This window comes from Dyadobacter sp., assembly GCF_017744695.1.
Lineage (GTDB): Bacteria > Bacteroidota > Bacteroidia > Cytophagales > Spirosomataceae > Dyadobacter.
In genome coordinates this window covers 57,672-173,014 of the sequence record NZ_JAGIAS010000010.1, presented here as the reverse complement: position 1 = coordinate 173,014, position 115,343 = coordinate 57,672, and the positions used below count along the sequence as shown (strand labels likewise).

The 115,343-nt window shown below is 50.4% G+C and carries 77 protein-coding genes (1 of these 77 only partly in view); 30 read left to right on the top strand and 47 right to left on the bottom strand.

The annotated features are described in order from the left end of the window. From J7619_RS28705 to J7619_RS28685, 5 genes are all read left to right on the top strand, one after another. Window positions 1–2,336, top strand: partial view of an FG-GAP-like repeat-containing protein gene (locus tag J7619_RS28705; RefSeq protein WP_291207417.1) — the 3' portion only. The gene continues 1,732 nt to the left of window position 1, outside the view; the window shows 2,336 of its 4,068 coding nt (coding positions 1,733–4,068); its start codon lies beyond the left edge, outside the window; its stop codon occupies window positions 2,334–2,336. Window positions 2,337–2,536: 200 nt separating this feature from the next. Beyond that, window positions 2,537–6,601, top strand: coding sequence for an FG-GAP-like repeat-containing protein (locus J7619_RS28700; protein WP_291207414.1), 4,065 nt, complete (start codon window positions 2,537–2,539; stop codon window positions 6,599–6,601). Between the two features lie 232 nt (window positions 6,602–6,833). Further along, complete coding sequence (locus tag J7619_RS28695) at window positions 6,834–10,928, top strand: FG-GAP-like repeat-containing protein (protein ID WP_291207411.1); 4,095 nt, start codon at window positions 6,834–6,836, stop codon at window positions 10,926–10,928. 173 nt (window positions 10,929–11,101) lie between these two features. After that, on the top strand, window positions 11,102–15,199 hold the full coding sequence (locus J7619_RS28690) for an FG-GAP-like repeat-containing protein (protein ID WP_291207408.1): 4,098 nt from the start codon (window positions 11,102–11,104) through the stop codon (window positions 15,197–15,199). A gap of 178 nt (window positions 15,200–15,377) precedes the next feature. After that, a complete protein-coding gene (locus tag J7619_RS28685; RefSeq protein WP_291207405.1) occupies window positions 15,378–19,424 on the top strand; it encodes an FG-GAP-like repeat-containing protein in 4,047 nt (1,348 codons plus the stop codon). Window positions 19,425–19,538: 114 nt separating this feature from the next. Here J7619_RS28685 and J7619_RS28680 read toward each other — a convergent pair whose 3' ends face one another. From J7619_RS28680 to thrA, 6 genes are all read right to left on the bottom strand, one after another. Beyond that, the gene (locus J7619_RS28680) at window positions 19,539–20,438 is read right to left on the bottom strand and encodes a sugar phosphate nucleotidyltransferase (RefSeq protein WP_291207402.1); all 900 of its coding nucleotides are present in this window, start codon (window positions 20,436–20,438) and stop codon (window positions 19,539–19,541) included. Between the two features lie 134 nt (window positions 20,439–20,572). Then, window positions 20,573–20,899 (bottom strand): iron-sulfur cluster assembly accessory protein, encoded by a 327-nt coding sequence (locus tag J7619_RS28675; protein WP_223399981.1) that lies wholly within the window; start codon window positions 20,897–20,899, stop codon window positions 20,573–20,575. Between the two features lie 336 nt (window positions 20,900–21,235). Next, entirely contained in the window at window positions 21,236–22,168 is a 933-nt protein-coding gene (locus J7619_RS28670; RefSeq protein WP_291207396.1) for a homoserine kinase, read from the bottom strand. Then, a complete protein-coding gene (locus J7619_RS28665; RefSeq protein ID WP_291207393.1) occupies window positions 22,165–22,557 on the bottom strand; it encodes a HEPN domain-containing protein in 393 nt (130 codons plus the stop codon). Before J7619_RS28665 ends, J7619_RS28670 begins: the two co-directional genes overlap by 4 nt. Continuing rightward, the gene (locus tag J7619_RS28660; RefSeq protein ID WP_291207391.1) at window positions 22,554–22,892 is read right to left on the bottom strand and encodes a nucleotidyltransferase domain-containing protein; all 339 of its coding nucleotides are present in this window, start codon (window positions 22,890–22,892) and stop codon (window positions 22,554–22,556) included. Before J7619_RS28660 ends, J7619_RS28665 begins: the two co-directional genes overlap by 4 nt. A gap of 42 nt (window positions 22,893–22,934) precedes the next feature. Continuing rightward, entirely contained in the window at window positions 22,935–25,391 is a 2,457-nt protein-coding gene (gene thrA / locus J7619_RS28655; RefSeq protein WP_291207388.1) for a bifunctional aspartate kinase/homoserine dehydrogenase I, read from the bottom strand. A 374-nt stretch (window positions 25,392–25,765) separates the two neighbouring features. On the opposite strand from thrA, the gene J7619_RS28650 reads away from it, so the two are divergent. Together J7619_RS28650 and J7619_RS28645 are read left to right on the top strand one after the other, a co-directional pair. After that, window positions 25,766–28,903, top strand: coding sequence for a SusC/RagA family TonB-linked outer membrane protein (locus J7619_RS28650; RefSeq protein WP_291207385.1), 3,138 nt, complete (start codon window positions 25,766–25,768; stop codon window positions 28,901–28,903). Between the two features lie 25 nt (window positions 28,904–28,928). After that, window positions 28,929–30,389: a SusD/RagB family nutrient-binding outer membrane lipoprotein gene (locus J7619_RS28645; protein WP_291207382.1), complete on the top strand. Its 1,461-nt coding sequence runs from the start codon at window positions 28,929–28,931 to the stop codon at window positions 30,387–30,389. A gap of 89 nt (window positions 30,390–30,478) precedes the next feature. On the opposite strand, the gene J7619_RS28640 is transcribed toward J7619_RS28645, so the two are convergent. Together J7619_RS28640 and J7619_RS28635 are read right to left on the bottom strand one after the other, a co-directional pair. Beyond that, complete coding sequence (locus J7619_RS28640; protein ID WP_291207379.1) at window positions 30,479–30,829, bottom strand: DUF3592 domain-containing protein; 351 nt, start codon at window positions 30,827–30,829, stop codon at window positions 30,479–30,481. A gap of 31 nt (window positions 30,830–30,860) precedes the next feature. Further along, window positions 30,861–31,625 carry a hypothetical protein gene (locus J7619_RS28635; protein WP_291207376.1) on the bottom strand — a complete coding sequence of 255 codons (765 nt, stop codon included), beginning with the start codon at window positions 31,623–31,625 and terminating at the stop codon, window positions 30,861–30,863. Between the two features lie 210 nt (window positions 31,626–31,835). Between J7619_RS28635 and J7619_RS28630 the strand changes: the two genes are divergently transcribed. Then, on the top strand, window positions 31,836–32,096 hold the full coding sequence (locus J7619_RS28630) for a hypothetical protein (protein ID WP_291207373.1): 261 nt from the start codon (window positions 31,836–31,838) through the stop codon (window positions 32,094–32,096). A gap of 3 nt (window positions 32,097–32,099) precedes the next feature. Here the strand turns inward: J7619_RS28630 and J7619_RS28625 are convergent, their stop codons facing one another. Beyond that, entirely contained in the window at window positions 32,100–35,057 is a 2,958-nt protein-coding gene (locus J7619_RS28625; protein WP_291207370.1) for an FAD-binding and (Fe-S)-binding domain-containing protein, read from the bottom strand. A gap of 187 nt (window positions 35,058–35,244) precedes the next feature. Here J7619_RS28625 and J7619_RS28620 point away from each other — a divergent pair, with 187 nt between their 5' ends. Next, window positions 35,245–36,714 carry a thioredoxin-like domain-containing protein gene (locus J7619_RS28620; protein WP_291207367.1) on the top strand — a complete coding sequence of 490 codons (1,470 nt, stop codon included), beginning with the start codon at window positions 35,245–35,247 and terminating at the stop codon, window positions 36,712–36,714. Between the two features lie 122 nt (window positions 36,715–36,836). On the opposite strand, the gene J7619_RS28615 is transcribed toward J7619_RS28620, so the two are convergent. Together J7619_RS28615 and J7619_RS28610 are read right to left on the bottom strand one after the other, a co-directional pair. After that, window positions 36,837–38,096 (bottom strand): HAMP domain-containing sensor histidine kinase, encoded by a 1,260-nt coding sequence (locus J7619_RS28615; protein ID WP_291207364.1) that lies wholly within the window; start codon window positions 38,094–38,096, stop codon window positions 36,837–36,839. Then, on the bottom strand, window positions 38,093–38,770 hold the full coding sequence (locus J7619_RS28610; protein ID WP_291207361.1) for a response regulator transcription factor: 678 nt from the start codon (window positions 38,768–38,770) through the stop codon (window positions 38,093–38,095). Before J7619_RS28610 ends, J7619_RS28615 begins: the two co-directional genes overlap by 4 nt. Window positions 38,771–38,927: 157 nt before the next feature. On the opposite strand from J7619_RS28610, the gene J7619_RS28605 reads away from it, so the two are divergent. The 4 genes from J7619_RS28605 to J7619_RS28585 all read left to right on the top strand — a co-directional run bounded on the left by J7619_RS28605 (window position 38,928) and on the right by J7619_RS28585 (window position 45,421). Then, complete coding sequence (locus tag J7619_RS28605) at window positions 38,928–40,385, top strand: TolC family protein (protein ID WP_291207358.1); 1,458 nt, start codon at window positions 38,928–38,930, stop codon at window positions 40,383–40,385. Window positions 40,386–40,441: 56 nt separating this feature from the next. Further along, window positions 40,442–44,803, top strand: a complete 4,362-nt coding sequence (locus J7619_RS28600) for an efflux RND transporter permease subunit (protein ID WP_310589829.1) — start codon at window positions 40,442–40,444, stop codon at window positions 44,801–44,803. A 96-nt stretch (window positions 44,804–44,899) separates the two neighbouring features. Continuing rightward, on the top strand, window positions 44,900–45,193 hold the full coding sequence (locus tag J7619_RS28590; protein WP_291207355.1) for a type II toxin-antitoxin system HigB family toxin: 294 nt from the start codon (window positions 44,900–44,902) through the stop codon (window positions 45,191–45,193). Window positions 45,194–45,196: 3 nt separating this feature from the next. Continuing rightward, complete coding sequence (locus tag J7619_RS28585) at window positions 45,197–45,421, top strand: hypothetical protein (protein ID WP_291207352.1); 225 nt, start codon at window positions 45,197–45,199, stop codon at window positions 45,419–45,421. 52 nt (window positions 45,422–45,473) lie between these two features. Here the strand turns inward: J7619_RS28585 and J7619_RS28580 are convergent, their stop codons facing one another. Both J7619_RS28580 and J7619_RS28575 read right to left on the bottom strand, forming a co-directional pair. Beyond that, window positions 45,474–46,049: a DUF4136 domain-containing protein gene (locus tag J7619_RS28580; RefSeq protein WP_291207349.1), complete on the bottom strand. Its 576-nt coding sequence runs from the start codon at window positions 46,047–46,049 to the stop codon at window positions 45,474–45,476. A gap of 313 nt (window positions 46,050–46,362) precedes the next feature. Further along, on the bottom strand, window positions 46,363–47,730 hold the full coding sequence (locus tag J7619_RS28575; RefSeq protein WP_291207347.1) for a Gfo/Idh/MocA family protein: 1,368 nt from the start codon (window positions 47,728–47,730) through the stop codon (window positions 46,363–46,365). Window positions 47,731–47,892: 162 nt separating this feature from the next. Between J7619_RS28575 and J7619_RS28570 the strand changes: the two genes are divergently transcribed. Further along, complete coding sequence (locus tag J7619_RS28570) at window positions 47,893–48,339, top strand: DUF6934 family protein (RefSeq protein ID WP_291207345.1); 447 nt, start codon at window positions 47,893–47,895, stop codon at window positions 48,337–48,339. A 159-nt stretch (window positions 48,340–48,498) separates the two neighbouring features. On the opposite strand, the gene J7619_RS28565 is transcribed toward J7619_RS28570, so the two are convergent. The 19 genes from J7619_RS28565 to J7619_RS28475 form a co-directional block, all read right to left on the bottom strand. Next, entirely contained in the window at window positions 48,499–49,437 is a 939-nt protein-coding gene (locus J7619_RS28565; RefSeq protein ID WP_291207342.1) for a sugar ABC transporter substrate-binding protein, read from the bottom strand. Window positions 49,438–49,527: 90 nt separating this feature from the next. Further along, window positions 49,528–50,460: an ABC transporter permease gene (locus J7619_RS28560; protein ID WP_291207339.1), complete on the bottom strand. Its 933-nt coding sequence runs from the start codon at window positions 50,458–50,460 to the stop codon at window positions 49,528–49,530. Window positions 50,461–50,771: 311 nt separating this feature from the next. Further along, a complete protein-coding gene (locus J7619_RS28555; RefSeq protein ID WP_291207336.1) occupies window positions 50,772–52,274 on the bottom strand; it encodes a sugar ABC transporter ATP-binding protein in 1,503 nt (500 codons plus the stop codon). Between the two features lie 81 nt (window positions 52,275–52,355). Beyond that, entirely contained in the window at window positions 52,356–53,516 is a 1,161-nt protein-coding gene (locus J7619_RS28550; RefSeq protein ID WP_291207332.1) for a Gfo/Idh/MocA family protein, read from the bottom strand. Between the two features lie 173 nt (window positions 53,517–53,689). Then, on the bottom strand, window positions 53,690–54,724 hold the full coding sequence (locus tag J7619_RS28545) for a TIM barrel protein (protein ID WP_291207329.1): 1,035 nt from the start codon (window positions 54,722–54,724) through the stop codon (window positions 53,690–53,692). A 144-nt stretch (window positions 54,725–54,868) separates the two neighbouring features. Continuing rightward, window positions 54,869–56,083, bottom strand: coding sequence for a class I mannose-6-phosphate isomerase (locus J7619_RS28540; protein ID WP_291207327.1), 1,215 nt, complete (start codon window positions 56,081–56,083; stop codon window positions 54,869–54,871). Window positions 56,084–56,166: 83 nt separating this feature from the next. Then, window positions 56,167–57,258: an aldose 1-epimerase family protein gene (locus tag J7619_RS28535; protein WP_291207324.1), complete on the bottom strand. Its 1,092-nt coding sequence runs from the start codon at window positions 57,256–57,258 to the stop codon at window positions 56,167–56,169. Window positions 57,259–57,345: 87 nt separating this feature from the next. Beyond that, window positions 57,346–58,158 (bottom strand): alpha/beta fold hydrolase, encoded by an 813-nt coding sequence (locus J7619_RS28530; RefSeq protein WP_291207320.1) that lies wholly within the window; start codon window positions 58,156–58,158, stop codon window positions 57,346–57,348. A gap of 109 nt (window positions 58,159–58,267) precedes the next feature. Further along, window positions 58,268–59,095 (bottom strand): sugar phosphate isomerase/epimerase, encoded by an 828-nt coding sequence (locus J7619_RS28525; RefSeq protein ID WP_291207317.1) that lies wholly within the window; start codon window positions 59,093–59,095, stop codon window positions 58,268–58,270. Window positions 59,096–59,123: 28 nt separating this feature from the next. Beyond that, window positions 59,124–60,173, bottom strand: a complete 1,050-nt coding sequence (locus J7619_RS28520; RefSeq protein ID WP_291207314.1) for a ThuA domain-containing protein — start codon at window positions 60,171–60,173, stop codon at window positions 59,124–59,126. A 26-nt stretch (window positions 60,174–60,199) separates the two neighbouring features. Further along, entirely contained in the window at window positions 60,200–61,051 is an 852-nt protein-coding gene (locus J7619_RS28515; protein WP_291207311.1) for a sugar phosphate isomerase/epimerase, read from the bottom strand. Window positions 61,052–61,144: 93 nt separating this feature from the next. Further along, window positions 61,145–61,885 carry a DUF1080 domain-containing protein gene (locus tag J7619_RS28510; protein ID WP_291207723.1) on the bottom strand — a complete coding sequence of 247 codons (741 nt, stop codon included), beginning with the start codon at window positions 61,883–61,885 and terminating at the stop codon, window positions 61,145–61,147. 320 nt (window positions 61,886–62,205) lie between these two features. Further along, window positions 62,206–63,351: a glycoside hydrolase family 130 protein gene (locus J7619_RS28505; protein ID WP_291207309.1), complete on the bottom strand. Its 1,146-nt coding sequence runs from the start codon at window positions 63,349–63,351 to the stop codon at window positions 62,206–62,208. Window positions 63,352–63,453: 102 nt separating this feature from the next. After that, the gene (locus tag J7619_RS28500; protein ID WP_409012777.1) at window positions 63,454–64,053 is read right to left on the bottom strand and encodes a YceI family protein; all 600 of its coding nucleotides are present in this window, start codon (window positions 64,051–64,053) and stop codon (window positions 63,454–63,456) included. Between the two features lie 116 nt (window positions 64,054–64,169). Further along, complete coding sequence (locus J7619_RS28495) at window positions 64,170–64,739, bottom strand: alpha/beta hydrolase (protein ID WP_291207304.1); 570 nt, start codon at window positions 64,737–64,739, stop codon at window positions 64,170–64,172. Window positions 64,740–64,763: 24 nt separating this feature from the next. Next, window positions 64,764–65,849, bottom strand: a complete 1,086-nt coding sequence (locus J7619_RS28490; RefSeq protein WP_291207300.1) for a formylglycine-generating enzyme family protein — start codon at window positions 65,847–65,849, stop codon at window positions 64,764–64,766. 16 nt (window positions 65,850–65,865) lie between these two features. Beyond that, a complete protein-coding gene (locus J7619_RS28485) occupies window positions 65,866–67,308 on the bottom strand; it encodes an NAD(P)/FAD-dependent oxidoreductase (protein ID WP_291207298.1) in 1,443 nt (480 codons plus the stop codon). Window positions 67,309–67,313: 5 nt separating this feature from the next. Next, window positions 67,314–68,885, bottom strand: a complete 1,572-nt coding sequence (locus J7619_RS28480) for a sulfatase (protein ID WP_291207296.1) — start codon at window positions 68,883–68,885, stop codon at window positions 67,314–67,316. A gap of 203 nt (window positions 68,886–69,088) precedes the next feature. Next, window positions 69,089–69,652 carry a DUF4142 domain-containing protein gene (locus J7619_RS28475; protein ID WP_291207294.1) on the bottom strand — a complete coding sequence of 188 codons (564 nt, stop codon included), beginning with the start codon at window positions 69,650–69,652 and terminating at the stop codon, window positions 69,089–69,091. 156 nt (window positions 69,653–69,808) lie between these two features. Between J7619_RS28475 and J7619_RS28470 the strand changes: the two genes are divergently transcribed. The 4 genes from J7619_RS28470 to J7619_RS28455 all read left to right on the top strand — a co-directional run bounded on the left by J7619_RS28470 (window position 69,809) and on the right by J7619_RS28455 (window position 74,466). Continuing rightward, entirely contained in the window at window positions 69,809–70,252 is a 444-nt protein-coding gene (locus tag J7619_RS28470) for a response regulator (RefSeq protein ID WP_291207291.1), read from the top strand. A 27-nt stretch (window positions 70,253–70,279) separates the two neighbouring features. After that, complete coding sequence (locus J7619_RS28465; RefSeq protein WP_291207289.1) at window positions 70,280–70,894, top strand: biliverdin-producing heme oxygenase; 615 nt, start codon at window positions 70,280–70,282, stop codon at window positions 70,892–70,894. 13 nt (window positions 70,895–70,907) lie between these two features. Then, window positions 70,908–73,193, top strand: coding sequence for an ATP-binding protein (locus J7619_RS28460; RefSeq protein WP_291207287.1), 2,286 nt, complete (start codon window positions 70,908–70,910; stop codon window positions 73,191–73,193). Between the two features lie 172 nt (window positions 73,194–73,365). Beyond that, complete coding sequence (locus J7619_RS28455) at window positions 73,366–74,466, top strand: DNA topoisomerase IB (RefSeq protein ID WP_291207285.1); 1,101 nt, start codon at window positions 73,366–73,368, stop codon at window positions 74,464–74,466. A gap of 150 nt (window positions 74,467–74,616) precedes the next feature. Here J7619_RS28455 and J7619_RS28450 read toward each other — a convergent pair whose 3' ends face one another. The 6 genes from J7619_RS28450 to J7619_RS28425 form a co-directional block, all read right to left on the bottom strand. Beyond that, window positions 74,617–75,267 (bottom strand): outer membrane lipoprotein carrier protein LolA, encoded by a 651-nt coding sequence (locus tag J7619_RS28450; RefSeq protein WP_291207283.1) that lies wholly within the window; start codon window positions 75,265–75,267, stop codon window positions 74,617–74,619. Between the two features lie 104 nt (window positions 75,268–75,371). Continuing rightward, window positions 75,372–77,942, bottom strand: a complete 2,571-nt coding sequence (locus J7619_RS28445; protein WP_291207281.1) for a DNA translocase FtsK — start codon at window positions 77,940–77,942, stop codon at window positions 75,372–75,374. Between the two features lie 44 nt (window positions 77,943–77,986). After that, on the bottom strand, window positions 77,987–79,018 hold the full coding sequence (locus J7619_RS28440) for a quinone-dependent dihydroorotate dehydrogenase (protein ID WP_291207279.1): 1,032 nt from the start codon (window positions 79,016–79,018) through the stop codon (window positions 77,987–77,989). A 75-nt stretch (window positions 79,019–79,093) separates the two neighbouring features. Next, complete coding sequence (locus J7619_RS28435) at window positions 79,094–79,576, bottom strand: hypothetical protein (protein ID WP_291207277.1); 483 nt, start codon at window positions 79,574–79,576, stop codon at window positions 79,094–79,096. Continuing rightward, complete coding sequence (locus tag J7619_RS28430) at window positions 79,567–79,770, bottom strand: hypothetical protein (RefSeq protein ID WP_291207275.1); 204 nt, start codon at window positions 79,768–79,770, stop codon at window positions 79,567–79,569. The genes J7619_RS28435 and J7619_RS28430 overlap by 10 nt, the downstream gene beginning before the upstream one ends. A gap of 98 nt (window positions 79,771–79,868) precedes the next feature. Continuing rightward, window positions 79,869–81,497 (bottom strand): beta-N-acetylhexosaminidase, encoded by a 1,629-nt coding sequence (locus J7619_RS28425; RefSeq protein WP_291207273.1) that lies wholly within the window; start codon window positions 81,495–81,497, stop codon window positions 79,869–79,871. Between the two features lie 249 nt (window positions 81,498–81,746). On the opposite strand from J7619_RS28425, the gene J7619_RS28420 reads away from it, so the two are divergent. The 4 genes from J7619_RS28420 (at window position 81,747) to J7619_RS28405 (ending at window position 92,629) form a co-directional block, all read left to right on the top strand. Continuing rightward, window positions 81,747–84,176, top strand: coding sequence for a TonB-dependent receptor domain-containing protein (locus J7619_RS28420; RefSeq protein ID WP_291207271.1), 2,430 nt, complete (start codon window positions 81,747–81,749; stop codon window positions 84,174–84,176). A 274-nt stretch (window positions 84,177–84,450) separates the two neighbouring features. Next, complete coding sequence (locus J7619_RS28415) at window positions 84,451–85,161, top strand: hypothetical protein (protein ID WP_291207269.1); 711 nt, start codon at window positions 84,451–84,453, stop codon at window positions 85,159–85,161. A gap of 111 nt (window positions 85,162–85,272) precedes the next feature. Next, the gene (locus J7619_RS28410; RefSeq protein WP_291207267.1) at window positions 85,273–90,207 is read left to right on the top strand and encodes a translocation/assembly module TamB; all 4,935 of its coding nucleotides are present in this window, start codon (window positions 85,273–85,275) and stop codon (window positions 90,205–90,207) included. Beyond that, window positions 90,197–92,629 carry a BamA/TamA family outer membrane protein gene (locus J7619_RS28405; protein WP_291207265.1) on the top strand — a complete coding sequence of 811 codons (2,433 nt, stop codon included), beginning with the start codon at window positions 90,197–90,199 and terminating at the stop codon, window positions 92,627–92,629. Before J7619_RS28410 ends, J7619_RS28405 begins: the two co-directional genes overlap by 11 nt. Window positions 92,630–92,642: 13 nt before the next feature. On the opposite strand, the gene mce is transcribed toward J7619_RS28405, so the two are convergent. After that, on the bottom strand, window positions 92,643–93,044 hold the full coding sequence (mce, locus tag J7619_RS28400; protein ID WP_291207263.1) for a methylmalonyl-CoA epimerase: 402 nt from the start codon (window positions 93,042–93,044) through the stop codon (window positions 92,643–92,645). 43 nt (window positions 93,045–93,087) lie between these two features. Further along, the gene (gene rsgA, locus J7619_RS28395; protein ID WP_291207261.1) at window positions 93,088–94,023 is read right to left on the bottom strand and encodes a ribosome small subunit-dependent GTPase A; all 936 of its coding nucleotides are present in this window, start codon (window positions 94,021–94,023) and stop codon (window positions 93,088–93,090) included. 342 nt (window positions 94,024–94,365) lie between these two features. Here rsgA and J7619_RS28390 point away from each other — a divergent pair, with 342 nt between their 5' ends. Then, complete coding sequence (locus J7619_RS28390) at window positions 94,366–95,589, top strand: ROK family transcriptional regulator (protein ID WP_291207259.1); 1,224 nt, start codon at window positions 94,366–94,368, stop codon at window positions 95,587–95,589. Window positions 95,590–95,622: 33 nt separating this feature from the next. On the opposite strand, the gene J7619_RS28385 is transcribed toward J7619_RS28390, so the two are convergent. After that, window positions 95,623–96,882, bottom strand: a complete 1,260-nt coding sequence (locus tag J7619_RS28385; RefSeq protein ID WP_291207257.1) for a glycosyltransferase N-terminal domain-containing protein — start codon at window positions 96,880–96,882, stop codon at window positions 95,623–95,625. A gap of 220 nt (window positions 96,883–97,102) precedes the next feature. Here J7619_RS28385 and J7619_RS28380 point away from each other — a divergent pair, with 220 nt between their 5' ends. From J7619_RS28380 to J7619_RS28360, 5 genes are all read left to right on the top strand, one after another. Further along, the gene (locus J7619_RS28380) at window positions 97,103–97,858 is read left to right on the top strand and encodes a hypothetical protein (protein ID WP_291207255.1); all 756 of its coding nucleotides are present in this window, start codon (window positions 97,103–97,105) and stop codon (window positions 97,856–97,858) included. 18 nt (window positions 97,859–97,876) lie between these two features. Further along, window positions 97,877–98,755 carry a lipoyl synthase gene (gene lipA, locus J7619_RS28375; RefSeq protein WP_223399906.1) on the top strand — a complete coding sequence of 293 codons (879 nt, stop codon included), beginning with the start codon at window positions 97,877–97,879 and terminating at the stop codon, window positions 98,753–98,755. A 153-nt stretch (window positions 98,756–98,908) separates the two neighbouring features. Beyond that, on the top strand, window positions 98,909–99,772 hold the full coding sequence (locus J7619_RS28370) for an FkbM family methyltransferase (RefSeq protein WP_291207252.1): 864 nt from the start codon (window positions 98,909–98,911) through the stop codon (window positions 99,770–99,772). 46 nt (window positions 99,773–99,818) lie between these two features. Then, entirely contained in the window at window positions 99,819–101,099 is a 1,281-nt protein-coding gene (gene metK, locus J7619_RS28365; RefSeq protein ID WP_291207249.1) for a methionine adenosyltransferase, read from the top strand. 166 nt (window positions 101,100–101,265) lie between these two features. Continuing rightward, window positions 101,266–102,387 (top strand): acyl-CoA desaturase, encoded by a 1,122-nt coding sequence (locus J7619_RS28360; protein ID WP_291207247.1) that lies wholly within the window; start codon window positions 101,266–101,268, stop codon window positions 102,385–102,387. On the opposite strand, the gene J7619_RS28355 is transcribed toward J7619_RS28360, so the two are convergent. The 5 genes from J7619_RS28355 to J7619_RS28335 are packed head-to-tail and all read right to left on the bottom strand — an operon-like array spanning window position 102,388 to window position 107,260. After that, entirely contained in the window at window positions 102,388–102,588 is a 201-nt protein-coding gene (locus J7619_RS28355; protein WP_291207245.1) for a putative toxin-antitoxin system toxin component, PIN family, read from the bottom strand. A 17-nt stretch (window positions 102,589–102,605) separates the two neighbouring features. Then, window positions 102,606–102,800 (bottom strand): PIN domain-containing protein, encoded by a 195-nt coding sequence (locus J7619_RS28350; RefSeq protein ID WP_291207242.1) that lies wholly within the window; start codon window positions 102,798–102,800, stop codon window positions 102,606–102,608. A gap of 3 nt (window positions 102,801–102,803) precedes the next feature. Then, window positions 102,804–103,019, bottom strand: a complete 216-nt coding sequence (locus J7619_RS28345; protein ID WP_291207239.1) for a hypothetical protein — start codon at window positions 103,017–103,019, stop codon at window positions 102,804–102,806. 57 nt (window positions 103,020–103,076) lie between these two features. Beyond that, on the bottom strand, window positions 103,077–106,190 hold the full coding sequence (locus J7619_RS28340) for an efflux RND transporter permease subunit (RefSeq protein ID WP_291207236.1): 3,114 nt from the start codon (window positions 106,188–106,190) through the stop codon (window positions 103,077–103,079). Next, the gene (locus tag J7619_RS28335) at window positions 106,187–107,260 is read right to left on the bottom strand and encodes an efflux RND transporter periplasmic adaptor subunit (protein WP_291207233.1); all 1,074 of its coding nucleotides are present in this window, start codon (window positions 107,258–107,260) and stop codon (window positions 106,187–106,189) included. Before J7619_RS28335 ends, J7619_RS28340 begins: the two co-directional genes overlap by 4 nt. A 241-nt stretch (window positions 107,261–107,501) precedes the next feature. On the opposite strand from J7619_RS28335, the gene J7619_RS28330 reads away from it, so the two are divergent. Together J7619_RS28330 and J7619_RS28325 are read left to right on the top strand one after the other, a co-directional pair. Then, window positions 107,502–113,561, top strand: coding sequence for an alpha-2-macroglobulin (locus J7619_RS28330; protein ID WP_291207230.1), 6,060 nt, complete (start codon window positions 107,502–107,504; stop codon window positions 113,559–113,561). A gap of 1 nt (window position 113,562) precedes the next feature. Further along, on the top strand, window positions 113,563–114,078 hold the full coding sequence (locus J7619_RS28325; protein WP_291207227.1) for a GNAT family N-acetyltransferase: 516 nt from the start codon (window positions 113,563–113,565) through the stop codon (window positions 114,076–114,078). A 25-nt stretch (window positions 114,079–114,103) separates the two neighbouring features. Here J7619_RS28325 and J7619_RS28320 read toward each other — a convergent pair whose 3' ends face one another. Next, complete coding sequence (locus J7619_RS28320) at window positions 114,104–115,327, bottom strand: DegT/DnrJ/EryC1/StrS aminotransferase family protein (RefSeq protein WP_291207224.1); 1,224 nt, start codon at window positions 115,325–115,327, stop codon at window positions 114,104–114,106. Window positions 115,328–115,343: the final 16 nt, after the last annotated feature.

The window sequence follows — 115,343 nt, the reverse complement described above, 5'->3', positions numbered from 1 at the left end:
CCAGAATCTTCTACGGAAATAATAACGATAACATGGGCTCCTCAGTCGCCTGCGCAGGCGATGTAAATGGCGATGGATACTCCGATATCCTGCTCGGTGCCCAGTACCACGACAACGGGCAGTTTAACGAAGGCGCCGTGTTTGTCTATCTTGGCTCGAAAGACGGCATATTTGGTGAACCCGTCGCGACAATGGAAAGCAACCAGGTTGACGGCTGGTTTGGCACCGCGGTAGCAAGCGCCGGAGATGTGAATGGTGATGGGTACAGTGATATCGTTATTGGCTGCTATACCTTCGACAACGGACAGAAAGACGAAGGGCATGTGTTTGTCTATCATGGCGGAGCGGAAGGGATTGGGACGAAGGATGCAGGCGTGATAACCAACAGCAAAACAGGGGCTCAAATGGGTCTTTCAGTAGCGAGCGCTGGTGATGTGAATGGCGATGGTTATGGCGACGTAATCATTGGCGCACCGTATTTTGATGACGGGCAAAGTAGCGAAGGAGTAGCCTTTGTCTACCACGGATCTGTTACAGGATTGACCACCAATGTTTACAACAGTAAACTGCAAAAAGACCAGGTGAACTCTTATTTTGGAGGCTCCGTGGCAGGCCCCGGTGATATCAATGGAGATGGTTATGACGACGTACTGGTAGGCGCCAAGGAATACACGAATGGCCAAAGTAATGAGGGCGTTGTATTCTTTTACCCTGGCTCCGCATCAGGAATCGACCAAAATGCCGCACCCTTTATATGCCAGGCAGATAAGGCTGATGCTGATTACGGTTTCTCGGTTGCCGGTGCGGGCGATGTAAATCGTGACGGGTATGCGGATATTATTATCGGTGCACCGACATATATCGCACAAGGCGTGGCGGTCGTCTACTTGGGTGGAATGAACGGCCCCGGCAATCCAACCTTTCTCACTGGATTCACCAATACTCATTTTGGAGAAGCAGTGTCGTCTGCGGGTGATGTGAACGGAGATGGGTACAGCGACGTAATTGTAGGCGCCTGGGGAGCAGCTATTGGAGAACAAGGTGAAGGATCTGCCTACATTTATCACGGTTCATCTGCGGGAGTAGATGCAACGTACGAGAAACGTCTGGAAGGCAACCAGATCGACGCCAATTTCGGCTATTCCGTAGCTTCCGCCGGGGATGTAAATGGTGATGGGTTAGGCGATGTAATTGTTGGCGCGCGCTATTACGACAACAATGAAGCTAATGAAGGGGCGGCGAAAGTTTATTACGGAACCCTCGGAGGCATCAATGACGTCAGCCCAGCTCCAACTTTACTGGAATCAAACGTCGCTGGCGCTTACTTTGGATCATCTGTCAGCAGCGCAGGAGACGTGAATGGCGATGGGTACAGCGACGTGATCATAGGGGCCTATTACTTTACAAATGGCGAAAATCATGAAGGCAATGCTTATGTATTTCATGGCTCACCCAATGGTATTAAAACGACCAGCTCATTCAATATCGAAAGCAATATCGCCAATCAATTGCTAGGTAGAGCTGTGGCAGGTGCCGGAGATGTCAATGGTGACGGATATAGTGACATTCTTGTCGGTGCACCAGGCTTCGACAATGGGAACGCGCTTGATGTGGGCGCCGCCTTTGTCTACTATGGAAACAATGGTAAAGGGCTGCGAAATAATGTTCGGCTTTACAACGATGGTACCACAACTCCAATTAACCATGGTAATTTCAATACTCAAAACTTTAATGTGTCCTTATTTGCAAAATCATTTCTTGGATTAGGAAGGCTTAGAGTAGTAACAGAGACAAAGATCTGTGGAATTCCGTTTTCAAAAATCGGGAACAATACTATTACAACTAGCACGGAATATAATGGTGTTTCAACCTTATTTGTGCCGCCGTTGACCGGAATTGAAGTTAAGACAAACGCCGAAAAAGAAGGTATCAGCACCCGTGTCCGTATACGCGTCCGCTACTCCCCCGTCCTCGCCATCACCGGCCAGATGTACGGCCCGTGGCGCTACGTACAAAGCCAGCTTGCCGGCTACACCAACGCCCCGGTACCGGAAGAAGCCATGGCCGAAACCATCAAAAGAAAGGCGGAACCGGAAGTTGAATCATCCATTTCCCTTTTCCCCAACCCGGCTTCGGACCGGCTGTCTGTTCAGGTAGCAGACCCTTCCGACATCCGCGCGACACGGCTGTATAACACCAGCGGGACGCCTGTTTTCCAATCGCAGCGATACGAAAAAGATATTGACGTAAGCAAACTTCCCGGAGGTATTTACATCCTCATGCTCGATCGGGCCAACGGCAAACCTACCTCGCACAGGATTTTGATCCGGCGATAACTCTTCACTTAAACGCCTCCCCAGTGCCGTGGGGAGGCGTTTTTTTTATGCCATTTCGGGTGCTCCGTCCCGTCTACTCATTCCATTCCACCCGGCGAATAAACGGTTTGAAATCACTTTTGAAACATAGGTAAAATTTACGCAAGTGCTCCGCGTACCCCTCCTTGTAATCGATTGTTTCACTTAAAGTTTTTCAAACTATGAAAAGTCGTTACATGCCCATTCTGTACGTCGGAATGGTTTTGGCCGCATTCGCTGCCGGTTTTCACGCACTCGACCGCCTCAGCCGGTCACTTCCACGAAACCCTTCCAAAACAAGGACAGCCTCCGCATTACCCGCGGAAATGCCGCAGGCAGCCCTGTCCGAAACAACCCTGTCAGATATTCGCAAGTCGCTGGAAAAACAGGAATACCACATTTCCTTCGATGAGCAGAAGAAAAAGCTGCAAAGCCCCAACCGCAGCAACAACATTCGTGCCTACTACGAGCCCGGCAAACTCACCGTCCAGACCCGCGCGAACACCACCGGTCAGGGCTTCAAGTTTGAGATGGTGAATGAAGGTGTATTCGCCGACGGGAAGCTGCTGTATATCCCGCAAGCCAGCGCGAAAGCCCAGCACCATGAAAACAAAGTACAGATCACCCACAGCGCATTCACCGAAGAGTTTATCAACAACGAAGATGGCGTACGCCAGAACTTCATTATCGAAAGCGCCCCGGAAGGCACCCGGCAATTGCAGGTAAAAATGTCCGTAAACGGCCTCCGGGTAGCACAAGGCTCCGGCAACGAACTCCGCTTCTATTCCAAAACACCCGATGGAGGAACCCGCAACGAACTCGTGTACAGCGACCTCAAATGCTGGGACGCCAACAAGCGGCCACTGAATGCAACCCTTGCCTACGTGGATAATCGCATCCAGATCAGTGTGGATGTCGCTGGTGCCGCCTATCCTGTCACTATTGACCCGATTATTGCCAACGGTACGCCACAGAATGCTAATAAGGTTCTCGAGATCAACCAGAGCTATATGTGGCTGGGCTTCTCGGTTTCGAGCGCGGGGGATGTGAACGGGGACGGATATAGTGATATCATCGTGGGTGCCCCGCAGTATGATCTCGGACAGGATAACGAAGGTGCCGCATTTATATACCCAGGCTCAGCATCCGGGATACTGGCAGGCGCGGTAATACTTCAATGCGATCAGGCGGGTGCTAAAATGGGATATTCCGTTTCGACAGCCGGGGATTTTAATGGGGACGGGTATAGCGATGTATTGGTGGGGATTCCGTACTACGACTTAGGCGGAGGGAAAGACAACGGATTGGCAAGATTATATTATGGTTCTGCACAAGGCATTCCTGCCAACTCTGTTCCATTGACCTTTCCAACGGCTGAATCCGGTGGTTGCTACGGTATATCTGTCGCTTCTGCCGGCGACATTGATGCCGATGGATTTAGTGATGTTATTATCGGAGCCCATCTGGCTGACTTAAATCAAAATGGTGAAAAATCCGGTTTCGTAGCTGTTTATTATGGCGCTCCTATAAATGGGAAAATGGAGCAGTACCTTCATCCGGATGTGGCGGGAGCCATGTTCGGCTACTCTGTCGCTGGCGCAGGAGATGTCGATGCCGATGGGTTCGGCGACGTCATCGTAGGCGCCCGGTACTATACCAATGGCCAGGGCCAGGACGCGGAAGGAGCAGCATTTGTCTACCGCGGAAGTGCAAACGGCCTAGATAAGAATAATCCGGTAATCATTGAAGGCAACCAGTACAACGCCGCCATGGGCAATAAAGTAAGCTCGGCCGGGGATCTGAATGGGGATGGATATAGTGATATTCTCATAAGTGCTTATCTGAAAGATGGGCTGTTTACCGATGAAGGGCAGGTGCAACTACACTATGGATCGCCCACGGGTATCGATCCACAAAAATACGACATCTTTTCTGGTGGTCATCAAAACGACCACATGGGCTCTTCAATCTCCTGTGCGGGAGATGTGAATGGTGATGGTTATGCCGACATTCTGGTAGGCGCTGAGTACTACGATAATGGTCAATTCAACGAAGGCGCCATATTTGTCCATCACGGCTCAAAGTACGGCAAAGTCGATAAACCAGCTTCCATCCTGGAAAGCAACCAGGCCAACGGCTGGTTCGGTACGGCGGTTTCCAGCGCAGGGGATGTAAACGGGGACGGTTACAGCGATATTCTAGTGGGCTGCTACACTTTTGACAACGGGCAAACGGATGAAGGGCACGTATTTGTTTACCACGGCGGAGCAGAAGGAATTGGTACGAAGGACGCCGTGACGCTTTCGGGCAGTGTTTCCGGCGCGATGATGGGCTATTCTGTTGCCAGTGCAGGGGATGTGAACAGTGATGGTTTCGACGATGTAATTCTAGGAGCACCGGAGTTTGATTTTAATGGGACAACTGGTGGCGTCGCTATCGTATACTATGGCTCTGTGAATGGGATTGTACTGGGTAACCAGACTATGTTGAGCAAAAATCAGGCAGGTGCTAACTTTGGAATATCGGTTAACGGGGCTGGCGATGTGAATGGAGATGGTTATGACGATGTCGTTGTAGGGGCAAATGCATACGATAATGGTCAATCCGGCGAGGGAATCGCTGTTGTATATTACGGTTCTAATTCAGGTGTCAGTCAGGCTTCCAGCAAGACCCTTGAGAACAATACCGCCGATTCCATGTTTGGCTATACTGTTTCGGGGGCCGGCGATATCAACCGTGATGGTTATGCTGATCTAATTGTCGGAGCTCCCGGGATTTCGGCTGGACAGGCCACCTTTGGCGCTGTTTATGTCTATTCAGGCAGCAGCAGTGGTCCGGCTAGTCCCGTAACGATACCGGGCACTGAACCCGATGCAAATTTTGGTTCGTCCGTCTCGTCGGGCGGGGACATCAATGGTGATGGATATGCCGACATTATTGCTGGAGCGGACGATAGCAGCATGGGGCAGGCCGAAGAAGGTGCCGCTTACGTATTTTACGGCTCATCTGCGGGGATCGAAGTTGGTGGAAAGGTATTGCAGAGCAACCAGGTTGGCGCCCGTTTCGGCGCGTCGGTTTCCGCTGCGGGGGATGTAAATGGCGACGGGTATGGGGATATCATTATCGGTTCTCCCGTGAATAATAACAAAGGTGCTGCACTCGTGTACTACGGAGCAAGTGCTGGGATTAACGAGTTAAATCCCGGCATACTTGCATCAAATTCAGGGTTTAGCCGAATGGGCTGCTCTGTCAAAAGTGCAGGAGACGTTAACGGGGATGGTTACGCAGATGTAGTAGTAGGCGCAAGCATCTTTGAAAACGGGCAAGCCAATGAGGGAAAAGTATTTGTTTTTCATGGTTCTCCTACCGGTATCAAACCAACAGCGTCATTTAATTTCGAAGGCGATCAGGACAATGCAAAACTCGGTTTCTCCGTCTCCGGCGCGGGCGATGTAAACGGCGATGGGTATAGCGACATCATCGTCGGCGCTCCGCATGCCAATTACAACCAGACCAACGATGTCGGCGCGGCAACGGTTCTTTACGGTAATAATGGCCAGGGCCTGAAAAACAATGTCCGCCTTTTCAACGGCGACCTGGTCACGCCACTCAATCATAATCAATTCAGCCTATCCAATTTTGTAGCTACGCTATCTGCTAAATCATTTATTGGAAAAAATAAAGGCAAGTTTGTCTGGGAAACCATGGGGCCGGGAGTTCCTTTTTCCAAAGTCGGCAGCAATCCCATCACTACCAGTAACCTGTTTACCGGATCCAGCACCTTCACCGCCCTGACCGGCATTTCGACTACGCTGGGAGGCAGTATTGCCAAAACCCCTGTTGCCACCAAACTCCGTGTGCGCGTGCGTTATTCACCTGTACTGGCGATTACGGGCCAGATGTACGGCCCGTGGCGGTACCTGCAATCGCAACTCGCAGGGTACAACAACGCCCCGGTACCTGAAGACACCGTGGCTGAAACCATCAAAAGAAAAGCGGAACCCGAAATTGAAACTTCCGTTTCTGTGTTCCCGAACCCGGCTTCGGACCGGTTGTCTGTTCAGGTGGCCGACCCTTCCGATATTCGCGGAGCCCGGCTGTACAACACCAGCGGAACGGTGGTTTTTCAATCGAAGCGGTATGAAGAAGACATTGACGTAAGCAAACTTCCCGGCGGTGTTTACGTCCTGATGCTCAACCGGGCCAACGGCACAGCTACTTCGCACAGGATACTGATCCGGCGATAATCTTCTCCCAGCGCCTCCCCCGTGCCGTGGGGAGGCGTTTTTTCATTCTGCATGCCGGGCATCGCATGCCGCGCATCGCATGCCGGGCACTCCTTGCCGGGCACTCCATGCCGGGCACTCATTATCTGTCATCCGGCAGCTAAACGGTTTAAAATCAGTATGGGCAGATCGGCAAAATTGATACAGGCATTCAGCCATTAACCGATTGTTTCACCTTTAAATATTTCGCACTATGAAAAGTCGTTACAGGTACGTTGTGTGCGTGGGAGTCATTTTAGCAGCGTTGACTGCCGGTCTCCACGTGCTCGACCGCATCGGCGGTTCCGTAATACAAAACGCCGCAACTCAGCCGACCTCCGCATTGCCTGTATCCGATTCCAATTTGTCGGATATCCGCAGTATGCTTGAAAAGCAGGAGTACCACATCTCTTATGATGAACGAATGAACATGTTGCAAAGCCCCAACCGGGCGCACAACCTCCGGGCCTATTACCAGCCCGGCAAGCTTACCGTCCAGACCCGCGTCGATACCAAAGGCCGGGGTTTCAAGTTACAACTGGTGAATGAAGGCGTATTTGCCGACGGCAAGCTGCTCCACAAGCCGGAAACCCATGCAAAAACTGCACATCATGAAAACAAAGTACAGATCGCCCATGAAGCATTTACAGAGGAATTTATCAACAATGAAGACGGCGTCCGCCAGAATTTCATCATTGAAAATGCCCCCGCTGGCACCCGTCAGTTGCAGATAAGGATGATGGCAAAAGGCCTTGAAGTAGAACAAGGTTCCGCCAACGAGCTGCGCTTCTACTCCAAAGCGGCTGACGGACAAACCCGCAACGAGCTCGTGTACAGCGACCTCCAATGCTGGGACGCCAATAAACAGCCGCTAAATGCGACGCTCGCGTACGTGGACAACCGCATCCGGATCAGCGTGGACGTAGCCAATGCCGCCTACCCTGTCACCATTGATCCGATCATCGCCAACGGTACCCCGCAGAATGCCAACAAAGTACTGGAAATCAACCAGAGCTATATGTGGCTGGGCTTCTCGGTATCGAGCGCGGGTGATGTGAATGGGGACGGATACAGTGATGTGATTGCGGGCGCACCGCATTATGACCTGGGCCAGGACAATGAAGGTGCGGCTTTTGTCTATAAAGGTGGTCCGAGCGGATTGACATTAACCGCTGTAACTTTGGAATGTAACCAGAAAGATGCCGAAATGGGATACTCGGTTTCCAGCGCAGGGGATTTTAATGGGGACGGATTTAGCGATGTGCTGGTAGGAATTCCATATTACGACGGTGCCCAAACTAACCAGGGAGCGGCGAAACTTTACCTGGGGTCCGGTACTTTTTTTGCTCCTCAGGCCGTAATCACGAGCTACACCTACACCAAAAACGTAAACCCGGAAGCTTTAACCGGCATAGCGGTGGCCACTGCGGGAGATGTGGATGGCGATGGATATAGCGACGTATTGATAGGTGCCCACCAGGACTCGAATGGACAGATCAAGGAAGGTACCGTTGCCCTTTGCCACGGTAGCGCAAACGGGGATTTAAACACCAAACTCGTCACGCTCGAAGCCAATCAGCCTAATGCCCATTTCGGCTACTCCGTCGCCGGAGCAGGGGATGTAGATGGCGATGGCTTTGGCGATGTGATAGTGGGAGCCCGTTTTTATGCCAGTGATCCGAGCCAGGCGGGGGAAGGGGCGGCTTTTGTCTATCGCGGAACCGCCAGCGGCCTGGATACTAACAATCCGGCAGTTATTGAGGGTAATCAATTGAACGCTGCAATGGGTAATAAGGTAAGTTCGGCTGGGGATGTGAATGGAGATGGGTATAGTGATATTTTGATTAGTGCTTATTTGTATGATGAACACCAGGAAGGTATCACGTACGAGGACGGAGGAGCGGTTTTTCTCCATTTGGGCTCGGCGACAGGAATTCAAGCATTTTCGTATAAAATTTCCAAAAGTTATCAAACGAACGCACAGCTAGGTTCCTCCATCGCCTGCGCAGGCGATGTGAATGGCGATGGTTATTCCGATATTCTCATAGGTGCTCAGTATTACGACAACGGCCAATTCAACGAAGGTGCTGTATTCGTGTATTACGGTTTTAAATACGGGGTGGGTTACAACCCGGTTTCCACACTGGAAAGCAACCAAATCGACGGCTGGTTCGGTACTGCCGTTGCGAGTGCGGGAGATGTGAACGGGGATGGATATAGCGATATCCTGGTCGGCTGCTATACTTTTGACAACGGTCAGAAAGATGAGGGGCATGTCTTTGTATACCACGGTGGCCCAAAGGGAATTGGCACTGAAGATGCCGCGGTGCTTTCAGGTACCGTTCCGGGTGCAGGGATGGGCTATTCCGTGGCGAGCGCCGGGGATGTGAACAGCGATGGATTTGATGATGTAATCGTTGGTGCGCCGGAATATGATTATAACGGAACCTCCGGAGGGATCGCCGTCGTATATTATGGTTCACCAACCGATATAGATCCAAATAATAAACTGATTTTAAGTAAAAAATTAGCCGATAGCTGGTTCGGTTCGTCGGTCTCGGGCGCCGGGGATGTGAATGGGGACGGGTATGCCGATGTGCTCATAGGAGCTCCCAAATATGACAATGGCCAGTCTGACGAGGGAGTCGCATTTCTGTACTACGGTTCCAGTTCAGGGATCAACGCGGGGTCGAGCATCCTGTTGGATAACAACCTGGCAAATGCCTATTTTGGCGCATCGGTGTCGGGTGCGGGCGACGTGAACCGCGATGGCTATGCCGACATTGTCATCGGGGCCCCGAATTATGGCGCTGGGGAAACGCTGGAAGGAGCCATTTTTGTTTACTACGGATCACTCAGTGGCCCTACCAATCCTGCAATTATCGAATCAAACCTTCAAAATACATCACTTGGCGAGGATGTTTCGTCGGCGGGTGATGTGAATGGCGATGGGTATGGGGATATCGTGGCGGGGGCCATTAACTATACATCCGGGCAGCAGGCCGAGGGAGCGGCGTTTATATTCCACGGTTCAGCACAGGGAATTATCTCCAATAATCCCAAAATCCTTCAAAGTAATCAAGACGAAGCGAGTATGGGCACGTCGGTTTCCGGGGCTGGTGACATCAATGGCGATGGTTACAGCGATATTATTGTCGGCGCTCCCGGCTACAACAAAAATGAACCAGACGAGGGAGTCGCCATCGTATACTATGGTACGGGCAACGGAATCAGCGAGGCCAATCCGGCCCCGTTTGTTCTGGAAGCAAACGTTCCTGGTGCACTTTTCGGCACGGCGGTCAAAAGTGCTGGCGATGTAAATGGTGACGGATATTCCGATGTGATTGTAGGCGCCAAAAGTTTTTCAAACGGAGTTGACTACGAAGGGAAAATATATGTTTTCCATGGCTCGCCCAACGGCGTCAAACTAACGGCTTCATTCAGCTTTGAGAGTGACCAGGGCAATGCGGAATTGGGAACTGCTGTTTCCGGGGCAGGCGATGTCAATGGCGACGGATACAGCGATATTATCGTCGGTGCTCCGCATGCCAATTACAACCAGACCAACGATGTCGGCGCGGCAGTGGTTCTTTACGGCAATAATGGCAAGGGCCTGAAAAACAATGTCCGCCTTTTCAACGGCGATCTGGTCACTCCGCTCAATCATAACCAGTTCAGCCTAGCCAATTTTGTAGCTACGCTATCTGCCAAATCATTTATTGGAAAAAATAAAGGCAAGTTTGTCTGGGAAACCATGGGGCCGGGAGTTCCTTTTTCCAAAGTCGGCAGCAATCCCATCACGACGAGTAATCTATTTACCGGCGCCAGCACCTTCACCGCCCTGACGGGCATTTCGACTACGCTTGGAGGCAGTATTGCCAAAACCCCCGTTGCCACCAAACTCCGTGTACGCGTGCGCTATTCACCCGTACTCGCCCTCACCGGCCAGATGTACGGTCCGTGGCGGTACCTGCAATCGCAACTCGCAGGATACAACAACGCTCCGGTACCGGAAGACGCCATGGCGGAAACCATCCGGAGAAAAACAACAGCCATCGACAACGAAAACGCTGGGCTATCCATTATCACCTACCCCAACCCCGTTTCAGACAGGCTGTACATCCGAACGGAAAAGGCGGATCAGATCCGTTCGGTCCGACTCCTGACCCCGGATGGAAAACTGAGCTACCAATCGCAAAGCGGGGCAACAGAAGTGGATGTAAGAAACCTGGCTCCGGGAATGTATGTGCTCCAAGTCACGCGGCGGGACGGCACTCAGAGCTCGCATAAAGTCGTTGTAAAGAAATAACCACCCCGTATATCATGCCAAAGCGGCCTTCCGGATTCCCGGAAGGCCGCTTTTTTGCCTTAGAATCATTACACTATCCGCCAGGCTAAACGGATTCGGTGAGAGACTCCGGTAACTGCAAAATTTAAGCTGGCATTCGCCATTACCCTATTTTTACCATAACATATTTTAAGATGAAACACACTTACAAGTCCATGCTCTTCGCAGCAATGGCCCTCGCGGCGGGTGCAGCGGGTTATTTGAGCAACAGGTCCGGAGACTTTTGGGGCGGGGACCAAGTCTCACTAAAGGAAAACACTGGTAGCCGCGAACAACAGGCAGGGCTCTCACCCGCAACCATTGAAGGCATCAAAGAAAAGATCGCCCAGCAGGAGTACCACATTTCGTATGACGAGGTGACGAAAAAGCTTCAAAGCCCCAACCGCAAACAAAACCTGAGAGCATACTATAAGCCGGGAGAGTTTACAATCCAGAACCGCGAGGACTCCGCGGGACATAATTTCAAGCTGCATTTGATCAACCAGGGCATTTTTGCCGATGGCAAGAGAATCCTTACCGCGCAGGCCAATGCAAAACCCAGCAACAATGAGAACAGGTTATTGATCGATCATACCGGTTTCACGGAGGAATTTGTCAATACCGAGGACGGCATCCGTCAGAACTTCATTGTCAAACAAGCGCCTGAGAATACCCGCAATTTGCAGGTACGGCTTTCGGCCAAGGGCCTCAAAGCGAGAAACGGCAGCGAAAACGAAATCCATTTTTACCGCGACGGCGCCAAAGGAGCTCCGGAAAACTATCTCGTATACAGCGACCTGCATTGCTGGGACGCCAACAAGCAACCGCTTTCTGCTACGCTCGCCTATGTGAATGACCATGTAGAAATCAACGTATCGGTTGCAGACGCTGCGTTTCCGGTGACAATCGACCCGATTGTAGCAAACGGCACGCCTAACAACGTCAACAAAACGCTCGAATCGGAGCAGAGCTATGCATGGCTGGGCTACTCCGTTGCCAGCGCAGGGGATGTAAACAAGGATGGATATAGCGATATCATCGTGGGCGCGCCTAAATACGACTGGAATGGTGAAGACGCCGGTGCGGCTTTCGTGTTTCCAGGGTCAGTAACCGGGGTTACTCTTAGTGCGCAAAGGCTTAATCGAAATCAACCCTTTGCACAAATGGGCTATTCGGTTTCCAGCGCCGGGGATGTTAATAAGGACGGATACAGCGATGTTATCGTCGGGTCGCCTTTCTGGGAAGACAGCCCTGCCCAAAACAGCGAGGGTGCCGCATTCCTGTATTTCGGAGGGCCAATAGACCCGGTAACAGCTCCGATAGGTATTAACGCCGCCAATTACGTGACCTTTCAATCGGACCAGGCCGAAGCACAATTTGGTATTTCAGTAGCCATGGCAGGCGATGTCAATTCCGACGGATGGAGCGATTTCCTGGTGGGTTCGCATATGTACGACAAAGACCAAACGAACGAAGGGGTTGCGTTCCTCTATTATGGGTCCAATAACGGCTACGATCCGGCAAAGACAGAAATCCTCGAATCCAATCAGGCCGATGCGATGTTCGGATATGCCGTCGCCGGTGCCGGAGATATTAATGCCGACGGAGCCAGTGACATTGTGATCGGGGCGAGACTTTATGACATCAACCAGAACAAAACCAACGAAGGTGCCGCATTTGTTTTCAAAGGCAACCTCAATTCCACTCCCGTTACTGCGTCACAGCCGCAGATTATCCAGTCGACACAAGCTGACTCCCGCTTTGGGCACACGGTTTCCACAGCCGGCGATGTAAATGGTGATGGTTACGCCGATATTGCCATTGGCGCGTACAATTTTGATGGAGGGCTGAGCAACGAAGGAGCTGTATACATACACCACGGCGGAGCAGCCGGCATTAACACGATTGCATCGACCACCATAGAAGGTAACCAGCTGGAAGCGCAATTCGGATGGTCAGTCGCCAGCGCGGGTGATGTCAACGGCGACGGTTACGGCGATTTGATCGTGGGCGCCCGGTATTTCAGCAACGGCCAGAATCATGAAGGAGGCGCATTTGTTTATCAAGGTTCATCAACTGGCCTTACTGCTACCGCGGCAAGCGTGATTGAAAGCAATCAGGGCGATGCCTGGCTGGGCAACGCGGTTGCCTCCGCCGGGGATGTGAACGGGGATGGTTATAGCGACATACTGATTGGCAGCTACGCATTTGACCATGGGCAGACGGATGAGGGGCAGGTGTTTGTGTTTCATGGAAGCGCGGGGACGGTTGGAACAACTCCGAGAGGAGTTTCGGGTGGTACCGCATCGGGTGCCCTGCTTGGCTCTTCCGTTGCCATTATCGGTGATTACAATGGCGACGGCCTGGACGACATTCTGGCTGGCGCACCTAACTTCGATGGTGGCCAGGTAGGAGAAGGAGCGGTATTTCTTTCATTCGGGGATGCAACAACAGGAACAAACTCGATGGTTAAATTGGAATCCAATCAATTGAATGCGAAGTTGGGATGTTCCGTCGCTGGTGCCGGTGACCACAACGGCGACGGGTTCGACGACGTCGTTATAGGTGCGACCGGAGGTACATTTGGTGGGAACACAGGAGTAGCATACGTTTACAATGGCAATGCGCAAGGTTCTCTCTCAGCCGGTACCACACTTTACCCCGTTTCAAATAAATTGTTCGGCACGAGTGTTGGCAGCGGGGATATTAACCGGGACGGTTTTACAGATGTTATCGTAAGTGCTCCCCTTGCCACAAACGGCTTGAAGTCGGAAACAGGCCTAATCGCCATTTATCCCGGATCTGGCAGCGGGGTGACCAATGCAAATTATACCACCATTTATGGGTCCGGCGCCGGGACAAAATTGGGGAGCAGCTTAGCTACCGCGGATGTAAACGGCGACGGATTCATGGATGTCATTGCCGGGGCTGGACAGTCAAGTGGAGGCGAGGGTTCCTTTTACGTATGGCATGGTGCCGTAGGTGGAATTCCGGGCGGTACGGTACCCAAGGTTGAAATAAAATCCAACACGGCCAACGCAAGCTTCGGCGCTTCGGTTTCCAACGCCGGCGACGTCAATGGCGACGGTTTTGGCGACATTATTGTCGGCGCGCCTGGCATTACCAACGGCCAAAACAATGAAGGCGTTGCAAGGGTCTATTACGGATCATTGAATGGAATTGCATCACCTTTCAACACGCTAATAGAAGTTAACCAGGCAGAGGCTGCATTCGGCACGGCGGTTGCCGGCGCAGGTGACGTGAATGGCGACGGCTACGACGATGTGATTGTGGGGGCCCCATATTATGATGATGCTGTGGCGAATGGTGGAGCAGTCTGGATTTTTCACGGATCGCAAAACGGTCTGAGTACCTCCAACAGCGTCTCTCTAAAAGGACAACAGGTAGAGGATCACCTCGGTCAGGCTGTTTCGGGGGGAGGCGACTTGAACGGCGACGGATATAGTGATGTGATTGTAGGGATTCCTGGTTCAGACCAAAGCGGAATGACAAATAACGGGGCAGTTAGGGCCTATTTCGGCAACGATGGGTATGCTGGCAAAAATAAACGAAACAGTACCCGTTTATATAATACAAACCTCACCCCCATGACTTATAGCCAGTCGACTCAGGGTTCGGTTGTTGTTGGTATCCATCCTACGTCTTTCTTGGGACGCAACAATGGCCGGCTTGCGTGGGATTACACACAAAACGGAACAAGTTTTTCAAAAGTCCCTAACAATCCAATCACAACCAGTACCATCGTGGACGATACACAGCCATCGTTCGGCTCACTGCAAGGCATTGAGTTTAAAAGCGGCATTCAGAAGCCATGGACGGTCACTCGATTGCGCGTGCGATATAAATATGAACTTGCAACCGCTCTCACAGGGCAAGTATATGGACCCTGGCGTACAGTACCGGAATATCTGCTGTACCTACCAATAGGTAGCGTACCTGTACTGGCTGGCGAAGAAATCGAAAGTACAATTATCCCGGATGCCAAACCGGAATACAAAGACCTCGTCACCGTATACCCCAACCCGGTATCGGAACGCCTGTTCATCCAATCCACCAATATGGATCAGGTAACGTCGCTACAACTGGTTGCTGCGAATGGATCGATGGCGTTTACCTCTACGAAGCCGCAAAGCGAGGTGGACGTAAAACATCTTGCTGCGGGATCTTACATCCTGGTGATCAACCGGAAAGACGGATCCAAAACTTCCCACAAAGTTTTGATCAGAAGATAATAGTACGACCCAATGTTTCAAAATGCTTCCTGGAAATTCCGGGAAGCATTTTTTATTTCCGACGGATCATTTGTTTTTAGCCGATCGGACATCGCTTTTGGTTGATAACCAGATCTCTATCAACTTCGGATACATTTAAAATTTTAAAGCCTCTTCCTACACCAATCCGGATACGTCTATGAAAAAACACTACACTATCGTCGGGGCAGTAATCGTGACCGCCGCCCTTGCAGCCCTTCTGAACCTGACTTCGCAGCTCCGCATTATCGCGAAGCACGCCGCGTCCTTCCAATCGGAAACGCCCCCAAATTCATCGCCGGGTATGCCAACAGGCAGCACACTAAGCAGCATTCAGGAGGGCATTGCCAGGCGCGAGTACAGCATTACCTATGATTCCGCTCATCATGCCTTGCAGAGCCCCAATCGCCGCCAAAACCTCAGAGCCTATTATCGGCCCGGCAACCTGACAATCCGGAACCGCGTCGATTCGGCGGGCCAGAACTTTCAGATGCAATTGGTTAATGAAGGTATCTACGCCGACGGGACGCTGATTGCGGCCGCCCGGCCCGACGCCGCCTTGGACAACGGCAGTGACACATTAAGAATCACACACAAGGGTTTTACCGAAGAATTCATTAACAATGAGGAAGGTATCCGGCAAAACTTCCTCATTTCCCAAGCACCCACACATACGCGCCAGCTATCCGTACGCCTGTCAGTCCGCGGCTTGCATGTACGACAGCATGGTGACGATCGGTTGGTGTTTTATTCCAATGACAACGGCGGGAAAACCGACCGCCTGACTTACAGCGACCTGCATTGCTGGGATGCGAATGGAGAACCACTCACGGCCGCCATTAGTATTTCAAAAGGACAAATTGAACTGAATGTCAACGTCGACAACGCCGCATACCCCGTCACAATAGACCCCATCATCGCCAATGGCACCCCCGCTAATGCCGACAAAACACTGGAAATCAACCAAACCTCTGCATGGCTGGGCTTCTCGGTTTCCACGGCCGGCGATGTGAATGGCGATGGATATAGCGATGTGCTGGTTGGGGCACCCAAATACGACAACGGGCAAGCCGACGAAGGCGCGGCTTTCTTATACCCAGGCACTGCCGGGGGGATCAGCCTGGCCGCAACGGCACTGGAATTCAACCAGGCCGGTGCTCAAATGGGCTATTCCGTAAGTAATGCGGGAGATATCAACAAAGACGGCTACGGCGATGTATTAGTCGGTGCACCTTACTACGACTACACCCTGAATAATCAGGGGGCCGTTTTCGTCTACTATGGAGGTTCGCAAGGGCTCAGCATTGGTTCTGTTCAGCCCCTGTACACCTTTCAAGCCGACGCGAATCTGGGCATTTCGACCGCCCTTGCAGGTGACGTCAACAATGATGGTTTCAGTGACATTTTAATTGGTGCGCATCAATACGATCATGGTGAAAACAATGAAGGCGCAGCCTGGCTCTACTACGGCTCTGCTAATGGCCTCGGCACATTCACATTATTGGAATGCAACAAACCCGATGCCATGATGGGCTTTGCCGTAGCCGGAGCTGGCGATGTCGATGGCGACGGGTTCAGCGATGTAATGGCAGGTGCACGGTTTTATAGCAATGGACAAGCCCTGGAAGGCGCCGCATTTGTTTTCAAGGGTTCTGCGAACGGCGTAATCACGGCCAACCCGACGATCATAGAAGGTAACCAGGTCGACGCCCGGCTAGGGCATGCATTGTCATCCGCAGGCGACGTAAACGGGGACGGGTTTTCTGACATTGCGCTGGGAGCGTATATGTATGACAAAGGCAGCAACAATGAAGGCGCCGTCATGATCCACTACGGTTCGGCAAATGGCATCAACACTATACCTTCACTAACATTGGAAAGCGACCAAATTGAGGCACAGTTTGGCATCTCGGTCGCCTGCGCGGGTGATGTGAATGGCGATGGCTATGCCGACCTGATCGCCGGAGCGCGGTATTACGACAAAGGACAGCTTAACGAAGGGGCCGCATTCATTTACCAGGGCTCGTCGGCAGGCCTGAACCCGGTTCCCCTATCCGTTCTGGAAAGTAATCAGGGCGATGCCTGGCTGGGCAGTGCGGTTGCACCGGCAGGTGACGTGAACGGGGATGGATTTAGTGATGTGCTGGTGGGAAGTTACGCTTTTGATCATGGACAGACGGATGAGGGCAGTGTGTTTGTGTGGTATGGAGAACCAGGGGGGATTAAACAATACGCTGCTTATGTTTTAGAGATTGATCTACCAAAAGTTCAATTTGGCTACTCGGTAGCAGGAGCCGGAGATGTAAATGGAGATGGGTTCGACGATGTAATTGTTGTGGCAAACAAATTTGATAACGGTCAGGCTAACGAGGGGGCTGCATTTATATACCACGGTTCCCTCAATGGAATTTCGATGGCCGCTACAACAATTATTGAGAGCAATCAAAGCGGGGCCCAATTAAGCTCTGCGTCCACCGCTGGGGATGTCGATGGTGATGGATATGATGATATAGTCGTGGGGATACCACTCTATGATGTTACGCAACCAGCCGCCGACGAAGGCGCCGTAATGATATTTCATGGCTCCCCGCAAGGTGTTGCAAAGGTTCCTAAGTTAATCATTAATGGCTCCCAACCCAAGGCTAAATTTGGTTCCGATGTCTCAACTGCCGGAGATGTCGACTCCGACGGATATGACGATATTATCATTGGGGAACCCGAATATGACTGGGATCCTTTGTCCAACGAAAATGAAGGGCGTGCACACGTATTCCATGGAACTTCAAATGGAATCAAGAATATGCCTTTGACGATTGACGGACCGCAAATTGGATTTTATTTTGGTTCCTCGGTCTCGGGAGGAGATGATTTCAACGCGGACGGATATGACGACGTTATTGTGGGCGATCCCTATTATAGTGACATCGAAGAATGGGAAGGAGCAGTCTTGGTTTTTTACGGCTCGCCAAGCGGAATCAATCCAACAAGCCCAGTCACTCTGCAGAGCAATATTTCTATCTCATGGTTGGGCATGGTTGTGTCCAATGCAGGCGATATTAACGGGGACGGATTTGGTGACATTGTGGCCGGCCTTTACTATGACGGAAACGGGCAAAAGCATGCAGCACATATCTACTATGGATCTACTTCTGGCATTATCGATAATCCCACGATATTAGAAGGTAGCGGTGTCGGCAATGGCTTTTACACCCAAGTATCGTCGGCAGGCGATGTGAACGGTGACGGGTATAGTGATTTATTAACTGGAAGCCCTCGTTATTCCAATGGTCAAAATAGGGAGGGTGCATTCAATCTGTATCTAGGCTCTCCAAGCGGGATTTCAAATGTTTATGACATCAAAATAGAAGTGAACCAGGATAGCGCCTATTTAGGAAATGGAGTAGCTAGCGCAGGTGATATTAATGGGGACGGTTATGGAGATATTGTAGTCGGGGCTCTTGGATATGACAATGGCCAATCAAATGAAGGAGTTGCTTTCGTTTTATACGATGCGAGTGGTAGTATGAGTGTCCGCAACAACCTCCGCCTCTACAACTCCGCCGACCTCACCACCCCCATCAACCACACCCAATTCGCTCAAAACAACTTCGGAGCAGGCCTTTTCGCCAAATCGTTCACCGGACGTAACAAAGGCAAGCTAATCTGGGAAACCAGGTCGATGGCGCAAGGTTTTTCCAAAGGCAGTAACAACCGTATTACCAATAGCACCCAGTCAACCGGCTCGCAAAATGCCTATGCTGATCTCGGCGCAACAGGCTTCGAACTGAAAAATGTCATCGATAAGCAAGGGCCGGGAACCAAGGTGCGGGTACGGGTTAAATATGATCCCGTTCTGGCATTAACCGGGCAATCTTATGGCCCGTGGCGGTACTTACCTACCTATTTGATGGGCAACAGCACCGCACCCGTTCCGGAGGAAAAGGTGAGTGATTTGAAAGACGGGAACGCATTGGAACTTGCTACCATTTATCCTAACCCCGTTTCCGACCGGTTGAATATCGATTTCAAAGACAAAGAGCAGGTGCAGAATGTAAAAATTCTCACAGCCGCTGGGTCAGTCGCCTATCAATCGAATGGTTTTCAGCCATTCGTGGATGTGAGCAAATTCCCGGAAGGCGCTTATTTCCTCATCATCACAAAAACGGACGGTTCCCATACCAGCCGTCAAATACTGATACGCAGGTAAATGCACAAGAGCTCATAAATTAGGTTTAAATGTAATGTAAAAGGCGTTCGCGAGTGGTTCGTGAACGCCTTTTTGTTAGCCTGGCTTCTATCTAATGATACCTTTCAAAATGGGTTACTCCCACAACTTCGAAGGATAAGCCCCTGCCTCATGCAATGCATTCAGCGATGCCTGTACGGATGGCTTGTCTTCAGGATAAGTAACGCCAAACCAGTCAGAGGCAATGCGGAACACCCGGCAGTCGCCCAGACCGCTTTTGATAATATGCGTCATCACGGTCGGGATGTAGAATTCGGCTTTGGGGGTGTTGATATTTTCGCGGGCGTATTTTTCGAAGAGGTCTTTGGTGATCGGGAACATCGAGGGTTTGAAGCCCCAGAAATTCATGGAAACGGGAGTTTCAGGCGCCAACTCGGTGCGGGTTTCCCCTTCTTCGAAATAGATTACGCCATTGTCTTCAAAGATTTTGGTGCGTTCCACGACGGATTCGAGGTTATGGTCCTCGCGCTCGACGCACACGCCGCGCGAGACGGTGCCGTTTTCGGACAGCGTCCGTTTCAGCTCGTAGCCGATCATGGCGTGCTGCTTGTCGTTGGTGTCGGTTTGCAGGAAGCTGGCCATGGTCTCGAATGCATCGCGACCGTAGAAATCGTCGGCATTGATGACGGCAAATGGTGTGTCGGTTTGCTCCCAGGCGCACAGAGTTGCGTGGCCGGTCCCCCAGGGTTTGGTGCGTTCCACGGTACCCAGGTCTTCCGGAACGTAGGATTGAACGCCCTGAATCGCGAAGTCGAAATCGATTTTGTCTTTAAGTTTCGGGGCAAAAATCGCTTCGGCGCTGTCTTTGATCTCCTGGCGTACGATAAAAACTACTTTTCCAAAACCTGCGCGAATGGCGTCGTATAAAGAATAATCGATGATGGTTTCTCCGTTGGGACCGAACTGGTCGAGCTGCTTGATACCTCCGTACCTGCTGCCGATGCCGGCAGCCAAAATCAAAAGAGTTGGTTTCATTCAAATGGATTTAAACGTTCCGTAATGCGGTGTGTAAAAAGACGGTTCAAATTAAATCCATTCAAAACGATAAAAAAAACGCGCTCCGGGTTTCGGAGCGCGTTTTTTCAAAATAAAATATTTTAATAATTTAACTATACCGCGAAGCTCTCGCCACATCCGCAGGTACGGGTGGCGTTAGGATTGATGAACTGGAAGCCCTTTCCGTTCAACCCGTCGGTAAAATCGAGGGTCGTTCCGGCCAGGTACAGCAGGCTCTTTTTGTCTACGATAATCTTCACTCCCTTGTCTTCAAAAACCATATCGTTCGGTTTCGACTCGGAGTTGAATTCGAGGTTGTATGTCAATCCCGAACAACCACCGCCCAGCACGCCCACGCGAATCTGATAATCGTCGTCAAAACCGTCAGCCTTGCGGAGTTCTACAATTTTGTTTTTGGCTGTATCGCTTACCGTAACCATTTTTCTAATGTTTTAATCCCTAACCAAATTAACGTTTTTACAGAACCTGAAAGTTCACATTTCAGCCAAAATCGCAATTCATTCCCGATCATTGCCCACAGCAATGGTGATTCCAGCAAAAATCGCGTAGCGATGTAATATTGGTAGTCAGAACGCAATTACGTGTTATCAAAATCCCGTAAGGGATGCAACAACAGATACCGGGTGCGCTCCGATAGTGCGTTGTTGTTACATGCCCAAGGGCATTTAGAGAAATTGTAAAGCCCCATTTTTGCTACCAATATTTCATGCCTAACGGCATTTCTCAGTCATTCAGTCACTCATTCACTCATTCACTCATTGTAATACCACCGCCCCTCCCTGATTAATGCCTGAAACGTGCACGGCCGATTCAATACCGGCACTCGCAAAACGCTCCTGCATGGCTTTTCCGGCATTCTGCGCATTTTCAATGCCGCGGCTGAGCGCAAACATCGACGGCCCCGCCCCTGAAATGCTGCACCCCAGCGCCCCATTGGAAATAGCTGCCTGCTTTACGTCTTTAAACTCAGGAATGAGTATCGAACGAACGGGCTCGATGATTACATCCACCATCGAGCGACTGATGAGGTCATAGTCGGCCTTCATTAGTCCAGCTACCAGACCGGCCACATTGCCCATTTGAGCGATTGTATTTTTCAGGGAAACCTCGTTACGCAAAATGAAACGGGCATCTTTGGTATTGATCTCGATGTCAGGATGTACGAGCGTGCAATACAGATCTTCGGGCACCGGGATCGTGAAAATATCCAGTGGGTTATAGCTGCGGATCACCACAAAACCGCCCAAAAGCGACGGCCCCACATTATCCGCATGTGCAGAACCTGAGGCAATGCGCTCGCCTTCCATCGCGAACGGCAACAATTCTTTACGGCTCAATGGGTTACCCAGCAATTCATTCATCGCCACCACACCCGCCACCGCGCTCGCCGCGCTCGATCCCATTCCGCTGCCGAGCGGCATATTTTTGCGCAGCACCACTTCGCAACCCAGGTCTTTAATCCCCAGGTGTTTCAGTAAAGCCAGCATCACCACCGTCACCGAATTCTTCTCAGCCTGGCGTGGCAACCGTCCTTCATCACCCGTAATTTCGGTAATGACAATGCCCGGCTCGTCCCGCTTGTACAACTCAACGGTGTCCCCCGGCTCCTGAATGGCAAACCCGAAAATATCAAATCCACACGACACATTAGCGACTGTCGCCGGCGCAAAAGCTTTTACTGAATTCACTTTAAGTGGTTGTTTTCTTTTAAATATTGAATGGCCGACTCAAAAAAAGCAGCAGCATTCTCGATTGATTTCAGCGCCTCTTGTCCCGAAACTTTATAGTATTGGTAGTCACTAGCTTGCCTCATTTCAAAGGTTCTTTTCAATCTTTTGTGTAATGAAATATCCATCAATCCGGTTTTGATAAACATCTCACTAAACTTGCTATGTGCTTGGGAGTGGTCCTTTGCCTGCACTCCTGAAACAAATAATAGACCTTGGATTGAATGATAGATCGAAAAATACGCTCGGTAAGCACAAACATCGAAAAGCTTGCGGTCGAACGTCCATTTACTGTCCTCCAAACAATCCGCAGCCTTTTTCATAATCCGGCCTGCGGTTAGTTCTGTCATACAACGATTCCTTCTTTACGAACATTAACAGCCAAAGCCACTTCATCTTGAAGCAGCCTGTTTATCGAAATAGGAACCGTTGATATCCAAAAATTATATTTCAGCCCAAGCTCGGCACTAATGCCGGACATTCGGCTTATTTCTGCAAAAGCATTTATTTTCTCCTCATTCAACACCACCAAAAAGTCAACATCCGACTCCTCGTGCTGCTCCCCGCGTGCGTAGGAGCCGAAAAGGATTACCTTATCCAGCCGATTGCCATAAAGCCCGCGAATGCCATCCGCGAACTCCTTCGCCAACGCTGCTATCGATTCCGGTACTTTCCTGTTGCTCATCGCTCGAAATGGTTCAGAATAACACCGGCAATTTAACTCCTTCTATCCCAAATAGCTACTGATACTCATGATATCCGCGAACACGCCCGATGCAGTCACCTCGGCGCCGGCGCCCGGGCCTTTGATCACGAGCGGGCGGTCTTTATAACGTTCCGTGGTGAAGGACACGATGTTGTCGCTGCCTGAAAGCGTATAAAACGGATGTGAAGCGTCGACGGTTTTAAGCTCAATGGTGGCTTTACCGTTTTCGAGCGTCGCGATGTAGCGCAATTTCTCGCCCTTGGCTTCCGCCGCCGATTGCATATCCGCGAAATAAGTATTGGAAATTTCCAGTTCTCCGAAAAATGCATCCACGGTGGGCGCATTCAGGCAGTTGCCGGGCAGGATTTGCGAGATTTTCACCTCTTCCGGTTCCAATGCCACGCCTACCTCCCGTGAAAGGATCAGGATTTTCCGGCCTACATCGGCACCACTTAGGTCGTCGCGCGGGTCGGGTTCGGTGAAGCCTTTGGCTTTGGCTTCTTTCACCACGTCCACAAAACGGTTATCGCCGCCGAAATTGTTAAATATGTAAGAGAGCGTTCCCGAAAGGATCGCTTCGATTTTCAAAAACTTGTCGCCGCTCGCCATCAGCCCCTGGATGGTGTTGATAATCGGCAAACCCGCCCCTACGTTGGTCTCGTACAGGAACTTCACGCCGCGCTGCAATGCGGTACGTTGCAATGCAATGTATTCGGAATAGCTGCCCGAGTTGGCCACCTTGTTCGGCGTTACCACGCTGATACTCGCATCCAGCAGCATGTGGTAGTATTGTACAATGTCCTTATCCGAAGTACAATCCACAAAAACGCTGTTCGGCAGGTTGAGCTCGATCATGCGCTGCACGAATGCAGGCAGGCTGGTTTTCACACCCTCGTCCATCACGCGGTCGCGCCAGTTCTCAGGTTTGATACCGTCCGGGTCGAGGAGCATTTTCTTGGTATTGGACAAACCTGCGATATTCAGGTTCAGTAACTTTTCCTCACGCAAATACTGGGTCTGGTTACGGATCTGCTCGATCAGCGTGCCGCCGATCAACCCTACCCCGACGATAAACAGGTTCAGCGAACGCGTTTCCGATTGGAAAAACACACCGTGAATCGCGTTCAGCGCTTTGGAAAGGTCGCTTTTTGAGATTACCACCGAAATATTGAGCTCGGAAGAACCTTGCGCGGTGGCCACCACGTTGATACCGTTTTTCCCCAACGCCGAGAACAGCTTGCCCGAAATACCGGTATTCTTCTTCATCCCCTCACCCACAATCGCGACGATCGACAGGTTTTTCTCTACGGAAATCCCATCGATATGGCCTAGCCCAATTTCCGTCGCAAACTCTTTTTCGAGCACATCTATCGCCTTCTGCGCATTTTTCGGATCGATCGAGAAGCAGATCGAATGCTCCGACGATGCCTGCGAAATGAGGATCACGCTGATCGCATTGTTGGAAAGAGCCGTGAACAGGCGTCCGGAAATACCGGCCACGCCGATCATCCCGCTACCCTGGATATTCACCAGCGCGATCTCGTCAATCGACGAAATCCCGGTAATCACATACTCCTTACCGTTAGCCGATTTCTGGACGTAGGTCCCTTCAAAATCGGTGTTGAAAGTGTTGAGCACTTTCAAGGTTATATTTTTGGCAAATGCAGGTTGCAAGCTCGGCGGATAAATCACCTTCGCGCCGAAATGCGACAGTTCCATCGCTTCCGCGTAGGAAATGGAAGGAATCGTGAATGCATTCGCGACCTTCCGCGGATCGGCAGTCATCATACCATCGACGTCCGTCCAGATTTCGATCGAATCGGCTTCCAGTGCAGCACCCAGAATCGATGCCGTATAATCGGAGCCCCCGCGGCCAAGCGTCGTCGTTACGCCCTCGGCTGTGGATGCGATGAAGCCGGTAACGCATTGCAGCGCCGGACTTTTCGCGAAATGCTCTAATATCAGATGATTGGTAACTTCAAAATTGACATCACCCATGCCATAGGTGGCATTGGTACGGATAATCTGGCGTGCATCGCAAAATTCCGCGGCAACGCCCTTGCTTTTGAGGATTTCGGTAATGACCAGCGTCGAAAGGCGTTCGCCGAAGCTCATAATAAGGTCGAGCGTACGTTCGGACAGTTCGCGGATCCACGAAACACCCCGGAGAATATCTTCCAACTCGTTGAAAAGGCCGCGCACAGCCGCAAAAGTGCTGCTCTGGTTCTTCACGGGGATCAGCCCGCGCACGACCGCGAAATGCCTTTCCTCCACGCCTTTCAAAAATTCGACATATTCCGTATTGCCGGCGGCGGCCATTTTCCCGATTTCGATGAGCCTGTTCGTGACCCCGCCCATGGCAGAAAAAACGACCGTGATGCGCTCGCCTTTTGACAGATTTTCTTCGAGGATACTGATTACCGTTTTGATACTGTCGACCGATCCGACAGAGGTGCCGCCAAATTTAAGAACCTTCATTTAAAGCTATATTCGAAATATACGAATGTGAACGGCACAGGGCCGCTCATTTTGAACAGAATGCAAATATAGCAATTCAAACGCCGCTTACTTTCAATAATACCCCTAAATGCAGGCAGTTCCGGCGAATTCGCTCAACAGCCCGATACGCTCGCTATCGGCATGCCTCACCCTCAACCAGTTGCCGTCTAATGTAATTTGATATAAACATCTCTTTTTAAAATATTAAATTTTAAATAAAATCACTTTAATCGACGAATATTTCATTAAAACATTTTTTCTCAAACAGATATTTTATGAAATTAATTAAAAATAGAAGAATATTCTGTTTAAACTATATTACCTAACTGTTTCACTCCATTACTTAATCAATTATGAAGAAAGTCTTTACATTAGGCTTCTTATGGATCTTGCTGTTCCTCGCCGGAGCAGGTTTTGCACAAGACCTGAGCATCAAAGGCAAAGTGCAATCGGCCGACGGGTACCTTCCCGGTGCAAGCATCCTCATCAAAGGCACGAGCCGCGGCAGCACCACGGACACCAACGGCGACTTCACCCTCAGCGCGCCGGCCAATGCGACCCTCGTTATTTCGTTTATCGGCTACAAAACATTGGAAATCCCCGTCGGCTCGAAAACCGTGTTCGACATTACGCTCGAAAACGACGCGACACAGTTCAACGAAATCGTCGTAACGGCACTCGGTATCGCCCGGGAGAAGAAGGCGTTGGGCTACGCTGTGCAGGAAGTAAGCGGCAAAACGCTCACGCAAGCGCGCGAGACCAATCTCGTCAACTCGCTTTCAGGACGCCTGGCGGGGGTGCAGGTCACCAATTCCAATGGCGCACCGGGTTCCTCATCCCGGATGGTCATCCGCGGGGCCAGCTCCATCGGCAGCAATAACCAGCCGCTGTTCGTTGTGGACGGCGTGCCTGTGGACAACAGCAACTTCGGCTCGGGAACGGGTATCGATTACGGCAACGCGGCTGCCTCGATCAACCCCGATGATGTGGAGTCGATCAACGTGCTGAAAGGACCGAGCGCAGCGGCGCTCTACGGCTCACGCGGCGCAAATGGTGTTGTGTTGATCACGACTAAAAGCGGTAAAGGCACGAAAGGGATCGGGGTTTCTTTCAATTCCAATACCGCATTCGAATCGCCGTTCAGGCTTCCGAAATGGCAGAATGAATACGGCCAGGGCGCAAAAGGATTGTTTTCGTATGTGGACGGCACCGGCGCCGGGGTCAATGATGGTGTGGATGAAAGCTGGGGGCCAAAACTCGACGGCCGGTTGCTACCGCAGTTCGATTCGCCGATCGCTGCCGACGGCACACGTACGCCCACGCCGTGGATCGCGCATCCTGACAATGTGGATAAGTTTTTCGAAACGGGCCGTACGCTGACCAACAACGTGGCCATTACCGGCGCCAACGACAAAGGAGATTTCCGCCTTTCGTTCACCGACCTGGATCAGACAGGTATTTTACCAAACACCAATTACAAGCGCCGCACCGTATCGTTGAATGCCGGCTGGAACCTTACCAAAAAACTGAGCATCCGTGCGACCGGCAACTATGTGAATGACGGCAGCGACAACCGGAACAATTTCGGGTTGTACTTCATCTGGTTTGGGCGCCAGGTGGATATGGATAAGCTGAAAGACTATCACAAACCGGGCAGCATTTACCAATACAACTGGAACGACAATTACTGGACAAACCCTTACTACCTGCTCAACGAGAGCACGCGTGCCAACGAACGCGACAGGTTGTACGGCAATATGTCGGCCACTTACAAGTTTGCCGACTGGCTGAGCCTCACCGCCCGCACCGGGACCGATTTCTACGAAGACCGTCGCAAAACTAAAAGCGCGGCACGCCAGGCGAAAATAGGAGCTTCGGCGCTATACGACGCTTATAATGAAGAGCAGATCTTCGTGCGCGAATCCAATTCGGACTTCCTTTTGAATGCAACCCACAAGTTTGGGGAGTTCGACATTACCGCTAACATTGGAGGCAACCACCGCACCAACTACGCGCAGCGCAACTACATGGGCGCGACCGAGCTTGCGATCCCGCGTGTGTACAACATGGGCAACTCGCGCCAGCGCCCGGTTACCGAAAACAGCTTTATCCGGAAAAGCGTGAACAGCCTTTATGCATCGGCCAACCTCGGTTTCCGCAATTACCTGTTCGTGGACCTGACCGCCCGCAACGACTGGTCGAGTTCGCTGCCGAGCGACAACCGCTCCTACTTCTACCCTTCTGCGGCCGTGAGCGCGATTATTACGGATATTTTCGATGTAAAATCTGCGGTACTCTCGTTTGCCAAGCTCCGCGCCGGTTGGGCGCGCGTGGGTAACGATACCGACCCATACCGATTGGCAAGTACCTATAAATACGAGAACCCATGGGGCAGCACGCCGAGCCTCTCGGAAAACAATGCATTGCTGAATGCAAATCTTAAACCCGAGCTTACTTCTTCCTACGAAATCGGAACGGACATCCGCTTGTGGCAAAACCGCATTGGCCTGGATATTACCTATTACAAAAAGGTCTCTTCCAACCAGATCCTGGACGTGAACATTTCCAATGCCACCGGTTATTTGTCAAAGCTGCTGAATGCCGGCAAGATCGAGAACCAGGGTATTGAAATCCAGCTAACGGCTTCGCCGATCAAAACCGATGCATTTGAATGGCAAGTGGGTTTAAACTGGGCGCGGAACAAGAATAAAGTGGTTTCACTGGCCAACAACCTCACTACCTATCAATTGAATACCAGCTATAATGCATTGACGCAAACTACGTCCACCAACAGCTTCCGCGGGCTTTCAGTGGAGGCACGTGTAGGCCAGCCTTATGGTACTTTCTTTGGAAAGGGCTTCCTGCGCGCACCGGACGGGCAAATTGTTTACGACGCACAAGGCTACCCGATGCTCGAATCGTCGAGCCGAGTGCTGGGCAATTTCACACCCGACTGGATTGGCGGCTTCTCGAACACCTTCCGCTACAAAAACCTGTCACTGAGTACACTGATCGACGTGAAGCATGGCGGCGATATTTTCTCCCAGTCGATCAACATCGGCCGTTACACAGGCGTGTTGGCTGAAACCACTTTGGGACGTGAAGATGGTATCATCGGCCAAGGTGTGGTGAACAAAGGTACTGCCGCAGCGCCTGAATATGTGCCGAATGAAAAACGCATCAGTTCCGAAGAGTACCACCATAAATACTACCTGCTCACCAACAACGAAAACACCATTTTCGATGCGAGCTACGTGAAACTCCGTGAAGTGAAACTCACCTACATGCTTTCGGGCCAGGTGTTCAAGAAACTGCCATTCCGCGACATCGCGATTTCGGTCGTCGGACGTAACCTCGCGCTGCTGAAAAGCAACCTGCCGCATATCGATCCGGAAACGAGTTACTACAACGATGGTAACCTGCAAGGCATCGAAAACGGCCAGATCCCGACTACCAGAACGGTTGGTTTCAATATCAGCTTCAACCTGTAAGCCATTATCCTAACTGATTACAAGCATGAAAAGCATCATACGTTCATTCAAATCCAAAATTTTGCTCGCCGCATCCATTGTTTGCCTTTCGGCCTGCACGGGTGATTTCGACGAAGTCAATACCAACAATAACAGCGCCGCAACCGGTACTGCGGACCTTTTCCTTCCCCATGGCATACAAAGTGCAGTCGACCTGTACTGGGGCGGTTCCATCGGCCAGGATATCGGTGACGGTTTCTCGCAGCATTGGGCGCGCATTCAATACACCGATATCGATCAATACACCGTCTCTGCGGATGTTTATACCACCGGCTGGCAGACACTCTACATCGAGTCACTGGCCGATTTCCAGCGCATTATGAAGATTTCCGAAGAATCGGGTAACAGCAACTACAAGGCCGTGGCGATGATCATGCGCTCGTGGGCATTCCTGCTGCTGACCGACATCTACGGCGATATCCCCTACACCGATGCATTGCAGGGCCTGGAAGATAAACTTTTGCCTAAATACGATGCACAGAAGAATGTGTACGCCGGCATTGTGGCGGAATTGAAAACAGCCAACGACCTGATCGATGTCAACGACAAAAGCAAGGCGATTGCGGGCGATATTCTCTTCAATGGCAACCTGACCAAATGGAAGAAGTTCGCCAACTCGCTGAGCCTCCGTGTGCTTGCCCGGATGATCGACAAGGCCGACGCGCCCATCGACGTCAAATCGGAAGTTAGCCGCATTCTCAGTGACGCTACAAAATACCCGGTAATGGAGTCGGTGGCGGATAATATCCAGCTCAATTACCTCGACGCGACGAACAACAATAACCCGGTGAACCAGAACCGCAAGACCCGCGACGACCACCGCGTGAGCGCGACGCTGGTTACCAGGCTGACGGCGCTGAACGACGGACGCCTGGCCATTTATGCCAACAGACCTGCGGATGGCGGAGACTACAAAGGTGTTCCAAACGGGCTGTCATCCTCCGACGCAAATGCATTGGGCTTGTCGAAAACTTCCAAAGTAGGAGATTACTTCGTGGCAGCGACTGCCCCCGGCGTGATCATGAGCTATGCCGAACTGTTATTCCTGAAAGCAGAATTTGCTTATAAAGGCATTGCGGCAGCGGGTACCGCAGCCAAAAACTACTCCGACGGCATTACCGCCTCGTTTGCACAGTACAAACTGACTGTCCCCGAAGCCTACCTCACCGCAAACGCGCTAAAAACGGGCACGGAAGCATTTACCCAGATCATGGAGCAGAAATGGATCGCGCTCTTTGGCCAGGGGGTTGAAGCCTGGACCGAATATCGCCGGACCGGCATTCCTGCTCTTTCCCCTCCTGTTTTGAACACCAATGGCAACGTCATTCCAACGCGGCTGTCTTACCCTGGCTCGGAAGAATCGCTGAACTATGAGAATTTCTCAGCGGCCCTCACCGCCCAGGGAGGCAAGAATGACATGAAAATGAAACTTTGGTTTGCCAAATAAGGCAAATACAGAAGTAGCAAAAAGCAAAACGGGTCGGATGCGTGCGGCATCCGACCCGTTTTCTTTTATGTATCATTGAACCGCAACAATCAATTCTGATTGTCTTTGGGCCTATTGTATTTTGGCGCAAGCGGATCGTAAACCACCCATAGGCTATCCCCCACATCATACCGCGACGCGCGGGAATCGCCCCTGAAACGCTCTCCGTTTACTACAAACTCGTAGGAATAAGAAAACGCCCTCGTTCCATTCCCCATATAATTTCTTTCGTCAACGATCACAGCTTGGATATCCACCCCTCTCGATTCGGTACCAACCGTCGTATTGTAACTGTCGGCAAACCGCCTTACAAACAGGTACAGCACAGTTCCCACAATCGCCACGCTGAAAACAGTTTTGGCTGCGTCGACCAAATCGAAACTGCTGCCTTTACGTTTCATACAGTCATTTTTTCAAGCCCTCTTGGGGTTATTAAAATGAAATCCCTAATCCTGCGCCAATGTTTGCAACCCCTACAAATCGTTTTTCATTAATAGGGATACCTACCTCGGGATAATTTCCTACACGCACATTCACGGCTACGTTTTTCAACTCGGCCTCGGTAGCGAGGAAATCGCCGGACAGGTGAAAATACAGTGGACCGGCAATGGGCAAGCGTAAACTCGCTCCGGCACCCAAACCGAAACCGCTGGTAGAGGCTGGGCTCAAATGCACGAGAATCTGGTTTTCACCGGATTGGAAAGTCCCGGTCATATCCACAGTGGGCGAGGTAACCTGCACATAACCGCCCTGCACGTGGCCTTCGAGTTGAACTCTTCCAAAATTGAGGAATATAGCAGGACCAGCCATAATCGCATTAAACTTCCAGCGCGACACGCGCGTATCCCACGTATGCGAGGTGGTTTCATTGATAAAACCCTTGATTTCTTCCACACGAAGGTCCGCAATATCGACAATCGGCTGAGGGCGTGTCGTGTTCTTGTTCATGCTTCCCGAAAACTTCAATCCAAACCAGCGCGCAATGCGGAAATCATAATTGACCTGACCGTAATATCCTGAGCCTGTCAGACCTGCAAAAGGGTCGTTCAGTTTTTCCCTTGCAAGCTCTCCTACCGGCAAGCTATATCCGGCGGTAGCCGAAAAGAAAGACCGGTTATCGTTTTGCGCCTGCGTACTTAATTGTACAAATAGGAAAAGTGCAAAAAGTGGGATAGAGAAGCGTTGGCTGATTTTCATGAATATGGCTGGTTTGTGAGAAGAACTAGTACGTGAAACGAAATTCCCAGCAAAGGTAACATGAAACATCTCCGATTTATTACATTTTAACTCGTAGACTTAGTTTGGGGAAATTTTATCAACACAATGTTATATAATTCGCTCAAAAAGTGCTGAATCGCCGCTGGTATGGAAATGGTAATGGTTATTTCAAACTAAATCAATAAACCCATGAACAGGCAAGAAACAGATAGGGAAGCAAGAGCGACCAAGAACGTGAAGAACGTCTGGAAGTGGATCGTCGGCGTCGGTATCGTCCTTTCGCTGATCGCCTGGTTTGGCGGCTTCTTTAACCACGACAGGAATCTGTCAGGACAGGCCGATAACCCGGCCGATCGGGGCACAACGGCTGTGGACAGCATTGCTACCGATACCGCCGGCACGCCATTGCGTTCCGATACAGTTTATGAACACGTCCGCGGTACCCAATAGGCGTTACTTGATCAGTGCGTCGTATAAAATCTCGACCGGGTGCATGGCTCTGCGCCCCGTACCATCCTTAATCTGATGGCGACAGCTCGTTCCGGCAGCCGCGATGATCACATCCTCGGGCTGCTGCCGGACAGTTGGGAACAGCACCAGCTCCCCGATCTGCATTGATACTTCGAAATGCTCTTCCTCGTAACCAAATGAGCCTGCCATTCCGCAGCAACCCGACGGAATCAGCTGGACATGATAGTTTTCCGGCAATTGCAGAGCCTTTTTAGAAGCCGTTAACGTCGAAAGTGCCTTCTGATGGCAATGTCCGTGCAGCTTGATCAGCTGGCTTTTACCCACAAATGCACCCTTCTGAATGCGTTTCGCGTCGATTTCCCGCGCGATGAATTCCTCAAAAAGCAGTGCATTCTCGGCTACCCGCTGCGCATTTGTGCGTTCGCTTTCACCAACCAGGTCCACATATTCGTCGCGGAACGACAGGATTGCTGACGGCTCAATACCCACCAGCGGCGCATCGTAAGTAATTTTATCTTTCAACAAAGCCACATTCCGGATAGCCAGTTTTTGCGCTTCTTTCACAAAACCCTTGGACAAATACGACCGCCCGGATTCCACGTGCTCGGGAATAATAACCTCGTAACCCAGTTTTTCAAGCAGCAGCACGGCCTTCTTACCTACTTCCGCATCATTGTAATTGGTAAACTCATCACAAAAAAGGTACACCTTGCGTAAATGCGTCGCAGCGGCAACCGCCGGCTTATTTCGCTGATGCTTTTCCCACCAGCTCTTCAACGTTTCACTGTCCAGCTTCGGCATCGACCGGTCCGGGTGGAAGCCGACCATTTTATTGGCGATTTTCCGCAATGCCGGTGTTCCGAATATGCCGTTGAATGCCCAGGGCGCGATCGAGGCCAGTTTCATCTGGTTTGAAAAACCGGCGATCAGCTTGCTGCGCATTGGTACGCCGTGAGTTTCATAATATTGCTGCGTGAATTCGGCCTTCATTTTGCCAATATCCACGCTGGAAGGACATTCCGATTTGCAGCCCTTGCAAGACAGGCAAAGGTCAAGCACTTCCTTCACCATTTCCTGGCTGGTTGCCGGAGCGGTTTCCGGTGTAAGATACTGCCGCAGGATATTCGCACGTGCACGCGTCGTGTCGCGCTCGCTGCGCGTGGCCATGTAACTGGGGCACATGGTGCCGCCGGTCAATTCCGTTTTGCGGCAATCTCCTGAACCACTGCATTTTTCGGCGAGGCGAAGAATGCCTTCTTGCCGCGAAAAGTCGAATATCGTATCGATCTGCGGGTTCGGTTTGTCCTGTCCGTAGCGCAGGAATTCGTTCATAGGCGGGGTATCCACGATTTTATTGGCATTGAAAACGCCATCGGGATCCCAGATCCGTTTTACCTGCCGGAACATTTCGTACACTTCCTCGCCCATCATGTAAGGGATGAATTCGCCGCGCAGGCGGCCATCGCCATGCTCACCCGACAATGCGCCGTTGTATTTTTTCACGAGTACGGCGGTATCGGCCAGCACATCACGAAATTGCTGTTTTCCTTCGCTCGTTTTGAGGTTGATCATCGGCTCCACATGCAGCTCTCCGGCACCCGCATGCGCATAATACGATGCGCGCAAGCCGTGTTTTTCCAGCAAAACCTCCAATTCTTCAATATATGCAGGCAAATCCTCCACCGCTACGGCGCAGTCCTCGATGAGGTTCACCGGCTGCGTATCGCCCGGCAGGTTCCGTATCAATCCAAGCCCTGCCTTGCGAATATCCCATGCCTTGTTGGCATCATCGCCAAACAAGAGCGGATAGGCATAGCCGAGATTTTCAGTCTTCAATTGCGTGACCAACGCGGCTGCTTTTTGCTCTACTTCTTCATTGGCAACGCCCCAAAACTCCACCATCAGCATCGCTGCGGGGTCGCCTTGCATGAAAAACCGGTTTTGCGAATACACATTATGGTTTTTGGTGAAATCCATAATGTATTTATCGACCAGTTCGGATGCCTTTGGGTGATGCTGCATGGCCACCCGGTTCGCGTGCAACGCTTCCGCCAGCGAGCTCGTATGCACACACACAACGCCGACGGCTGCGGGCGGCGCATCCACCAATGCTATTTTCGCCTCGGTAACGAAGCATAATGTCCCCTCGGAACCCGCTATGAGGTTACAGAGGTTGATATTTCCTTTTTCAAAATTCCTGACCAATGCGTCCAGCGCATAACCGGAGTTTCGGCGGGTAACGGCTGGTTTGGGAAACTGTTTTTTGATTAAATCCTGGTCAATGGGATTGGATATGAGCCCGAACATGCCCGCCAGAATGGATTGCAGGCGTTGGCCTTTGACCTGCTTTTCACGGATTTCCCGCGTAAAATCAGCAATAGTCTGTTCGTTGAAAACCGATTCGGAACCATCGGACAGCAGCACCTTTACTTCCAGCAAATGGTCGCGCGTAGCGCCCCAGGTGATAGAATGCAGCCCACACGAATTGTTTCCGATCATCCCGCCGATCATCGCACGGCTGGCAGTCGAAGTTTCGGGGCCAAAAAGCAGCCCGTAAGGTGCGAGGTGCTTGTTCAGGTCGTCGCGGATCACGCCCGGCTGCACGCGAACCCATTTCTCGTCCGCATTTACCTCGATGATCTTCCTGAAATGCTTCGAAATATCGACCACAATGCCCTGCCCCACTACCTGCCCGGCCAATGACGTACCGGCTGCCCTCGGGATCAATGTCACCTTATTGGTTTGGGCAAAATCGATCAGCGCCCGGATATCCTCCACGGTTTTCGGTAAAGCTACCGCTACCGGCATTTCCTGGTAAACGGACGCATCGGTGGCGTAAATCGTGCGCTGTGCAGCGTGTAGCGTAGAATTGTCGAAATACAACTCACCCTCAAACCGGGCGCGGAGGGTATTGAACTGGAACTGTGAAACGCGGGTCATGGGAACAATCGATAATCAATAAGCGAATTTACGCGAGTTGGCCTATTAATACGCTTAAAAACTGTATTAATGTGCTTCCGGGCCACGGTGAATAAGCCGGCGGAACAGATACCGACACGAGTTACGTATATTGGCACAATTTTTACACCTCCTGATTCTGGTAAAAACAGTTTTCCCTTTCGAACCGATGAAACACATAAACATTCTGATCCTCACACTATTCGGGACTGCACTCAGTTGGGTTTCTTATGCACAAAATACGGCCAATATTACGCTCACAGCGGCAAAACAGGCTCCCGTGACCGTTACGCTGGTGCTCGAAGATGTACATTTTCACCCCAATCTGGGCACCGGCCTTGCCGATGCGAAACTCGACGCGGTAGCTTCGGTGAATTTTGCCGATAAAACCACTGAAAAAACAGTCATTCAGCTCAATGAGCCCAAAATGATGCGCCTGGAATACGGCGGCGGCGGTGTAAACAGGACATGGATGCTATTCCTGCAACCGGGCGACGACCTGACGATCAACGTCGGGGCGAACGCGGATGTGACTTTCACCGGGAAGAATGCCGGCTATCAGACATTTTTGAAAAACTATTTTCTGGAAAACCAATATCAGTACCTGCCCGTTTTTGGTTACAAACCGTCGCAAATAGATAATAAGAGCGTGGTTCAACAAAGTGACAGCCTCAAAAAAGTACGACTGGATGCATTTGAGAAATTCAAAATGGCGAACCCGGTAGTACCCGCATTCGAAGCATACGTGCTGGCTACCACGGCAACCGAGCCATCGCTGACCCGCCAGCTTATCCAGGAAAAAATCATGCGCCGCAACCGCGTGGCAAAACTCGATGCTACGCAGCGCAAGGAACTTGAAGATTTCACTTTGACCGACTTCAAAATCCAACCCGACGACGCATTGCTCAGCCAGGCCTACCGCGACGAGCTCCGCTACTGGGCGCTTATTCCCTCAACCCGTAAATTTCCCCTCGAATCGGAAACGCGCTACGAGATCAGTCCGGACGCATTGAAGGATGTATACGCATTCAGCAAAGAAAAGCTGACCAATTATCCGAAGCAGAAAGAGTACCTGGCTACCTACTGGCTCAACTACGCGGCAACGGCCATACCGGGTATTGAAACCGCTAAAACGCTTCTGGCAGATTACAAAGCCACATTTCCGCAATCACCTTATACAGAATACATTGCCAAGCTGATCCAAACCAAAGAATCGCTGCAACCGGGAGCGGCCATTCCCGATATTACTTTGCTGAACACCGACAGCGCGGCCGTAACGGTATCCTCTTTGCAAGGCAAACCGGTTCTGATGGTATTCTCGTTCAGCATCGGCCAGCACGAGCCCGGGTTAAAGGTTTTGGAAGATAAATATGCTGATAAAGTAACGTTCGCCTACATTTCCGTTGCGACGGGCATTCCGCTTTCGACCTGGAAACAATATGTGAAGGCACGTCCGACCGCGAAGCATTTGTGGGCTTCGGATGAAAACATTGAGGTCTTGAAAGAGAAATATGGCATTGATATCCGGTACCCATTTCTGGTGATCGATGGGGCTGGCAAGATCGTGAACCGCTGGATTCCACAGGAATTTCCAAACAATAAAACGCTGGAAGCTGAATTACAGAAGGTTGCCAAATAGCGGGCGCGAAGCTGCGCTTCGTGCCTACTATTCGCAGGCCTCCGGCCGGTCGGATATGCGACATCGTACAAAGTCGGCCGGAGGCCTCCACATAGCATGTGCGAAGCAGGAGCTTCGCATTATCATCCTGTGATCCTGATCGAGTGTATCGGCTCCTCGTACTGGTACGAAATCCGCAGCTCGCAATTATCACAGATCTGCTTCACAATCGCCAGTCCGAGACCCAGCGATTCCGCGCCCGTCGATTCCTTCTTGAACCGCTCGAATAACCGTTCCGGCTCGCTTTTCAACGGATTACCGGTATTGCTCACCTGCACATAGTCAGTCCCGGATTGCAGCCGTAACTCTCCGCCGTTGTAGTTATGTCGGATTGCATTGTTGATCAGGTTCGTCAGAAGAATATCCGCCAGCGCCGGCGACATGATTTTCCTGAAACTGCCGGAAGATTCCACCGTGACGCTGATCTCCTTATGCTGCAGAATATCTTCAAAGTCTTTCAGCTTCTTCAATGCCAGCTCCGAAAGATCCAGCTCTTCCTGCTCCGTAAATTGCTGATTTTCAATTTTAGCCAGCAATAAAAGCCCCTGATTCAGCCGCGACATCCGCCGCGCCGCGTGGTAAATTTCCTCGATCCAGTAAGTATGGTTTTCGCCCAGATCCTTCGACTGGATAAATTGCTCCACCCGCGCATTGATGAGCGCCAGCGGCGTCTGGATTTCGTGGGAAGCATTTTCGGTAAACTCTCGCAGGCTCCGGTAGTCGTGCTGCATTTTCGAGGCCATCTTCTCCATCACATCACCCAGCTCATTGAACTCGGTGATTTCACTTCGGACCGTTTCCAGCGGCTTGTTTTTCGTCCAGTCAAAATCCTTGATCCGGGCCAGCGAATCGTAAAACGGCTTCCATAACTTACCCGACAAAACGCGGTGAAAAAGGAAGGTGCTCACCAGCAGCAATCCCAGAAACGCAATCATCGCCGCCGAAATGGCCTCGATCAGTTTGTAGGATTCGATCATCGACTTCCTGATCGCGACGCGGTAAGGCGAACCGCCGATTAGCGTGTAGAATGTAAGCTGGCGGAACGGGTCGGCCGTTTCGTCGTAGCGGTTACTGATGAGCGTGTCCGTGAATGCGACTTTGTTATCGAACTTGCCAAACACCGGTACCACTTCAATCTTATTTTCGACAAAATAGGAATTGTTGCTCCATGTGTCGTTGCTGCGGATATAAGTTTCAAAATCCTGCTTTTCGACCATCAACCGGCTCTCCACCTCGTCGTAGATCATGAATTTGATGATCCAGAAAAAGGCTATCCCCACCGCCGCATAAATCAGCAGCGAGGCGAGCAGGTAAATGCGACTGGCTTTTTCGAGCAGTTTCAAGATGCGGTGAATTTGTATCCTATGCCATAAATCGATTGAATGTAATCCTTTCCGCCTTTCTCAACGATCTTCCGGCGAAGGTTTTTAATATGGGAATACACCATATCCAGCGAATCGGCCGAATCCATATTGTCGCCCCAGAGATGCTCGGCAATGGATTCCTTCGTGAGTGCCACGTCGATATTGGAAAGAAAGTAGAGCAACAGATCGTATTCTTTTTTAGATAAGGTAGCTTCAATATCCTTGATAAAAACCTTCCGGGCAGGCAGGTTAACCCGGATATCCTTCCAGGTCATATCGTTGTTCCCACCGAAATTCCTGCGCCGGATCAGCGACTTCACCCTTGCATTCAGTTCGGAAAGGTGGAACGGCTTGGTCATATAGTCGTCCGACCCTATTTCTAATCCTTTCAACTTGTCTTCCAACGTATTGCGTGCTGAAATAATGATAATTCCCGTTGCCGCGGCAATCTTTTTCAACGTCTGGATAATGTCGAAGCCATTGCCATCCGGCAATGTCAGGTCGACGATCGTGCAATCGTACTGGTAGAGGCTGATCTTTTCGTCGGCCTGCCAGAATGTGTTGGCTACTTCACAAATGAACCCTTCGCGAGAAAGGTAATCGGTGATACTTTCTGCAAGCCCTTTCTCGTCCTCGACAACTAAAATTTTCATTCCTCTTTTCAAAAGATACTTCACAAAAGTACACCTTGAATTTGGAAACATTTAGAAAGGATAATCGCGTAATAAACAGTCCCTTGCACAATCCTGTTTCCCAAATGTTTCCAGAATTGCGCTCTAATTTCGGCTAAAAATATCTCTAACCCGAATTATGAAGCACTCCCAGTATCATTTGGTTTCCCGCTTTTTTCCGCCGGGAAACGCACATTCACCGGCCCGCCGGATCTTCGAAATCAAAAACCGATGGTTTGCATTGCTTTTTATCGCCTTCGCATGCATACAGGCGAACGCGCAGCGCATCAAACTGCACGAAGCATTGGAGCAGGGCAAAGGAAATTTCCCTTTCCTGAAAGCCAAACAGGCCGAAATACACAGCGCCGAAAGCCGTGTCAAGTCGGTCAAGACCGATTACCTGCCGGCATTCATCGTGCAGGATCAATATACCTATGGTACCAGCAACAGCGTAGCCGGTGCATTCCTGCCCAACGAGGGTAGTGCACTGTCGCCTTCCGGCGGTATCCGTCCCGAAAATATTTATACCGCTACATTCGGCAGTTTCACGACGGCCCTGGTCGATTGGAAGGTTTTCAACTTTGGAAAAGTAAATGCCAACGTCAATGCCGCCAAAGCCGACCTCGCCCGCAGCCAGGCCGATTACGAGAACGAGCTTTTCCAACATCAGGTCAAAATCATCGATGCCTATCTGCTGCTGCTGATTAACCAGAAACTGGTAGACGCCCAGCGCCAGAACCTGGAACGGGCTTCCGTTTTCAAGCGCGTGACCGATGCCGCTGTGACTTCGGGCATGCGGCCGGGGGTTGACAGCTCGCTGGCTGCCGCGGAATATGCCAAGGCGCAATTGCTACTGCTGGAAAGCCAGCGATCGGAAAAGGCACAGCGCCTGCGGCTTTCGGAACTGACCGGCGAATTGCGCGACAGCATTCAGGTCGACACGATGGGCTTCTACGCCCAACTCCCGGCCGCTTCCGCCGAAATAGCATCATTCCTCAAAAACCCCGCATTGAGGTTTTCACAAGCGCAGATCGACGCCTCGGTAGCACGGAGCCTGGCTGTTAAGCGCTCGTTTTTGCCTTCCATTTCACTGGTAGGCGCCGGCTGGGGCCGTGGCTCGGGCGTTTCCAACAAAGATGATTCTTTCCGCACCGATTTTGGCAGCGGGGTAAAATACCAGGTTTACAACTACCTTTTCGGAATTTCTACCCGTTGGAACCTCACCAACATCTTCAAAGTCAGGAACGATTACCAAGCCGAACAATTCCAGGCCGAACGTTTCAAATCGCTATACCAAACCCAGCAGTTGCAACTCGACCGTCAGACCCGTGAATCCGAAATCCAGTTTCAGCTCTCGCTCGCGCAGGCACGCCTTACACCCGTGCAACTCGCAGCCGCGCGGACGGCATTCAACCAGGCCGAAGCACGCTACCAGAGCGGCCTCACAGACCTTTTCACATTGGCACAAAGTGTGAATGCATTGAACCGCGCCGAGGTCGACAAGTTTGTCACTAACGGCAATGCATGGCGCGCGCTGCTGCTCAAAGCCGCCGCCGCCGGCGACCTAAGTATCTTCTTGAATCAAATAGCCCAATGATACGCAAAGAGTCATGCTGAGCGGAGTCGAAGCATGATAAATCAAACCCGAATACTATGTACCAACTCATCAGAACTGCCCTCCGGCAACCCATTTCCATCGTGGTGGTCGTGATAGGCATCCTATTCTTTTCAATTCTGTCGATTCGGAGCATTCCCGTCGACATTTTCCCTAACCTCGATTTGCCTACCATTTATGTGGTGCAGCCTTACGGCGGTATGGCCCCCGACCAAATGGACGGCTTTATCGCCACCCGCTACCAGGACCACTTCCTGTATGTGTCGGGTATCCGCGACGTGGACGTGAAAACGATCCAGGGACTGTCATTGATCAAACTTTCGTTCTATCCCGGTACCGATATGGCTCAGGCGGCTGCGGAGGTCGCCAACAACGTCTCCCGCGCAAAAGCCTACATGCCCGAGGGTACTGTACCGCCGCAGGTAGTCCGCTTCGACGCCAGCTCGGTGCCGATCGGCCAGATGGTATTCGAAAGCGCCTCGCGCTCGCTGAACGAGATCCAGGACTTCGCTTCTTCCCGCGTTCGGCCCATGTTCAGCCGCATTGAGGGTGTTTCCAGCCCCCCGCCATTCGGGGGTAACCAGCGTACGATCGTTGTCCGCGTCGATCCTGAGCGTATCCGAAGCTACCACCTGACGCCTGAAGAGGTGATCAAATCCATTATTGCCAACAACCAGCCTTCACCGGCCGGTAATATCCGTATGGGGGATAAAACCTTGATGACACCCGTTAACTCCCTCATTAAGAAACCGGAAGACTTCCTGAATATCCCTATCCGCGTGGGCGCAGGGCCTACCGTATTCATCCGCGATGTGGGCGTGGTGGAGGATGGTGCCGACGTAACCGTGAGCTACGCGCTGATCAACGGCCGTCGCGCGGTTTATATTCCAGTAGTAAAAAAATCGGACGCCTCGACGCTTGACGTAGTGAACAACATCCGCGCCGCATTGCCCCAACTGCGGAACGCAGTGCCGGAAGATGTGAAGATATCCTATGAATTCGACCAGTCGGTATATGTAACCAACTCATTGAAAAGCCTTATTACCGAGGGTATTCTCGGTGCATTGCTGACGGGTTTGATGGTACTCCTCTTCCTCAGAGACTGGCGCAGCGTGATCATCGTAATCGTAACCATTCCTATTTCCATTCTTTCGGCAGTCATATTGATGAATCTGTTTGGCCAAACCATCAATATCATGACATTGAGCGGGCTTGCTTTGGCTATCGGCGTGCTCGTCGACCAGGCCACGGTGACCATCGAAAACATTCATCAGCACCAGGAAATGGGCAAACCGAAGGAGCAGGCTATCTGGGACGCTTGTAAAGAAATCGCATTCCCGGAGTTCCTGATTTTGCTTGCGATCCTGGCCGTTTTTGCGCCGTCGTTTGTGATGAGTGGTATTCCAAGATCCATGTTCCTGCCACTTTCGCTGGCCGTAGGTTTCGCGATGATCGCCTCGTTCTTGCTATCGCAGACATTGGTTCCCGTCCTTTCGAACTGGTTATTGAAAGACCACCCGCACCATGAAGCGCCCACACTGGCATTGGATAGCCAGGAAATCGACGATGTGATCGAAGAAGGTGCGCACCCATCGTTGCCGCCTACCGGCTTTGAAAAGTTTAAATTGAAATACCTGAATGTCCTTGGGGGCATCATGGGCAAGCGCCTCATCGTGCCGGTCTATCTGGTCGGCAGCATTGCTTTAATCGTCGGCGGATTCTTCCTCATCGGTACGGATATTCTGCCAAAAGCCAACAGCCATCAGTTTCAGATGCGCATGCGGGTGCCCGACGGCACACGGGTAGAGCGTACGGAAGAGGCCACATTAAAAGTTTTAAATCTGATTAAATCGGAAGTCGGCAAAGACAATGTCGAAATATCCTCTGCCTATGTGGGTACCGTTCCTTCCAGCTATGGTACTTCGAACATTTTCGTGTTCAACAGCGGCCCGCATGAAGCGGTTTTACAGGTTTCTTTGAAAGAAGAATTTCCTGTGAGAATGGATGCATTGAAAGAAAAACTGCGTGCGAGAATCGCCAAAGAAATTCCTAATCTGGCGATTTCGTTCGAACCTATCGAGCTTGTCGATAAAATCATGAGCCAGGGCGCATCGACGCCGATCGAAGTAAGTGTGGCCGCCAAAGACGTGGAAGAAGCCGGAAGGTTCGCGCGCAAGATTCAGAAGGAAATGCAGCAGATTGCATTCCTCCGCGATGTGCAGATCGCCCAACCGTTGGAATACCCGATCCTGGATGTAAAAATCGATCGCGAGCGTGCCGGACAATTGGGCATTACCTCCACACAAGTAGCCCGCTCGATGGTGGCAGCGACCTCTTCCAGCCGTTTTACAGATAAGAACCTCTGGCTCGACGACGCCAAAGGGCTTGCCTACCAGGTACAGGTCCAAATCCCGGAATACCAAATGACCTCCGTGGAAGATATTGGCACTATTCCTTTGAAAACCGGCGTAAGCAACCCGCTATTGGCCGACGTGGCGACCTTCTCTGAAAAAACCGCTCCCGGCGAGTACGATCGCGCCGGTCCGAACCGGCTTGTGACAGTTACCGCAAACATTCACAAAAAAGACCTGGGCGCGGCCACTACCGCTGTTCAGAAAGCGATCAAGAATGCCGGAGAACCGCCACGCGGGGTGATCGTAGAATTGAAAGGGCAAACCGAACTGCTGACGGAGACGCTGAGCAGTTTGCAAACCGGTCTGTTGATCGCCGTCGTGATCATGTTCCTCTTGCTGGCGGCTACTTACCAGTCATTCAAACTGTCATTGGTAGTCCTTTCTACCATCCCGGCGGTAGTCGTAGGTTCGATCGGCCTGCTCCTGCTCACCGGCGCAACGCTGAACCTGCAATCCTACATGGGCCTGATCATGTCCGTCGGGGTATCGGTAGCGAATGCGATTTTGATGGTAACCAATGCGGAAAACCTGCGCCTGAAATTGCAGGACGCGCACAAGGCGGTGACACTCGCAGCCGGCAGCCGGATCCGTCCGATCCTCATGACGAGTATCGCGATGATCGCCGGTATGATCCCGATGGCGTCCGGTCTCGGCGAAGGCGGCGACCAGATCGCACCGCTAGGGCAGGCCGTAATCGGCGGGCTGATCGCCTCCACGCTGGCGTCACTGCTCATTTTGCCGGCGGTGTTCACCCTTGTTCAGCGTAAAGCATCCATCAACTCGGTATCCCTCGATCCCGAAGACCCTGAAAGCAATTTCTTCCGTAAAAAACTCCAAACATCCGTTTCCATGAATACCCTGAAATCCATTCTGATATTGATCACCGTTGCCGCAGGTATGACCGCATGCAGCAGCACTGCGGAAACCAGCGAAAAGCACGAACAGCAAGCCACCGCCAAAGAACCCGCGGCTGTGGAGCTGGCCTATGTAAAAAGCATGAAACCAGCCAAGCAAATCGCCCTCCCCGGTGAATTGAAGCCCTGGAATAAGGTCAGTATTCATCCGAAGGTGAAAGGTTTTGTCAAAACCGTGAATGCTGACCGCGGTACTGTGGTCAGAAAAGGACAGGTACTGGCAGTATTGGAAGCACCGGAAGTAATCTCGGAGCTGAGCCAGGCCAAGGCGCAACTGATTGCCGCGGAAGCCGCATTGCAGCAAACCACCACGCGCTACCAGGCCAGTGCGTTGACATACAGCCGCCTGCAAAAAACCAATCGCACCGAAGGGGCCGTATCGCTCAACGAACTCGACCTTGCCAAGGCACGTGCAGCTGCCGACAGTTCCGCGATGGCCGTAGCCAGGGGTAATGTACAAGCTGCGAAATCATTCATGGAAACGAAGACAGAGCTTTCACGCTACCTCACTGTGACCGCCCCATTCGACGGTATTATTACCGAAAGGAACATCAGTCCGGGAGCCCTCGTAGGTCCGGGTGAAGGAGGTGCGAAGCCATTATTCATTCTGGAAGACAATACGAAACTACGTCTGACACTCGCAATCCCCGAAAATATGTCGAGCGCCATTCCGAACAAGGGTGAGGTAAGCTTCACGGTTTCAGCCAGTCCCGAAAAAATTTACAAAGCCGTGTACGCCCGCAGTTCTCGCACATTGTCCGAAGAGAACCGCTCTATGATGACCGAATTTGACGTCAATAATCGCTCCAACGAGCTCAAAGCCGGCATGTACGCACAAGTACAACTGAACACCGAGCGCACGGGCAACACCCTTTTCGTTCCGACAACCTCGGTCGTCCATTCCAGCGAACAGGTGTTTGTGATCCGCGACAAAGGCAAAAAAGCGGAATGGGTACCCGTGAAACGCGGCGTCGTGGTTGATACGCTGGTAGAAGTGTTCGGCGATCTGCATGATGGGGATGCGATTGTGAAGAAGGCATCGGAAGAATATCGCAACGGGCAGGATTTGTAGTCGGAAACCGTAAGGTCAGCCGTTTGTTCATCGGAGCGGAGAAGTGGTCGTCAGGCCAACTTTTCCGCTTTATTTTAAAATGATACACACTATTTCATGAATGTGATCAGTTTCAGAAAATTGAAAGAATTTTACGAAATTCATCCTGACGCAAAGCCTTATCTCACGTCCTGGTTCAAGACAGTTAGAAAAGCAGAATGGAAGGATTACAACACCGTGAAAGCTGATTTCAGAAGTTCAGACCTGATTGCAGACGCCAGGGTTATCTTCATCATAAAAGGGAATAAGTACCGAATGGTCACGCGCATCAGTTTTGAGCACAAGCGAATCATGATCAAATGGCTCGGAACGCACGCAGCGTACGACAAGATTAACGCAAAGACAATTTAGGAGATGGTAGATGTAAAACTGATCGAAACGGAGGAAGAATATAACGACGCAATAATGCGCCTTGATCAACTTTTTGATGCACCGATCGGAAGCAACGAGGCCAAAGAGGCAGATGTTCTGGCGCTGCTGATCAATCAATATGAAGAGGAGCATTACCCCATAGACGAACCCACGTCGGAAGAACATCTCCGGATCCGAATGGAGGAAACCGGAATGAAAGAAGATTAGTATTGATCATAGATGCCGGACTTGCGTCCGGCATCTATGATCAATACTTGCATCACTTCCTGCTGTAAGTATCCAGCGTTGCTTGCGGGAAAGAACGGAGGATGTCCGCCATCGTGTTTTTGATCATCGTATTCTGATCTTCTTTCTTCGTTGGCGCCTTCACTTTGCCGGAAGCCCAGCCCTGCCATACCATTCGCTCGGTGGATTTCTGATAAATGTTGAGGATGAAGCGGCTTTCCTGGTAATTGTAGGTAGAAATATTATTGCCGCCTCCATACCACCACATATACGGCGAGTACATATTGTTGGAGCGCACTTGCTGACGGTCTTTCACATCCGTCATAAATCGCACGATAATCTCAGGATTCTGCTGGTCCATTTTGTAGCCTTTGGCTTCCATTACCTCTACCACGGCGTCACCCAACCGGCGCCTGTTCAGTTCGCTGCCCAGCAACGGGTCTTGCTCGATATTATGCTCAGCCTCCACCTTGAAGGTTTTGAATTGTTTCAGGTTCACTGAGGAGTCGTAATCGTAGCTCACTTGAAGGGCATTGCTGCATGCCATCATGAATACACCCGCCACAACCGCCATACCAGCGGATTTTATCAACTTCACTATGGTTTTCATCGTGTTTTGGAACGTTTGGTTATTGTTATGCTAGTCTGACAGTTTCAGAGGGCAAATGGTTTAAATACCTATGAAACATCTATTAAACTTATAAACAAATAAAATAGATATATCGATCGGCGAAATTACTTATTATGGCCTGTTTCAAACGTTTGCATTACCTCCGTACTTCTTTTTACCATTACCCGCGTCGCCCTTCTCCTGTTGCACGGAATATCCGGAAAAAGTACGCTGAAAACAAAAACGCGCCCGGATTTTGCCGGACGCGATGTACTGGGAATATATAAGGGACCACGAACTTTAATGACCTATCCTAGACGTGTCTATAGTCAGGATGTTTGTAAGGAGCCCGGTAGGCGCGGGCCAGTAACGCATTCGCTTCTCTATCTCCCACAATTTCGCGTTTTATTGGGTCATAAACAATCGAACGGCCTGTTTTCATCGAAAGATTTGCCAAAATGCAGCTCGCTGTCGAAATATGACCTTCTTCGATGTCTGCTACCGGCCTGCTGCTCTGCTCGATCGCGTTCAGGAAGTCGAGCATATGCAGGCGCGTCGCGGGTGCTGCATTCAGCTCGATCTTGTCTTCTTTCAGGTCCTCCGGATACTTTTCTTTTTCATACACAACGTCCTTATGGATCTTTTCGCCTTTTCCTTGCGGAATGAAATCGTAAGCCATGGTACTCGCCCAGAGCGTTCCCTTTTCTCCATAGAGCGTAAATGACCATGGGTAATCAGGATTGTTTGGCGTACCCCAGGTGCGGTGCTGCCATACGCAGTTCAGCCCATCGTATTCGAAAATCGCTGATTGAGTATCGGATATATTAGACTTACCTTCTTTCTGCACATAAATACCACCCGTCGAAGTAATTTTTTTCGGCCATCCCAATTTCAGCATCCAGCGCACCGTGTCGAACATGTGCACGCACATATCACCCGTGATGCCGTTGCCGTATTCCATGAACGTCCGCCACCAGCGCACATGTGGCGAGCCGTCGTACGGGCGCAGGGGCGCGGGGCCCGTCCATTTTTCATAATCCAGGTAATCGGGAACCGCCTCTACCGGAGGATTACCATTGGCGCGCATATGGAAGTAGCAGCACATTTCGACATGTGAAATCTTGCCCAGCAAACCAGCGTCGACGATATTCTTCTTGGCGTCGATCAAATGCGGTGTGCTTTTCCGCTGCGTTCCTACCTGCACTACTTTTTTATATTTCCGCGCAGCGGCCACCATTGCTTCGCCCTCCATCACATCCACGCTGATCGGCTTCTGCACATACACGTGCGCACCTGCTTTCACCGCGTCGATCATCTGAAGCGCATGCCAGTGATCAGGCGTACCGATCAGGACTATGTCCAATTGGTTTTCCGCAAGCATTTTCTGGTAGTCGCCGTACAGTTTTGGCGTCTTGCCTGATTTCTGCCGCTGGCTCACCAGTTTACCCGCTTCATTCAACTGGTTTTTATCCACATCGCAAAGCGCGATCACTTCCACGGGTGCAACCTGAATCAATCTGAAAAGATCACTCTTGCCATACCAACCGGTCCCAATTAACCCCACACGCCATGTTTTGGCGGGATTGATCAGGTCCATTCCCTGCGCTCCGAAAGTTGAAAGTGCCAATGCAGCCGTGGCCCCGTGGAGAAAACTACGACGGTTGATATTGAAAGTGTTCATTCGTGATGTTGATTGGTTTTAGGAAACTGGCAAATGCCATATGGGGGTAAAAGGGCCGGGAGCGTGGCGTTTTACTTTTAAGCCCGGATTATTTTACATTTGCTACACATACAACCGCTCAACTTCCTGCATTCGATATGGTAGCCGTTATCTCCCGATTGTATGGATTTGGAATTTTATCCCGTTACAGCCCAAAAAAGCTGTCGCCTATTTGAATTTGAAAGCATTAGCGAGACTAAATGTATTAAAAAACGAATCGAATTTGCCATACTAAACAAGACGGCTCAACTGTACAACCTCGCCCTGACAGACATTAACCAGGAGGGAGCTACATCGGATATTGTCATCAGTGACAATGCAGATATGCCGAAGGTTATGGCTACCGTTATACATTGCCTGCATCAATTTCTCGAAAACCATCCATCTGCAACGGTACTTGTCAGAGGAAATTCTCCCGCGCGCACGAGATTGTATCGGGCAGTAATCAGTCGTGAGATTTCAAAAGTCAAAAATTTTCTGGAAATTTATGGAACGGATGGCTATGTAAACGAGCCATTCCGCATTAACACTCACTATGAAGCATTCTTCATTAAATTGAGGTCGGTATGAACGATACAATAGACAAAAACAAACGCAGACGTCCAAGGGAAGTTAAATACTATCCAACAGTTGAAGCGTGCGTCCAGGCTAAAATAGATGAGGCTGTAAAATTTCTCGAAGGTAAGGATTTGTCTCTGGTACTCGGCCCAGGTTACGAGTGTATGACCTTCAAAAATTCCCCGCATTCTCCTTCGTCACCAACTGAAAAGGAATCAGCACCTCCTTCTCAAACGCCTCTTTCTTAGCCGCCTTCACCGCGGTTTCAATCGCTTTTCCGCCTTGCTCTTTGGCATTCTGGAAAACAGTGGCATCCAATGTTCCTTTTTTAACAGCTTGCAATGCGTCGGGAATAGCATCTACGCTTACCACCAGCACCTTACCTTTTAGCCCGGCTGCTTCCAGCGCTTTTACGGCACCCATACCCATTTCGTCATTCTGGGCAAAGATGGCGTTGATTTTGTCGCCGTAGGACTGGATCCAGTTTTCGGTAAGCGACATTCCCTTGGCGCGATCCCATTCACCGGTTTGTTCTGCGAGGAGCCTAAGACCCGGATTGGCTTTGAGGATCTCCTTCGCGCCGTTATCACGCCGGATTTGGGCAGCCTGCCCCATGAAACCGTGCATCATCAGCACGTTCCCTTTGCCGCCCAGCTTTTCGGCAATGTATTTCATCGCGATGCGCGCAGACTCGGTATCGTCCGAACCCACAAATGCAGTAGGCTTAGCGGAAGTCTCGGAGTTGACATTGATAATGGGAATCTTCGCGTCCATGGCCAGTTTCACCGCCGGTGAACTTGCTTCCACTTCGCAGGGATTCATGATAATCGCGTCCACACCCTGCCCGATAAAGCTCTCGACCTGCTCCACTTGCTTCAACGCCGAACGTTCAGCGTCCACCGTAATCAGTTCCACGCCCATTTCCTTCGCTTTCGCTTCCATGGCGTCGCTCACATTCACGATAAACTCGTTTTGCATGCTCAGCATCGTAGCCCCGATCACCAGCTTTTTACCCCCTTCCGATCCCGACTCGTTGTCGGATGACTGATTATTACAGCCCCACAAAAAAGCTGCGGCAACAAGGGTAGCGAAAATTGCATTACGTTTCATAAGGCTGTTGGTAATCGGCGGTCGGCCGTCAAATTATGTTTTACATTAAAATCACCTTCAAACCCCTCTTCCTTCCTCCATCTTCCCAGTTCAATCCTTCTTCCCCACCCCATCCAGCACCACCGCGCCGATGATAATCACCCCCATCACTACTTGCTGGTAATAGGAAGTCACATTCAACAAATCAAGGCTGTTGCTGATCACTCCGATCAGCAGAGCGCCGATCAGCGTGCCGGTCATGGTTCCAGTCCCTCCCGAGGTGCTTGTACCGCCGATAATCGCAGCCGCAATGGCATCCAGCTCAAACCCCGCCCCGGCATTAGGTTGCCCCGTGGTAATGCGAGAGGTGAGCAGGATGCCTCCCAATGCAGAAAGCAATCCACAAATGGTATATACCCACATTTTAACACGGCTCACACGTATACCCGACGCACGTGCAGCAGGCTCATTGCCTCCGACCGCGTACATGTAGCGCCCCAGAATGGTTTTATTTAAAACAATAGAACAAACCGCGAATGCTATAAGCAGAATGATGATCGGGAAGGGTATGCCCGCAATGTTTCCCCCGCCGATAAAATTGAACGCGTCGGAAAGGTTGGAAACAGGCCGCCCTTTACTTAAAATCAACGCAAGTCCACGACCGATCGTCATGGTTCCTAAAGTGACGATGAATGGCGGCACTTTGCTCTTCGTGATCACCAACCCATTGAATGCCCCCATCGCCGAGCCAGCAGCGAGGCCTACCAATAACGGTACAACCAATGGATAGGTGTCGGGATGCGCGAAACTCGCAGCCGCCACGCCGGTTACCGCCACCATCGAGCCCAGCGAAAGGTCTATACCGCCCGTGATAATCACAAAAGTGACCCCAAATGCCAGCAATGCATTGATCGACACCTGGTTACCAATGATCAGCAAGTTCGAAACGGTAAAAAACTTAGGCGTACTCAATGCCAGCGCCAGGCATATCAATGCAAATGCGAGGAAGATGCCGTACTGGCCTAGTTTGGAGAATCTGTTCATATTGTACTTCGGCTGTCGGCTTTCGGCAATCGAGTTGTTGTTTGAGTTCGTTTAATTAATGCTGTAAGCAGTAGGCTGTAAGCTATATGCTTTGGGCTTACTGCTGAGGGCCTACAGCTTATAGCCTATGGCTTATATAATTAATGCTGTAAGCAGTAGGCTGTAAGCTATATGCTTTGGGCTTACTGCTGAGGGCCTACAGCTTATAGCCTATGGCTTATATAATTAATGCTGTAAGCAGAAGGCTGTAAGCTATATGCTTTTGGCTTACTGCTTACGGCCTACAGCTTATAGCCTATGGCTTATAACCATCACGCTACCGCATACCGCATTATCACCTCCTGCGTCGCTTCCGCTTTCGAAAGCAATGCGGTTTGTTTGCCTTTGGACAACACCAGTATCCGGTCGCTGAGTCCCAGGATTTCCGGCAGTTCCGATGATATCATGATAATCGCCATGCCGCGGTCGGCGAGGCTGCGGATTAGTTTATAAATTTCAAATTTCGCCCCGACGTCGACACCGCGTGTCGGTTCGTCGAGAATGATGATCTCGGGAGCCGCTAGTAATACTTTGCCAATGACGACCTTCTGCTGGTTTCCCCCACTCAAATACGTTACATGCTGACCGGTACCGGCCGTTTTGATCTTCAAATCGGCGATCATTTTTTCGGTGACCGATTGTTCGCTGAGTGTGTCGATAAAACCACCTTTGCGGTGATTGTTCATGCTCGCGAGCGTCATATTGTCCTTGACAGACATTCGGGGAATAAAGCCGAGCCCTTTCCGGTCCTCGCTCACATACCCGATGCCGTGGTCGATGGCTTCCCGCGGCGTGCGCGCACGAAGCGGTATTTCTTTGATCTTAACCTCCCCCTCATCCCATTGATCGAGCCCGAATATAGCCCTGGCGATTTCCGTCCGTCCCGCCCCCATCAGTCCTGCTAATCCCAGTATTTCACCGGATTTTACATTAAAACTGATATTGGAAAACTTGCCTGCTTTCCCCAGGTTCCGCACCGAAAGCACTTCCTGCCCAACCGGCCTCGTCGCTTCCGGAAACATCTGATCGATTTCCCGCCCCACCATCATGGCGATCAACGCATTCTGATCCAGTTCAGCAGCACTTTTTGTCCCGATATACTTCCCGTCACGAAGCACCGTAATGGTGTCCGAAATCCGGAATATCTCGTCCATTTTATGGGAAATATAGATAATACTGACGCCCTCGGCTTTCAAATCACGAATAATTTGGAACAATGTATCTACCTCTTTATCCGAAATCGCCGACGTCGGCTCATCCATGATGATCACTTTTGCATTATTCGAAATGGCCTTCGCGATTTCGACCATTTGCATTTGCGCCACGCTGAGGTTTTTCATCTTCGCCTTCGGAGCGATATCAACACCCATTCGATCCAGCAATGCAGCTGCCTGCCGGTTGGTTTCATTATCATTCAGCCAACCGGAAAGGATTCCGCTCTTTCCCGAAACCTCTCTTTCTCTACCCAGAAAAATATTCTGTGCTACCGTCAGCTCCGGAATGATGAGGATCTCCTGATGAATCATGGAAATGCCTTTTTTCAAAGTTTCATTCACATTCCTGCCAGTCAGGTTTTCGCCTTCCAGCAACACCTCTCCGGAGTCCGGTGCAACAAGGCCGATCAATATCTTCATGAAAGTGGATTTTCCAGCCCCATTCTCGCCCATTAAGGCATGTACTTCGCCTTTTTTCAGGTCAAAATGGATATTGTCCAGCGCATTGACACCGGAGAATGACTTGGAAATTCCCTTCACCTTCAGAATATAATCGGACATAGCAGTATCGAAACTGAGGCTTTAACCTTTCCCGCATGGCAGGATCCGGTTAAAGCCTCAGATTATAAGTGGATTATTGGATTAACCCTCCCAATGTACGCCGGTATCTTTCCAGCTTTTGGTGGCCGCCGATTCGAGTACCGCCTCGCACACTTTCTGTGTTTCGTAAGCGTCACGGAAAGTCGGTGAGCAAGGCTTGCCTGTCTGCAGGCTTTCGAAGAAATCAGCCGCCTGGTGCACGAACGAATGCTCATAACCAATGCTGGTTCCAGGGATCCACCAGCGCTTCATGTAAGGCTGATCGCCGTCAGTAACCAGGATAGAACGCCATCCGCGCACGATCGACTGGTCGTCGTGATCGAAGTATTCGAGGCGATTCATATCGTGCAAATCCCAGCGAATGGAAGCATTTTCGCCATTGATTTCAAAAGTATAAAGCGCCTTATGACCGCGTGCATAACGCGTAGATTCGAACAAGCCGAGTGAGCCGTTATCGAAATGGCAATGGAAAATACAGGCGTCGTCGATACCCACTTTCTGTACCGCGCCTGTGCCAGCATGCTTGCGTTCTTTGATGAATGTCTCAGCCACCGCCGACACATCCTTGATCCCGCCATTGATCCACATCGCAGTATCGATACAGTGCGCCAACAAGTCGCCGGTTACGCCGGAACCCGCTGCGTCTACGTCGAGGCGCCAGGTAGCCGTTCCACCCTGTGGTACATCCGGGCTGATCGTCCAGTCTTGCAGGAAGTTGGCACGATAATGAAAAATACGGCCCAGTTTACCTGAATCTACAATTTGTTTTGCCAGCGTAACCGCAGGCACGCGGCGGTAGTTGTACCAGACCGTGTTTTTCACGCCAGCCGCTTCAATGGCGTCCACCATTGTTTTCGCTTCTGCAAGCGTACGCGCAAGCGGCTTTTCGCAAAGGATCATTTTGCCTTTCGCGGCAGCTGCCAATGCGATCTCGGCGTGCGTATCGTTCGGCGTACAAATGTCTACGGCGTCGATATCGTCGCGCTCGATGATTTTGCGCCAGTCTGTTTCGTACGATTCATAGCCCCATTGCTCGGCGAAAGCTTTCACTTTCTCCTCGTTGCGGGAGCAAACAGCCGCCAGCACCGGGCGGTATTCGAGTTCAGGGAAAAAGTCCCCGATTCTTTTATAACCATTGGTATGCGTGCGGCCCATCAAACCGGAACCGATCAGCGCAACACGGATTTGCTTTTTTTGTGACATTGGTTTTAAATGCTTTAGGCTGTAAGCTATAAGCTTTAAGCCTTAGGTTTTGGGAATATTTTTGAAGGCTGTAAGCATTAGGCTATAAGCTTTAAGCTTCATTGAAGTACAACTAAAAAAGCTTACAGCTTATAGCTTATAGCTTATAGCTTATAGCTTATAGCTTATAGCTACTACGCTATCCACCCATGCGCATTGCGCACGCGTACCAGCGCGGCGAGGATGTCGTTCCAGGTTTGCTGCTTATACATCACCTCGTTCGGGAACATACAGCCGTCCCAGCAAATGTGGCGGAATGCTCTTGTGAGTTCGCCCTTCTCGTCACGCAGCCAGAAGCCGGCGTGGTGTACGATATCAAGTTTGCCATTCGGATCGGTAGCGAGGCAGTGGCGACCGGTTTTGTCGTGTGAGCCTGTTCCGTGAACGGTCCCGTCGTTTTGTGCAACGTGGAAATCGATGGTCCAGGGACGCAACGCGGCAGTCATTTTCTTGAATGCTTCATCCAGAGTAGCCCGATCGTTCCATTGGAAATCGGCTGGCAAAATGCGGTCTTCCGGCGCATTGTAGCCCAACAGATACAGGAATGTATGCGACATATCCGCCTGGAAACCTACATTCGGGCGATCCGTTGCTTCGAGCGTATCGATCATCGCTTTCCAGCTATGCATACCGCCCCAGCAGATCTCGCCTTCGGCCGCCAGTCTTTCACCGAAATCGGCTGCCACGTCCGCGGCACGGCGGAATGTCTCTGCGATTTGTTTGGTGTTCCCTTTCGGATCGGCCGACCATGCTTCCGGAGAAGCGGCCGAGTCGATACGGATCACACCACCATGGCGGATGCCTGCGTCGCGGAGTTGCTTGCCAAATTCGCATGCCTTACGTACCTGCTCCACAAACGTATCGCGGGCCTCCTTGCTGCCCATTGCCGAGCCAGCCCATACGTTCGCCACGAGGCTTCCCGCTTCGAGGTTATAGCCGGCCAGTTTGTCGGCCAAGCGCTTGCCGCCGTCGGCTGCATTGAGGTATTCGCCGATATGCTCGTCGAAAAGACCGATATCGACGCCGTCGAATTTCACGCCGTCCACTTCCGCAGCGGCTGTCTTTTCGAGCAATGTGTCAAAAGGAATAATCGGCTCCGAATCAGAACCTTTGCCCACGATACCAGGCCATGTGGCATTGTGGAGCTTGGGGAAATTATTTTCAGGCATGGTTTAAGAGATAAGGGCTTTAAGCTGTAAGCCTTAGGCTGTAAGCTCTTGGCCTGGTGAAAAAAAGCTATAAGCTATAAGCTGTAAGCGATAGGCTGCAAGCATCTCATGAGCTTAAAGCCTACTGCTTATAGCTTACAGCCCTTACAATACTAAATCAGGATTACCCGGACCGAAGTGCTTCAAAATCACGATCGGGTCGGTTTTCGATGGGTTACTGATCGTAACGCCTTCGATCGCAGCCGCTTCGGTTACGAAATATTCGTCGTTGGTCAGTTGTCCATAGCGGATCAATGCTGGGGTTTCGATATCCCACACACCAAATTTACCGTGGCCCTGCATCACGATCATTCCGTATGCACCACCATCTTTAATGGTCACAGTTTGTCCCGGGAATACGGTCAGTTCCTTAGCGCTGTAAGCCTCGTTTTTATAGCAAATCCAGTTTTCACTATATCCCTCTGCTTCCATCTCGGCAACGTCTTTTACCGGCTTAGGACGCATGAAGTGCTTTTCCATCAGGTTAGGATTGACGTTCAGATCCCAGTCGATCACGTCCATCAACAAGTCATAATCGCCGATTCTGTCTTTCGGCGTTCCTTTCCAAAGCAACTCCTCCGGAATAACCGCTTCGTTGACAAGCGATTGATACATGGCAAAAATATCCGACGCTTTCTGAGGCTCATAGGTACACAAGCTGCCCGGCGCGTGCAACATGCCAGGAGGCACATCCCAGCCTGTTCCTGGCTCCAGACGAAATGCCTGGGAGTAATTGGTAATCTTATTATCGCCTTTGGTGAAGTTCATCAGACACTCTTTGATCTGCTCTTTGGTCGTACCGGGAGCGATACCAATGAATGTGTATGGAAAATCGCCACCGTGATTGTTCAGTTGAGGCGGGAAATAGTAGGCTTCCGGCTTTCCATTCTGTCCCACCATCGCTGCGTGCTCATCTCTGTGGTGAATGTGATGCGGAAGCGGCCCCATATTGTCAAAAAACTTGGAGTACATAGGCCAGCTCTTGTATTGATCCCAAAGTCTGTCGCCTATGATCTGACCTTTCAGCTCTGCTACCGCGTCCCGCAATGTCACTTTTTGAACCCCTGATTCATCCTCCAAAACGATTTGGCTCAAACCTTCATTTTCGCCGGTAAGCGGTCCATTTTCGGCAGGAGTTGTGGATGACAACCAACGCTCATCGATACCACCACGTTCTCCACCCAGTATGTAATAATCGTCGGGGTGCAATTTGATCCTGCGGCCGGGAACGCAAAACGAACGCGGCACCCATGTCGGCGCCAAACGCAAAATTCCCTTTCCCTGCTCCAACGCCTTCTCAGCTATACTTGAAAGTCCCATTGTTTTTGTATTAAAGAATTGGTTTTTGGTACACTTAGTTAAAATTTTTACTGTATGTTAATGTGCTGTTGTCGATCTTGTCGCTAAACATTCACTTTCAATTCAAATTCCTCGATTTCCTCCTTCCCCGTCAACACGCTCAGTTCGAGATCGTACTCCCGCGTTTCTTCGGGTTGCAGGAAGATAAGCGTCCCATCCTCACGTGCTTTTGCCTGCCCGGAAAGCGGATGCGTGCTCGGCTCGATACCGGTCACATATTCGCCTTTGCCCCAATGCTGCCAGTTGGCGAGCCAGGGTAGTTGTTCTTTTTTGAATTTCAATGCGACGGCCAGCCCGAGCTTTTCGTTATGCAGGCCGCAAATGCTGTCACCGAAAATATCGGCGTCCACATCTATCAACGCTACTTCTTCTCCGCTGCCGAGGTGGCTTTCCAGCGGCGCAGGTACTTTTTTGAATGCATTACCTTCTTTGAAAATTTTGGCATTTTCTTCAAAACGCGGGCGCCATTGACCGTTCCAGAGAATGTCGGTACCCTCGTCGACGATGGGCCAGCCAAAATTGAAATGGTACAGCAGCATGTGCGGCGCCGCGGTATTGGCTTTGTTAATTACCTCATCATGAATACGCAGCTTCGCCTCGCCTAATGTGGCTGAAATGGTTCTTTTCAATTCCAGGCTCGGCCCGAACGGGCGGGTTTCACGGATGATGCCGGTAATGCTCATCTCATATTTGCCGGCGCGTAGGTCAGGCTGGATAATGGAAATGATTTCCGCAGGCTGGTTACCGATTAAACCATGCAAACCACGGTCGCCAAAGCTGTCAGATTCAGGGCCGCCTGCGTGCGAGAGGCCACAGGTAGTGAGCAAGCCACCACCGAATGTACGGAGCCAGTCGATGCCTTTATCCGAGAATGGTTGCGGGGAGGTAACGCCGCCGTGGCTGATCCACGCCAGGCTATGCTGGTTGTAGAAAGCCTCTGCAATATCCATCGCCCGGTCTATCACGACTTTGAAGCGCAATCCGCCACCAGTGTTGATCCATGCAATGCGGGTACCACGACCAGCGCCATTATCCAGCACGGAAGTTTCAATACCACCCACTTGTGCGTGGTTCGACACTTTTACTTTCCAGTTTTCCGCTTGCTTTTCAATGCCTTTCGAATCGCCAATCTCCATTATATCTTAATTAAACCTGTAATTATCTAAATCTGAAAAAGGCGCAAAATGCCTCGTTTTAATGCTTTTAACTTGAAAAATGCGGGATCAGGCTACCGGTACGCGGGTCAGCCAATTTCGCACGCGGGCATTGAAATCTTCTGTATTTTCAAAATGGAATGCGTGTCCGAGCTTGTCGTACAGGAACAACTCGGCACCGGGAATACCGTCGGCAACCTCTTCGGCCATCCATACCGGCGTGAAAATGTCTTCCCTGCCGCCTATCACCAATGTCGGGGCATTAATCTTGCCCAGATCCGGCAATGCATTATGATTGATGCAAGCCGCCGCCTGTCCTTCCAGGCCGTGCAATGGCTGCGGAAATGGGTTAAATGCGTCGATGCGTCGCCCGTTTTCAAGGTCTTCGTGCTGTTTCGCATCGTCCCAAGACGATTTTGAAAAGATCAGCAACTGAATGTACAAGCTGAACTCCTCCGGACGGAAACGGGCCTTGGCATTGGCAATGTGTTGAAAAAGGCCTTTCGCATAGTTATCGCAACGCGCCCAGGGGCACATTAATACCAACGACTTCACCTTTTTAGGATGCCGAATCGCCAACTGCTGGGCAATGGTACTACCCATCGAACAGCCTATCACATTTACATTCTCCAAACCCAACGAATCCAGCAAACCGGCATAATCGTCTGCCATTTGCTCGGTCGAATAGGGCCCGGCAGGTTTATCCGTCAATCCCACGCCGCGGTTATCGCCGATAATGCACCGGAAATGATGTTTCCAATCCGCTACGTGCACATTCCACACCGATCCCGGCGCGGTAATGCCCATAATAAGCAGCAATGGCTCCCCGGAACCGCGTTCTTCGTAGTAAAAGTTGATACCGTTGGTTTTGATGGTGGGCATAGTTGGTTGTTTGCTTTAAGCTGTAAGCCTTAGGCTATAAGCTATGCTTTTTTTGTAATAACCTATTTCTGAAAATTTGGCTTAAAGCTTACAGCCTATCGCTTATAGCCTACCGCAATCCCGGCACTAACTCCTCCTGAATCCACTTCCCGTCATGCAAGGTCACAAAATCCGGGTCTTCCAGCGCTTCTTCGCCTTCGTCTTCACAGATGATCCAGCCTTTGTAGTTGATGTCTTTCAGCCATTGGGTCACGCCCAGCAGGTCGACTTTACCTTTGCCCATCAACGTAAATTCAGGGTTTCCGTCCCAGTCTTTGTAATGCACATGGTTAATCAGCGACTGGTATTCCTTCATTTTCGCGAGCGGGTCCATACCGCCGTTGATGATATGGCCTACATCTGGCGTCCAGCCTGTTACGGATGCGTCCAGACCTTCGAGTACGATTTTGTAATCTTCCTCTGTGCGGATAATGGAGGTATGCGGCGAGTTGGGGTGGTAGCTGCACGGCACGCCTTTATCAGCAGCGCGGCGCGAAACGGTGTTGACGATATTCACAAGGCGTTTCTGGCGCTCTTCAATGTTATGTCTGCCCGTCGGAATTTGTACGGTATTCAGTACAGCCCCCGGGAAACGCTGCAGCACGCGGATCGCGTGGTCGGCCACTTCGCGTTCGCGGTCTGTCTCTTCGGCTTCATTCCAGTCCAGTGCGAGGGCCAATGCGGCCAGTTCGATGCCTTGTTCTTTCAGTTTGGCTTCTAGCAGATCCGGGTCTTGCAGGTCGCCCATCCAGGTAAAAATGGGCTGGATTCCCGTAAATCCCGCTTTCGCGATGACTTCGATCATATGTCCTAACCGGCCCTGGTGTGTTTGGCCGCTGTTGCTCATGAACCAGGTATAAACCTCTGATCCAAAGCGAAATGGAAGTTGCTGAGACATTAAACGTTTATTTTCTATTAATTAAAAATCACTTCGACTTCTTCTTCACCACTTCACCCGGCATGATCAGCGAATCCCAGCCCGCCAGGTCCGACGGCTTTACATTCGCCTTATACCCATTGAAATTGAATGTCGTGGGTTTATAAGGCCCTACAAATGCAATGTCGTTGCTCGGTTTGATAGCGCTTTCAAGCCCCAGCCCCCAGAACATCGCATTCACGACCATCCGCCTAAAACCTTCGTTCAGCAAATCTTCGGAAGCACCGTGGGTTGTGGTGAATGCGCGGCCTTTTTTACCACCTTCCATTTGGTAATCACGGATCCAGGCAACAGGCAGCAGCTCCTTGGTAGGATCGGCAGGAGAATCGGCCGTCATGCCGTTCAACACCTGGCCTTTCGCAAGTACCGTTCCTTTCGGAGCAGCCGTATAGCCGCCCGATTGAACCCACATATCCTTCACGCCACGCATAATCGGGTGATTTTTTTGCGCTTCGTCAATGATGATTCTGGAAGATTGCTTGTGGTTCGTTCCGTAGTGGGACACCCAGGTTTCACCCAGAATATACTCCCCGAAACCATCTTTCCAGGCCGTTTTGGGGCCATTGTAGTTCCAGGTATAATGCTCCCATTTCGGATCATTTTTGATTTCAAATGCGTGGGTGGAAGTCCGGAATGCCACAATGGGCCCGCCACGTTTGAGATACTTCTCGAAATGCTGCATTTCCTTGTCTTCGAAATGGGCGAAACGCATGAAAAGCACCATCAGGTCGGCTTTGTCGAGCACGTCGAGCCCTTTCACATTGGAACTGCCGGGAAGAATGTAGCCGTTCTCGTCGAGCGCGTACACGACCGTACACGTGAACCCGTAACGCTTGGCCATAATACGCGCCAGCGCGGGAAGCGACTCCTCGCCGCGGTACTCGTGGTCGGTGGCGATGAAAACGATATTTTTACCTACCCCAGGCCCCTTATCGCCCTTGTACACGACCCGATGTTTTGAGGGATCGTCCTGTGCTTTGGAGCCGAAAGTGATCAGGGCAATGCCGAGCACCAGCATTGATTTCAAAAGATTCTTCATAAACCCGGACTGAAAAAGGTGGTTGATCAGAGCCCGTGTTTCAGGCCCATTTCGCGGATAAATTTGTAGCCATTCTCGGCAATGTCCCAGGGCTCGTTGAATTCCCGCCAAACGCCGATCGCATTCGCAAAACCGGGATCGTTGCGCGAGAATGCTTCGATAGTCAGCCAGCCGTCGTATTTGATGGCCGCCAGCGCAGCGAATGCATCATCCCACTTCACCTGGCCTGTACCCGGCGTGCCGCGATCGTTCTCGCTGATGTGCACGTGCGCGAGCACAGGCGCGATCGTTTGCAATGCTGCCCCGTAGCTTTTCTCCTCGATATTGGAATGGTGGGTATCGAACATCGCGCGTACATTCGGGTGATCGGCCGCTTTAACGAGTTTGAGCAATTGCTCCATCGTGTTGCACAAATAGCATTCGAAACGGTTGAGCGCTTCCAATGCGAATGTAATGTTTGCCTGCGCGGCATAATCGGCAGCGGCATTCAGTACTTCTCCGGCCAATGCATATTCACGGTCTTCGGCCGGGCGGTTCACGAAAACGGTATGCGCCGAGTGGAACGGCCCGCAAATCACTTTCGAACCGAGATCATGCGCGCGTTCTATGGCCCATTTGATTTTGTCGAGCCCTCGTCCGCGCACTTCGGCCGAATCATTCACCGGGTTTTCCTCGGCTCCGAGCGTCATTACCGCGGTAGTTTCAAGACCCAGATCTTTGACAAAACTGCCCATTCGCTTGTAAGCCGCAGCTTCCTGGGGGCCTAAATAAAACTCGACGCCGTCGTATCCAATCTTTTTCAGTCGTTCGATGATCGGAAACAAGTCGTCCGAAACTGCCGCCGTCCAGGCCAGCACATTAAATCCGATTTTATTCATAACAAGGCTTTATGCTTTAAGCCTTAGGCTGTAAGCTTTGCATTAATGGTTTTGCATTAGCCGACGGCCGAGAGCCGAGAGCCGATGTTTTAATTAATATTGTTTGATACGCAGGTCTTTGTATTCCACCTTCATAGGCGGCCCTACGTGTACCTGTACCCCTAAAAGGCCTTTTTTGGCTCCATTTACCGTGTCGTTATCGGTAACATCGCTCATCAGGACGCCATTGATGTAATGTTGCAGGTGATTTCCCTTCACAACGAGATGGAAAGTGTTCCAGTCTTCGCTTTTGATCAATGTCTTCAAAGAATCGGAAGAACCGAGCGAGCCTACCACTTCAAAACCGGTCCAGGCATTCTTGGATACATTCTTGCGGATAGCTTCCGGCGTTTTTTCTCCGGTATATTCTTTGATGACCGTTTTCTGGCCACGATAAGCCAATGTAGTACGCTTTCGTTCTTCGTAATTCTGCCCGGTGTAGTTGTTTTTGCCGTCGATATCGGCCTGATAGCCTTTCAATGCGAAGGGCACGTCGGTCAATTGCTCACTGCGGTAGTTGATGCCCGAGTTTCCGGCTGTTGCGATCTTGAACGAACCTTTCAGTTCGAAATCAGCAGGTTCGCCGCCGCGCCAGATAATGAATGAGTTGGTTTTCAAAAGCGTTTCAGGAGTGATTTCGCCAACGAGCGAGCCGTTTTCAACGCGCCAGTATTTAGGATCTCCATCCCAGCCTTTGAGTGATTTTCCGTCGAAGATGGATTTGAAGCCTTTTTCACTTTTTTGGGCAAAAGTGTCGACCTGGCTGGTGAGGGTCATCATGGCGGCCATGAACATTCCGGCCTTGATAAATCTGAAACTCATTTTGATCGCATTTATAGGTTTAGTGACTCCTGAACAACTGATTTCCCTTACTGCAAGGGCTATTTCAATACTAATCCCTCTTAAAAAAGCAGAAATTAATATCCAAAAATTCCTAAAAATATCTGATGCACTATCCTGTACTAACCTGCCCGCACTGGTGCGAAGCTCTGCTTCGTGACTTCTTATTTGCAGAGCTCCCGCTCTGCGCGTGCATTCGCGATGCGCGTTTACGGTTCCCGACCGGCCGGAGGCCTACGAATAGTGGGTACGAAGCAAGAGCTTCGCACCGGCCTTTACGGCAGCGGATCACCCGGAGTTTTCGCGGCGGGATCGTAAACCGCCACACCTACGCGCGAATCGGCGCAGCCGTAGTAGAGCAGCCATTTTTTCTTGTAATATACCATCCCTTCGATGAAAACAGTGCCCGCTACATATTGACCGCTCTTTTCAAATGGCTCCATTGGCCGGAAGAAAGGGGTATCGAGACGGGCGAGAACCTTGGTGGGGTCATTTTTATCAAACAACACCTGGCCGGCGCAGTAACTGTTGGGCGTAAAACGCTTGTCACCGTCCTCCCCTTTATCGTTTTTGCCATTATAGAGTAACACGATGCCATTGTCGGTGAGAATGGCCGGCGGGCCGCATTCGGTGAGGTTACTGTCAAAATAACCCTTTCTTGGAGAGATCAGGTTTACCAATTCGCCTTTGCTATCCACCACAGGTTCCCAGTTGATGAGGTCGGTGGAAGTTGCCACATTTACATTGGCTTCGCCGAAATAGAGCCAGTACTTCCCGTTGATTTTCGCAATCACCTGCCTATCCCCCACCAGTTTGGTCACGATCGAGCCCGATTTTGTCCAGATATTATTGAATTTACCATGGTATGCCTCCCTGAACACCGGGCCATACTTTTCCCATCTGAGCAAATCGCGGGATGTGGCGACGCCCAGGCGTGCTTTGTCTTTGTTCCATTGCGTGTAAACAACCACATACAGGCCGTCTTCCGTAACAGCTACACGCGGATCCTCGCAGCCGCCGGGCCATTCATTGGCTTTCTGGCTATCCTCGGCGGGGAACAACACAGGTTCCTTTCGCCTTTTGAAACGGATCCCGTCTTCACTCTCGGCATATCCAAGGCGCGATGTACGCATGCCGATCGCCTTTCCGGCCTTGTCCTCGGCACGGTACAGCACCACGATCTTCCCATTTTTCATGGTCGCCGCTGGATTGAAAGTATCATTCGATTCCCAATCAACCCGGCGTTTGTTCATCGGGCAGAAAAAACGGGAAGTACTGTCGGGAGAAATAACCGGGTTTACGCCAGCAGGCCGTTTAAAGCCGCCGAACGCCCATTCGGGCAACTTGTTTTCAGTTTGGGCAAATGTCTGTCCTACGACCATCGATGTGCATATGGCAAGGCCCACGATGAAATTTTTCATAGATTTTCTATCAGTTATCAAATCACATTTGCCAAATATAGATCAAAAAAAATCCGGTCTGATCGCTCAAACCGGATTTCATATCTTTTAAATATTCGCTGATTATTTGTTCGCTACCAAATTTACGTCCAGCGTAAAATCGTTGTCGATCGCCTTGTCGCCAAGGTTTTCGAAGAAGTTGGTCGAACGGAACTTAATGTCGTATTTGGTGCGGTCGATGCTTACTTTCGCGTTCGCAGTCACCTTTTTAGCGTCGGCCGTCACAGTTGCAGGGAATTTCACTTCCTGGGTGATTCCCTTGATTGTCAGCTTGCCTGTTACGTCATAAGCATTGCCGCCTTTCGGTGTTACAGAAGAAATCACCAGCTTCGCCTGCGGGTGTTTTTCAACCGAGAAAAAGTCGTCGCTTTTCAGGTGATTGGTCAGTTTGCCGTTCATTTCCTGGTCTTTCACGTCGGTTACCACCAGTGATTTGATATCGGCTACAAAACTTCCTCCTTTGAGCTTGTCGTTATCAACTACGAGGGTACCGCTTTCCAGAGGCACAGTTCCCGCGTGTGTTCCTGTCACTTTCTTGGCGCCCCAGTTAATGGTGCTCGCTTTCGGATCCACCTTCAGTGTTTTGTCGGCGGCATTCTTTCCAGGACCGTTGGCAATAGCAGCAACATTGAAAAGCAAACCAGCTGCTGCGAGTACAAACATTCTTTTCATAATAATTTCAATCGTTTAAAGTGTAGAAGAATTGTTTTGAAAGATATAAAGAATAAAAAGCACTTAACAAATCATTAACAGGCTTTAACAATCCTATACGTCGGTTGTCAGGAGTGCGTTGCTTCGCCTTCCAGCAATTTCACACCGTCGAACCGCTCCAATATCCTCTTCCCGTCGACCCAATCTTCCAGCCCGGATACAGCATTGATATGCCCCTTTTTACCCACATTCACGAAATCGCTCCCCCAGTTGGCCGCGAACACTTTCGATCGCCCTATTGTCGCGTAAATATCGTCCGTGCTCGCCACCACGATCGTTTTGAAAGGGATCGTACGCACGGGGATGGGTGTAAAACCAACCACGAAATTCAAACGTTTGGAAAGCTCGGCATCCGCCGGGGCTACAAGTAATGCCCCTTTGATCAGCTCCGAACTGTACTCCTGCGCCCAATGTGCCACGGTAATGCAGCCCAGGCTGTGCGCAATAAGGACCGTCGGCTCGGTGAGTTCACTGATCTGCTTTTGCAGCTGTGCCACCCAATCCTGTTTCACGGGCCAGTCCCAGTTCGCCTGCTGTACGCGGTCGAAGCGGTCGGGATATTGCTCTTCCCAGATTGTCTGCCAGTGCTGCGGGCCTGAGCTCGCCAGTCCCGGTACGGTCAGAAAGCGCACACTCATAGTATTTTCGATTTGGTAATCACTTTATTTCTTGTCCATTACGCAGCGGAAACCGAGGTTATTGCTCCCGCTGGTCACTTCTCCCTTGCCACGGCTGCCTGCCTTGTAACGAATGCAATAGTCGTCGCTGCAAAGGAACGAGCCTCCGCGCTGAACGCGTTTTACTGCGCCCGGCTCGTCCGGATCATAGCTATCGGATGGACCTTTCGGGTTTGCCGCCGGACTTTTCTGATAATAATCCGGGCGATAAAGGTCCTCGCACCATTCCCACACATTTCCGTCCATATCGTACAGACCGTAAGGATTTGCAGGAAACGATTTGATGGGCGCGGCGGTGAGATAGCCGTCCTCTTTGGTATTCTTGTCGGGGAAGCTGCCCTGATAAATATTAGCCACCCATTTACCGCCGGGTTTGAGTTGATCGCCCCAGTAATAGGTATGGTTTCCTTTGCCCCCTTGTGCCGCAAACTCCCATTCTGCCTCGGTAGGAAGCCTTTTGCCGGCCCATTTCGCATAAGCGGCCGCATCTTCGTACGACACGTGAACAACCGGATAGTTTTCGCGGCCTTTGATCGAACTGGATGGTCCTTCCGGGTGCGCCCAGTTGGCGCCCGGAACGTAATTCCACCATTGCAACGGGTTGTCGAGGCTCACGCGTGTAGGCGTAGGTGTGAACACCGCCGAGCCTGGAACCAGCTTGTCCGCCGGCACACCCGGATAATCGGCCGGGTTCAATGGACGTTCGGCAACAGTTTTGTAATTAGTCGCTTTGACGAACGCCGCAAATTCAGCATTGGTTACTTCGTGGGCATCGATATAATACCCATTCACGGTTACCTCATGCATCGGGCGCGAGTCCGGAAACTCATCGGCCCCCATGAGGAACTTCCCGCCGGGTATCCACACCATGCTGGTACTGTCGCCAGCTCCCTCAGTCACCAGGCTTGCATTACGGATCGCAGCGGCACGCGAAGGCATGCCGTCGGCAATGCAGGCCGCGAGGCTGTCGGCTTTGCGTTTCTCCTCGGCGGTTTGCTTGCTTCCGCAGCTCCATAAGGTCACGGCTAATACGCCTGCCAATCCGCAAAACCTCTTTATTGAAAACTCCATATTCCTGAAAACTCGGTTACGCTTTTTTTAACTCAACTTTGAAAACATCCTTCAACGCCTGCCGCGCGGCGTGGTACCCGCACATCCCATGCACGCCCCCACCCGGAGGTGTGGATGACGAGCAGATGTAAATGCCCTTCGCCGACGTACGGTAAGGCGAAATGCTCAGAACGGGTCGTGAATACAACTGCCACACATCCTGGATACCGCCGTTAATATCACCTCCGATATAATTCGGGTTATATTGTTCAAATGCGCTGGCATTGGTCATGTGCCTCGCCTTGATCACATCCCTGAAGCCCGGCGCATACCGTTCGATCTGGCTTTCGAGGGCGGCGGTCATATTGCGGTCGTCGCCGTGTGGTACGTGGCAATAGGCCCATGCCGTATGTTTGCCTTCGGGTGCCCGGGTTTTGTCAAAAAGGCTTTGCTGCGCTACCAATGCAAAAGGTTTTTCCCCGCGCTTTCCATTTCCTACATTCCTCTCGTAACGCACTATTTCTTCAAATGTATTCCCCAAATGAACGGTACCCGCCCCCCGGCATTCTTCTCGCTGGAACGGAATGGGCTCATCCAGCGCCCAATCGACTTTGAAAACACCCGGACCATGCCGGTAAGCTTCCAGGCGCCTTTTGTAGGAAGAGCTCAGCCTGTCGCCTGCAATGCGGACCAGTTGCCGCGGCGTTACGTCCAACAAAATGGCCTTAGCGGGAGGCAGCTCATCCACCGAACCGACCATCCATCCCGTCTGAATCTTCCCTCCGAGCGATTCGTAATAGGTACCCAATGCATTCGCGATGCTTTGGCTCCCACCCACGGGAATCACCCAGCCTTTGATGTGCGCCGCCGCCATGAGCATAATACCAAAGGCCGATGTCGCGATATTGCCCAGCGGCTGAATCGAATGCGCGGCCATTCCGGCCCATAATGCGCGTCCTTCGGCTGTTTTGAATTTTCCGGCCGTCCAGGTAGCGGGTGGTAATGCCTGCAACCCGAAACCCACCAACCGGAAAGGCTCTGCCGGCCATTGCAGCGGTCCGAGCAAATCGGGTAACAACTTCGGAACGGATTCCAGCAGATGCCCCATCCATTTACGGTAGGTATCTCCATCCGCTCCGAGCTGCCTGGCCGTAGATTCCACCGACTGGTCGAGCACAGCTACGCGGCCGCCGTCCAGCGGGTGTGCCGCGTCATGCGTGGGCTGAACGAATTTCAATCCGAAATCGGCCAGTGGCAATCTTTCAAAGAACGGCGACATCAATGCCATCGGATGCACAGCCGAACAGATATCGTGGCGGTAACCAGGCAACGTCAGCTCGGCCGTACGCATACCACCTCCAATCGTTTCCTTGCCCTCGATCAACAGCACCGACAGTCCCGACTCCTGCAAGGTAATAGCAGCCGCAAGCCCATTCGGGCCGGAACCCACCACTACTGCATCATATTCGGGAGTCGCCAAGCTTGTCAGGGTTTAGCTGTCGCGAGGATTTTCAATGCCTCGTCGTCTTTGTATTCGTTCATCAATGCTTTCAGCTTGATTTTAAGGTCAGCTGTCAGTTTTTCAGTGCCTTTTGTTCCGTATACATTGGAGACCTCTTTCGGATCCTTCTGCAAATCGTACAACTCCCATGAGTCTGCTCCGTTGTAAAAATAGACCAGCTTATAGCGGTTCGTCCTCAATCCGAAATGCGGATAAACGTGGTGCGGCTGCGGGAACTCGTAATAGTGGTAATAAGCCTCTTTTCTCCAAGGCACCTGCGCAGTTTGCGTGCCTTTCAGCAATGGCAGGAACGATTTGCCTTGCATATCAGCCGGCGTTTTCACCCCTGCGATATTCAGTACGGTGGGCGCCCAATCGATATTCACGACAAGGTCATGCACTTTGGTCCCTGGTTTGATCACACCCGGATAACGGATCACAAACGGTGTTTTCAATGATTCTTCATAGATGAACCGCTTGTCAAACCAGCCATGTTCGCCCAGGTAAAAACCCTGGTCGGAAGCGTAGATCACGACCGTGTTTTTGGATAAACCGCTCTTGTCCAGGTAGTCGAGGAGCTTGCCGATATTCCGATCCAGAGAATTGGCTGTCGAGAAATAATCACGCAGGTAACGCTGGAACTTCCACTCTACCAATGCCTTTCCCGTCAGGTTTTTATCCGTTACCTCTTTGGATACTTTGTTATAATAGGCCTTGAAAACCTTTTTCTGCTCGGCATTAAGTCGGTTATAGAGAAAGTCCTTTTCATAATCCACCCCCACTTTCAAATCGAACTTCATGCGCATGGTCTTATCGATGGTCATATCCTGATCCGCAGCAGCTTTTCTGCCTTTGTAATCGTCATAAAATGTCGATGGGAGCGGGAATGTCACATGATCGTATGCGCCAAGATCCTGCAAATCGGGCATCCATTCGCGGTGGGTGGCTTTATGGCCGACGATCAGGAAAAACGGCTTGCTATCGTCACGCTTTTCGAGCCAGCCGGTCGCAAATTGGGTAATGAGGTCCGAAACGTAGCCGGTGTATTTGGTAGTGTCGTTCGGCTGACCGATGAATTCCGGGTTATAGTAATGTCCCTGATCGGGTAATACGTTCCAGTAGTCAAAACCTGCCGGCAAGCTGTTCAAATGCATTTTACCGATCCATGCCGTCTGGTAGCCATTGTTACGGAGTGTTTCGGACAATAATGTCTGGCTGGTATCGAACTTCGTCCGGTCGTTGCGTTTGTAGCCATTCAGGTGGCTGTATTTACCCGTGAGCAATGTCGCACGGCTCGGGCCGCATATCGAGTTTGTCACGAGGTTATTCGTCAATAATGCACCTTCACGGGCAATGCGATCAATATTCGGCGTCTTAACGATTTTGTTTCCATAGGCTCCGATTCCCTGATAAGCATGGTCATCGGAAAAAATGAAAATAATGTTCGGGCGCTTGGCTGTCTGGGCGTGGGTCGTCGTGACGGACAAACCCAGCGCAATCAGGCCGAAAAAGGCTTTCAAAGTCAGCTTCGCAGGACGGGTAAGGATAGCAAACATAAATACTCTATATAATAGGTAGACAAAATAAACTTATGCAAAATCAATTCGCAAGCGTTTGCCCGGAATTACTTTCCAAAGCCGGTTTTTCGCCGGGTTTAAAATTACAAATTGATGATTTGTTTTCACTATCCCGCGTTTTTAAAAGCAAAAAAGCCCGGAGCGAATACTTCGCTCCGGGCTTTTCAATGATTCGGCTCAGGTTATTTGGTTTTCTTATCAATGGCCTCGGCCATTTCCAAATGGTGTTTCAAGGTCGGAAGTTTACCCTCGGCCCATGCTTTCACATCAGGGTCTTTGGCATCTTTTGCCGCCTCTTCAAATTCGCTGATATCCTCTTTGTGGTCATCTACCATAAAGGAAATATAGGCTTTGTCGAACTCCTTCCCTTTCTTTTGGGCAAGTTCATCGTACTTTTTCTGCTTGTCGTCGCTCAGCATAGCGGGAAGCGTGATGTTTTTCTGGCCGGCGAGCGTTTTCAGCTCTTCACCTGCTTTTGAATGGTCTTTCATCATCATTTCCCCGAACTTCTTGACATCCGTGCTGGCGGCGTTTTTCTGTGCCAGCTCTCCCAGCTGTACTTCCATTAATCCGCCATCGGCGGCTGCCACGGCGAACTCGGAATCATCTTCCAGCGCGGTGGTATCGAGTTTCGCTTCATTCTGTTCTTCGGCAACTTCTTTGCTGTCCTCTGTCTTGGTGTTGTTACAATTCGTAAACGCCACCACAGACGCTGCCATAAGGATACTCCATGCGATCTTTTTCATAATAGGTTTTCATTTTTTGATGATTTGCGTCCTAAAAATCAAAAAACTGTGCCATCGCGATAGAAAAACGGATATTTTTGTAGTCATCCGTTGACAAAAAGCAGTGCTTTTCGGATTGTTCTGCCACTTTCCAAACCTACCTCTATCCCTATTTTAATGAGCTTTTTTGCCCCTTTGCGGATCTTGCTGGCCGACGACGACCACGATGATACCTTTCTTTTTCAGGAAGCGCTGGCGCAAATCCCCCTGGAAACAGACCTTTCTATCGCTGAAAATGGGGTGGAACTTCTCCAAATATTAAAAGACGCGAACGACAAGCCCGACATCATATTTCTCGATATGAATATGCCCGTCAAAAACGGGCTCGAATGCCTGGAAGCAATCCGGAGTACTGCCAGGTACGAGCAGGTACCAATCGTGATCCTTTCGACTTCGGTGTCGCAGCATCTGTGGGAATCAGCCTACCGCAACGGGGCCAGCCTGTATATTCAGAAACCAAACAGCTTTAACAGCCTGATAGAAATCCTCAAAAAATGCCTGCTCGACAGGACGGGTGCAACAACGCCTGACGGAGTGGAACAATTTTTGATAATTAATTAGTCTTACAGGTTTCAATTCGCATTCAGTATGAGTGAAGCAACCGCTTTCAACACAGCACAAGACTTATTTTTCAAACGACTTAGACAAGAAACGGCGGAAAGCCATCAGAAACTGGAAGATAACCCGCTTTCGCAGGCGATACTCTCCCCGTCGGTTTCCTTAAAGGATTATCAGACCTACCTGGCAGCGCTTTTCGGCGTGACCATTGCCTGCGAGGACCAGGTATTCCCTGCTATTTCCCACATTATCACCGATTTGCAATCCCGCTACAAATCGCGACTGATCATCGACGACCTTTTGGCCACCGGCTTATCGGAAGCCGAAATCGATGCGTTGTCGGTATACCGTTTCGAATTTTCAGGCACTGCCGAAGCGCTGGGCATCATGTACGTGCTGGAAGGATCTACGCTGGGCGGAAAGATTTTGTACAGGCACATCCATGAAGTGCTCGGACTAACGCCCGAAAATGGCGCTTCCTATTTCTGGGGATATGGTACGCAAACAGGGCACCTGTGGAAAAGTTTCATCTCCTCTCTTACCCAATTTGTCGACGAATATGAGGAGCGTGACGGCGTAATCGATAGTGCAAAAAAAACTTTTACCATCATTGACAACTGGCTCGGGCAAACCGGCCGGTCGTAACTGGTCAGCAGGAATGAATATCAAGGACATAGTAAACCGCGATATTGTCAATCTGACAAATTGCGAAAGTGAACCCATACACATACCCGGCAGCATCCAGCCTCACGGTTTTTTACTGGGGATTAAAAGAGGTGACTCCAGGATCGAATTCTGCAGTGCCAACAGCGTCGATTTTATCGGTATCGGACCGGATAAGGTCCTGGGCAAACACATTTCCGCTATCTTCCCCGAAGAGCAGGCTTCACGCTTCGTATCATATACGGAAACTGGTGCTATTGATTCTGCGAAGCCGTTTGTGTTCACGCTAAACGGGGTTTCGTTCAATACCACCGTTCACGAGAGCGGCCTCAATGTGATCCTGGAACTGGAACCATTCCCGGACGGGACTTTGCAATTGCCGAACTTATACACGCAGACGCGCAATTTTGTCTCGATCATGGAGAAATCCAGCGGGCTACTTGACCTCTGCCAGGAAATTGCCGACGAAACCCGCAAAATTACTGGTTACGACCGGGTGATGATCTACCGTTTTGACGAACAGTACAATGGCGAGGTGATTGCCGAGAGCAGGCGCGAAGACCTGGTTTCTTTTGCAAATCAGAAATACCCGCATACGGACATTCCCGCACAGGCGCGCGAGCTGTACATCCGCAATCCGCTTCGGATGATCGCGGACATCAATTATACACCCGTTCCGCTGTTGACAATCGACGATTCGGCCGATAAGGGGAATCATTCGCTGGATCTGAGCCTGTCGATCCTGCGGAGCGTATCGCCCATGCATATTGAATATTTGAAAAATATGGGCGTGGGCGCAACGCTGACCATTTCGCTGCTGCAAAACCAGAAACTCTGGGGGCTCATTGCCTGCCACCATTATGCACCCAAAATTTTGCCGCACTATACGCGCCTTTCCGCGCTGTTGCAGGGGCATTTCCTGACGTCGCAAATCGCGGTGCGTGAGGTTGCCGAAGAATACAACATCGGCGAAGCGGTCGATAAGGCCCTTGCGGAAGCGCTCACCCTCCTGCACGAGACCGAAAACTTCATGGAAGCCAGCCATCAGTCACCATGGTTGCTGAAACTCGCGAATGCCACAGGCGCCGCCATTTACCATGAAGGCGTATTGTATACCAATGGCCTGGTCCCCTCGGATGCAGAGCTGATTGCGCTGTTTGCATTTCTGTCCAAGGCATATCCCAACCAGACATTCGAGACCGATAATCTCGCAGACGTTTATCCGGCTGTGAAAGACATTTCCAAATATGCCGCCGGGGTGGTCTACCACTCGATGGTATCGGGCGAAAATGACGGGATATTATGGCTGAGGCAGGAAAAAATCGAGACGATCAACTGGGCAGGCAATCCGGATAAGGCTGTTTTGCAAAATGAAGACGGTGCCCGGCTTTCCCCGCGCAAATCATTCGAATTGTGGATGGAGATCGTAAAAGACAAAAGCTCCCCCTGGCGAAAATCGGAGATCAATGCGGCTTCGAGCTTTTCCTATGCGCTGCAAAAGCACATCAATTACCGGGTGATCAGGGCACAGGAAGACCAGAACAGGAGTCTCAACGAAGAGCTGCGCCTGGCCAACAAAGAACTCGCGAACCTGAACTGGATCTCGACGCACGACTTGAAGGAACCGCTGCGGAAAATTCAGATTTTCGCTTCCAAAGTCCTCGATCGTGAAGATCCCGACCTGTCTGCCCAGGTAAAAGACTCCGTCGAACGAATGCGTTTCGCGGCCGAAAAGATGCAAATGCTCATCGAGGATATCCTCACCTATTCGAAAGCCGGCAGCATGGATAAAGTCTTTGCATTAACCGACCTGAACGAGGTACTTCGGAACGTCATTTCGGAATTGCAGGATAATATCGATGAAAAACGCGCTACGATTCATGCGGAGAATCTCCCATTCCTTGAAATCATCCCATTCCAGGTGCATCAGCTGTTCATCAACCTGATCAGCAATGCGCTGAAATTCGTCAAGGCGGGCGAACGTCCTGATATCAGCATTACCGCAGGCAGTGTCGACGCCGCAGCAGTTCCTTCCGAAAAACCCGTTGCGGGCCGTTACCATGCCATTGCCTTTCACGACAACGGGATCGGTTTTGAGCCGGAATATGAAGGCAGGATTTTCGATATTTTTCAACGGTTGCATCCCGCACACAAGTATCCCGGAACCGGCATTGGTCTGGCTATCTGCAAGAAGATAATGGAGAACCATAAAGGGTTTATCGGGGCAAGGTCGGTGTTCGGAGAAGGCTCAGTATTTACCGTATATTTTCCCATCGCATAATTGCCGGACCGTGTGAGTATATTGTTCCTCAGCTTAGCCGCTTACCGGGGCTGGGCTGGGGATTTTTAATGGGTGCTGTATGACCCTAATGCGGCCGGCTGCACTTTTGACGCGCGCTGAGGGTTGGTATTAAATTGTTATGGTTTACCAAAAACAACAAACCGTAAACCAGATGTCAGCAGCCGCAGCTCCTGAAATAACCACCGACGAGCCCGTACTTACGGCCCGGCAATTCAAAAAACTGAGAAAAAACCCTGCATTGACGGCCGAAGCCGCCGGACTGCACTATGTCCAGTCGACAAATGCACCAGGCTATACCCGCAAAGGAAAAGCGCCCCGGTTCTACTACACGGGCGACGGCGGCCAGCGTTTGAAGGATCCTCAAACAATCAAACGCATCAAGTCACTGGTACTTCCGCCAGCCTGGACCGACGTCTGGATAAGCGCCGATCCCGATGCCCATTTGCAAGCCACAGGCATCGACGCCGCCGGCCGGAAACAATATCGCTACCACCCATTCTGGAACGTCGTCAGAAACCAGGCCAAATATTACAAATTGCTCATGTTCTCGGAAGCTTTACCTGCACTCCGCGAACAGGTGGAGCATGATCTCCGCAAACGCGATTTCGACCTTTCGAAAACCATCGCATTGGTGATCAAGCTCATGGACAAAACCTGTATGCGGGTAGGCAACCAGCGTTACAAGGTGCTGCATGGGTCGTCGGGCATTACCACACTCGACGCGCGCTGTGCGACCGTCACCGGGAGCCGTATCCGCTTTACATTCAAGGGTAAAAAAGGAGTCCGACAGGATATAACATTGCGCGACAACCAACTGGCACGGCTCGTGAAACAATGCAAGGAAATGCCCGGAAAAAGGCTTTTTCAATACGTAACCGAAACCGGCGGAAAGTGCTCCCTGAATGCGCAACAAGTAAACGACTACATCCGCCGGCACACCGGAGCCAATTTTTCAGCAAAGGATTTCCGGACCTGGATGGGCACTGTTACGGCATTCGAATACCTCAGCCACCAGGAAAAAGCCGTTTCCCAGCGGCAACTGACACGCATTGAAAACACCTGTCTCGATGCGGTAGCCGCGCATCTGGGCAACACCCGCGCTGTTTGTAAAAAGTATTACGTGCACCCGGCCGTTTTCAGGGCCTACGAAAGCAACCGCATTCAGCGCTTTTTGCATAAAGAGGTGGAAGAAACCGCCCATTTCTCTGAAACGGAGCAACACGTACGCGCACTACTGGCACGCCCAAGCTGAAATCGATAAGTTTCGTTCCGTATGCAACCATTTGTATACAATCCTTGTCACAAACTTTGACATTGATTTTCGAGGATATTATAACGCGTATAAGAAAAATGGGTGAGACCGGAAGGCTCACCCATTGCTATTTTCATGCGTCTCAGGAAATTATCGCAGGTCCACTACTTCTACGCCCGGATATTGTTTGGCATTAAACGCGAAGAAATTGTCGGCCACATTCACATCGGCCACAAACTGGTCTACCTTATAGGTTACCTCCTGGCCATTTTTCTGGAAAATTTTCCAGCTGCTGATCGATTTATCGGCTTTATTCACCTCGATCTGCACCTTATTAACCTGGCTGTTTTTGTTGGTTGAGGTCAATTCCACTACTTCAACCGCCTTACCTGCTTCCTGCTTTTCCTTTACAAAAGCGGATTTGAAACCTTTTTTATAGGCTGTATAAATTTTCGTCGGGTCGAGGTCGCCGCCGGCAGCGGGGTCGAAGTCCTGTAAATTCACTTCATTGGTTTCCTTGATGTACGTAGCCATCAATTTACCGTCGTTAAAGATCTCCTGACCTGCCATTTTCAACCGAAACTTCGAGCCCTTCACGGTCGCTTCTCCTTTCAGCGGCTTTTCACCCTTGGTAATGTAAGTAAAAAGTGCTTTGAAGGATTTGATCTTCTGGTACTTGCTGCTCATAGCATTCAGGATATCCGACGACTTTTTATCGCCCTGCGCGTGGGAAGCGAACGGGTTCAAAATGAAAATCGTCAATACCGCAAGCAAACAAGCACTCTTCTTCAAATTTCTCATATTCAATTATTTAATACCTACTAAGTTTATAAAAACGGGGTTTTAAGTGAAATATTTCAATTTTAGACTTTACAAAACCGCAATGGTTTAACGGCGCCGCGGGCTTAACTTACACCCATTACGCGGAGGTGTTCTTCCAGCATATTCAGGTCATGGAACATCACGTCGCGCGCTTTGCTGCCGGTGAATGGCCCCACCACACCCAGTACTTCCAATTGATCCATAATGCGGCCCGCCCTGTTATAACCAAGCTTCATTTTACGCTGGATCAGCGACGTACTGCCTTGCTGGTGCGTTACGATCAACCGTGCTGCATCCGGCAGCAAACTATCGAAATCATCCGGGTTGAGTTCAGCTTTACCCTCCGCTGCATCCTCGCCTTCATATTCAGGCAATGCATAGGCCTCGTCGTAACCACGCTGCCCGCCTATATACTCGCAAATATCCTCGATCTCGCGGGTGTCGATGAACGGACATTGCAAACGGATCACCTCCGAATTGATCGCCAATAGCATATCCCCTTGTCCCACGAGCTGTTCGGCACCGCCCATATCCAGGATCGTACGCGAGTCGATGCTCGATGTTACACGGAAGGACAGACGCGCCGGGAAGTTGGCCTTGATCAAACCTGTGATAACCTTCACCGAAGGCCGCTGCGTAGCTACTACCAGGTGAATACCCACCGCACGTGCCAGCTGCGCCAGACGTGCAATCGGCGTTTCGACTTCCTTCCCGGCCGTCATCATCAAATCGGCCAATTCGTCGATTACGAGTACAATGTAAGGCAGGAAGCGGTGCCCTTTTTCGGGGTTCAGCCTTCTCGCCGCGAACTTCGTATTGTATTCCTTCAAATTCCGTACCGCGGCCTCTTTCAGCAGGTCGTAGCGGGAATCCATTTCAATACAAAGGGAATTCAGGGTAAAAATCACCTTTTTCGTGTCGGTGATAATTGCTTCCTCCGCATTGGGAAGTTTGGCCAGGAAGTGTCTTTCCAACTTGTTGAAAAGGGTCAATTCCACTTTTTTCGGATCCACCAGTACGAATTTGAGCTCCGCCGGATGCTTTTTGTAAATCAATGAGGCCAGAATGACGTTCAAACCAACGGACTTTCCTTGTCCGGTCGCACCCGCCATTAGCAAGTGCGGCATTTTTGCCAGGTCGGCAATGTGGATATCGTTTGAAATGGTCTTACCCAAAACAATCGGCAAATCGTAAGTCGATTTCTGGAAGCGGTCGTTAGCAAGTACCGATCGCGCAAAAACCGTCTCCCGGTTCTTGTTCGGCACCTCGATACCGATGGTACCGCGGCCAGGCATTGGGGCGATGATACGGATACCCAACGCCGCAAGGCTCAATGCAATATCCCCTTCGAGGTTTTTGATCTTGGAGATCCGCACACCCGCTTCCGGGATAATCTCATAGAGCGTCACCGTCGGCCCGATCGTCGCTTTGATTTTAGATATATTGATCCCGTAACTGCCAAGCGTGTCGACAATCTTGGTCTTATTACTTTCGAGTTCTTCCTGGCTTACTTTTTCATGCTGGTTTTCGAATACCTCGTTCAGCAGGTCGATCGTAGGGAAATGATAAGACGGCAGGTCGAGCATCGGGTCATACTGCCCGAATTCGCGTAATATCGACGCATTGACATCTTCATCCTCAAACTCCTCCACCGCAGTTTCATTTGCCTGGGTAGTGTCTTCCACTTCCAGTTCGAGCAGCGGTTCGGAGGGCACAGCCGACACTTCCATCGGCATGACCGGCAATTCTATACTCGTCGATGCGGCCGGTACGGATGGCGTCTGCGGCGCTACCGGCAATACTACCGCAGGATGCGGCATCACGCGCGGGGCTTCTTCTTCTGTTTCAAGATCAACATCCGGTTGCTCTTCCGGTGCCAGCACCTCGTCGTCATATGTATCATTCACTACCGACACAAACGTACTTTCGGGAGCAGCAGCCTCTTCCGGTCCTGCGGGGGAAAGCGTGTCCTCGTGAAGCTCCTCTGTCGCCACTTCGGGTTTCGCATGCTTCGCCTGCCACGATTCGTATCGGTCGCGCACGTCGTAGAAAAACACCGCGAATACGAACAATGCAAACAGAATAGGCAGTACGCTACCCCATTTCAGCCAATCGAAAAGCGACACGTTCACCAAATAGCCAAAGCCGCCGGAGAGAAAGCTGAGTGTGTTTTCGCTGTTGCTCATGAGAATAATGTAGCCCATCAGCACGCTTACCCACAGCGTAAAAAAGATTACCTCTTTGGTGGCTTTACTCAATGGCAATATTTCTCTCCCGAACGCCATTTTCCAGCCTGCCACAAACGGAACGACGGGCAGCAACAATGCCCCCAATCCAAACCAGCGATAGACAAAAATGTGCGAAACCACCGCTCCGAGCACGCCCAGGAAGTTCCGGGTTTGCCGTCCGGCATCACGAATCGACTGATGCCCCAGGCCGTCGAGCACGCTCTGATCGGACAAGCCGGTGACGATGTATGAGAAAAAGGATGTTTCCAGGATCAATCCCAGTACGATAAAGAATGTGCCCCAGGCCAACGTATTCTTCGGGCTGGTGAAAATGTGTTCCCAATCGAGGGATACACGAAAGCGGGGAGCGGCGGCCTCCTCCGGTTTCTGACGCTGTGTGTTACCTCTTGGCTTGTTGACTGACATTTATTTCAATTCCGGGAATGCGTGAAGTGCTGTATTTTCTGATTTTACTTCCTGACCAATGCCTTGCAGATCCTGCTGACCACACCGGGTCCTTCGTAAATAAAGCCGGTATAAAGCTGAATCAGGCCGGCGCCTGCGTTAATTTTCTCCAAAGCGTTTCCGGGAGTAGCGATACCGCCGACTCCGATAACGGGAAATGCATGATTGGATTGTTCACAAAGGTAACGAATTACTTCCGTCGAGCGATGTGTCAGCGGCGCACCGCTTAGTCCGCCCGCCCCTATTTGCGTTACTTCCGACGAATCGGTTACAAGTCCTTCGCGGCTGATCGTCGTGTTCGTGGCGATCACGCCCGCGATGCCGGTTTCCTTGACAATATCGATAATATCGTCCAGCTGACTCGTCGTCAGGTCCGGTGCTATTTTCAGGAAGATCGGCTTTGGATTAGCTTTCTCCCTGTTTTTAGTTTGCAGTTCTTTCAAAATCTCGGTTAGCGGCCCCTTTTCCTGCAAATCGCGTAATCCCGGCGTATTCGGCGAGCTTACATTCACTACAAAATAATCCACCACATCAAACAGCTCCCGGAAACAGATCAGGTAATCGCTCAGCGCCTGTTCGTTCGGGGTATCTTTGTTTTTACCGATATTCCCGCCCACCAATATTTTGGATTTCCTCTTCGCCAGTTTTGCCGCAGCCACCTGCACACCTTTGTTGTTGAAACCCATCCGGTTGATCAACGCCTTGTCCTTTTTCAGGCGGAACAGGCGTGGCTTGTCATTTCCCGGCTGGGGGCGCGGCGTCACCGTTCCGATCTCGATGTATCCAAAGCCCAGCGCTTCCAGTTGGTCCACCATTTCGGCATTCTTATCGAACCCCGCAGCGAGCCCTACCGGATTACGAAACCGCAAACCGGCCACTTCCTGAACCAGGTCAGGGTGCTCATAGGTGTACATCGCGCGCATGATCTGCGGCACGAAAGGGATTTTGAAAGCGAAATGCAGCGCTTCGCACACAAAATGGTGAATGCGTTCAGCGTCAAACAGGAAAAGTATAGGGGAGATGAGAATCTTATACATCCTGCAAAAATAGAATCTTTCGCAGGAAGGCGCGGGGAGGTTGGGGAATTTTATTTTTAAAGATTCAAGTAGAAATCAATCGGTAGCAGAGCCGCCGCCAAGCTTAATAAAGTCATCGATCATCACAACGTCACGGAGATCCTGTGGCCTTCTGGCGAGTACCTTCAACTCGCGCAAATCATTTAAATGCAGAAAGTTGATTAGCGCCCCCTGTGCATTGACAAAACTTCTCGACCTGCCAAACACTTCCAGAAAATTGAAGTTTCTATGAATTCTAGTAACAATGTCGAGCTCGCCATTGAAACCGAATACCTGAGGCTCCGTGAAATCTATTTGTTCTAGTTTAAAGATTTCGCTTTCATCTAAATCCATACAGCGAAATACCTCAACCAGACGTTGACCATTCTCATGTGTAGGATTAATCCAGATATCCACATCGTTCGTCGCACGATTCAATCCGTTCAGAAACATCGCAAATCCACCAACAATGAGGTATTCCAGCTTTTTCAAGTGTGCGCACTTTGTGAAGTCCAGAAATTCACTGTTTTCTAAATCCATTCAGCTTTACGGATTTTAATAGTTCTATCGCGGGTGCTATGGTCGAAGCCAATGAAAAGTTCGAATTTCTTCCGAATCTCAAAAAACCTATCGAAACGCTCACGTGGCGTTTCTCCCATACCCGTTAGCATTACATCGACATACGGGTCATCGAGGTTTTTATAAATGGTGATTATCCTCTTCTTCGCTTTCATGTCCTCAAAAAGTCAATGAAAAGTAAATATCGGGATATTCACTAAACAATAAAAGCACCCTTTGCAGGATGCCTTTATTGGCTTTCAAAATACATGCCTTATTTTTTCTCCGGCCACACATACTCAAACTTGCCGTTGATAGGCGCGCCGAAGTAGTTGACACCCAGAAAATCGAGGCGTTTTTTGTGGATTTCCATGCGTTTGCTGAAATCTTCGAAGTTCTTACCTTCTTTGGAAGTCCAGCCTACTTCCGCCAATGCGGTTGCACGCGGCCACACCATATACTGGACGTAAGCCGGGGTCTGCATATATTCTGTCCACACGTTGCCTTGTACGCCGAGGATATGCTTCGCTTCGTCGGCAGAAAGGTCAGCAGGAGTTGGCTCGTAGGAATAGGATTCCGCGAGGTCGGTAAAGCCGCCGATCGCGATGGGCTGTGTTTTAGCTTCTGCCTGGTAGTGGTCGAGGTAGCAGAAGTTACCCGGCGTCATGATCACGTCGTGGCGCTCTTTCGCAGCGGCAATACCGCCTTCGATGCCCCGCCAGCTCATTACAGTTGCATTAGGCGACAAACCACCTTCCAGGATCTCGTCCCAGCCGATCATCCGGCGGCCTTTCGCGGTAATGAACTTATCGATCCGCTTGATCACATAGCTTTGCAGACCGTGCTCATCTTTCAAACCTTCCTTTTGAATGATGCCCTGGGCAAAACGGCTTTCCTTCCATTGTACTTTCGGGCATTCGTCGCCGCCAATATGGATGTATTTGCTTGGGAAAAGGTCGATCACCTCGGTCAGTACGTCTTCCAGAAACTTGAAAGTCTCCTCCCGCGGCATGAAAACGTCGTCGTAAACGCCCCATCTCGTACCTACTTCATAAATTTTATCAGGATTGTTACCCAACTGCGGATAGGCCGCCAACGCCGCCAACGCATGGCCGGGCATCTCGATTTCCGGGATCACGTTCACAAAACGGTCCTCCGCATATTTGATCACCTCTTTGATCTCATCCTGCGTATAGAAACCCTCATAAGGCTTGCCGTCGTACTTATGGTCGCCGTAGTGGCCCTTCATCGTCTCCTTGCGCTTTGAGCTGATCGTTTTCAGTTCAGGATATTTCTTGATCTCGATACGCCAGCCCTGATCATCGGTGAGGTGCCAGTGGAATTGGTTCTGCTTATGCAATGCGATCAGGTCGATGTACTTTTTAACAAACTCGATCGGCATGAAATGACGGCAAACGTCGAGCATCAACCCGCGGTAAGCGTAGCGCGGCACATCTTTGATCGTCACATAAGGAACGACCCATTTCACTCCTGCAACCGGAGTCTCGCTGAACACTTCGGCCGGTAGCAATTGCAACAGGGTTTGCACGCCATAGAATGCGCCCTTGGCAGTCTGCGCCTGAATGGTAACACCCTTCGATGTCGAAAGCAAGCGATAGCCCTCTTCGCCGAGACTGGTATCCGACGATACGGCAAGCGTAATATCACCTTTGCCTTTTGCGGTAGAAACAGTTTGTCCGGTGGCTTTGCCTAATTGTGCGGCCAGCATTTCTGCCACGTGCGACCATTTGGCATCGGCAGGTGCGCCGATCTTCGTTTTGGCTTTGAGCGTCCATGCGCCTTTGGCGGTCAGGACCTGGGTTGGTTTGGGGATCACGTTAATCTGCGCCATTGCTGAGTGTACGAGCACGCAACAGATTAGTCCAAAAAGGAAACGTTTCATGAATTAGGAATCCGGTATTTATTAAAATTATTTAAAAATACTGCAAGTTATCGTATTCCTATTTTAAAATACTGCGAATCTTAATTTTTTTATAATTTTATGTAATTATCTCAAAAAAGGGTACGTTACCATAAATACATGTAACTTTGTACTCATTAAAGCTTTACAGCTTGGTTTAGTTACATTTCGCAACGCACAACCAGCCTATTTATCCTGCTTAGCTCCTAATAAAATCTAAATCCTATACCCGTGAAAAGAAGTCTGTTGCTGAACAGCATTGCCCTTATTTTACCCACACACCTACTTCTCGCATCGCCCGGAACCCGCCCGCTTCCTGTGAATGATACAAAATCACAGCGTGCGCTCGGAGGCAAGCTCGTAGGCAAAATCGTTGAAGGCCCCAATAATGCCGGGGTCGCATTTGCTACTGTCGCCCTGTTGATGCCCAAAGATTCATCGCTCGTTAACGGCGCGGTGGCGGATGAAAACGGGGCTTTTGTCATCGCCGAGGTTACACCGGGGAATTACCTTCTGCGGGTGACCAATATGGGTTATCAGACACTCTACCGGCCCAATGTCAAGCTGGCGGCCGAAGCCAGCCTGCTCGACCTGGGAAGTATTACCGTGCAGCCCGAGGCACAAAAACTCGCCGAGGTGGTGGTGAAAGGGGAAAAAACGATGATCGTCGATGACATCGACAAGAAAATCGTCAATATCGGCAAGGATATGCTTGCCACGAGTAACAACGTAAGCGACCTGCTGGAAAAGGTACCTGCCGTTTCGCTGGATGAAAACGGTAACCCGCAAGTACGCGGAAAAGGTAATGTGGTCGTACTCATCGACGGGAAGCCATCCAACCTCTATGGCAGCGACCTTCCGACGATCCTGCAATCTTTCCCTGCAAACCTGATCGAGCGCATCGACGTAATGACGACGCCTTCTGCCAAATATGAAGGCGAGGGCGCATCGGGGGTAATCGATATCATTACCAAGAAGACGAAAATCCGTGGAATGAACGGCGGTGCCCGGTTGAGCATTGGAAACCGGAACAACAATGCTGCCTCCGGTAACCTGAGTTATAAAGCAGGCAAGTTCGGCCTGAATGCATCACTTAGCGGGCAAACCCGCGCCATGACCTGGGAAAGGACATTGAGCCGTGATAATTTCGTCACCGAGTCGACCTCGCATTTGCAGCAGGACGGCACCGGCGGTAACAAAGGCAAGAATGCGTTCGGACGCGTGGGGGTCAATTATGATTTCAACGACAAGAACTCCATTGAGGCCGGCGTGAACTACTCCCGTGACAACAGCCGCAACAATAGCAATATCCTTAACCAGACAACGCTTGCATCGGGCGTGGTGTCGGAGAGCTTCCGCCGTTTGAACAACAGCAAAGGCAATGGCGACAACCTCAATTTCAACTTCGATTACCGGCTGAAATTTGCCGAAAAAGACCATCAGCTTAATTTCAATTCGAGCTACTCGCTCGGCGGGTCCGATGGAGAATCCTATTTCTCGCAGGAAAGCACTGTCGACAGCCTCATACGCAACCAGCAAAACCTGCGCAACAATAACCGCCATTCACTCTTCCTGAATGCCGATTATACCTGGCCCATTACACCGAAAGCAACCCTGGAAGCCGGCGTACGCTCGCGCAGCAGCTCGAACGACAACGTGAATGCCTTCTATAATCTCGACCGCGAGACGAACAGCTACGTTTTTGACAACAATATCAGCAATGTTTTCGGCTACAAGGATGCGACCTACACCGGGTTCATGACATTCTCCCAAAAAACCGACCTCTGGGGTGTACGGGCGGGTTTACGGGTGACCGACTACAACCAGGACATCAACCAGATCAGCCGCAAACAAGACTTCAGCGTGCATTTCCTCACGCTCGTGCCATCATTCGCTGTGACGCGTAAACTGGGCGAGTCGTCGCAGGTGAAGCTGAATTACAGCCGCCGCGTGCAACGTCCCGAAGCCGACTGGCTGAACCCTTACACCGACGTTTCCGATCCGCGTAACGTGAAAACGGGTAACCCGAACCTCCGCCCGGAATTTACACACAAGGCTGAAATGGGTTATTCCAATTACGAAGCCAACGGCGGCTGGGGGCCGTCGCTTTTCATGGATTATTCCAACAATGCAATCACACAGATTCGTACGATCGACGAAGCAGGTGTTTCGCTCACCAGGTATGACAATGTCGGCCGCGAATTCTCCTATGGTTTTGAAACCGATTTCTCCCAAAAACTCTTCGGAGATGTCCTGAAAATCAATGGCAGCGGCCGCGTTTTCCGTAGCGAAGTGGTATCGGCTGTTGCGCAGATCGACAACCGGACCTGGAGCTATTCCGGTAACCTCAACGCATTTATTTCGCTTCCGGCCGACTTCCGCGCATCTGCCTACGTGAACTACGAGGGCCCGCGGGCGATCGCGCAAGGCACGCGCGACGGCGTTTTCATCGCTAACATGGGTATCCGCAAGGATCTGCTGGAAAAGAAAGCGACCATTTCCTTTAATGTCCAGGACATCTTCCTTTCGCGGAATTACAGAAGCCAACTGAACACCGCTACTTATTCGCAGTCGTCGAACTGGCACCAGACCAACCGCCTGGTGAATGTGACATTCCAATACAGATTCGGCAAAATTTCCGCAAGCGGCGACGATGCCTGATGTGCAAGGCAATAATTGTTAATATATGTGAAAAGGAAGGGTCGTATTGGCCCTTCCTTTTCATTTACAAGCAGTTCCTGATCGGCTCAGGAAGCACTGCTACGATCATTTTTGCCCGCATTTGGCATCATGGAACGGTTTTTGCAAATAGCTGGCGCAGGAGTCGATTAATTTTGCTTATTTAAACCCCGAACACGCAGAGTGATCTAAAAAATCGGTTCCGGGCAACCGGATTCCGGAAGGTCAAAAACTTAAAACAAAATTCTCAAAACACATGAAAAAGATCAAAATGCTGGCCGCATTGCTATTGGTTACGGCTGGTTCTTACGCACAAAAACTGCCCGCTGACTCCATATTTTCACAATTTTACAAAGCAACGGGTGGCAAAAGCCTTTGGGACGGTATAAAATCCTACAACCTGAAAAGAAGCTACTCCGCCGCCGCAGCCACTCCTTATGATGCCGTGATCACCGCCTCTATTCCCGAGCAGTCGATCTACAAAAACAAAACCATCATGAAACGCAGCTTTGTGTACACCGTGAAGGGCGACCAGGGGTGGATCAAAGTACCGATCGGGCAGAAAGTAGATGTGAAAGACCTCAGCCAGGCGGAGCAGCAAAACATGCGCATGGAATTGTATGACAACCTCGTTCCATTCATTAATTACAAAGATCGCGGACTGATTGCAACGACTGTTGGTACCGAAACACTCAATGGCGTGCAGGTAAACAATGTGGAATTGCAGGGTAAAGGGGTAAAATACAACCTCTATTTCGACGCAAAATCTGGTCTGCTCGTACGCGAGAAAATGAACCAGGCTGGCGTGGAAACCACCACCGATTTATCAGATTACGCCAAATCCGCGTATGGTATTTTGTACCCCGCCAAACTCGTGGAACTTAACAGCTCCGACAAGAAGCCGGTGACGATCAAATCGGCGCTGACCGTGAACGAAAATGTGAACGTCGAACTGTTCAAGAGATAAAAAAGGTATTGTTCTAATCCTGTACCTGCCTGTCGGATGTATGCGTCTGACAGGCAGGGTTAATGAAAACCAAGATTCTCAACGCCGCAGTATGGCGGAAATCAGCCTGGGATGAAGAAAGCACTCAAAGTACTAGCCATCATAATTCTGACAGTTTTGATTCTGGTTGGCGTGTTGGTCTGGGGTATCCAGACACCGTTCGGCCAGAATTTTTTAACATCCCAGGCGAATTCCTTTTTGCGTAAAAAACTCAAAAACAAGGTCAATATTGAGAAAATCCGCTTCGACGTGCCCGACTGGGTATTGCTCGAAGGCGTGTATTTCGAAGACATGCACGGCGATACGCTCCTGGCCGGCAAACGCCTGTACGTGGACCTCGATATGTACAGCCTCATTAAGGGAGACATTGGTATCAACAAGGTGGAACTGGAAGAGGTAAATGCCCACATCAACCGTGTTTTGCCAGACACGACATTCAATTTCCAGTTTATTGTAGACGCATTTGCCGGTACCGACACGGAAGTTGACACTACTCCGTCCAAACCGCTGAAAATGCGGCTGAATCAAATATCGCTGAAAAAAGTCCGGTTTTCTTACCGCGACGCGGTGATCGGAACCGACGCCTCGGGAAATATCGACTCGGCGGTTGTCAAGTTCGATAAATTCAATCCAACGATTTCTCAATACCACCTCACCAGCACGGCATTGCATAACAGCCAGGTGAAACTGAGGATGTACCCTGCCTTAAAAGTAGCTGCTGCCGGCCCCGAGCCCAAGCCCGATCCGGCCGACTCGCTCGATATCAGAGCCGGTGATATCGATATTCAGCAGTTCAAATGGCAATTCGACGATGAAACGTCGGGGTTGAAAAATGGAATGACCGTCGGGAAACTGACCGGGCATGTGAACAGCATTTACATGGGCAGCCAGCACGTGGACGTGAAGAATGTTTCACTACAAAACATGTCGCTTTTCGCGGAATTCGCGAAAAAGCCCAAAACCGCCTCCGCTCCAACGGAAAAGAAGGACACTACCTCTGCCCCGGGTTGGTATGTTAAAGTGGGAGAAATCAAACTGGCGGACAATGATATCCGCTATGACGACTTCAATTCTCCCGCGGTACCCAAGGGACTCGACTACGCACACCTCAACATCAAAGACCTGAATGTAGATTTGCAGGATTTCCTTTTCTCGCCGGAAAACATTGCAGGCGCACTGAAATCTGCCTCATTTAAGGAAAAAAGCGGCTTCCGCCTCGATGCATTCCGTACCAACTTTGCTTACGGCGATCAGGAAACCTATCTCCGCAACCTTTACCTCAAAACACCCAATACCCTCTTGCGGGACGAGCTGAGCCTGCGCTACAAAAACCTCGATCAGCTCACCAGCGACATTGGTAAGGTAAAACTCAAACTGCGGCTCACCGACAGCCGCGTTGCCTTCGCAGACATTTTGCTTCTGGTACCCGATCTGGCCAAAACCCCACCATTCGACAAGGAACCGAACGGCGTCGTAAAAGGCACAGGCCAAATCACCGGATCGGTGGACGATATGCTCATCTCCAAGGCGAGATTTACCATGCTCGATGGCACCGTGCTAAGTGCTGACGGACGCTTGAAAGGCCTCCCCGACTCAGAAAAGCTTGCAATGGATTTGAATATCAATGAAATTTCCTCCACCAAGGCCGATCTGCTTAAAATGCTGCCCGACAGCACAGTTCCCGCTTCCATAGAGCTACCTGACGCGATCAAGGTTTCCGGCAAGATTAAAGGCTCTATGCAGAACCTCACCCTGGCAACCACCATCAATACCTCGTTTGGGACAGGGACTTTTTCGGGAAATCTTAAAAACATTGAGGACAGCCTGCGGGCACAATATAATGGCACACTGACGCTCACGGAATTCGATCTCGGCAAGCTTACCAAGCAGCCTCCCGAAGAAATGGGTAAACTGACATTGCGCGCCGATGTAGACGGGGTTGGATATGCACCGAAAACGATGAAAGCAAGGCTGGATGGCAATATCGAAAGCGCAGATATCAAAGGATATGTATATCAAAACCTGAAACTGAAAGGAGATATCGACCATGGCCTCGCCAACGTCTCGGCAAACATGGACGACCGCAATATCGATCTTGATTTGAATGCACAGGCTGATTTGTCCAAAGAATACCCTTCGGTCAAAGCGGATCTCGAAGTAGCGAATCTCGATCTGACCGCCCTGAATCTGTACGCGGATTCATTACAGGTGAAGGGCAATATTAAGGTAGATATGCCTTCAACCAATCCCGAAAATCCGCTGGGTACCGTCAATCTGGACAGTCTGGTGCTGGTGCATCACCGTAAGCCGGTCGGTATTTCCAACATCCATGTGCAATTGACCGATTCCAGCGGTGGTAAACAGGCTTATGTCGAATCGCCTATTCTGAAAGCCAAAATGACCGGCCAGTATTCTTACACAGAAATTGGCGACGCGATCCTGACCGAGGTAGGGAAGCATTTCAAATCACCCGACCTGACTTACAAAGAAGTGACCAAACCGGTAAACTTCGCCCTGGACGCCACGCTTAACAATCACCCGGCAATTCAGGTGTTTGTTCCCGAAATACGGGAAATGAAGACGATCCAGCTGCATGCACAGATGGACAACCAGAAAGATTCTTCCCTGGTAGCCCGGCTGAGCGTTCCGATGGTCAATTACGACAGTACCATTGTGGAACGCGCATCGATGGATTTCAGCACCGTTGAAGCCCATGCGGCTTTGAATGCCAATGTGGGTATGATCAATACGGGTGGTTTCAGAATGCAGAATGCTTCGCTGGCAAGCCGGATCGTCAACAATGACGTAAAATTCGATTTTGTCGTCCGCGACTCAGTCAATACCGAGCGCCACGCCGTAAAAGGCGACCTGGCCGTCAACAACAATCAATATCGCCTCAACCTGCGCGACGACCTGCTCCTGAACTACGACAAATGGGAGACCGACACTGCGGGCTACGTGCGATACGCGTCCGACAGCGTGTATGTGAGGAACCTGGCGATCAGCAACAAAGGGCAATCCCTGAAAATCAACTCCACTTCCGAGGCACCCAATAGTCCGCTCGACATTACCATGGCCAATATCTCCATCGGGCCGCTGATCGAGATTGCAACGCTCGATTCGACGCTCGCGACTGGTACGTTGAATGGAAAGGTGTTACTAAGCAACTATATGACCTCGCCTGTATACACGGGCGAACTGACCATCAATAACCTGGCCGTAACCAAAATTCCAGTAGGCGACCTGGCATTAAAATCGACAAATGATACCGAGAACCTGATCCGGGTAGCGATGTCGCTCGTGAACGACCAGAACGATGTGAGCCTCCGGGGAAGCTATAATCTGAAATCCGAAAGTCCGATGGATTTCAAAATGGATGTAAAAAAACTCAGTGCTAAGACGATCGAGGCGTTCAGTTTCGGTGAGCTGAAACGGGCGGAAGGCAACCTGACCGGTAACATCGCCATTACCGGTGCAACCGACAGCCCCCGACTCGACGGAGCAGTTAATTTTGACAATGTAGCATTCAATGCGACGCAACTGGGAGCGCGGTATTCGTTGGCCGGGCAAAAGATCCAGTTCAATGGGCAAAATATCAATTTCAATAACTTCACAGTCACCGATTCGCTGAACCAGACCGCGAAGATCAATGGGAATGTGAGCATTGCGAAGTTGCCGGATGTGGGGTATAACCTGAGTATTTCGGCTAAAAACTTTAATATCCTCAATTCAACGCAGAAACAGAATGAGCTGTTTTTTGGAAAGGCCAACATCGATGCTAACCTGACGGTAAAGGGCCAGGGAGCGAAGTCGGTGATCGACGGTAATGTAAAAGTGGACCCTGGTAGCAATATCACCGTGGTAATGCCCAGCGACGCCACCGAGGCGGGCGATGCGACCAAAGGCGTGATCGAGTTTGTGGATATGAGCGACAATACGGAAGCCGTAAAAAAGGATTCCGTTGAAGCTGCGCAGAATGTAATGGTGGATTTCGCCTCTCAGATTTCGCTGGATATTGATGTAGACGACAAATCGGAGTTCAAAGTGGTGATCGACGAACTGAATGGCGATAATATCCGTCTGAAAGGGAACGCGCAGTTGAATACGGGTATCGCGCCGAACGGGCAGCTCTTCCTCCTCGGCTCCTATGACCTTACCGAAGGCTCTTACGACCTTACACTGCAAATCTTGAAACGGCAGTTTGAGATCAAAAAGGGAAGTACGCTCCTCTGGACCGGAGACCCGATGAGGGCCGATTTGAACATTACCGCTTCGTATCCAGTAATGGTCGATCCGGGCTCCATTGACGCCAAATTCCAGGGTGCGAGCAAGATACCGATAGAAGTACAGATCGTGATCACAGGAAATCTCACAACGCCCAATATCGCATTCAAGATCGCAATACCTGAAAATTCTGTCGATAAGTCGGTTGAAGACGGCATCACCGCGCAGACATTCTGGAGAGATTTACAGAACAATCCGTCCGAGGCGAACAAACAGGCATTCGCATTGCTGATTACCAACAAATTCATCACCGATCAATCGACGGCCGGTTTCAATATCGGTTCCAGCGCGGAAGCTGTCGCCCGCCAAAGCGTAAGCCAGCTCCTCACTGACCAGCTCAATAACCTGGCCTCCGACCTCGTAAAGGGTGTTGACCTCAACATCGGCCTGAACTCTACCGCCGACCAGACCACTGGTGCCCGTACCGACCTGAACGTAGGCCTTAGTAAGGCATTCCTGAACGACCGGTTGAAAATTTCAGTAGGCAAGAATTTCGAGCTCGAAAGCCGGACGAATTCGGGCAATTCAACGGAAGTATTCGACAACATCGCCCTTGACTACGCCATCAGCAAGGATGGCCGGTACAAGTTCCGCGCTTACCGCAAAAACCAGTACCAGTCGATCCTCGAAGGTTTTATCATCGAAACGGGAGTGAGTTTTATCATTACTGCGGATTATGACCTGTTCCGCGAAATTTTCCAAAAGCAGCGCAATGAAAAGTAACATAGGATATATACTGGCGATCTGTATTTTCCTGGGTAGCTGCTCGGTCAACAGATATGTACCCGAAGGCCAGAGCATTTACGTGGGCAACAAGGTAAATGTGCAGTCCGACACCATTTCCAAACCGAATGTGACAGGAGTAGCCGATCAACTGGAAGAGCTCATCAAGCCGCCGGCGAATAAAACGATTTTTGGCTTTCCCTGGAAAGTATGGTTTTACTACTGGATCGGAGAACCGAAAGACGAAGGCGGGTTGCGGAGCTGGTTCCGTAAAAAGCTCGGCGAACCACCGCGCTATGCCACACAGCGCATTGTGGATATCAATTCCGCCAACATGGCCGCATTTCTGGACAATGAGGGCTATTACCGCTCGAACGTTAAGGGCAGGGTTATCCCCAACAAAAACAAAAGGAAACGCACCGCAATCACCGAATACGACGCATACGTAATGCCGCGCTATGTGATCAACGAGATCAGCTACGTCGTGCCGGACAGCTCGCTCTTTAACCGCGACCTGGTTTTGGCCAAAGAGAAAACATTGCTGAAAAAGGGCGACCCGATCCGCCTGGAAGTAATCACGACTGAGCGCACACGCATCGATCAGGAATTGAAAGGCAAAGGATATTACTATTTCAACCCCGACTACCTGATTGTAAAAGTAGATTCCACCATTGGCCGCGCCGACTCCACCCTGGGGCCGCAGCAGGTAAATCTATTTCTCGAAGTGAAGAAGGAAACCGCACAGACTTCGCTGAAACAGTATTTTATCAACCGTATTTACGTCAATACCGGCACGGAGGAAAACAAGCAAACCGACTCGACGGCGCTTGTGACAAACAACCCATTGCGCCGGGGCATCACCGTCACTGATCCCGGTAATCACTACAAACGCAGGATATTTTACGACGCCATCGGTTTCAGGAGGGGTAATATGTATACCAATACTATGCATGATGTTTCCCTTCAGAGGCTGATCAACCTGCAAAACTTCCGGTTCGTTAAAAACCGCTTCGACCTCGTGCCCCGCTCCGATTCCGCATTGCTGGATGTGTATTATGACCTTTCACCAATGAAGAAAAAATCGTTGCAAACCACGCTGTCGGCCAGTACCAAATCCAATAACCTGGGCGGCTCACAGCTAGACGTGACCTGGCGGCACCGCAATTTTTTCCGGGGTGCGGAAATGCTGGCGATCAACGCGTACTTCGGATTTGACGTCCAGCTGGGCGGGAGCCGTACGAGTTCCAACAACATCGGCAACGAATACATCCGGTATGGGGCCAAAGCCGATTTGTCGTTCCCCAGATTTATCATCCCGTTTGTAAGAATAAGACCTGAAAAGAGCCAGGCTTTACCCAAAACTATTCTCTCACTGGCCTATGAAAACCGGATACAGCGCAACTTTTATACCACCCGCTCCATTCGCGGGGACTGGTCGTATATATGGCGCCGCAATTCGGAGGTGGAACACACGCTTACGCCGATATCCATCAACTTTGTAGAACCGAGGAATATCAACACGGAGCTGCTCGGGGAAATCGCAACGGATCCGAATACCAACCCAACGGACGTGGATCGCCTTTTCAGGCTCGTGGATACCAAGTTCTTTATCATGGGGTCCAACTACTCGGTATCCTACCGCCCTACCCCAAGACCATTCAGCAAAAACCAGGTCGCGATGACCGGTGGCATCGAATGGGGCGGAAATATTTTAAGTATGCTGACAAAGAAAAACCCGGAAGGCTACCCGAAAGAATTTCTCAAAGTGCCCATCCTGCAATATGTGAAGGTAGATGGCGATGTAAGGTATTACCGCACGATCACCCCTTCGATTAAATGGGCGAACCGTATTCTCGTGGGAGCGGCCAAACCCTATGGCAACTCGAAAACAATGCCTATACCGCAATTCAAGCAATATTTTGCCGGCGGTAGCACGGGGATCAGAGCATTTCGTCCGCGGTCACTGGGGCCCGGCGCCGTTGCCCCGGATACATTATCTATTCGCTTGATCGGCTATCAGTCTTTTGCTGATATCCGCATGGAATTCAATTCGGAAGTGCGGATGAAGTTTACAGATATTATTAACGGAGCTGTTTTTGTGGACGCTGGAAATATCTGGTCCTTCGGCGATAGTACTCGCGCCGCTTACCCCGGCACCGCATTGATCAGCAACAAATTTTTAAAACAAGTAGCTGTCGGCGGAGGTATCGGTTTACGCCTCGACTTTTCTTACCTGATTTTCCGGCTCGACCTCGCTACGCCATTCCGCAAGCCATGGTATGTGAACGAGGTTAAGAATGTGAGCGATGAAGGCGTGGTGGAGTACAAAAATCCTTGGGTATTCAATGAAATCAAATTTGGAAGCCGGGCGTGGCGAAAGGAGAATCTGATATTGAATATTGCGGTCGGGTTACCGTTCTAGCCGGGTCAGGATATCACTTGATTTCCTGGCAAAGCTCTATCAAAACGCCGTTCGCGCTTTTGGGATGTATAAAACAAACCAGCTTATTGTCGGCGCCCCGCTTGGGAGTGTCATTCAATAATGTGAAGCCTGCATTGCGGAGGCGTTCCATTTCGGCTACAATGTTCTCCACTTCAAAAGCGATGTGGTGAATGCCTTCTCCCTTCTTTTCAATGAAGCGCGCAATGGCACTTTCTGGCCCGGTGGCTTCGAGCAGTTCTATTTTGGTTTGATTTATTTTAAAAAATGAAGTAATAACCTGTTCCGATTCAACACCTTCGCGTTTGTAAGGAACTGTATTCAGCAATGCCGAGTACAATGTCTCTGCCGCGGAAAGGTCCCTGACAGCAATACCTATATGCTCTACATTCTTCATAGCCGAAGCATTATTCAACTCCTAAACTCATGAACTCTAAGCTCTATTTCCGGTTATCGTCGCCCGCCATGATGCTCAGGTAACTTTCAAAACGGCTCAGCGCGATCTTTCCTTCCGAAACAGCCTCTTTTACCGCACAGCCGGGTTCATTGATGTGCTGGCAATTATTGAAGCGGCATTGGTTAAGCAAATCGCGCATTTCGGGAAAGTAATGGCTAATTTCCTCCTTTTCCATATCGGCCAATCCGAGTTCTTTAATCCCCGGTGAATCGATGATGAAGGTGTCTTTTTCAAGTTCAAACATTTCAGCGAAAGTGGTCGTGTGCACGCCCTTGTTCGCAAATGTGGAAACTTCCTGCGTTTTAATATCCAGATCGGGCGCAATCGCATTCACGAGCGTCGATTTACCGACCCCTGAATGTCCTGAAAGCAATGAAACTTTCTCTTTGAGCAATTCCCTGAACTCCCCCAGACCGAGTTCGGCCAGGGCCGTCGTGGCGAGACAACGGTAACCAAGACTGGTGTACAATTCCATGAGCTCGGCCTGGAACTCCTTCATTTCATCATTCAGCAGGTCCTGTTTATTAAAAACAAGCACCCCGGGAATGCGGAACGATTCGATCGCAACCAGAAACCGATCGATAAATCCCAATGAAGTACGCGGGAATACCAATGTACAGATAAGTATGGCCTGATCCACATTTGCCGCGATCAGGTGCGCATGGGCCGTTTTATGGACTGAGCGGCGAATTACATAATTCTCACGCGGAACAATCTCATGGATGATCCCGAAATTTTCTCCCTCATTCTCCACCTCGAAATTCACATAATCCCCCACGGCTATCGGGTTGGTTACTTTCAAACCCAATGCTTTGAATTTACCTTTCAAACGACACTGCCAGATGTGCCCGTCCCTGCTATCCCTGACGTCGTACCACGAACCGGTCGAACGAAGCACCAAACCCCTTATTAAACTCATTTGTCTTTGTTTTGGAATCAACGAATTTAAAAGGACTTTGTCAGAAGTCACTAAAAATTAGCCGCGAAGTCAAAAGAAGCCTCCAAACAAGTAGTTTTTCAACATCGATGATTTTTACATACAATGCGTATCATTGTCTCCTTCAAGCTGAAAAAATCCCCGTTTTGTGACCGCAGTACTATTAAGAAACGTTTGGCCAATCGCCCGATTCGCTAAATATTTTACAACAAATAATAATATTTTTTAAAATCACACCCGTTTTTTCTGATTATTCCATACATTAGTACACCCAATAGTTAAAGAAAATTAAAAATATCATCCTATAATTTTTCGCTCCGCATAATGGACTTAGTGGCAGAAGAACCGAGTTCGGTCATCGATATTCGTAAAAATCGCATTAGAAGCAGCCTTTTGTTGCATCTATATCAGTCTGGCGACACTTCCATTAACAAAATGGCCAAGTTGTTCCATGCGAGTATACCCTCTGCAACGGGCATTGTGAACGATCTGATGCGGGAAGGCTGGATCACGGAGACAGGCACAGGTCCTGCACGAGCTGGCCGCCCGCCGGTGCTCTACGGCCTGAACGCGAAGAAGTACCTTACGCTGATCATGGACATTAACCGCCATGATACCCAGCTCTGCATATTCGACTTACATAACCAACTGATCCTCAAAAGGAAAGTTGACATACGTCTCGACGACTCATCGAATTTTCTGGAAGAACTTTTTACATCCACGGATGACTTCCTGAAATCCAACAATATTACTCGCAGCAAACTGTGGGGTATCGGCGTTTCGATGCCCGGTCTGATCAATTCTTCACAGGGTATTAATTTAACTTACCTGAACCTGACACCTTCTGGTGTGCCGCTGGTAACGTACCTCAAAGAGCATTTCGACCTCCCGGTGTGCCTTTTCAATGATACGAAGGCCACCACAATCGGCGAGCACCGGTTCGGTTATGCGGTCGATAAATCGCAGGTGCTGACGATCAATATCGACTGGGGTGTAGGGCTCGGCATTATCATTAACGGAGAGGTTTTCAATGGGGCATCAGGCTTTGCGGGCGAGTTGGGGCATATTCAGGTGAAACCGGACGGAATGCTTTGCCATTGCGGAAAAGTAGGCTGCCTGGATACGATCACTTCGGCCATTGCATTGATCCGCCAGGCTAAGGACGGTATCAACAGCGGCCGGGCAACGATCCTGAAACAAATCGTGAATGGCAATCTCGACCTGTTGGAAACATCCCATATCATCGAAGCGGTCCATGCGGGCGATGAATTCTCGATCGACCTGCTAAGCACCGTTGGCACAGAACTGGGCAAGGGGCTGGCTACGGCCGTTCATTTGTTCAATCCCGAAGTGATTATCGTGGGTGGTTTGCTGGCGGAAGCCGGGCCGTTCATTTCCAACCCGATCGAGCAGGCGATCAACAAATACTGCCTGTCGGATTTCAAAAATCCACTGTCGATCCACATTTCCAAACTGGGCGCCAAAGCGCGCTTGCTGGGAACACAGGCCTACCTGTTCGATAATCTGATTGCGAAAGAATTTTCCTGAAAATATATACTGGTGGCGCCCTTTGCGGCGTCATCAACCAATTGCCTGCTTCACTTTCTGCATAATCAGGTCGGTAGCACCCGTACCCGACTTCACGTATTCCGTACTAATATTGCCCGCATTCCGTGCATCAGCGGGGTTATCAACCCAGTTTTCCATCATTTTCAAAAGCTGATCCCCGTCGGCAACGGCGAATGCACCACCTCTTTCTATCAAATCCACGGCTTCCTGAAACCGGTGATAGCTTTTGTTCCCAAAAACAATAGGCAGCCCAAATGTCGCGGCTTCCAGGATATTATGCAGCCCCACTCCAAACGAACCACCGATATAGGCCATGTTACCATACCGGTATAGCGACGAGAGCATGCCGATATTGTTGATAATGAGATAGTCGAAACCCGCCGCATCCTGCCCGGCGGCTACTTCGGAATACAAAATGGAACGACCGTTCAGCCTGGAACGCCAGCCGGCGATTTCCTCGGCCCTGATCTCGTGCGGGGCGATGATCGCCTTCAGAGATTTGCCTGTTAATGCATTCAGCGCAGGAATGAGCACCTGCATATCCGCCTCCCACACCGAACCCGCGATCAGGCACTGGCCCGTACCCTTGAAACGCCCGATCTCGGGCAACTCGCGCGCATTAGACACGATCGCACGCACGCGATCGAAACGGGTGTCGCCCGCGATACTGGCGGCCGTAACACCAATACTTTCCAGAAGCGAAACCGACGTCTGATTCTGCACAAAGAAATGATCGAAGTAACTCAGCTTCTTACGAAAAAAGCCCCCATATGGTTTAAAGAAGATCTGATCGGGACGAAAAATGGACGAAAAAGAAAGGATATAACTTCCGTTTTTCCGTAGCTCACGCAGATAGTTAAACCAAAACTCGTATTTGATAAAAAAGGCAATCTGCGGGTTGACAATTTCCACAAATTCACGTGCATTTGAAGGCGTATCGATCGGCAGGTAACAAATAAAATCCGCTCCCGCATAGTCCTTTCTGATTTCATAACCCGAGGGCGAGAAAAAAGTAAGCAATATAAAATGACCGGGATAGGCATTCCGGTAAGCTTCTATTACCGGCCGCCCCTGCTCGAATTCCCCGAGCGACGCAGCATGAAACCATGCGACCGGCCGCCCTGCTACCTGTGCCTGAAACGATGATCGCAGACAGCGGAGAAGGCCTTTTCGCCCCTCCACGCCGAGCTTTATTTTATGATTGAAAGGTGCAACGAACCGGAATAGAAATGCGAAAACCTGAATGGCGACCTGATAAATGATTTTCACCAAAGAAGTCTGATTAAAAGGACATTAGAAAAGCAACAAAACACCGTCTTTCAGGTGCAACAGAAGCCGCCAGCAGGCTTTTTTGCTTCTTTTTTCGTTTAAAGAACATAAATGTACAAAAAACCGTTAAAGTGGTGTCGATATACAGAAGCATACGCTATTATTTTGTACTTTCACTGTCCATACGACACATACACAGTCACAGAGAATTTATACTAATAATATGATGCGTGTAAAACTTTTACTTTCAGTAGCTATTCTGTTTGCACTATCGACAGAAATATACGCTCAGCGCAGGTCTGTGAAAAATGAGGACGCGGAGGAGACCTATAAATCATTTACCTCTTTGGGTATTACCACCAATACCAACTCCGGGATTCTCGGAGGTGCGGTTTTTCGCCAGTCGTCGGCTTTGGGGACTAAAATGTTCGGAAAGAATGCATACCGCTACCTGGCACTCGAATTGGTGAACGTGAAACATCCGAAAGAACTTTCCACGCAGGACTTTGTGACAGGTGCACGACTGGTTTATGGCAAACAAAACTACCTGTTTGTGCTTCGTCCGGAATATGGCCGTGAAATAGCGCTCTTCAGCCGGCAGGACGACGAAGGGATTTCGATTAGCGGTATCGTCGCGGCAGGTCCATCACTCGGCTTCGAAAAGCCGTATATGGTCCAGTACCAGGGCTCCGATGGCCGGGTAACCACCCAGCCGTTCGATCCGAACAGGGCGGGCGACATTATCGGTGCGGGCAGCTTTTTCCAGGGTTTCGGGAAATCGAAAGTGGTACCTGGGCTGCACATCAAGACGGCCATGAGCTTTGAATTGAGTGCTTTCCGGGATAATGTGACGGGCGTCGAGGTTGGTTTTATAGCCGAAGCCTTTTCAAGAAAAATTACAATTATGGCGGATGCGCAGAATAAGGCCTTTTTTACATCCGGATACCTGACCCTTTATTTTGGAAGTAAGAAAAGATAATTACCATTACAGATTAATATGATTGAATTGCCAGTAATACCATCGGAACGCAGAAAACGCCCCGATTGGCTCCGGGTTAAACTTCCCGCAGGCCCTGAATTCAGGAAAGTGAGACAGCTGGTCGATAACTATAAACTCCATACCATTTGCGAAAGCGGCAGCTGCCCGAATATGGGGGAGTGTTGGGGAGCCGGAACGGCCACCTTTATGATCCTCGGGAACGTGTGTACGAGAAGTTGCAGTTTTTGTGCGGTAGCAACCGGCCGGCCTAACGAGTACGATACCGACGAGCCACGGCGCGTGGCGGAGGCGATCAAGCTGATGCAGGTGAAACATGCGGTAATCACATCCGTGAACCGCGACGAGCTGAAAGACAAAGGCGCGGAAATCTGGTATCAAACGGTTCGCCAGGTAAAGGAAAACACGCCGGAAACGACGATTGAAACGCTGATCCCCGATGTAAAAAGCAACTGGGATGCATTGATACACATGATCGAAGCGGGTCAGGAAGTAGTTTCCCACAATATGGAGACTGTGGAACGTTTATACCGTGCGGTACGTCCGCAGGCAAAATATACCCGTAGCCTGGAACAAATCAAGCGTACGAAGGAATTCGGCCAGCGTACCAAATCGGGCATTATGCTTGGCCTTGGCGAAACGCAGGATGAAGTGTACAAGGCAATGGACGACCTGGCTGAAAACGGCCTGGACATTCTGACTTTGGGACAATATCTTCAACCTACCAAAATGCACCACGAGGTGATCGAATGGATCACGCCCGAAATGTTTGACAATTACAGGGAAGAAGGATTAAAACGCGGCTTGAAATACGTTGAATCAGGTCCACTGGTACGTTCCAGTTACCACGCGGAACGCCATGTGAACGTGCCGATCTGATATCGGGACTTCGCTTAAAGAGCCGGTACAGCAACGTATACCGGCTCTTTTATTTTGCCTCATAATTATTCTTTGTCACCGTTTGCGAAGAGGTATTTGATTCAGCGGTAGAAATACGTAGGTTTATATGTTCTACTATACCACTCACAATCAATGAATTCTCTGACCAAACTCGTCAAACAAACAATCAAGGACGTGAGTCGCCATGTAAATTTCACGCGATCCGTCAGTTTCAACAACAAACGCTTTAAAGTTCCGGTAATTCACAACATCGGGCTATCCAATTTCGCAATTGAGGATGACGACTGGTTTTTCCAGCTTGTCAAATCCATGCAAATGCCCGCAGGAAGCAGCTTCATCGATGTGGGGGTGAATGTCGGACAATCGCTGATAGCCTTTCGGAGCTACCGCGACAATCCCTATTATGGTTTTGAGCCCAGCCCGCATTGTGCCTTTTATCTCAACAAGCTTATTAAAATGAATGACCTGCGGGATGTCCATTTACTCCCGGTAGGGCTTTCTTCTTCCGCTGAAGTTTTGAAGTTCTACTGTAAAACCGGCGCAGACTCTTCGGCCACGATGATGGGCGACCTCCGCCCCGGCCATTATCGCCCCGAGGACGTCAGCTACGTCCCAGTATTTCCGTTCGACGATCTCAACCTGGACAATATCAGCGATATCTCCTTTATTAAAATCGATGTGGAAGGTGCCGAACTGGAAGTATTGACCGGATTGAAGAAAACATTGGAAAAACACAATCCGGTGATCACCTGCGAAGTGCTCGACTGCCACAAGGCCGCCGCAAACCTGCATGTATTGCAGGAGCGCGCCAACAGGCTGGTCGAACTAGTTAAAGGCCTGAACTACACCCTTTACAGGATCAGACCGGAAAAGGAGTTAAATTTTGACAAAATTGAGGAAATTATTCTTAAACAATACGATTCACAAAGTCAATATCTAAATGATTACTTATTTTTGCCATCGACTAGGAAAATAGAAGAACTTCTCATGAGGTAATTTTATCACACATTTAAACTTTTCTTTAACTTTTATTTCGTTTCCAATGCCATACTTATTCACCTCGGAGTCCGTATCTGAAGGACATCCTGACAAGGTAGCCGATCAAATATCAGATGCACTGATTGACAATTTTTTAGCATGGGATACCGACAGTAAGGTGGCCTGCGAAACACTGGTGACGACCGGACAGGTAGTTTTGGCCGGCGAGGTAAAAACCAACACTTACCTGGACGTTCAGAAGATCACCCGCGAAGTGATCAAGAGAATCGGTTACACGAAAAGTGAATACATGTTTGAAGCGAACTCTTGCGGTATCCTGTCAGCGATCCACGACCAGAGCGCGGATATCAACCAGGGTGTAGACCGTGCCGCGGCGGCCGAAGATTTCGAATCGAAGGCAAATGCTCAGGGGGCCGGTGACCAGGGTATGATGTTCGGATACGCGACCCGCGAGACTGCGAACTATATGCCGCTTGCACTCGACCTGGCGCATAAGATCCTGCAAGAGATGTCGTACATCCGCAACAACGAGCCTGCATTAATCCCTTATCTCCGTCCTGACGCGAAATCGCAGGTAACGATCGAATATAGCGATGATAACGTGCCACAACGTATCGATACGATCGTGGTTTCGACCCAGCACGACGACTTCGATACCGAAGAAGCGATGCTGGCGAAAATCAAAAGCGATATTATCAACATTGTAATCCCTCGTGTAAAAGCTAAGTTGACGCCTGAATTGCAGAAGCTGTTCACAGGCGACATTACGCACCACATCAACCCAACCGGTAAGTTTGTAATCGGTGGTCCTCATGGTGACACAGGTCTTACAGGCCGTAAAATCATCGTTGATACTTACGGTGGAAAAGGCGCACACGGTGGTGGTGCATTCTCCGGAAAAGATCCTTCCAAAGTGGACCGTTCCGCAGCATATGCGACACGTCACATCGCGAAAAACATGGTAGCTTCCGGTCTCTGCGACGAAGTGCTCGTTCAGGTTTCTTACGCGATCGGTGTGGCTGAGCCTTGCGGTTTGTATGTAAACACTTACGGAACTTCGAAAGTAGCCGACAACGACGGAGCAATCGCCCAGAAAATCGGTGAGATCTTCGACATGCGTCCTTACGCAGTGGAACAACGCCTGAAACTGCGTAACCCAATCTATTCCGAAACAGCGGCATACGGCCACATGGGACGCAAGAACGAAATCGTTAAGAAATCTTTCAGAGGCGCTAACGGCGAAGAAAAAGAAGTCGAAGTTGAACTCTTTACCTGGGAGAAACTTGATTTCGTGGATGCGATCAAAGCGAAATTCGCTCTTTAAACATCGATATATCCTCATTGGAAGGGCCGGCATGCAATGCTGGCCCTTTTGTTTTTCAGGTATCTGCCAAATTAAATTTCTCCAAATCGCTTTTGCCGGAATAATCAGGTGCATTGGAAATTAACATTGCCTGCCAACCAATAATACCCGTTCGAACCCGTTCCTAATGGGCCGCCCCAAAAAGTTTTACTCCTATCTGTCAGATATGCAATACCAGAAAATCAAATTCACCAATGCCGAAAAAAGTACCTTCTTCACCACGCTAAGGCATCGGGTAGACTATTACTTTTCCTCGAACGAACTTTGCAAGTCGGGTGGCGACCAGATCATCTACAAGGCGCTGTTCATGCTGAGCCTCTACATTGTACCTTACGCCCTGATCCTTTCGGATCGGTTCTCCACCCTGGCTATGGCCGTGCTGGCCGTAGTAATGGGCTTTGGTGTAGCGGGTGTCGGGATGTCCGTTATGCACGACGCTATTCACGGCTCGCTGGCCAAATCGAGCATTCTGAACAAAATATTCGGCACATCGATTTACCTGCTGGGAGGTAACGCCTACAACTGGGAAGTACAACACAACCGGTTGCATCACACCTACACCAACATCCACGATGTGGACGAGGACATTACCGGCAAGTTCCTCCTTCGGCTATCGTTTCAGGAGAAGCAAAAGTATATCCATCGGTTTCAGCATATTTATGCGTTCCTGCTGTACAGTCTCATGACCGTGTCGTTCCTCTGGAAGGATTTTAAAGAAATAGGAATTTTCAACAGAATGGCAAAGTCGGGTATGACGAAGCCGTTTCCCAGGAAAGAATTGATCCGCCTTGTCGCAACGAAGCTGGCCTATTTGTTCTTCATCTGCATTGTACCGCTCAGTTTCACCTCGCTCACGTTCTGGCAATGGCTGGCCGGGTTTTTCCTGATGCATGGCACCGCCGGAATGATATTGAGTACCATATTCCAAATGGCACACGTCGTAGAAGGTGCTGAACAGCCCGAACCCGACAATGCAGGCTGTATCGAAAACGCCTGGGCCGTTCACCAGCTTCAAACGACCTCCAATTTTGCCGGGAAGAACCGCATACTTTCATGGTTTATCGGCGGCCTCGACTACCAGATAGAACACCACCTTTTCCCCTCCATTTCTCACATCCACTACCACGCATTGTCACCCATTGTAAAAGCTACCGCACTGGAATTCGGGCTGGTTTACAACGCCAAAACCAATTTCGGCAACGCATTAAGCTCGCATGTAAGGATGCTAAAAAATATGGGAACGCGGTAATTAAGGGATGCTCTCTAAAATTTCGAGAAATTTCTCTGCCTTGATAACTTTGATTTTGGGAAAACTGATCGACGCAAGCACGTCGAAATGCTTGTCATTGCTCACCAGATAATCAGCCCCGCAAGCTACTGCACAATCCACAAACTTGTTATCGTCCCGATCCTGGCCGATTAATTGCCAGAAGTAAAACGGAGTAGTCAAATCTACGTTTGATAGGTTTAGTAATGAGAAAGTTGTATCTCCGTTCGCCCAATGCTTAACCTGCGTCCAATTTGCTCTTCGTACTCGGCCAATACCTCATTTGTCACGAAAAGATCATAACGCTTTCTAAGCAATGCCTGAAAGATCGGATGGTATTTTGAATGAGTGGGGAGCGATACGAGCAGGACGTTAGTGTCCAGGACAATTTTCATTCATTACTGGCTGGATTCGTTCAAAATATCTTCCATATCTTGTTGAGTCCAGCCATTCTTATCCCATGCCGCATCCGCCAATGAATTGAGCCGACCGGCGAAGTATGCGCCGATCAGCTCCTTAATATTTCTCAAATCCTCTTCACTAACCTGCCGCGCATACAATTGCAGCAGTTCCTGTTGAAGGTTTGTGAATTTAGTTTTCGGTCTCGCCTGCATGGTGAATGACTATTTATATTAAAATTAACAAACTTCGCCAGCATAGTCAACCAACACTCAAAAATGCGCCGGCTCCTCCAATTCACTATCTCTCGCCACACGCTCGATCATCTTCATTTTCTCGAAGTTCTTAGGCCGTGAGAAGAATGTGTAAATGGCCGGGATGACGTACAATGTCAGCACGAGCGAGAACAGCAGCCCTCCCATGATGACGATCCCCATGGACATCCGGCTACGACCGGCTGAGCCGAGCGCCATCGCGATAGGTAATGCACCGAGGACAGTCGCCAAACTGGTCATCAGGATGGGCCTGAAACGCATGGTCGCCGCTTCCAATGCCGCTTCCTGAATGCTTCGCCCCTGCTCGCGCAACTGGTTCGCGAATTCGACAATAAGGATACCATTCTTCGTCACCAACCCAATGAGCATGATCATCCCGATCTGGCTAAAAATATTAAGCGTTTGATCGAAAAACCAGAGTGAGAACACTGCCCCGCCGATCGCCAGCGGCACGGTAAACATAATGATGAACGGATCCACAAAACTTTCGAACTGGGCGGCCAGGATGAAGTAGATCAGTATCAACGCCAGGAAGAACGAGAACATCGTATTCGATGAGCTCTCCGCATAATCCCGGGAGGAACCGCTCAATGCCGTCTGGATCGTCTCGTCGTTCAATTTGTCGCGGATACGGTCCATCGCGGCAATACCATCGCCTACGGTCTTCCCGGGCGCGAGGGCGGCCTGCACGGTCGCGCTCATGTAGCGGTTGTAGTGGAAAAGCTGTGGTGGGCTGCTCTCTTCTTCCGCCTTCACGATGTTGTCCAGCTGCACCAGCTTGCCCGTATTGGTTTTGACAAACATACTCTTCAAATCCAGCGGTTCATCGCGGTTGGCGCGGTCGTATTGACCGATTACCTGGTACTGGCGGCCGTTCATGGTGAAATAGCCGAAGCGCTGCCCTGCAAATGCCAGTTGCATCGTCTGCGCCACATCCTGCACCGAAACGCCCAGCGACTTCGCTTTCTCGCGGTCAATCTTGATCTGGATTTCAGGCTTGCTAAATTTCAGGTTAACGTCCGTAATCGCGAAAGTGGGGTCTTCCGACACTTCCTCCATGAATTTGGGAAGGTACTCGCGCAATTTTTCAAAATCCGGGGCCTGGATCACATACTGGATAGGCAACCCGCCGCGCGAATCCACCGAGATCGTCTGCTGTTGCACCACAAACGACTTTGCATCGGGCATTTGTTTGAGTTTCTTGTTAATATAATCCGCGATCTCCTGCTGCGACTCCTTCCTCAATTTCTTGTCAACCAACGCAATACGACCACTGCCGGTATTGGCAGCGCCAAGACCTGAGTTTCCCGGCGACGTGATCAACATCAGTCCCTTTTTACCCGGCATCGAGTCCATCAGCATGTTGCCGACATCCTGCACATAACGGTCGGTAAACTCGAACGAAGAACCCTCCGGCGCTGTCATATTGATCCGGAACCAGTTACGGTCGTCCAACGGCGCCAGTTCCGATTGAAGATCCTTTCCAAAAAACCAGATCATCCCCAGCGTAATGGCTACCAGCGGTACAGCCACCCAACGCATTTTCAGGAATTTGGCCAATGCATTGCCGTAATCATTGGTGATTTTTTCAAAAAACGGCTCCGTTTTCTCGTAAAACCAGCTTTTCTTATGTGTCTTGCGCACCAGGTAGGCATTCAGCATCGGCGTGAGCGTCAGTGAAACGAATGCGGAAATCAGTACAGCGGCGGAAATAACGATACCGAATTCCCGGAATAGTTTTCCTACAAAACCTTCCATGAAAATCACCGGCAAAAACACCGACGCCAGCGTAATAGACGTGGATAAAACCGCAAATATGATCTCGTTAGAGCCCTTAATAGCCGCCTCGATCGGACTCATCCCCTGTTCGATCTTCTTGAAAATATTTTCCGTGACCACAATCCCGTCATCCACCACAAGCCCGGTCGCGAGCACGATCGCGAGCAATGTGAGCACGTTCACGGAAAAGCCCATAATGTACATAATGAAGAATGTACCAATGAGCGAAACCGGTATGTCAATGAGCGGACGGAACGCAATGAGCCAGTCGCGGAAGAAGAGATAAATGATGATCACGACGAGCACGATCGCGATCAGCAGCGTTTCTCCTACCTCCTCAATCGAGCGCTCCACGAAAATGGTATTGTCGATCAGCGTGTCCAGCTTGTAGTCTTTCGGAAGCTCCTTTTTGATGGCTTCCATCCGCTTGTTCACTTCCTCCGCGATATTGAGGTAGTTCGCTCCCGGCATCGGTGAAATCGCCAGACCGATCATCGGCACATTGTCAAGCCGCAGGATCGTTTCTTCATTCTCGGGCCCCAGCGTCGCGGAACCGATGTCTTTCAGGTGAATCGTCTGCGTAGCCGAATTTTTAATGATCATCTCATTAAAATCTTCTTCTGTACGGAAGCGGCCGATCGTCTTCACGGTCAGCTCTGTGTTATCACCGGCCAGTTTCCCGCTCGGCAATTCCACATTCTCCTTATCCAGCGCCGTTTTCACATCCTGGGTCGTAATGCCCAGCGAAGCCATTTTAACCGGGTCCATCCAGATCCGCATCGCATACTTCTTCTGTCCGAAAATGCGGATTTCGCTCACCCCTTCGATCGTCTGAAGGCGCTGGGCGATCACGTTTTCGGCATAGTCGCTCACCTCGAGGTGCGAGCGGGTATTACTTGTGAAAGTAAGTACGATAATGGGCTCGGAGTTGGCATCGGCTTTGCTTACCACCGGCGGGCCGTCGATATCGAGCGGCAGCGTCCGTGAGGCAGACCCTACCTTGTCGCGCACGTCGTTCGCGGCACGTTCCATATCCACTCCAATGTCGAATTCTACCGTGATCTGGCTAGTACCCTGGCTGCTCGTGGAGCTGATAGACTTAATCCCCTCGATACTGTTCAACTGCTTTTCGAGCGGTTCGGTGATCTGCGATTCAATGATATCGGCATTCGCGCCCGTGTAGCTGGTACGAATGGAAACCACCGGCGGGTCGATCGACGGGAATTCCCGCATTCCCAGGAACTTATAGCCCAGAAATCCGAATAATATGATCAGCAGGTTCATCACAATCGCGAGAACCGGCCTTTTGATAGAAAGGGTTGATATGCTCATAGGTTGACCTTCACGGCGGTGTTAGGTTTGATCGCGATGATCCCCGAGGTAATCAGCGAATCACCGGGCTGTAACCCGTCTATGATCTGAATCTTCTTGTCGGTTCGCAGGCCCGTCGTCACCATAGCCTCCTGTGCTTTGCCATCTTTCACGACAAACACTTTCTTACCCTTCAAAACCGGCACAATGGCCTCTGTCGGGATCATCATCGCGGAGCGGTTCGCATCGAGATCGGCCAGTACTTTCACAAACATTCCCGGTACAAACCGGCCTTCGGGGTTGTTGGCGAGTGCGCGTACGCGCAACGTGCGAAGGTTTTCATCCACTTTCGGGTCAATGGCCAAAATTCTGGCAGTGTAAGTCGACGGATCGCCGTCGAGGTTGAATTTGACCGAACTTCCCACCCGAATGCTAGGGCTGTATTTTTCAGGAACCGTGAAATCGATTTTTACCGGGTTGCTCTGCACAATGGTTACGATGGGCGTACCCGGAGCCAGGTATGCACCTTCGCTGATGAACTTCAACCCGATGCGTCCGCTGAAAGGAGCCCGGATCTCCGTCTTTTCCAACTGTGCTTCTATTACCTCCTTTTCGGCCTCTAAAACCCGGATATTATTGGAAGTAACATCATATTCTTCGAGGTTGATGGCCTCCACATTCAACAACTTCTTCTGCCGTGCTTCTATTTTTTTACTCAAATCCTGGTTATAAGCCACTTTCTGCAACTGTGCCTGCAACTCGCGGTCGTTGATCTTCGCGATGAGCTGTCCTTTGGCAACGTACGAACCTTCTTTGATATCGAGCTTCACCAGTCTGCCCGATATTTCGGACATCAGGTTCACTTCCTCGTTGGGAAGCACCGTGCCCGAGGCAAAAATCTGGTTTTCAATAGATTCCCTACCCACAATAAAAACATTCACCGGCACAGCACCGCCGGAGGACTTCGCATTCTTCCCCTCACCACCTTTTTTCGCATCGGAGCCTTTGCCTTCACCGGGTTTTGAAAAAATGAATAATTTTCCCAAAACCAGTGCGACGATGATCCCCGCCACCAACATGATCGTACGCATAGAGTTTACTTAAAAATAAAATTCGTTCAAGAAGAGTAGTAATTAGTTATATTTTGCAAAAACACTATTTAAAGATACTTCATATTGCAAAAAGAGGCAATGTAGATGTTTTATACTTCTGCAAGGCAAGCCTTTCACCGGTTGTTTGCTGAATGACGTTTTCCGGCTGCTCAATGCCGTTTTTGGCACTGCGACGTTTTATTATCTTTATCCATTCATCACAAACCAAATGATTCGCACGATGAAATTAACGTACACCTTCGGTTACTATCTGATCATCACCATTATTATATCATTAACTATGCACGCACACGGACAAGGCCCGGTCAAGAATTACAATACGGAATGGAAAAAGGTCGACGAATTAGTCGGCAAGGGGCTTGATAAGGATGCTCTGGAACAGATCAAAAGTATTTACCAGCTTGCAAAAAAAGAAAAGCAGGAAGCACAACTGATCAAGGCAACAGTGTATATGATCCATGTGCAAAACGAAAACCGGGAGCAGAACCTGGCGATGTCTATCGGCGAGCTGGAAAAGGAACAGAACGAAGTTACCGGGCCAGCCAAAGCCATTCTTACAAGCCTGATCGCAAATCAATACCTTAGCTATTACCATACCGTTCGCTGGCAACTGTACAACCGGACAACTACCACAAGTTTTGACAAGGCTGACGTTGCAACCTGGGGAATCGAAGATTTCGAACGAAAAATAGGCGATTTGTACCTTTTGTCGATCCACAACGAGGACCTGCTCAAAAAGACACCGCTCGAACCGTTCGATGCACTCATCATCAAGGGTAATGTTCGCAAACTCCGGCCTACGTTGTTCGATTTACTCGCATTCGAAGCATTGGAATACTTTTCTTCCAGCGCGCTTGATGTACCGATAGCCGCCTACTCCTTCGAAATCAATGCAGCCTCTGCATTCGACCCTGCCGCAGATTTTATACACAGAAAGTTCGAAAAGAGGGATTCATCCGCATTGGAATATCAGGCATTGCTGCTTTACCAAAAGCTGGTTGCGTTTCACCTTGAAGACCCCTCGCCGGATGCGCTGATCGACGTTGACCTGGCGCGGATTCAATATGTCCGGCAAAAATCGGTGCATCCCGATAAGGACAGCCTCTATTACATGGCCATTAACCATGTTGCAGAGCAATACCAGTCTATTCCAGCGGCCGCACAGGCGTGGTACCTGAAAGCTGCCTGGCTGCACGAGCGAGCGGATCGGTTTCAGGCTGGTAAGGATTCCACGGTGCGGTACGAAAATGTGCAAGCCGTTGCTATTTGTGAAAAAATTTCTTCCGAAAACCCTGATACCGAAGGAGGGATCAATGCTCATAACCTCCTGAACATGATCCGGCAAATGCAGCTCGGCGTGACATTAGAGAGGGTTAATGAGCCTCAAAAACCATTTCGGGCACTGCTGAACTTCAAAAACATTCCATTAATGCATTTCCGGCTCATCAAAGCCGACGCTGCAGCCATTGCAAATTATGAAAGGGATGATTACCAAAACAAATGGGAAGTACTTACCCGCACACCCGCCATGCGCACATGGACACAAGCGTTACCCGACACGCGCGATTATCAACAACATAGCACTGAAGTGAAGGTGGATGGCTTGGAAACAGGCGACTACATCCTACTGGCAGGTACGGATTCGGGTTTTAAAGATGGTACTACAATGATGGCAGCGAGGTTATTCCACGTTTCCAATTTGAGCTACGTACAAATGAGTGATCGCTATTTCGTGGTGAACAGGGATAACGGCCAGCCGGTAGTGGACGCCAGCGTCCAGATCTGGAAAAGAATGTACAATCCCAACTCCCGAAAAAATGAACTATCGAAGGGGGCATTACTCAAAACTAACGCCAATGGGCAGTTTCTGATCCCAAGAGATCCTAAACGCGACGACCGGTATGAATTGCTGCCGGAAATCATCCATAACAACGACCGCCTTTTTTTGCGCGAGACAAGGCAGGTTTATTCTGGTGCATTTGACAACAACTACGGTGAAAGTGATCCCGAAGACAAAGTTGACGAAGTTTATCTCTTCACCGACAGGGCTATTTATCGGCCGGGACAAGCCGTGTACTACAAAGGTATTGCGAGAAAAGGGACGCAGATATTGAAGGACCGCAAGTATGAAATCGAGGTGATGCTTGAAGATCCGAATGCGGAGGATATCCATACCACCACGCATAAAGTGAATGAATATGGCAGCTTTTCGGGCACTTTTCTACTGCCTCAGAACGGCTTAACCGGTGATTTTACGATTTCAACCAAATATTCTCAGGTCCGTTTCAAAGTTGAAGAATACAAACGACCGAAATTCGAAGTGGTGTTCGATACATTGAAAAACAACTACAAAGTCAATGACACGATCCGGATAAGCGGAACGGCGACTACGTATGCCGGAAATGCGATCAACGAGGCGCAGGTCAAATACCGGGTAATGCGCAAACCGCGCGTGATTTACGCTTGGTGGAAACGAATGCCTCCTATGCAGGGTCCCGCAGAAATAGCGCATGGTGAAACCACGACCGACGCATCGGGCAAATTCAAGGTCGATTTTACCGCCATTCCTGATCTTCGGTTGAGCCCGAATTCCGATCCGATATTCGACTATGCCATCCACGCGGATATTACCGACCTGAACGGAGAGACCAGAAGTAACGAGATCACGATTTCAGCGACTTACAAGTCATTTATCCTGAAATCGGATATTCCTCAAAAAACCAAAGCCACCGAATTCAAATCGCTGGCAGTCCGCTCGGAAAACCTGAGTGGTAGGCCGATTGCCACCGACGCGACCATCAGCTTTATCAGAATTACACCCGAAAACCGCCTCATCCGCGAGCGTTACTGGCCTCGCCCCGATGTTTTCGTAATGAACAAGGCCGAATATATCAAAGTATTCCCACACGATGAATATGACGCCGAAACAGATATGGAAAACTGGCAAAGCAGCGGCGCGCCGGTTGTTAAATCTGTAAAGCTGGGTCCCGAACCAACAATCCCGACTACCGACCTGAACCTTATGCCCGGTTTCTATAAAATCAGCATCCTGGCCAGGAATGCTGCCAATGAGGAAGTTTCGGACATTCGTTACATCCAACTGACCGCACCGCAAAAAGCATTGCCTTACCCGGCCTACCTATGGGTAGAAGGTACCAGTCCCATCGAACCCGGTCAGAAAACTACCCTTCAACTCGGTACTACGGCCGATCGTGTGTTCCTGATCCGGGATCTCGATAAGAAAGAAGAAGACACATTTTCATTTACCTCCCTTGACAAACAGATTGCGACGTTCGAATTCAAAGCAACTGAAAACGACCGGGGAGGCTATTTTGCACAATATCTGTTTGTCAAACACAACCGCATTCACAGGCACGTGGAGACTATCAGTGTACCGTGGACCAACAAGCAACTTAAAATCACATACGAAACGTTCCGCGATAAAACATTGCCGGGTAGCAAGGAAACTTGGAAAATCAATATCAGTGGATTGCAAAAGGAGCGGGTAGCATCCGAAATGCTTGGTAGCATGTACGACGCATCGCTCGATCAGCTTTATATGCACCAGTGGGACAAGCCGCAGATCTGGCATACGCAGCGGTTTTATCTTGACAAAAGCTCCGACCTCAATTTCAGCTTCTTTAGTGCCGAAGTTAAATATGGTGCTGGTATGGATTTCAAATCACTTAACAGAACATTCGACCAGCTGCAAAACCCGGGTAGAATTTCAATGCAGCTCGGCGGACGAGTGGCAGGCGTCACCATCCGGGGACAGGCGCGGGAACGAAAGACGGCCCTCGCAGGAGCAGCAGTACAAGTGTCTATGGCTGCCCCCTCCCCCGATGACGCTGCACTAAACGAAGTGGTGGTAGTTGGCTACGGCCAGTTAAGAAGGGCTCCTCAGCCTCCAAGTGCACCAAGTCCCCGCAGGAATTTCAACGAAACGGCCTTTTTCCTTCCAAATCTGAAAACCGACAGTGACGGGAATATTACTTTTTCCTTCACGCTGCCGGAGTCGCTTACGCGTTGGAAATTCCAGGCGCTCGCGCATACGAAGGATCTTGCATTCGGATATTCTTCGAAAGAGATCATTACCCAAAAGGAACTGATGGTGCAACCCAATGCTCCCCGCTTCCTGCGCGAAGGCGACCGGTTGAACTTTCCCGTCAAAATCGCCAACCTGACGGGCCGCGAACTGAAAGGCACCGCCACATTGCAACTTACCAATGCTGAAACGAACGAGACATTGGACGAGAAGTTCGGCAATCATTCGCCTGCCAAAGCATTTACAGTGGCGGCAAGGCAGAGTGATGTCGTATTTTTTGAAATACAAGTTGCGAAAGGATTTACCGGAGTGCTTACCTGGCGCGCTACCGCACAATCGGACGACCTTTCGGATGGCGAGGAGAATGTGCTTCCGGTATTGCCTAACCGAATGCTGGTAACAGAAAGTCTGCCCATTTTCTCGCGTGGCAATGGAGATCGGCTATTTACATTTGAAAAACTTAAAAAATCAGGAAGCTCTGCGACGCTGCAGCACCAGTCGCTTACCGTAGAATATACCAACAATCCTGCCTGGTACGCGGTACAGGCGCTGCCTTACCTGATGGAATATCCGTACGAATGTGCAGAACAGACATGGAGCCGGTATTATGCCAACACGCTCGCAGCGCATATTGTTCGCAGTTCGCCCCGCGTTGCGCAGGTATTCAGTCACTGGAAAACGCTCGATACAACCGCTCTTCAAAGTAATCTTTCCAAAAACCAGGAGTTGAAAGCATTGCTACTAGAAGAAACGCCGTGGGTACTGGCAGCCAAATCAGAAAACATCCAGAAACAAAACATTGCGTTGCTTTTTGATGTCGTAAAAATGAGCAACGAGCAGGCGCGTTCCATGCAGAAGCTGCGGGAAATGCAGAGCACGAACGGTGGCTTTCCGTGGTTCAAAGGCGGACCAGACGATCGGTACATAACCCAATACATCGTAACGAGCATCGGGCACTTGAAGAAGATCAATGCTTTCAGCCCGGAGCAGGAGCGGGAAGTAACATTGATTCTCGACAAAGCAATCCCATATCTTGATGCACGTTTGCAGGAAGATTACCGACAGCTTATCCGCGACAAAGCCGACCTTACAAAGTATATTCCGGGCCCGTATGACATACAGTATTTGTACATGCGCAGCTTTTTCCCATACAAAGGTATTCCCGCGACCACCAGTGATGCGTATCCGTTTTACTACCGCCGGGCAAAGGAAACCTGGATTTCCCATTCTAAAATGTTGCAAGGAATGATTGCGCTTGTACTACACCGTTCCAGCGATATTCATACGGCCAGTAGCATTCTCGAATCATTAAGCCAAAAGGCTATCCACAACGAAGAACTTGGCATGTACTGGAAAGAAGCCAACCGCAGCTGGTGGTGGCATGAAGCCCCTATCGAGCGCCAGGCGTTGCTTATCGAAGCGTTTGAAGAAGTCGGGAAAGACGCTTCCATCGTGAACGACCTCAAAACCTGGCTGCTCAAAAACAAGCAGACGAACAACTGGGAGAGCACCAAAGCAACTGCCGAGGCATGCTATGCGCTGCTGACGAAGGGCAATTACTGGCTTGCCGAAAGCCCGGCCACGACCATTCGATTGGGCGGAACCGAGATAAAGCCCAAAACCGATGCCACAGAAGCGGGAACAGGTTATTTCAAGCAAACGCTCAATGCAAGTGAGGTCAAACCCAGCCTGGCTGATATCAGGGTGTTGGTCCAGGCTCCGGCGAGCGCCGCCTCCCTGCCCGCCTGGGGCTCCGTTTACTGGCAATATTTCGAAGACCTCGACAAAATCACTTTCGCTGAAACGCCGCTAAAACTCTCGAAACAGCTTTTCGTGGAAACCAACACCGATTCAGGGCCCATGCTCACGCCCGTGCGTGAAGGTTCCGTGGTGAAAGTGGGCGACAAAATTAAAGTCCGTATCGAGCTGCGTGTCGACCGGGATATAGAATATGTGCATATGAAGGATATGCGGGCGTCGGGGCTCGAACCCGTGAACGTCCTGAGCGGCTACCGCTGGCAAGGCGGCCTCGGGTATTACGAAAGCACGCGCGATGCGAGTACCAATTTCTTCTTCAGCGCCTTGCGAAAAGGAACTTATGTGTTCGAATATCCACTTTTTATTACACACGAAGGCGATTTCAGCAATGGCATCACAACGATCCAATGCATGTACGCTCCGGAGTTCACAGCCCATAGCGAAGGCGTGAGATTAAAGGTATTACCCAACAAATAACATGTCGATACAACTCATTCAAGCCACCATCAACGACCTGGAAACCGTCAGGCAAATTGGAATAGACACTTTTTATGAATCGTTTGCTTCGGTCAATACCGAGGAAAACATGGCGCATTACCTGAAAACCGGGTTTAGCACGGAAAAAGTGGCCTCCGAACTGGATAATCCATTTTCAGAATTCCATCTGGCTTACGACGGCGACGAACTGATCGGTTATCTCAAAGTCAACCACGGCCCGGCCCAAAGCGAACTGAAAGACGACACCGCATTGGAAATCGAGCGGATATATGTGCTCAGAACTTGGCAGGGAAAGAAAATCGGGCAATTGTTTTATGATAAAGCCATCGACATCGCCCGTGAGCGCGGCTACGCATATGTGTGGCTGGGTGTATGGGAAGAGAATGAAAAAGCAATCGGCTTTTACAAACGGAACGGCTTTGTAGAATTTGACAAACACCTTTTCACACTCGGCGACGATATTCAGACCGACATTATGATGCGGAAGGAATTGTAAGCACGTAGCACAGGAGGCATTCGGGTTACCCGACAGCCTCCTGAATTTTCAGAATTGCCCCGGCAAATGCCTCCATATCCTCCTTTTCCCCCAACATGGCATGTTGGAGAATCCATACCGCATCGGTATCGCAAGCCTGCTCAGCTACGGAACAGAAGGTCTGGCTATAATCCGCGCTGTCGGGAATGGCGTAGCATAGGAATGTTTTGTTCTGAAAAAGGGGTTGCTTGTACAACGGATGCGGATAACCCTTGAAACTCGGCACACCTTCGGCTGCCAGCATTGCGGCAAACTCACTTTTGGGCATTCCACCGAATTTCGAAGCGTCGTATTTGAATATATAGATGTGATAACCATGTAGCGTAATGTTTTCGTCCCGCTTTAACGGGGAAATACCGTCTATTTTTTCCAGCAAAGTATTCAGGAACAACCCATTATCATTCCTTCTCCGGGTTTGATCTTCCAGCCGTTTGAGCTGTTCTGTCAGTAACACGGCCTGCATTTGGGTAATGCGGTAATTGCACCCCGGATTGTAATGCTCATACCACTGCCCGCCTTCGATCCGGCCGACATTGCGCAGGGAATGCATCATGGCGTACAAATTATCGTCGTCGGTAATGACAATCCCACCCTCGCCCGAGGTCAGGTTCTTCGATGACTGGAAACTGAAACTGCCCACATGCCCGATCGAACCCAGCTTTTTGCCTTTGTATTCAGCTCCGTGCGCATGCGCCGCATCTTCAATCACTTTGAGATTATATCGTTGGGCAATGTTCATAATGGCATCCATATCACAAGCCAGCCCCCCGAAATGCACCGGAATGATCACTTTGGTACGTGGCGTAATGGCCGCCTCGATGGCTGCCAGGCTGATATTGTATGTTTCAGGATCGATATCCACAAACACAGGCACACAGTTGCATTCGATCACCGACGAAGCCGTGGTAATGAAAGTATAAGGCGGCACGATCACCTCGTCACCGGGTTTCACGCCGCACGCCATCAGGGCCAGCCGAAGCGAAACCGAACCATTAACACAGGTAATGGCATACTTGCTCCCACAATAATCCGCAAACGCCCGTTCGAAACGCTCCACCTCGTCCCCGCAGTCAGGATTACCCCATTTGCCGCTCGCAACGATTGCTGCAACAGCATTCACCTCATTTTCATCATAAATAGGCCATAAAAATGTCTTGTCGATGGTTTTCGGGCCGCCGTTGATCGCAAGTTGTTCTGTTTTGCTGCTCATAGGTTTCGTATTCCTG

Bases quoted from the DNA above. Each gene is read 5' to 3' on its own strand.
- J7619_RS28585 (WP_291207352.1), top strand. From the start codon at position 45,197: ATGGTAGATGTAAAACTGATCGAAACGGAGGAAGAATATAACGACGCA.
- lipA (WP_223399906.1), top strand. From the start codon at position 97,877: ATGATTGAATTGCCAGTAATACCATCGGAACGCAGAAAACGCCCCGAT.
- J7619_RS28440 (WP_291207279.1), bottom strand. From the start codon at position 79,018: ATGTATAAGATTCTCATCTCCCCTATACTTTTCCTGTTTGACGCTGAA.
- J7619_RS28515 (WP_291207311.1), bottom strand. From the start codon at position 61,051: ATGAATAAAATCGGATTTAATGTGCTGGCCTGGACGGCGGCAGTTTCG.
- J7619_RS28605 (WP_291207358.1), top strand. From the start codon at position 38,928: ATGAAGCACTCCCAGTATCATTTGGTTTCCCGCTTTTTTCCGCCGGGA.
- metK (WP_291207249.1), top strand. From the start codon at position 99,819: ATGCCATACTTATTCACCTCGGAGTCCGTATCTGAAGGACATCCTGAC.
- J7619_RS28540 (WP_291207327.1), bottom strand. From the start codon at position 56,083: ATGGGACTTTCAAGTATAGCTGAGAAGGCGTTGGAGCAGGGAAAGGGA.
- J7619_RS28510 (WP_291207723.1), bottom strand. From the start codon at position 61,885: ATGTTCATGGCCGCCATGATGACCCTCACCAGCCAGGTCGACACTTTT.
- J7619_RS28530 (WP_291207320.1), bottom strand. From the start codon at position 58,158: ATGCCCACCATCAAAACCAACGGTATCAACTTTTACTACGAAGAACGC.
- J7619_RS28690 (WP_291207408.1), top strand. From the start codon at position 11,102: ATGAAACACACTTACAAGTCCATGCTCTTCGCAGCAATGGCCCTCGCG.
- J7619_RS28520 (WP_291207314.1), bottom strand. From the start codon at position 60,173: ATGAAGAATCTTTTGAAATCAATGCTGGTGCTCGGCATTGCCCTGATC.
- J7619_RS28610 (WP_291207361.1), bottom strand. From the start codon at position 38,770: ATGAAAATTTTAGTTGTCGAGGACGAGAAAGGGCTTGCAGAAAGTATC.
- J7619_RS28630 (WP_291207373.1), top strand. From the start codon at position 31,836: ATGAACAGGCAAGAAACAGATAGGGAAGCAAGAGCGACCAAGAACGTG.
- J7619_RS28555 (WP_291207336.1), bottom strand. From the start codon at position 52,274: ATGTCCGATTATATTCTGAAGGTGAAGGGAATTTCCAAGTCATTCTCC.
- J7619_RS28330 (WP_291207230.1), top strand. From the start codon at position 107,502: ATGAAATTAACGTACACCTTCGGTTACTATCTGATCATCACCATTATT.
- J7619_RS28505 (WP_291207309.1), bottom strand. From the start codon at position 63,351: ATGAAAAATTTCATCGTGGGCCTTGCCATATGCACATCGATGGTCGTA.
- J7619_RS28470 (WP_291207291.1), top strand. From the start codon at position 69,809: ATGAGCTTTTTTGCCCCTTTGCGGATCTTGCTGGCCGACGACGACCAC.
- J7619_RS28695 (WP_291207411.1), top strand. From the start codon at position 6,834: ATGAAAAGTCGTTACAGGTACGTTGTGTGCGTGGGAGTCATTTTAGCA.
- J7619_RS28570 (WP_291207345.1), top strand. From the start codon at position 47,893: ATGGATTTGGAATTTTATCCCGTTACAGCCCAAAAAAGCTGTCGCCTA.
- J7619_RS28465 (WP_291207289.1), top strand. From the start codon at position 70,280: ATGAGTGAAGCAACCGCTTTCAACACAGCACAAGACTTATTTTTCAAA.
- J7619_RS28430 (WP_291207275.1), bottom strand. From the start codon at position 79,770: ATGAAAGCGAAGAAGAGGATAATCACCATTTATAAAAACCTCGATGAC.
- J7619_RS28345 (WP_291207239.1), bottom strand. From the start codon at position 103,019: ATGCAGGCGAGACCGAAAACTAAATTCACAAACCTTCAACAGGAACTG.
- J7619_RS28625 (WP_291207370.1), bottom strand. From the start codon at position 35,057: ATGACCCGCGTTTCACAGTTCCAGTTCAATACCCTCCGCGCCCGGTTT.
- J7619_RS28600 (WP_310589829.1), top strand. From the start codon at position 40,442: ATGTACCAACTCATCAGAACTGCCCTCCGGCAACCCATTTCCATCGTG.
- J7619_RS28455 (WP_291207285.1), top strand. From the start codon at position 73,366: ATGTCAGCAGCCGCAGCTCCTGAAATAACCACCGACGAGCCCGTACTT.
- J7619_RS28335 (WP_291207233.1), bottom strand. From the start codon at position 107,260: ATGCGTACGATCATGTTGGTGGCGGGGATCATCGTCGCACTGGTTTTG.
- rsgA (WP_291207261.1), bottom strand. From the start codon at position 94,023: ATGAGTTTAATAAGGGGTTTGGTGCTTCGTTCGACCGGTTCGTGGTAC.
- J7619_RS28340 (WP_291207236.1), bottom strand. From the start codon at position 106,190: ATGAGCATATCAACCCTTTCTATCAAAAGGCCGGTTCTCGCGATTGTG.
- J7619_RS28380 (WP_291207255.1), top strand. From the start codon at position 97,103: ATGATGCGTGTAAAACTTTTACTTTCAGTAGCTATTCTGTTTGCACTA.
- J7619_RS28350 (WP_291207242.1), bottom strand. From the start codon at position 102,800: ATGAAAATTGTCCTGGACACTAACGTCCTGCTCGTATCGCTCCCCACT.
- J7619_RS28390 (WP_291207259.1), top strand. From the start codon at position 94,366: ATGGACTTAGTGGCAGAAGAACCGAGTTCGGTCATCGATATTCGTAAA.
- mce (WP_291207263.1), bottom strand. From the start codon at position 93,044: ATGAAGAATGTAGAGCATATAGGTATTGCTGTCAGGGACCTTTCCGCG.
- J7619_RS28680 (WP_291207402.1), bottom strand. From the start codon at position 20,438: ATGAAACCAACTCTTTTGATTTTGGCTGCCGGCATCGGCAGCAGGTAC.
- J7619_RS28500 (WP_409012777.1), bottom strand. From the start codon at position 64,053: ATGTTTGTACTCGCAGCAGCTGGTTTGCTTTTCAATGTTGCTGCTATT.
- J7619_RS28435 (WP_291207277.1), bottom strand. From the start codon at position 79,576: ATGGATTTAGAAAACAGTGAATTTCTGGACTTCACAAAGTGCGCACAC.
- J7619_RS28575 (WP_291207347.1), bottom strand. From the start codon at position 47,730: ATGAACACTTTCAATATCAACCGTCGTAGTTTTCTCCACGGGGCCACG.
- J7619_RS28640 (WP_291207379.1), bottom strand. From the start codon at position 30,829: ATGAAACGTAAAGGCAGCAGTTTCGATTTGGTCGACGCAGCCAAAACT.
- J7619_RS28525 (WP_291207317.1), bottom strand. From the start codon at position 59,095: ATGTCTCAGCAACTTCCATTTCGCTTTGGATCAGAGGTTTATACCTGG.
- J7619_RS28410 (WP_291207267.1), top strand. From the start codon at position 85,273: ATGAAGAAAGCACTCAAAGTACTAGCCATCATAATTCTGACAGTTTTG.
- J7619_RS28370 (WP_291207252.1), top strand. From the start codon at position 98,909: ATGAATTCTCTGACCAAACTCGTCAAACAAACAATCAAGGACGTGAGT.
- J7619_RS28565 (WP_291207342.1), bottom strand. From the start codon at position 49,437: ATGAAACGTAATGCAATTTTCGCTACCCTTGTTGCCGCAGCTTTTTTG.
- J7619_RS28445 (WP_291207281.1), bottom strand. From the start codon at position 77,942: ATGTCAGTCAACAAGCCAAGAGGTAACACACAGCGTCAGAAACCGGAG.
- J7619_RS28325 (WP_291207227.1), top strand. From the start codon at position 113,563: ATGTCGATACAACTCATTCAAGCCACCATCAACGACCTGGAAACCGTC.
- J7619_RS28590 (WP_291207355.1), top strand. From the start codon at position 44,900: ATGAATGTGATCAGTTTCAGAAAATTGAAAGAATTTTACGAAATTCAT.
- J7619_RS28635 (WP_291207376.1), bottom strand. From the start codon at position 31,625: ATGAAAATCAGCCAACGCTTCTCTATCCCACTTTTTGCACTTTTCCTA.
- J7619_RS28450 (WP_291207283.1), bottom strand. From the start codon at position 75,267: ATGAGAAATTTGAAGAAGAGTGCTTGTTTGCTTGCGGTATTGACGATT.
- J7619_RS28360 (WP_291207247.1), top strand. From the start codon at position 101,266: ATGGGCCGCCCCAAAAAGTTTTACTCCTATCTGTCAGATATGCAATAC.
- J7619_RS28480 (WP_291207296.1), bottom strand. From the start codon at position 68,885: ATGTTTGCTATCCTTACCCGTCCTGCGAAGCTGACTTTGAAAGCCTTT.
- J7619_RS28700 (WP_291207414.1), top strand. From the start codon at position 2,537: ATGAAAAGTCGTTACATGCCCATTCTGTACGTCGGAATGGTTTTGGCC.
- J7619_RS28620 (WP_291207367.1), top strand. From the start codon at position 35,245: ATGAAACACATAAACATTCTGATCCTCACACTATTCGGGACTGCACTC.
- J7619_RS28425 (WP_291207273.1), bottom strand. From the start codon at position 81,497: ATGAAACGTTTCCTTTTTGGACTAATCTGTTGCGTGCTCGTACACTCA.
- J7619_RS28560 (WP_291207339.1), bottom strand. From the start codon at position 50,460: ATGAACAGATTCTCCAAACTAGGCCAGTACGGCATCTTCCTCGCATTT.
- J7619_RS28490 (WP_291207300.1), bottom strand. From the start codon at position 65,849: ATGGAGTTTTCAATAAAGAGGTTTTGCGGATTGGCAGGCGTATTAGCC.
- J7619_RS28675 (WP_223399981.1), bottom strand. From the start codon at position 20,899: ATGGTTACGGTAAGCGATACAGCCAAAAACAAAATTGTAGAACTCCGC.
- J7619_RS28475 (WP_291207294.1), bottom strand. From the start codon at position 69,652: ATGAAAAAGATCGCATGGAGTATCCTTATGGCAGCGTCTGTGGTGGCG.
- J7619_RS28580 (WP_291207349.1), bottom strand. From the start codon at position 46,049: ATGAAAACCATAGTGAAGTTGATAAAATCCGCTGGTATGGCGGTTGTG.
- J7619_RS28405 (WP_291207265.1), top strand. From the start codon at position 90,197: ATGAAAAGTAACATAGGATATATACTGGCGATCTGTATTTTCCTGGGT.
- J7619_RS28665 (WP_291207393.1), bottom strand. From the start codon at position 22,557: ATGACAGAACTAACCGCAGGCCGGATTATGAAAAAGGCTGCGGATTGT.
- J7619_RS28320 (WP_291207224.1), bottom strand. From the start codon at position 115,327: ATGAGCAGCAAAACAGAACAACTTGCGATCAACGGCGGCCCGAAAACC.
- J7619_RS28460 (WP_291207287.1), top strand. From the start codon at position 70,908: ATGAATATCAAGGACATAGTAAACCGCGATATTGTCAATCTGACAAAT.
- J7619_RS28415 (WP_291207269.1), top strand. From the start codon at position 84,451: ATGAAAAAGATCAAAATGCTGGCCGCATTGCTATTGGTTACGGCTGGT.
- J7619_RS28550 (WP_291207332.1), bottom strand. From the start codon at position 53,516: ATGTCACAAAAAAAGCAAATCCGTGTTGCGCTGATCGGTTCCGGTTTG.
- J7619_RS28535 (WP_291207324.1), bottom strand. From the start codon at position 57,258: ATGGAGATTGGCGATTCGAAAGGCATTGAAAAGCAAGCGGAAAACTGG.
- thrA (WP_291207388.1), bottom strand. From the start codon at position 25,391: ATGAAGGTTCTTAAATTTGGCGGCACCTCTGTCGGATCGGTCGACAGT.
- J7619_RS28660 (WP_291207391.1), bottom strand. From the start codon at position 22,892: ATGAGCAACAGGAAAGTACCGGAATCGATAGCAGCGTTGGCGAAGGAG.
- J7619_RS28685 (WP_291207405.1), top strand. From the start codon at position 15,378: ATGAAAAAACACTACACTATCGTCGGGGCAGTAATCGTGACCGCCGCC.
- J7619_RS28645 (WP_291207382.1), top strand. From the start codon at position 28,929: ATGAAAAGCATCATACGTTCATTCAAATCCAAAATTTTGCTCGCCGCA.
- J7619_RS28545 (WP_291207329.1), bottom strand. From the start codon at position 54,724: ATGCCTGAAAATAATTTCCCCAAGCTCCACAATGCCACATGGCCTGGT.
- J7619_RS28495 (WP_291207304.1), bottom strand. From the start codon at position 64,739: ATGAGTGTGCGCTTTCTGACCGTACCGGGACTGGCGAGCTCAGGCCCG.
- J7619_RS28650 (WP_291207385.1), top strand. From the start codon at position 25,766: ATGAAGAAAGTCTTTACATTAGGCTTCTTATGGATCTTGCTGTTCCTC.